This window comes from Duganella dendranthematis (assembly GCF_012849375.1).
In the GTDB taxonomy this organism is placed as follows: Bacteria; Pseudomonadota; Gammaproteobacteria; order Burkholderiales; family Burkholderiaceae_D; genus Rugamonas; species Rugamonas dendranthematis.
The window spans coordinates 4,739,180-4,850,953 of record NZ_CP051684.1 but is presented as its reverse complement, the minus strand read 5'-3'; the positions used below and the strand labels follow the sequence as shown (position 1 = coordinate 4,850,953).

Here is a 111,774-nt window from a genome sequence, read left to right as displayed (position 1 = left end):
ACCAGGCCGCCGGGACGGGTATCGATGCCGGTCAGCACGAACTGCACGCCGGCGTAGCGCAAGTCTTCCGGGCGGAAAGTGTGCAGCGGCACGTCGCGGATGACCTTGTCGCTGAGCAGGTTGGCCACGCTGGCGAGTTGCGCCTGCTTGCCCTCGTCCATGTTATCGACAATGAAGCGGTCGACATGGGCGTCGGCAATGTAAATCGCGTTGTGCGGACTATCCACCCGCAGGCGGCCGGAGATCAGCATGCTGCCATGCCAGGACTGGCGCGCCAGCAGCGGCGACACGCCCAGGTCGACCGACAGCGATACCCGGTCGTTTTCCGCCAGCACCGCCAGACGCGGATGGCTCAACTCCACCTCGAACACGCCCAGCACACGCTGATGCATGGGGAATTTACGATCCAGGCTGGTTTGCAGGCGCTCTTGCGGCAACTCGACCTCGCGCGGACCAATCAGCGTAGCGCAGGCGGTCACCAGGCCGGCCAACAACAGTGGCGCGGCGAATTTGGCGATGCGTTTAAGATCCATCGGGACATCTTTCAAATATACGGAATCTACGCATTATATGACTCTCACGCGATTGGGTTGTGCCGGTTGGAGCATCAGCCGCGAAGCAGCGCCCTCTTTCACCGGCTCCGGCAGCCATCTGGAACGCTATGCCGCCGTGTTCAACGCGGTGGAAATCAATTCCTCGTTTTACCGGCCGCACCAGCCGCAGACTTATGCGCGCTGGGCCGACAGCGTGCCGGCCGATTTTCGCTTCGCCGTCAAGCTGCCGCGCAGCATCACGCACGAGCGCCGGCTAAAAGACATTGACGCTCCGCTGGCCCAGTTCGCCGCCGAAGCCGGCACGCTGGGCGACAAGCTCGGTTGCGTGCTGGTGCAGCTGCCGCCCAGCTTGGCGCTGGATGCGGCCACCGCTGACGATTTCCTGCACCGCCTGCGTGGCCACTTCAACGGCATGCTGGCCTGCGAGGCGCGCCACGCCAGCTGGTTCAGCGACGACGCCAGCGCGCTGCTGCAGCGCCACCGCATTACCCGCGTGATCGCCGATCCGCCGGCCGGCAAGCCGGGGCCGTACGTGCCGACCACCGACGACGGCTACGTGCGCCTGCACGGCAGCCCACGCATCTATTATTCATCGTATGACGAGGCCTATCTGACCAGCGTCGCCAAATGGCTGGCCGAACGCGACGCCTGGTGCATCTTCGACAATACCGCGTCCGGCGCCGCCATCGGCAACGCCTTGCAGCTGCGCTCAGCGCTGGGGCTGTAGCGCCTGCTCCAGGTCGTCGAACCTGGCCGGCTTGACCAGGTGATAGTCGAAGCCGGCCGCGCGGCTGCGTTCACGGTCCTGGTCGGAGCCGTAGCCGGTGTGAGCGATCAGCCGCGTATGCGCGAAAGCCGGCTCGGCCCGCAGCATGCGCGCCAGCGTGTAGCCGTCGATGCCCGGCAGGCCGAGGTCGAGCACGATGGTTTCCGGCTGGTGCGCGCGGGCCAGCGTCAGTGCGTCCTCGGCGTTGTTGGCGGTGACCACGTCGTGCCCCATCATCTTCAACAACTCCGCCATCACGCTGACCGAGTCGACGTTATCGTCCACCAGCAGCAGGCGCAGGCTGCCCGGCACGGCCGGTTCCACAACGGCAGCAGGCACCACCACCGCCGGCAGCTGCAACGGGAATTCCAGCACAAAGGTGCTGCCTTTGCCGATACCGTCGCTATAGGCTTCCACTCGGCCGCCATGCATGTCCACCAGCTTGGACACCAGCGACAAGCCGATGCCGAGGCCGTCGTGCATGCGGTCGCGCGTCGAGGCGCCTTGCGTGAACATGCCAAAGATGCGCGCCAGGTTGTACGAGGTGATGCCGATGCCGTTGTCCCCTACCGCGATGCGGATGCGGTCGGTCTGCGGCAGCGTGACGTTCAGCGAAATTTCGCCACCGGGGTCGGTGAACTTGGCGGCGTTGTGCAGCAGGTTGCCAAGGATCTGCGACAGCCGCACCGGATCGCCATGCAGCCACACCGGCTGCGGCGGCACATCGACGCGCAGCCGGTGGCCGCGCGATTCAATCAGCGCCTTCACGGTCTCGACGGCCGGCTCGATCACCGCATGCAGCTCCACATCCTGCTGCCGCAAGGTCAGCTTGCCTTGCGAGATGCGCGCCACGTCCAGCAAATCATCCACCAGATGGGTCAGGTGACCGACCTGGCGCAGGATCACGTCACGCGCGCGCTGGTGCACCTCGGCCTGCGTGGCCGGCACCGTGTTCATCAGCGTGACCGCGTTGCGGATCGGACTGAGCGGATTACGCAGCTCGTGCGCCAGCGTGGCCAGGAAATCGTTCTTGTGCTCGTCCGCCTGGCGCAGCAGCGCCTCCATGTTCTTGCGTTCGCTGATGTCGCTGCTGATGCGGGCCACGCGGTACGGCTGCTGCTGGTCGTCGCGCACCAGGAAAGCGCGGTCGCGCACCCAGCGCACCGAACCTTCCTCGCCGAGCCGGAATTCCTGGTCGTAATGGCCCTCGCTCAGGAAGGCTTGCCAGTCGGCCTGCACCAACTGGCGGTCCTCCGGATGGACCGCTTCCAGCCAGTCGTCCGGCGTCTGCTGCAGCTGCGCCAGCGGGCGGCCGAACAGGCGCTCGTAGGCCGGACTGGCGTACAGCAATCGCTGGTCGCTGATATTGAACATCCAGAACACGTCCTCGATGTTTTCGGCCAGCTGGCGGAAGCGTTCCTCGCTGTTGCGCAGGTCCGCCTGGGTGCGTTGCAGCCGCAGCAAGGCGTTGACGTTGGCGATCAGTTCGTCGGCCTCGATCGGCGCCGCCAGGTAATTGTCGGCGCCACCGTCCAGGCCGCGGATCTTGTCGTCGCGGCCGATCAGCGCGGCCGAGGTTTGCAGTACCAGCACCGTGCAGGTGGCGACGTCGGACTTGATGCGGCGGCACACTTCGATGCCGCTGATGTCGGGCAGCTTAACGTCCAGCAGCACCAGCGCAGGCGCCTCCTTGCGCGCCATCTCCAGCGCGTCGGTGCCATTGGCGGCTTCGATCACGCGGAAGCCGGCGCTCAGCAGGATGCGCGTCTTGACGTAACGCGCGCCATCGTTGTCGTCCACATTCAGTATCAGAATAGAGCTGTTGTCCATGACGGTATCCTTGTTCATGGGGAGGCGGCCGGCAGCCGCAGATAAAACGTCGAACCGCTGCCCTCGGCACTGGACACATCCACCGTGCCGCCGAGCAACGTGGCCAGCTTGCGGCACAGCGGCAGGCCCAGTCCGGTGCCTTTGGCGCGCCGTTGAAGCGGGTGCGCAATCTGGCTGAATTCTTCAAAAATCAATTGCTGGTTGTCGGCACTGATGCCGATGCCGCTGTCGGTGACGGCGAATGTCACGTGGTCTTCGCCCTCGTCCAGCAGCTGCACCACCACCTGACCTTCCTCGGTAAACTTGAGCGCATTGGAGATGAAGTTGCGCAGGATTTGCGTGACCTTACCTTCGTCCGACATCAAGGTCAGCGGCGGCGGCTCGACGAACACCAGCTCGACCGGCGCATCACGCGTCAACGGCCGCAGCATGCCCTTGAGCGCGCTGAACATCGCGCCGACCTCAACCGGCGACAGCGTCACGTCCACCTTGCCGGCCTCGATCTTGGCCAGGTCCAGCAGGTCGTTTACCAGTTCCGACAGGTCGCCGGCGGCGCTGGCGATAAACGCCACCTGGCGCTCCTGCTCCTCGGTCAGCGGGCCGTCCATGCGGTCCAGCAGCAGCTTGCTCAGCGCGCGGATCGAGCTCAGCGGCGTGCGCAGCTCGTGGCTGGTGTTGGACAGGAAGCGCGATTTCATTTCGTCGGCCTTGCGCAGGCGCTCGGCCTTTTCCTCGATCTCGGCGTACAGCGCCACCACGCCGCGGTTGGTGTCTTCCAGTTCGCGCGTCAGCGCCAGCAAGTCGTCCTGGCGCTCGCGCAGTTCGGCCAGCGCCTGCGCCAGCTCACGGTTTTGCTGTTCGATTTCCGAATACGTGCTCTGGATCGGCGTGGCCACCAGTTGCGCGCCGACCTGCGCCAGATCCACCGCGGCGCGGCCCGGCTGCGCCGGCAAGCTCTTGTTCATCTCCACCTTCAACTCCAGCGCCGTGGCGCTGACGATGGTGCAGTTGTCCATCAGCCGTTGCGCCGTCAGCTGCGCGCCGGCCAGCTGCGGCGTAGCCGCCTCGCCATCAACGGTGGCGTGCGGACGCTCGGCGCCTTCGGCGCTGATGATGACCTTGAGCTGCGGCGGTTGTTCCCGCACATTGACGGCGAAGGTGGCGCGGCCGCCCTCCAGCCGGCCGTAGGCGCAGCGCGCCACTTCCGACACCGCCGTGGCAATCCGCACCTGGTCCTGCACGCCGAAATTGAGCAGGCCGGCCACCTGGCGCGCGCGCTGGCGCACCGCCACCAGGTCCGGCGTGCTGCCTATGTTGACCTGCAATATGCGCACAAACGACATCACACGTTCTCCAGGGTCTTGACTACCAGTACGCTGGCGTCGTCGCGCCCGCGGCTGTGGTCGCGCAGCAGCACGCCGGCGATCAGCGCCGGTTCGCGTGTCGCCAGGCCGGGATAGGCTGCGAGGTCCCACTGGGTGGTGATGCCGTCGCTGGCCAGCACCACCAGTGCGCCGGCCGGACACTCAAACACCAGCTCATTGACCTTGCGCATATTGTGGCCGACGATGCCGTTATGCGACATCAGTTGCCGCCGCGCGGCGTCGTCGATGATGCTGGCGCCGATGTTGCCGACGCCGGCAAAACGCAACTGCCGCGCCGCCAGGTCCAGCTCACCAATTGCCATGGCGGCGCCGCGCGTCGGCCGCAGCGCCTGGTGGCAGTCTTCCATCAGCCGCTGCGGCGCGTAGCCGGGCTCGGCCGTCAGCGTCTGCACTGCCGCCGCCGAGGCCTTGGCCGCTTCCGGTCCGTGACCGAGGCCGTCGGCCATCAACAGCACCACGCGGCCTTGTTGTTCTGCCACCGCCCAGGCGTCGCCGCAGGCCGTTTCACCGGCCAGCGGCAGGCAAACGCCGCCGTAACGGACCGGCTGCGCGGCGTCGGCCGGGTCCAGCCACAGGCGCGCGAACAACGCCGTGCCCTTGCCGGCGGGCGCGTACACGTCCAGTTGATCGGCCAGCCGGCGCATCGCGCCCAGGCCGGTGCCGGCGGTGCCGGCGCTGGACACGCCGTCCAGCATCGACTGCGCCAGATTGCCGATGCCGGGACCGTTATCCAGCGCCAGCACCTCGATACAGCGCTGGCCGCCATGCGCGGCCATGTTCACTCGCACCCGGCCCTCGCCGGCGTGCTTGATGATGTTGCTGGCGGCCTCAGTAATGATGATCGCCAGCTGGCCGGCGCGCGTCTCCCCCATGCCCAGTTGTTCGGCCAGGGTCTGACCGCTGCGCCGGGCGGCGCCGACATCGCTGACGTGGCTGATGGTGATCCATTCAGCGGGCGCCAGCGAACTACTTAGATTTTCCATTTAATAATCGCTACTGCAGTGCCCTCGCTGGGGCGTGAATCAATCAGAAAATCATCAACCAGGCGCTTGGTGCCGCCCAGTCCAAGACCAAGGCCGCCGCCGCTGGTGTAGCCGTCGCGCAGCGCCAGTTCGATGTCGGCGATGCCGGGGCCGGTGTCGGCAAACACCAGCCGCAGCCCGTTGCGCAGGCCGTCGATCAGGCGTTCCAGCACCACCACGCCACCACCGCCGTACTTGATGGTATTGCGTGCCAGCTCGCTGGCGGCGGTCACCAGCTTGGTCTGCTCCACCAGGCTGAGTTTTAATTCCAGGGCGTGCTCGCGCACCGCCTTGCGCACCGCCACCACGTGCTCGTCGGTTTCCAGCGGCAGCACCTGGTGCAGCCTGGCCTGGCTGGCGTACTTGGTCAGCAACGGCGAGGGGTAGCGGCTGATGTCGGGCGAGGCGAGGCTCATCACGCGTAGTTCTTTCCTAACAACTGCATGCCTTTTTCAACATTCAATGCAGTTTTCACGCCGGGCAGCGTCAGGCCAAGTTCCACCAGCGTAATCGCCACCGCCGGCTGCATGCCGACCAGCACCGTCTGGGCGTCCAGCACGCGCGCCATGGCGGCGGTGTTGCTGATCATGCGGCCGATGAACGAGTCCACCAGGTCCAGCGCGGAAATGTCGATCAGCACGCCCTTGGCGTTGTCGCGGACGATACGTTCGGTCAGGTCATCCTGCAAGGTCAGGGCCAGGCTGTCATGCATGTCCACCTGGATGGTCACCAGCAGCAGATCGCCAATCCGCAAAATAGGAATCCGTTCCATGCTGCGCTCACGCCTTGCGAGTGATGGTCGCGCCCACGCGCGCCAGGGCCACAACAAAGGCGTCGGCCAGCGTCGCCTTGGTCACCACGTCCTCCAGATTGACGCCAAGGTGCACGATGGTCTGGGCGATCTGCGGACGGATGCCGCTGATGATGCAGTCGGCGCCCATCAGGCGCGCGGCGGCAATCGTCTTCATCAGATGCTGCGCCACCAGCGTGTCGACGGTCGGCACGCCGGTGATGTCGATGATGGCGATGGCGGCGCCGGTTTCGACGATTTTCTCCAGCAGGCTTTCCATCACCACTTGGCTGCGCGCGCTGTCGAGCGTGCCGATCAGCGGCAACGCCAGGATGTCCTGCCACAGCTTGACGACCGGCGTCGACAGTTCCATCAGCTCATGCTGCTGGCGCACAATGATCTGGTCGCGACTTTTCTGGAACACTTCCAGCGTGTACAGGCCCAGCTGGTCGAGCAAGGTGCTGACCGCCCACGAGGCGTCGGCCAGCTCGACCGATTCGGCGCCCAGTTCGCGCCGCAACATGGTGAACATTGGCTGCTTCAGTGAAAACACGAAGGTGGCGGTGTCGTTCGGGGTCGACCCCTGCTTGGCGCGCTGGATCGACACTTCGCTCAGCAGGTTGCGGACTTCGTCCCACTGGCGCTGATTGGTGTCGGCGGTGCCGCCGGTGGTGATGGCGGCCGGCAACAGCGCCAGGAACTGGCGCGTGTGGCGCTGCATGGTCGCTTCGTCGCTGCGGAAGCTCTTGCCCGCCAGATCGGCTGCCCAAATGGCCAGGATGTCGCTTTCGTGTTGGGTGATCAGATTGCCGAGGCGCTGATCGATATTATTTGCAGTCATCGAATCCCCTAGGATTGTTTATTGAGGTAACTATCAGACTATATAACATTGCCGCAATAATCACGACGGTCAATCGTGCGCGACAGGCAAAAATGTTTGCTTTTTTGATTCGTAGTGTTATAGTTCACTACAACACCACTTCATTAACACACGTAAGGGGTAACTATGTATGTGGAATGACAACGCGCCGATCTATCGGCAGCTCAAGGACAAAGTCGTCGGCATGGTGCTGGACGGCTTGCTCAAGCCCGGCGATGCCCTGCCCTCGGTGCGGCAGATCGCCGCCGAGTATCAACTCAACCCAATCACAGTCTCGCGCGCCTACCAGGAGCTGGTGGACGAAACGCTGGTCGAAAAACGGAGGGGAATAGGTATGTATGTGACTGATGGCGCCCGCGACAAACTGCTGGCCACCGAACGCGAACGCTTCCTGCGCGAAGACTGGCCCGTGGTGCTGGAACGCATCCGCCGCCTGGGCCTGGACCTCGAATCGCTGTTGACCCCGGCGGCCGGAGGTGCGGCATGAGCGCCGTCATCACCGCCGGCGGCCTGAACAAGCGCTACGGCAAACAGGCCGCGCTGGACGACGTCAGCTTCACGGTGGAGTCCGGCCGCATCGTCGGCCTGATCGGCCCCAACGGTTCCGGCAAGACCACCACCCTCAAGGCCATCCTCGGCCTGACCCCGTTCGAGGGCCAGCTGTCGGTGCTGGGCATGGACCCGCGCCAGCAGCGCGAGGCGCTGATGAACGAGGTCTGCTTCATTGCCGACGTCGCCATCCTGCCGCGCTGGCTCAAGGTCAAGGACGCCATCGATTTTGTCGAGGGCGTGCATCCGCGCTTCAACCGCGCCAAGGCCGAGAAATACCTCGCCAACACCAAGCTGACGCCGAACATGAAGGTCAAGGCCATGTCCAAGGGCATGGTGGTGCAACTGCACCTGGCGCTGGTGATGGCGATCGACGCCAAACTGCTGGTGCTGGACGAGCCGACGCTGGGGCTGGACATCCTGTACCGCAAGCAGTTCTACCAGAACCTGCTGGAAGACTACTTCGACGAAAACAAGACTATCCTGATCACTACCCACCAGATCGAGGAAGTCGAGCACATCCTCACCGACCTGCTGTTCATCGAAAACGGCAAGATCGCGCTGTCGGCGTCCATGGATGAAGTGGGCGAGCGCTTTACCGAGGTGATGGTCGAGCCGCAATTCATCGCCGCCGCCAATGCGCTGCAACCGCTGAGCCAGCGCACCGTGTTCGGCAAGCCGGTAATGCTGTTTGACGGCGCCAACCGCGCACAACTGTCCAATTTTGGCGAACTGCGCACGCCCAGCGTGGCCGACCTGTTCGTTGCGACCATGAAAGGAAGCTACGCATGAAAACCATGAAATGGCTGATCAAGCGCGAGATGTGGGAAAACAAGGGCATGCTGCTGTGGACGCCCATCGTCATCGCCGGCGCCGTCGTCACCCTGATCCTCACCGGCCTGATCTTCGGCAACCTGGATACCATCCGGCTATACAACCAGCCGCTCAGCGTCACCATCGAAGGCACGGCGCGCACCCGCATCGTCGAAACCATGGGCGAGATGTACGTCACGGCCGGCATGCCGATCCTGATGATCCTGGGCCTGCTGGTGTTCTTCTACTGCCTCGGCGCGCTGCACGACGAGCGCCGCGACCGCAGCCTGCTGTTCTGGAAATCGCTGCCGGTGTCGGACAGCATGACCGTGCTGTCCAAGCTGGTGACGGCGTTGGTCGTCGCGCCGCTGATCACGCTGGGCGTGGCCATCGCGGTCGGGCTGCTGATGGTGCTGGCCCTGTGCGGCCTGGCGGCGATGCATGGCACCAATCTGTTCGGCGCGCTGCTGATGACGCCGCAGTTCTACCTGACGCCGCTGCGCCTGGTCGCCCTGCTGCCGGTGTACATCCTGTGGGCCTTGCCGACCGTGGGCTGGCTGCTGATGGTGTCGAGCATCGCGCGCTCCAAGGTGTTCCTGTGGGCGGTCGGCACGCCGATCATCACCACGCTGCTGCTGGTGTGGGCGCAAAAAGCACTGCACTTCGGGGTTGATGCGGTCTGGTTCGCCAGCCACATCTCCAGCCGTATCCTGCTGGGCGTGGTGCCGGGCGCGTGGATCGGGTTCGACCAGCCGCCGCTGAGCGTCTCGCCGGAGACACCGGGCGTATCGGTGTCGACCATTATCTTCGAGGCGTCGTGGAGCACGCTGGGCAACGCCAGCGTATGGATCGGCGCCGCCGCCGGCGTGGCCATGATTGCGGTCGCCATTTACATGCGCCGCCGCCGCGAGGAAGTCTGACCGCATGAGGGCCATGACATGGAGCCGCTACGCTACCATCGCCACCCTGCTGCTACTGCTGCTACTGCTGTGGCAGCAGCAGGCCCTGGCCGAGGACGATGCCGGACAGCTGGTGGTCATCAACGGCACCCGCAGCCCGGAGCTGCAACCGTACCGCTACATGCTGTCCGGCCTGGACGCCTTCGACAACAACCATGAGCTGGCGCCGAACGCATCGCTGGTCCGCTTCCGCCTGTATAAAAGCAGCAAGGCGCCGGCCGACGCGTTCGACAGCCTGACGGTACGGCTGTCGGGTGACCAGACCGAAATCCCGCTGCCGCTGGCGGAAGACCACGGCTTCTCCCTGCCCCGCAACCGCGCGGCGGAAGACGACAATGCGGACGTGGTGCTGAACCAAAAAAAGAGCTACTACAGCTGGATGCCGGACGTGCGCAGCGCCGGCGTTCCGGCCGGTATGCGCCGGCTGGGCGACATCCGGCTCGAATGCCGGGTGCTGGTGGGGGTCGCGAAAAACCACATCCCGTTCTTCGTGCGCGCCCTGATCAACACGCTGACGCTGACGACCGACTGGTGCTCGTTCAAGGACTTCAAGCTGAGCGTGCACGCCGACCGCGACATCACCAGCGCCACACTGATCGACGGCGTCAACCGCGTCGAGCTGCAAGTCAGCAAGGATGGCAAAAGCTATTCGGTACCGATCGGCAAAAAGGAATATGCCAACGACGCGCTGATCGAATTCAACTGAGATCCCGCTGGGCGGCCAGCCAGTCGACGAAACCATGCAGCAGATTGCCGCCATCGGCCTGCTGCGGAAAGATCGCCACATACCCGGTTCTCTGCACCTGGATCTCGGGCAGCGGCGCCATGAGCCGGTTATTCGCGATATCAAGCGCCAGCATCGGCAGCGGACCGATGCCGATACCCAGGCCGTCCTCGACCGCCTGCCGCGTCACGAAAAAGTGATCGAACCGCTGGCGCGGTAGTCCGGCCAGGTGCGGCACCCCGGCCGCCTCCAGCCAGCGCGACCAATCACCGGCGCGGGTTTCGCTCGCCAGCAGCGTGTGCGCCGCGATGTCGGCGGGCGCCAATATCGGCCGTTGCCGGAACAGTGCCGGACTCATGATGAGCGTATCCACATTGTCTAGCACCGGCACCACATGATGCTGGGACCAGGCATCCGCATGCGCCACTCCGCGCCGGATCGCCACATCGACGCCGCCGCGCAACTCCTCCAGCACCGTGCTGACAGTGGTGACCACCACCTCCACCTGCGGATGATCGGCATGGTAGCCGCCCAGCCGGGGTATCAGCCAGCGCATAGCGAAACTGGTCGGCGCGCTGACCCGCAGAATGCGCCGCGCGCCCGGGCGGCCGCACGCTTCCGCCGCCAGCATCAGCCGGTCGAACGACAGGCCGACCTCGGCCGCGAACGCTTGCGCCGCCGGCGTCGCCACCATGCGCCGGCCCTGCCGGGTGAACAGCCGCTGGCCCAGCCAGCTTTCCAGCGTGGCGATCTGCCGGCTCACTGCCCCATGCGTAAGTCCGAGTTCTGCGCCAGCTTCGGCATAGCTGCTGGTGCGGGCAGCCACTTCAAAAATCCGCAACGCGTTCAAGGGAGGAAGATGTCGCATAATGATCCGTGAGAAAAATGCACAGTAACCGTGATTTTACCCCCACTAGTCGAGAATCATTCACGTGTATACCATGTTGCCATGATGACGACATTCAAAAACCGCTGGACCGCGCAGAAACGCAGCCTGCTCGGCGCCTGCCTGACGCACGCGCTGCACGACGGCTATACCGATGGCCTGTATGCCTTTCTGCCGGTCTGGCAGGCGCAGTTCGGCCTCTCCTACGCCGCGCTGGCGGTGGTCCGCGCGCTGTACTACGGCACCATGGGCGGGCTGCAGATTCCGGCCGACCGGGCCCTGCGCGGCTGGCCGCCGCGCGCCGCGCTGGTGTTGTCGACCCTGCTGGCGGCGGCCGGTCTGCTGATCATGGCGCTGCCACTTGGCTTTGCCGGGCTGTGCGTCGGCCTGGTGGTCGCCGGCATGGGGTCGAGCATTCAGCATCCACGCGGGTCGATGCTGGTCGCTGATACCTACGGCAAGGCGTCACGGCGCGCACTGGGGACATATAATTTTGCCGGCGATATCGGCAAGGCCACGCTGCCCGCGCTGGTTGCCCTGCTGCTGCCGATACTGGCCTGGCGACCGGTGCTGGCGCTGATGGCGCTGCCGGGCATCGTGCTGGCGGCTGCGCTACCGATGCTGACGCCGGCCACCAGCGGCGCCGCCCTTGCCGACAAGGCGGGCGCTGCGGAGCATGGCGGGCGGCACGGACGCGGCGGCTTCCGCATCCTCATGAGCATCGGCGCGCTCGACACGGCAACCCGAATGGGCTACCTGTTGTTCCTGCCTTTCCTCATCCACGACAAGGGCGGCGGCTCGCCGACGGTGGGCATCGCGCTCGCCCTGCTGTTCATCGGCGGCGCTTTCGGCAAGGCGAGCTGCGGCTGGCTGGGCGAACAGCTGGGCGTGGTCGGCTGCGTCATGGCGACGGAAGCCGCCACCGCGTTACTGATCGTGACGACGCTGTCCACTGCGCTGGTGCCGACCTTGTTCCTGCTACCACTGCTGGGCGTCGTATTGAACGGCACCTCGTCGGTTTTATATGGCACCGTGCCGGAACTGTCGGCCGGAGATACCGGCCGCGCCTTTGCCGAGTTCTACACCAGTGTGATAGGCGCAGGCGGCATCGCGCCGATTGTGTACGGCATGGTCGCCGACCACAGCAACAAAACCGTCGGTGTGCTGACTTCGGCGGCCACCGCCTTCCTGATCGTCCCGCTGGCACTGATGCTGCGCGCGCACCTGCGCCAGTCCGCCATTGAACAACGGAGCACGCCGTCATGAACCCCTCTCCCGTGATACTGATTACCGGCGGCAGCCGCGGCATCGGCGCCGCCACCGCGCGCCTGGCCGCCGCCCGAGGCTACGACGTGGCGATCAGCTTCGCCGCCGACGAAGCCGGCGCGCTGGCGGTCGCGTCCGATATCGAAGCAGCCGGCCGCCGAGCCCTGGTGCGGCGCGCCGACAGCGCCGACCCGCAACAGGTAGCGGAATTGTTCAACGCGATAGACCGCAAGTTCGGCCGCATCGATGTCCTGGTCAACAATGCCGCCATCATCGCGCCCCAGTCCCGGCTGGAAAGTCTGACGTTCGAGCGCATGCAGCGCATTTTCGCCGTCAACACGATCGGCCCGATGCTCTGCGCGCAGGAGGCGGTGAAGCGCATGTCCCATCGCCACAACGGGCCGGGTGGCGCGATTGTCAACGTATCATCGGCGGCGGCGCGGCTGGGCAGCCCTAATGAATACGTCGACTATGCGGCGTCGAAAGGCGCGCTGGAGACCTTCACCACCGGTTTGGCCAGGGAAGTCGCGCGCGAAGGGATACGGGTGAACTGCGTGCGCCCCGGCCACATCTACACCGAGATGCACGCCAGCGGCGGCGAGCCGGGACGCGTGGACCGGCTGAAAGACTCGATTCCGATGGGCAGAGGCGGCCAACCGGAGGAAGTCGCGCGCGCGATACTCTGGCTGGCCAGTGGCGAGGCGTCCTTCGTCACGGGCACCTTCGTCGACGCCACTGGCGGCAAGTAAGCCCGCTGGCGGCTTATTCGAACTGCTTGCGGAACTCGGCAAACTGCGCGCTCAGGTCTTCCACCTGGCGGCGCAGCTGCTGCACTTCCTGTTCCAGCGCGCCGACGCGGCTGCCCTGCGCGACCGAACCGCCCAGGCTGGCGGCGGTTTCCTCGCGCGCCAATGCCTCTTCGCCACCCAGCAACTGGCCGTAGCGCGGCTCCTTGGTGCCGGGCGCCAGCGGCAGTTTGGACACCAGCGGCGGGTATTTGTCGATCAGGAATTGCAGCGCCTGTTCAACATCGGCCACCGATTTGAAATCATGCAGGCGGCCGCTGCGGGTGCGGATCTCGCCGGCGGTTTGCAGGCCGCGCAGCATCAGGATGCTCAGCACGGCCACCTTGTCCTGCTCCAGCGACCACTTGATGCGCATGCGATGCTCGTACTTGGTGACGCGGGCGCCAGCCTGGGTGATGCCGTTGACGTACTTGCGCTGCATCAGCCGCTGCAGCACTTCGGACACCGCTTCTTCCGACAGCGCCATCACCGGATCGCGGCTGGACAGCTGGTTGCAGCCGTTGACCAGCGCGTTCAGCGACAGCGGATAGTTATCGGGCGTTAGCGCTTCCTTCTCGGCCAGCACGGCCAGCACGCGGATTTCAAACGGGTCCAGCACTTCTGCGCCATCGGGCGTATCTTCCATGACTTGCTTCCTTATTCGACGAGCTTGTTCAGTTGGTCAGAATTCAATTTATCACACTCGGGCACGCTCTGGCACTCCAGCCCGGCCGCCCGCAGAGTCGCCGCCAGTTGTTCGATGCGCTGCTCCTGCTTGGCGGCATGTTCGATCAGTCCGCGCAGCGCCTTCGACAGCGGATCGTCGCCGTTGGGCGTGACGCCGTAGGCGGCGAACGGGTTGCCGGCGGCGTTGAGTAAATCCTTTTGGACGATGTGGGCCGGATTGCCGACGGCGGTCGCGCCCGGCGGCACCGGCTTCAGCAGCACGGCGTTGGAGCCGACCTTGGCGTAATCGCCGACCGTAAAGCCGCCCAGCACCTTGGCGCCGGCGCCGATGATGACGCCGCGGCCCAAGGTGGGATGGCGCTTGGCGCCGGTATGCAGCGAGGTGCCGCCCAGCGTCACGCCCTGGTAGATGGTGCAATCGTCGCCGACTTCGGCGGTTTCGCCGATCACCACGCCGAAGCCGTGATCGATGAAGACGCGGCGGCCGATGCTGGCGCCAGGGTGGATTTCAATGCCGGTGAGGATGCGGGCCAGGTAGGAGACGAAGCGGCCCAGCCATTTCAGCTTGTGGGTCCAGTACCAGTGCGCCCAGCGGTGCAGCACGATGGCTTGCAACCCGGGATAGCAGGTCAGCACCTCCCAGGCGTTGCGGGCGGCGGGATCGCGTTCGATGATGCTGTTGATGTCCTGACGGAGACGGTGGAACATGATGTGAGCGGAATGACAACCGGAACGCCCATGTTAGCGCATTCGATCGGACGTTGCTGAGGGGGAGTTCGGCCCGATGAGCCGGGTGATGGACCCCCGCCTGCGCGGGGACGACGGGGCGCCCGGCACCTGCGCGGGACGGGCGTCATTCCCGCGCAGGCGGGAATCCGTGCTGAGTCGACTCAGCCTTCTTTGGCGATACGCTGACGGCGCGCTTCGTACAGGCACACGCCCGACGCCACCGACACGTTCAGACTCTCAACCGAGCCGAACATCGGAATGCTGACCAGCATGTCGCAGGTCTCGCGCGTCAGGCGGCGCATGCCCTCGCCTTCCGAACCCATCACCAGCGCGGTCGGGCCGGTGAAGTCGGCTTCGTACAGGCCTTTTTCGCCGTCATCCGAGGTACCGATCAGCCAGATATCGCGATCCTTCAGGTCACGCAGGGTGCGCGCCAGATTGGTCACGGTGATATAAGGCACGGTTTCCGCCGCGCCCGACGCTACCTTGGCCGCCGTCGCATTTAAGCCAACCGCGCGGTCCTTCGGCACAATCACCGCATGCGCGCCCACGCCATCGGCGACGCGCAGGCAAGCGCCCAGGTTATGCGGATCGGTAATGCCATCCAGCACCAGCAGCAGCGGCGGACCGTCAATCGCATCCAGCAGTTCATCCAGATTGCGCGCCAGCGCCAGCTGCGACGCAAACGCAATCACGCCCTGGTGACGACGGGTGCCAACAATTTTGTCCAGACGTGCCGAATCGACCGGCATCACGCGCACGCCAGCCGCTTTGGCGTTGGCGATCAAATCCTTCATGCGGCGGTCGTCACGACCGGCATCGACGAAAATTTCTTCCACAGAGGCGGCCTCGTGACGCAAACGCGAGGTCACCGCGTGAAAACCGAAAATCATTTTGTTCTTACTCATTTATCGCTTCTTCTTACTATTAGAGGCAGCTTTGGCTGCTCTGGGTTTGGCTGCGGGTGCAGCCTTGGTCTTGGCCACGGCAGGCTTGGCGGAAGCCGCCGGCTTGCGCGAAGGCTTGCCGGATTTGGCAGGTTGGGCGGCCGGTGCCGGCGCCGGCATCGACGGAACAGGCTTGAGATTGGTCTTGCGGTCTTTGGCCTGACGCTCGCCCTTGTCCGGACGTGGCGGCGGCGCATCGGCCCCGGCCAGGCGCAGGTCGATCTTGCGCGACTCCAGGTCCACGCGCACCACCTGCACGCTGACATGGTCGGTCAGCTGGAAGGTCTTGCCGGAGCGTTCGCCTTTCAGCTCGTGACGCGCATCGTCGTACTGGAAGTAATCCTGGCCCAGGTCGGTGATGTGCACCATGCCTTCGACAAACAACTGGTCCAGCTGCACGAAGATGCCGAAGGTGGCCACGCCGGTGATGACGCCGGTGTATTCCTCGCCCAGCTTGTCCTGCATGAAGTAGCACTTCAGCCAGTTCTCGACATCGCGCGACGCTTCGTCGGCGCGGCGTTCGTTGGCCGAGCAGTGCACGCCCAGCGCGTCCCACACGGTCAGGTCGCCGGCTTTTTTCTCTTTGCCCTCGGCCTTGTCCTTGGCTTGCTGCTTGCGGGTGGCGTTCGAGACGTTGGTGTTCAGCACGCTGGTGCTGGCGATCTTCGGCTCGTATTTCTTGCCCAGCAGGATGGCCTTGATGGCGCGGTGCGTCAGCAAGTCCGGATAGCGGCGAATCGGGCTGGTGAAGTGGGCATACGCCTCATACGCCAGGCCGAAGTGGCCGATGTTGTCCGGTGAGTAGACCGCCTGCTGCATCGAGCGCAACAGCATGGTCTGCAGCAGCGACGCATCCGGACGCCCCTTGATCTCGCGCATCAGCGCGGCATAGTCGCCCGCAGCCGGCTTGTCGCCGCCACCCAGGTTCAGGTTGACCTGCTTGAGGAAGCTGCGCACTTGCTTGAGCTTTTCACCGCTCGGCGTGGCGTGAATGCGGTAGGTGCCCGGATGCTTGTTGCGAATCAGCAGATCGGCCGCGCAAACGTTGGCGGTCAACATGCACTCTTCAATCAGACGGTGCGCATCATTGCGGGTGCGCGGGATGATCTTCTCGATCTTGCCGTTCGGATTGCAGACGATATAGGTTTCGGTGGTCTCGAAATCGATGGCGCCACGTTCCGCGCGCGCTTTCAGCAGCGCCTGGAACACGTCGTACAGATTCAGCAGGTGCGGCACGATGCCTGGACGGCGCGCGGCTTCCGGACCCTTGGTGTTACCCAGGATGTCGGCCACTTCGGTGTAGGTCAGGCGCGCGGCCGAGTGAATCACGGCCGGATAGAACTGGTAGGCCTTGATCTCGCCCTTGGCGGTGATCACGGCGTCGCACACCAGCGTCAGACGGTCGACTGCCGGGTTCAGCGAACACAGGCCGTTGGACAGTTTTTCCGGCAGCATGGGAATCACGCGGCGCGGGAAATAGACCGAGGTGCTGCGTTCCAGCGCGTCGGCATCGAGCGCGTCGTTCGGCTTGACGTAGTGGCTGACGTCGGCAATCGCGACGATCAGACGGTAGCCGTTGCTGCGGCCGATCTTGACCGGTTCGCAGTAGACCGCATCGTCGAAGTCGCGCGCGTCTTCGCCGTCGATGGTGACCAGCGGCACGTCGCGCAAATCGACGCGCTCGCCCCAGTCGGCTTCACGCACATGGTCCGGCAGCTTGGCGGCTTGTTTCAGCGCGGCGTCCGAGAAGATGTGCGGCACGCCGAACTTGCGCACGGCGATTTCGATTTCCATGCCGGGATCGTCCAGCGAACCCAGCACTTCGACAATTTTGCCGACCGGCTGCTTGAAGCGCATCGGCTGCTCGGTCAGTTCAACGCTGACCACCTGGCCAGCCTTGGCCTTGCCGATCGAACCTTCGACCAGCACGTCCTGCGAAATCCGCTGGTCTTCCGGCGCCACCACCCACACGCCGCTCTCGTTCAGCAGGCGGCCGATGATGTGGGTATTGGCACGCTGGGTGACTTCGACGATCGTGCCTTCCGGGCGGCCACGGCGGTCCACGCCGATGACCTTGGCCAGCACGCGGTCGCCATGCAGGACTTTCTGCATTTCCTTCTCGGGCAGGAACAGGTCTTCGCCCGGCTCGTCCGGGATCACAAAGCCGAAGCCGTCGCGGTGACTGCTGACGCGGCCGGCAACGAAGCCGGTCTGCGCGGCCAGCGTGTAGTGGCCGGCATCATCGATCAGGATCTGGCCGTCACGCTGCATCGCGTTCAGGCGACGCGACAGGATGGCCTGGGCGTCGGTGCCGACTTTCAGCGATTTCGACAAGGCGCGCAGGTCCAGTGGACCGTCGACGCTGCGGAAGATGCCGAGAATTTCCTCACGGCTGGGAATGGTGTGTGTAGATTGGCTCAAAAGTTTTCTTATTTTTACAGTGTTAGCATATATATGGCACGACGACAGGCGTAGTGTACTTGGAATCGCCTTGCTTGACTAATTCATGCCGGATCGAGGGTGTCTCAAAAAATATTCTTGGGAGGTATTTGACATCGCCGGGGATTGCTCTATAATTCTGGTCTCTCGCAGCGCAAGCGGCGGGATCTGCAAGACGGGTTGATGTGCAGTAAGGAATGTAAAAGTTCATCTGGCGCAAAACTCTCCCGGTCGATATAATAGCAGAGTTGTTGAGCAGTATCAGTGCCCACGTGGCGGAATTGGTAGACGCGCATGGTTCAGGTCCATGTGCCGCAAGGTGTGGGGGTTCGAGTCCCTCCGTGGGCACCACAGAATTCCGTGTTAAAAGCCTCCTTCGGGAGGCTTTTTTCATTTCTACTCCGTCCATTCCAGTTTCAGGTGCGCGCCGATCTCGCGCAACAGGTCGTGCTCGTTGACCGGCTTGGCCAGGAAGGCGTTGGCACCCACCTTCAGCGAGCGCTCCTCCTCTTCCGGCGTAGAGCTGGCGGAAATCATCAGCACCGGCGTATCGGCGGTACGCACATCACCGCGCAAGCGGCGCATGATTTCCAGACCATCCATGCCGGGCATGATCATATCCAGCAGCACCATGTCCGGCCGCACCGACTGGGTTTGCGCCAGCGCCGACATGCCGTTTTCCGCCTCGAAGGTGCGGAAGCCGAGCGCACCCAGCAGGTCGCGCAGCAGCGCGCGGTTGGCGGCCACATCGTCTACCACCAGAATCGTCTTGCGCGGGCCGACGTAACCGGTGGCGATGCGCTCGCCACTCATCAGCACACCGGGGGCATCCACCACTTTCAGCGCCACGTCAAACCAGAAACGGCTGCCCTTGCCCTGCGTGCTTTCCACCTGCAAAGCGCCGCCCATCAACTGCACCAGTTGCCGGCTGATCGCCAGCCCGAGACCGGTACCGCCGGCGCGCCGCGATGCATCACCTACCTGCTCGAACGGCCGGAAGATGGCCTCCTGCTGATCGGCGGCGATGCCGATGCCCTCATCTACCACCTCAAAGCACAGGCGCGCCACGCCGGCCGACTGATCCGGCGCTGGCGGCAGCGGCGACACGCGCAGCCGCACCGCGCCGCGATCGGTAAATTTGACGGCATTGCCAAGCAGGTTCAACAACACCTGGCGCAGCCGCGTCTCATCCACACTGACCGCCAGCGGCAAGGCGCCCATCAACTCCAGTTCAAAGTACAGATGTTTTTGCTCGGCACGCACGCGCATGATGTCGGCCACCACCGACAGCAGATCGCCCAGCCGCACCGGGCGTGGATGGAATTCCATCTTGCCGGCATCGACGCGCGACAGGTCGAGCACGTCGTTGATCAGCGCCAGCAGATGCTGCCCGCCCTGCTGGATGGTGCTGATGCCGGTCTGCTGCGGCACGGTCAAGCCCTTGTCACGCTTGAGGATCTGGGCATAGCCGAGAATGGCGTTGAGCGGTGTGCGCAACTCGTGGCTCATTGACGCCAGGAAGGCGCTCTTGGCGCGGTTGGCCACCTCGGCGCGCTCCATGGCGGTACGCAGGTCGTCGTTGGCTTTTTGCAGCTCGGCGTTGACCGCCGCCAGTTGCGCCGGACTCGGGATGCGTAGCGCGATCGGAATCAGGCGCACCATGGCGATGGCCGTCACGACCGAGGCGACGGCGGTGATCGCTTTCAAACCCACCGCCACCACATAGTCCGGCCGCCAGATCACCCACACATCCATCACGTGCGTGGCGCCGCAAGCGAGAATAAATACACCAAAGGCGATGAACATCCAGTCAAACGGCATGTCGCGCCGCTTGCGGATGAAGTACACCAGGCTGATGGGGATGGTGAGATAAGCCAGCGCGATCAAGGCGTCGGAAATCACACTAGCCCACAGGATGGACGGCATCCACAGGAAGCAATGCCCATGCGGCATGAAATTCTGGCTGTCGAACCAGTTGCTGATGATATTCATCGCACTCCCCGGCGGTATCGCAATGACAGCACCCAGCTTACGAAAGCGCATAACAACTGGCAAGCACAAAAACACTTGCAGAAAAGGAGTTGTTGCCGTATAGTGCTGGCCTCTGACGCGTTCTACGCAGCAGAGCAAGCAGCAAAATGCCCACGTGGCGGAATTGGTAGACGCGCATGGTTCAGGTCCATGTGCCGCAAGGTGTGGGGGTTCGAGTCCCTCCGTGGGCACCATAGAATTCCGTAGAAAAGCCGCAGACATATTTCATGTGTCTGCGGCTTTTTTCATTTCCACGCAATGGTTTGATGTGGCCATTGAAATAATTTCACAAAAGCAGCAAATTGCTATTGACGGGTGCGCGGTCGCCCCTTAAGATGCATGCCTTCTGTTGCAGAGCAAGCAGCAGAAAGTAGCTAAGACAGATTCAGCGCCCACGTGGCGGAATTGGTAGACGCGCATGGTTCAGGTCCATGTGCCGCAAGGTGTGGGGGTTCGAGTCCCTCCGTGGGCACCAAGCGCTGATGACTGTTGAAACTACAATGCCCACGTGGCGGAATTGGTAGACGCGCATGGTTCAGGTCCATGTGCCGCAAGGTGTGGGGGTTCGAGTCCCTCCGTGGGCACCAAAAATTCCGCAAAAAAGCCTCCATCGGCGTCAAGCAGATGGAGGCTTTTTTCATTCCAGCGTCTGGTTACAGCGCTGCTTTCACTGCGTCAGCCAGCGAGATGGTGGGACGGCCGATCAGTTTGCCCAGGGTGCGGCTGTCGTCGAACAGTGCGCCTTGTGCGGCTTGGGTGTCGGAGTCGGCGATCAGGTCGGCCAGCGGGGCTGGCAGACCCACATTCACCAGCAACTCAGCGTAGTCCTTCTGCGGCAGATTGTGGAACGGGATGGTTTTGCCGCTCTGGCGCGAGACTTCGGCTGCCAGTTCGGCCAGCGTAAAGGCGGTGTCGCCCGCCAGTTCATAGACCTGCTCCACCGCGCCGCTGCTGGCCAGCACCACGGCTGCCGCTTCGGCATAGTCGGCGCGCGCGGCGGCCGAGATGCGGCCCTCGCCGGCGCCTCCGGCCAGCGCACCGTGCGCAATCGCGCCGCCCAGACTGACCGTGTAGTTCTCCACATACCAGCCATTGCGCAGCAGACTGTACGACAGGCCCGAAGCGCGTACCGCCTCTTCGGTGGCGCGGTGTTCGCCTGCCAGGCTCAACGTCGAGCTGTCGGCGTGGAGCACGCTGGTGTAGGCCAGCAGACCGACCTTGGCACGGGCAGCGGCATCGATCACGTTGCGGTGCTGCGACACACGCTTGCCCAGGTCATTGGACGAGATCAGCAGCACCTTGGTGGCGCCTTCCAACGCTGCATCCAGCGTGGCGGGATCGTTGTAGTCGGCATGGCGCACCAGCACGCCCTGGTCGGCCAGGTCGACCGCCTTGGCCGGGTCGCGCACGGCGGCGACGATGTTTTCGGCAGGCACGCGCTTGAGCAGTTCAGCAATCACCAGACGGCCCAGTTGGCCGCTTGCAGCAGTAACGATAATCATCAGGTCTCTCCTAAAAAGTGAATGAGACCATCATATCGGCTATACTTACGAATTGTAAGTACGCACATTTTAGTAAGTACCCTAGGAGCTTCCGATGACCAGCAAATCCCTGCGCAAGACCATCCAGCAAATGCAACAGGACCCGCAGCGGGCCCAGGTGATGGCGGCCGACTGCCCGTCACGCGCGGTGCTCGGCCATATCACCAGCCGCTGGGGCGTGCTGGTGCTGGTGATGCTGGTGGAACGCACCCACCGCTTCAGCGAGCTGCGCCGCGCAGTGGGCGGCGTCAGCGAAAAAATGCTGGCGCAGACGCTGGACGCCCTCGCCCACGACGGCCTGGTATTGCGGGTCGCCCTGCAAGTGGTGCCGCCGCACGTGGAATACAGCCTGACGCCCCTCGGCCGCGAAGCCGCCACCCGCCTGGAAGTGCTGGTCGACTGGATCGAAGACAATTTCCCATTGATCCAGCAGGCACAAGAAGCTGCCGCGCTGCAAGCCGCATGATGCCGCCCACGCAAGCCGATCTTGTAATACACTGGCCTCACGCCGCACTGCGGAGCCGCACCAGCCACACATGATGCCGCCGTTCTCATCCGATCAGCCGCACACCATCCTGATAGCCGCCAGCACCGCCTATGACACGGCCGCGCTGCAACGCATGTTGGCGCGCCACCATCTGACCGTGCAAGCTGTCAGCCGCGGCGACGAAGCGCTGGCGGCCGTGCGCGGCGGCCACGTCGCGCTGGCCCTGCTGGACGTGGCACTGGCCGGCAGCGCCGACCTGGAGCTGTGTCCACGCCTGCAACAAGCCAGCCAGACGCCGCTGCCGGTGTTCCTGCTATCGGCCCATACCAGCGCGGAAGAACGCCTGCGCGCCGACGAGGCCGGCGCCGCCGCCTACCTGCCGCTGAGCTTCCAGACGGACGAGCTGGCCGAGAAAATCCTGCTGCATTTGCAACTGATCGCGCCGGCGCCGATGCTGGCCGGCATGCCGACCATGGCCACGCTGGAAGTCAACTACCACAACATGCTGGCCAGTTCGCCAGACGCCATCCTGCTGCTGCAGCGCGGCAGCTACCGCATCCTGGATGTCAACCGCCGCACGCGCCAGCTGTTCGGCATGACCGAAACCGAACTGGTGCAGACCGACCTGCTGGCGCTGTGTCCGCCCTTGCAGCCGGACGGCCAGCCCAGCGCGCACGTATTCAACACAGCCATCGAACAGATCATGTCGGGCGATATCCAGATGGTCGAGATGGAACTGCGCCACAGCTCCGGCCGCGCTATCGCCTGCGAACTGCGGATGGTGCCGCTGACCACCGCCGAGCACCGGCTGATGCATGTGCGCATCGTCGACGTCACGCCGCGCCAGCTGGCCAACGCCCTGCGCGACGGCAAGAACGCGCTGCTGGAAATGATCGCCGGCGGCGCCCCGCTGCCGGACACGCTGGACAAGCTGGTGCGCCTGATCGAAGCCCAGCTGGATCACGGCCACTGCACCGTCATGCTGCTCAATCCGGATGGCGTGACGGTGACCAGCGCCGCCGGCCCCAGCATGCCGCCCGACTACCTGGCCGCGCTCAACGGCTTGCCGATCGGCCCGGCGGCCGGTTCCTGCGGCACCGCCATGTTCCGCAAGCAGACGGTGATCGTCACCGATATCCTCGCCGATCCGCTGTGGGCACCCTACCGCAACGCCGCCGTCCACTTCGGCCTGCGCGCCTGCTGGTCGATGCCGATCCTGCTGGACCAGGACACGGTGCTGGGCTCGTTTGCCATGTACTACCACGAGGTGCGCGAACCCAACGAGGACGACCGGCGCCTGATCCACACCGCCACCCACCTGGCCGGCATCGCCATCGCCCGCACCAAGCGCGAGGAAGAGCTGCAACGCCACCGAGAACACCTCGAAGAACTGGTGGCGGCCCGCACGGCCGAGCTGCGCCAGGCCAAGGAGGACGCCGAACACGTCAACGAAGAACTGAGCACCGCGCTGGACAACCTCAGCCTGACGCAGGAAGAACTGGTGCGGCGCGACAAGCTGGCCGCGCTGGGCGCGCTGGTGGCCGGCCTCGCACACGAATTGAACACGCCGATCGGCAACAGCCTGACCATGGCCAGCAGCATGAGCGAACGCACCGCCGCGCTGCGCCACGATCTGGAAAGCGGTCTGCGCAAGTCGGTGCTGGCCGCCTACCTGGACGAGGCCGCCAGCGCCGACGAGGTGGTGCTGCGCAACCTGAACCGCGCCGCCGCGCTGGTCGACAGCTTCAAGCGGATTGCGGTGGACGGCGCCGGCAGCCAGCGCAGCCGCTTCATGCTGGGCGACGTGGTGGCCGAGCTAATGCAGTCGGTACAAGGCGAAGTGCGCCAGCGCGAACTGGAACTGATCGAGGACGTCGACCACTGGCTGGAGATGGACAGCTACCCCGGCCTGCTGGTGCAGGCGCTGCGTCACCTGATCGACAACAGCCTGGTACACGGTTTCAGCAGCCGGCATCAGGCTAACGACCACGGCAGTATCACCCTGTCCGCGCACGACAGCAATAATGGCGAAATTACCATCACCCTGAGCGATACCGGCGCCGGCATTACGCCGGAAAACCTGCCGCGCATCTACGACCCGTTCTTCACCACACGCATGGGCGCCGGCGGTTCCGGCCTCGGTTTGTATATAACACACAACATCGTCACCGGCGTGCTGGGCGGCCGGATCGACGCCGCCAGCACGCCAGGACACGGCGCCAGCTTCATGTTGCGCCTTCCTAAGAGCGCGCCGCTGTAGCCACTCTGCGAAGATTTTTCCGCTCCGCAACTGTTGCAGCCGTATAATCTGAGCTGACAGACCGGCAAGCAGCCGGCCGCAAGCGGAGACCTGCAGCCATGCCCTCAAATCCTGTTCCGTCCAGGACAATCAAAGTCGCACCGCTCAAGTGCGAATTTTGCGACGCCACGACGGAAAACGATTTCCTGCGCCATCACCTGGCCACGACTCAAGCGCAGTTGCGCGTAACTTTTCTGTTTTGCGCGCTGTTCTACCTGTGCTTTGCCGTCACCGACCTGATCTGGGTGGGCTACGAACTGAAAACCTGTCTGCTGGTCGGTGCGCGGATTGCCGTCGCCGCCACGGTGCTGGCCTGCCTGGCGCTGGTGAAGCGGCGGCCAGACGCCATCCCCATCACCCGCCTGGCCGCCACCATTGTCGAAGTGGCTGGTGCGGCCGGCTTCCTGCTGATCGCAGCGCTGCGCCCGAACGAATTCTCGCTGCACGCGATCTCGATGTCGATCGTCATCATCGTCATCTACATCTACATTCCCAACCGGCTGCTGTACGCGGTGGAGATCGCGGCGGCGGCCACCGCGCTGTTCATGTTCCTGGCGTGGCGACTGGGCGACGTGCACGGCATGCAGCTGGGCACCATGGCGGCGCTGCTGACGCTGTGTAATGTGTTCTGCTACGTGGCGGCGCGGCGTTATGAAATCCTGTCGCGCGAGGAATACAGCGCGCAGATGGTGCTGAAAAACCTGTCGGTGCGCGACCCGCTGACCGGCTGCTACAACCGGCGCCACCTGCACGAGCAATTGCTGGAAACGGAAATCTCGCGTGCCCAGCGCTACAAGCTCAGCCTGACCGTCATCATGAGCGACCTCGACCACTTCAAGGCGGTCAACGACACCTACGGCCACTACGGCGGCGACGCCGTGCTGCAACGCTTTGCCTTCCTGCTGCAATCGATGACGCGCGACAGCATCGACAGCGTGGTGCGCTACGGCGGCGAGGAGTTCCTGTTGATCCTGCCGGAAACCGACCTGGCCGGCGGCGAACTGCTGGCCGAACGGCTGCGCCAGACGCTGGCCGCCATGCCGGTCGAACACGCCGGCCAGCAGATCGCCGTGACCGCCAGCTTTGGCGTCGCCAGCGTGGATTTCGCCGCCTCCGCCCCCGATGCCCATGTCAACATGATCGCAGCCGCCGACAATTTGCTGTACGCTGCGAAAAACAGCGGCCGCAATCGCGTCTGCGCCCAACAACTGGTGTAAGGTATGAACCGATTCAAAACCAAGACGACACTGCTGCTGGCCCTGCTGCTGGGCTGCGGCACGCTGACGGCGGCACCCGCGCCGTGGTGGAAGTGGCGCAGCAAGATTGACGGCGCGCTGGCCTGTTCGCAGACGCCGTTGGGCGAAGGCTGGGAAAAAGCCTATGGCCCGTTCCGCGATGCTCGTTGCGAAAAATTAATTGTTACTAGATAATCAAATCACAACAACACGGTAAAACCGGAAATCGCTGCAAGCTGCATCCCACATTTCTTATGAGGAGACTGTATGTTCACGAATCCCGAGCAATTTGCCAACGCCACCAAAGCGTTGTTTGAGTTCCAGCTTGAAACCTTCAACACGCTGACCAGCAAGACCGTGCAAGGCGTCGAGCAAGTCATCGCGCTGAATATGTCGACCGCCAAGTCGCATCTGGAAGATGGCCTCGCCGCCGGCAAGGAAATCAGCCAGGCCAGCGACGCCAAGGCCGCGATGCAAGTGGCGGCCGACAAGATCCAGCCCGGCGTCGCCAGCGCGGCCGCCTACAACCAGCAGCTGGGCGACATCATTGCCGAGATCCGCCAGGAATTCACCCGCGCCGCCGACGCCCACGTGGCCGAAGCCAAGAGCAACCTCAGCGCGCTGATCTACGACGTCACCAAGAACGTCCGCCCCGGTTCGGAGAACGCCGTGCAGATCGTCAAGACTGCGATCGACAACGCCTTTGCCGGCTATGAGCAGGTGACCAAGGCCACCAAGCAGGCAGTGCAGGCCGTGGAAACGGAAATCGCCAAGGCCAACGCCATGGTGACCCCGGGCGCCGCCAAGAAATAACTGGGCAAGCGGGGAGGAAGGCGGTACACTGTACATAAATACAGTTATCATCGTCTTATCGCCTCCCCGCTGCAATGATCAAAGTCCTGGAAAATCCGTTCTACTATCTGGAGAATTTTCACCAGGTATTGGCGTGGATCGGCGAACGCTACGACGATCTGCTGACCGCCGACGAACGCCATTTCCTCGCCACCTTTTCCACCCTGCCGCAATCGTCGCGGGCGCTGTTCGTGCGCATGGTGATGCGCAAGGGCACGGTATTCCGCGCCAGCAAGCTCGTCTACGCGGAAATCGGCAGCACGCATGAGGCGGCCCGCCCGCTGGCTCAAGCCGGCCTGATCGAGGAAGATCCGCAGCTGGAGCTGGACGCGCTGTTCGACCTGTTGCAAAAGCCGGAAATCGTCAAAGTGTTTCAGCTGGGCGCGCACGTCAAGCACCTGCGCAAGGCCGATCAGCTGGAAGCGCTGCGCGAACAGTACGATTGCGCGCACCGCTTTTCCGGCTGGTACGCCAACTCCGGCGACCACGCCTATCGCAACCTGACGCAGCAACTGTGCGATCGCCTGCGCCTGATCTTCTTCGGCAATTACCACCAGGACTGGACCGATTTCGTGCTGTCCGACCTGGGCATTTATCAGTACGAAAAAGTCGAGTTCTCGCCGGCCGCGCGCGGTTTCCGCAGCCGCCGCGACATCGACGATTTCCTCGCCATCCACCAATGCCACGAGCGCTTTGCCGAGGGTGAGGATCCGGCCGCCATCATCGCCGACCTGCCGCCCTGCGCGCCGGACAACGAATGGCTGCGCAGCCGCCGCAACAAGCTGCTGTTCGCCATCGCCCAGCACGTGGAAAAGCTGCGCGACTGGCCCGCCGCGCACGCGATGTACGCCGATTGCGATTATCCCGGCGCGCGCGCCCGCGCCATCCGCGTGCTGGAAAAAAACGAGCAGCCGCGCGAAGCGTTCGACCTGCTGCAAACCGCGCTGCTAGCGCCCGAGAGCGAGGCCGAACGCCAGCAGCTGCTGCGCATGGCGCCGCGCCTGGCGCGCAAGCTGGGTCACGCCAAGCCGCCGCCGGTGGTGCTGGCGCAGGCCGAGCGCATCGACCTGAGCCTGCCGCCGCCGGAGCAAGCCAGCTACGTCGAATTCGTCGTCCGCGATCACCTGAGTAAGGAAGACGCGCCGGTCTACTACGTCGAGAATTCGCTGATCAATTCCCTGTTCGGCCTGTTGTGCTGGGACGCGGTGTTTTCGCCGATTCCCGGCGCCTTCTTCCATCCGTATCACCGCGGCCCGGCCGACCTGCACAGCGCCGATTTCCAGCGCCGCCGCGCGCTGCAATTTGGTGACGCGTTATCGCAGCTGGATGGCGAGCAGTATCGCGCCACCATCCGCGCCAACTTCGCCGCCAAGTACGGCATCCAGTCGCCGTTCGTGTTCTGGGAGGCGGTGGACGCAGAGCTGCTGGACCTGGCGCTGGACTGCATTCCCCCGCAGCACCTGAAGCGCGCCTTCGAGCGCATCCTGCTGGATGTGAAATCCAACCGCAGCGGCTTCCCGGACCTGATTCAGTTCTGGCCGGCCGAGCGTCGCTACAACATGATCGAAGTAAAAGGTCCGGGTGACCGCCTGCAGGACAATCAGCTGCGCTGGATCGAATACTGCGCCGCGCACGCGATGCCGATCTCGGTCTGTTACCTGCAATGGGCGGCATGACGCCGGCCCGCTACACTGTCGCCGTGCGCGCGCTGTGCGAGTTCACCGCCAAGACCGGCGACCTCGATCTGCGCTTCACGCCCTCGCCCACCGCGCAGGAAGGCATCGCCGGCCATGGCGTGGTGACCTCGCGCCGCGATGACGATTACGAGACCGAGATATCGCTGTCCGGCGACTTCGGCCCGCTGCACGTGCGCGGCCGCGCCGATGGCTACGACGGCCGCGGCAACCGCCTGGAAGAAATCAAAACCTATCGCGGCGACTTGAAGAAAATGCCGGACAACCAGCGCGCGCTGCACTGGGCACAGGTCAAAGTCTACGGCCACCTGCTGTGCAAGGATCGCGGACTGGAAAAAATCCGCCTGGCGCTGGTCTACTTCGACATCGGCAGCCAGAAGGAAACCGTGCTGCATGAAGATCACACGGCCGCCGATCTGCAAGCCTGGTTTGAGCAGCAGTGCGGCCTGTTCATCAGGTGGGCGGAGCAGGAAATGGTGCACCGCGCGGAACGCGACCTGCAACTGAAGGCGATGCGTTTCCCTTATAGCGACTTCCGTCCCGGCCAGCGCCAGTTGGCGGAAGCCATGTACCGCGCCAGCAACCGCAAGGTGTGCCTGCTGGCGCAAGCACCGACCGGCATCGGCAAGAGCGTGGGCAGCCTGTTCCCGATGCTGAAGGCCAGCGCCGATCATGGCGTCGACAAGATCTTCTTTTTGGCCGCGAAAACCTCCGGCCGGCAGATGGCGCTCGATGCGGTGGACCTGATCCGCGAAGGCGCGCCGCTGCTGCCACTGCGCACGCTGGAACTGGCGGCCAAGAGCACCGCCTGCGTCAATCCGGACAAGGCCTGCCACGGCGATTCCTGCCCGCTGGCCAAAGGCTTTTACGACCGACTGCCGGACGCGCGCGCATCGGCGCTGGCGTTAATGGCGCCATCAGGCAGCGAGGGTACAGGCAGCGCACCACCGGCGCTGGACCGCGACACGCTGCGCGCCATCGCCCTCGCCCACAACGTCTGCCCGTATTACCTGAGCAGCGAAATGGCGCGCTGGTGCGACATCGTCATCGGCGATTACAACTACTACTTCGACAGCAGCGCCATGCTGCATAGTCTCACGCAGCTCAACGACTGGAAGGTCAACGTGCTGGTGGACGAGGCGCATAACATGGTGTCGCGCGCGCGCAAGATGTATTCGGCCGATATGGAGCACGACAGCGTGCGCCTGCTGCGCAAGATCGTCCCCGAGGAATTGAAAAAGCCGCTGGAACGCGTGCACAAGCAGTGGAACCAGCTGGAAAAGGACCAATCGTCCGAGTACCAGTCTTATGCCGCGCTGCCGGAAAAATTCATGGGCGCCTTGCAGACCGCGGCCACCGCCATCTCCGACTACATGGCCGACCATCCCGGCTATGTGGAGCCGGACCTGCAAAGCTTCTACTTCAACGCACTGATGTTCGCAAAGCTGGCTGAGAGCTTTGGCGATCACGCATTGTTCGACATCGAAAAGTCCCCCGGCGCGCGCGCAAGCAACAGCAACTCGGTGCTCTGCATCCGCAACATCGTGCCGGCGCCATACCTCAAACCGCGCTTTGAAAGCACGCACACCACGGCCCTGTTCTCCGCCACGCTCAGTCCATGGAACTACTTCGGCGACATGCTCGGCATGCCGGAGACCACCGCGTGGGTGGATGTCGAATCGCCATTCGCGGCCGAGCAGTTGTCGGTGCAGGTGGCGTCGCACATCTCCACCCGCTACGCGCACCGCCAGCAATCGCTGCGTCCCATCGCCGACTTGATGGGCAAGCAGTACGCGGCGCAACGCGGCAACTACCTCGCCTTCTTCAGCAGTTTCGATTACATGGAAAAGGCGGCCAACCAGTTCAGCGAACTGTATCCGCACGTGCCGGTATGGCGCCAGTCGCGCCGCATGGATGAAGCCGAGCGCGCGCAATTCCTCGACCGTTTTACGCTCGATAGTGAAGGCATCGGCTTCGCCGTGCTGGGCGGCTCATTCGGCGAAGGCGTCGACTTGCCGGGCGCGCGCCTGATCGGCGCCTTTGTCGCCACGCTCGGCCTGCCGCAAATCAATCCGGTCAACGAACAGATACGGGCGCGCATGGAGACCATCTTCGGCGCAGGTTACGACTACACCTACACCTATCCCGGCATGCAGAAGGTGGTGCAGGCGGCCGGCCGCGTGATCCGCACCACGTCGGACCGTGGCACCGTCTACCTGATCGACGACCGCTTCGGCCGGCCCGAGATCCAGGAGCTGATGCCCAGCTGGTGGAGCATAGAACGCCATTCGCCCCTCGCAAACCGCGATTCGTCGGAAAACGCGGAAGCATAGGCGGCAGCTCAATTAAGATGGACGCTCATGGCAACCACGAGGAGACGGACATGAAGAAACTAGCCATCAGCATGCTGTTATGCGCCGGCAGCGCGCAAGCAGCCGACAACGCGGCGCTGACCGCCACCATCACGCGGCTGGACAGCGAGATGTTCACCGCCTTCAACCAGTGCGACAAACCGGGACAGCTGGACAAATACGCCAGCTACTTCGATCCCAACGTCGAGTTCTATCACGACAACGCCGGCGTCACCTGGACGCGCGACGTCATGATCGCGCAAACCGCGAAGAACGTCTGCGGCCACTACCAGCGCCAACTTGTGCCGGGCACTTTGAGGGTTGTGCCGGTCAAGGACTTCGGCGCCATCGCTACCGGCTCGCATACCTTCTGCCAGTTAGGCAGCGGCAAATGCGAAGGCATCGCCGAATTCACCATCATCTGGCGCCAGCGCGGCGACGCATGGCAAGTCACCCGTGCGCTGAGCTACGGGCATCGCGCCAATCAATAGCTGATGGTCTTGTCCGCGCCGTCCGGAAGGCCATCATTTTTTATCAATAATCTGGTCCAGCAGTTGCTGCGGAATCGGCTGCCCGTTCGCGCTCAGGACGCGAATGGTTTCGTGCAGGAGCTGGAGCTTCTGCACCTTCAGCACCGCGCCAGCAATGATGCCGACGATCGGAATCATCAGCGCGACAATCGGAATTAATATCGGGGACACCGAGGTAAGCCAATCCATTTTTTCTCCTTTGGTAGGCGGTAGTTACTGCATCACAGTCTTGATTTTCTGATAGCCGGTGCGGCTGATCGGGAGCTTGCTGCCATCCTTGAGGATCGCCGCATAACTGTCTTTGGTTGCCTGTTCGATCCGCGCGACATGCGCAATATTGACGATGTAGGAACGGTGGATGCGCAGGAACTGCTCGGCGTCGAGCTGCCCTTCCAGCTCGGTCATGCTCTGATTCTTCAGGTACGATTTACCCTCCGAGTGGATCTGCACGTAATCGTCCTGCGCTTCAATCGACTCGATTTTGTCGGCATTGATAACGTGCACCTTTGCGCCATCGCGTATCAGCACGCGGCCCAGCGGCCTGCTGCGGCCGGAGGCTTCGCGCACCATCTTCTCGACCGCCTCGCCGCCGGCGCCGAGGTTGGTGCGGGCGTGCGCCAAGGCCTGGTCAAAACGCTGCTGGCTGAATGGCTTCAACAGATAATCCAGCGCGTGAAACTCAAACGCCTTGATCGCGTACTGGTCGAACGCGGTGGCGAAGATGTAGCGCGTCTTGCTGCCCGCCAGTTCGGCCACTTCAAAACCATCCAGCTTGGGCATCTGGATATCCAGGAACACCAGGTCCGGCGACAATTCGGTTATCGCCTTCACCGCTTCGAAACCGTTGGCGCATTCGGCCACGATTTCCACATCCGCATGCTCGGACAAATACTCGCGCACCACGCCGCGCGCCAGCATTTCATCGTCCACGATGATGATACGCATTGCTCTACTCCCCTTGTTCGCTTGTTTGCGCGGGCATTGTGATGTCCACGCCAAAGCTGTTGTCCTGCCGGCCCCAATGGATGCCGGCTTCGTGTTTGTAGGCGCCGGCCAAACGCTGGCGCACGTTGGTCAGGCCGATGCCATGGCCTTCGCTGCGGATCGAGGACATATCCTCGTCCACCGGATTGGTCACGCTGATCTGCAAGATCGAACCGGCCCGCCGCGCGGTGATGCGCACGGTGCCGCCTTCCGGCATATTGCAGATGCCGTGCTTGACGGCGTTCTCCACCAGCGGCTGGATGATCATCGGCGGCACCAGGCATTCCGCCGCGCCTTCACCCATCACCTCGACCACTTGCAGGCGCTCGCCAAAGCGCACCTGCTCGATCGCCAGGAAGTGACGGATCAGGATCATTTCCTCACCCAGCGTCACCTTCTTGTGCGCCTCCATGCCTAGGCTCTGGCGGAAGAAGCTGGCCAGCTCCAATGTCATGCGGCGCGCCGCCTTCGGATCTTGCGACGTCAGCGCGCTGATGGAATTCAGGCTGTTGAACAAAAAGTGTGGATCGATCTGCGTGCGCAGCATGCGCAGCTCGGCCTCCTGCGCCATCAGCAGCGACTCCAGTTCGCGCTGCTCGGCGTTCTTGGCGCGCACGAATTCAATCACCAGATAATGCAGCGCCGCCGCAAAGCCATACAGCAGCACGCCCAGCACCACCATCAACACCGACAGCTGCGAGGTGATGACAATGCCGCTCCATGTAGCTCCCAGCAGCAGGCAAAGTCCATTCCACAGGTTGGCGATGCTCAGCCACAGAAAGCCGGACACCACGCCCGCCACCGTCAGCACCAACGCCAGCTGCCCTGGCCGCGGCCCGCCCAGCGGATAGGCGCGGCAAACGTAATACGCCGAGTAGCCCGCCGCGAAGGCGTACAGCACGTTCAGCGGAATCGCAAACAGCAAAGCGTTGACCAGCGGCGTATCGCTGGCGACGCGAATCACGCCGGCCAGCGCACAGCCGAGGAATAGCCAGACCAGCAGGTAGATCGCCAGTCCGCGCCGGCTGGAGGAAATCTCCAACATCAGTTACGCACTTCCAGGCCGCCCATGATGACGTAGCCGCGCACAATCAGGCGCTTGCCGACGGCGGCAGGCGGCACGGTTTTTTCCTCAAAGCCGCCCATGATCGGCGTCCCTTCCAGCATCACGGTCCAGTCGATCGGCACTTTGACGGTGATGCCGCCGAACAGCGCGTAGACATTCAGCACGGCGTCGCCGTTGATGCTGGACTGGCGCAGGTCAAGTTCACAGCCGCCCATGATGGCGGTGATTTCGCCGCCTTTAAAATCCTGCGTCGTGATGCGGCGCTTGAAGCCACCCATGATGGCGGTGGCGTTGATCACCGTATCGTCAGCGTCCTTGTCCAGCGATGGCGCATTCGCCGCCGGCGCATTGCGGTTGATGTTGGACTTGATCACCACCGCCACGCCGGCCGCGATCATGAACACCGGCCATAGGTTGCGCCAGTCTATCGCCAGGTAGCCCATTTCCTTCAGCATCAACAAGGCACCCACCGCTATCAGCCCGCCGCCCACCACCACACCGGACTGGGTGCGGGTTTGCAGCACTTTGAGGATGCCGGCGGCGATCAGGATGGTCGGGAAGATGTGGATGCGCAGATCCAGGTCCAGCCAGCCCAGGTTATCCAGCAGGAACAGCATGCCGACGCCGATGACGAACAGGCCGATGATCATTTGCGTAGCGGGATTGCGCTCGCGGCGACGGTTTCTCATGCCTGCTCCTTGATCGACGGTGGGAAGATGTTGTCCAACAGGGGACGCAGCATCATGCCCACGCCCCAGGCGACGATCAGCGCCGGCCAGGTCTGGCCGAAGCCCAGGCCCCACAGGTGATTGAAGGAGACGTACCACCAGCCGGCGAAGAAGATCTCCCACCAGCCTTCGGTGAAGTAGCGCGAGGTCGTTGGAGGAATGATTTTGGTGACGCCGCTGATGACTACCAGCCAAGGCCACCAGCGCCAGAAATGCGCGGGATTGAGGTCGATGTCCAGCACGTCGGTTTGCGCCAGCAGGATGACGGTGCCGGCGATGATCAGGGCCAGGCCCCAGACCAGCTGCTTACGCCAGCGATAAGCGGTTGCTACGTTCATGTTAAGTCCCCCAAGTCGGTATGAATGTAACAATACCGGGGAACGGCTGGCGGGGAAACTGCTATTCGGCGAACGGCGGAAAAGGCCCGGTGAACGGCGAAGAATCGGCGAATTGCGCGCTTAACTACGGCCGTTACCGACCTTCTGTTCAAAGCCCATCAAACCCCAGCCCAGTTGCCGACGGATTTCTTCCGGCGTAGGCGGCGGCTTCACCTCGTGGGTGCGGCGCTCAAGGTAAGCACGTACAGCGTGCTTGGAAGGGTGGGTAATTTGCGTCATGATGACCTCCATCAGGCGGCAACATCGTTTGTCTGGTGCCGATACTTGAGGCTATCGGCTCACCTGCTGCGGAGCGTAGAACTCCAGGCACGCAAGGCCAGTGTAGCCGTCGCTGGCGCGGGCCTCTGTACGGGCCCGCACACTGGATAGCTCAGAGTTTTTGCTGCAAAAACTCGAGGAAGCAGCTGATGCGCTGCGCCAGCTGCGTATTGCGGTAGTAGACGGCGTGAATCTGCTGGCGGTAGCCGGTGTAATTCGGCTCCAGCACCTTGACCAGGCGGCCGGCTGCGATGTCGTCGCGGGTCATGAAATCGGCCAGGCAGACGATGCCCTGGCCGGCCAGCGCCAGCTGCCGCAGCGTCTCGCCGCTGGAGGCGGAGATCGATGGCGTCACTGGCAGGCTATTGCCGGTGGCGTGCTGCAAGGGCCACTGGTTGCCCAGTTCGTACTGCACAAAGCCCAGCAACGAATGCTGCGCCAGGTCTTCCGGCGTATGCGGCGTGCCGTGCTGCGCCAGATATTCCGGGCTGGCCAGCACGTAAAGCGGGCTGGAAGTGAGCGGCCGCGCATGCAGCGTCGAATCATTTAGCGCACCGATGCGGATGGCGATGTCGGTGCGGTGCTCGATCAGATCGGCGATCTGGTCGTTGCTACTGAGTTCGAGGCGGATGTCCGGGTACATGGCGCGGAATTCGGCCACGTGCGGCACCACGCAATGCAGCATGAACGGCGAGGCCGCATCCACACACAAACGACCGGCCGGCTTCTGGCGACGGATGCGGATGGTTTCTTCAGCCTCCTCCATTGCGCCGAGAATGGCGCGGGCCTTTTCCAGGAACAGGTGGCCTTCCTCGGTCAGCTCCATGCGGCGCGTGGTGCGTGTCAGCAGCGAGGTGGCCAGCTTGTCCTCCAGCCGCGACAGCGCGCGGCTGACGCCGGAGGTGGTTTGCCCCAGGTGCACCGAAGCGGCGCTGAGGGTGCCGCTGTCGATCACGGTGATAAAGGTTTTTAAATCGTCCGAATTGATTTCCACGGGTGTTCTATCCTTACGCCACGTAGAGCATGACAGCGCCGAAATGACAGGCGCTGCCGCCCAGTACAAATAAATGCCAGACGCCGTGTCCATAGCGCCATTTATGGTCAGTGACGAAGAAGGCAATGCCCACGGTATACACCAGGCCGCCGATCGCCAACCACATGAATCCATTCCAGCCCAGTGCGTCGATCAGCGGGCTGGCGCCGATCACGCCCACCCAGCCCATCGCCACGTAAATCAGCAGCGACAGCACGCGCGCGCCCTTGGCAAACCACAATTCCTGCAAGATGCCGATCAGCGCCAGTCCCCACACCACGCCAAACAGCGACCAGCCCCACGGTCCACGCAGGCTGACCAGCGTGAACGGCGTGTAGCTGCCGGCGATCAGGAGGTAGATGGCGCAATAGTCCATCTGCCGCAGCACATCCTTGGCGCGGCCACGCAGGCTGTGATACAGCGTGGACGTCAGGTACAGCGCCAGCAAGGTGGCGGCGTACACGCTGAAGCTGACGATCTTCCAGACATCGCCGCTGCGGGCCGCCTGCACGATCAGCAGGGTGCCGCCGATGGCGGCCAGCGCGGCGCCGACGGTGTGCGTGATGCTGTTGAAGCGCTCTCCGTAATACATAGTGTTTCCAATGCAGAGGTGGCTGCGGCTGGGATAGCTGCGGCCACAACCATTGTATAGCGCCCCGCCGCTTCTCGCCGCCGGTTAAGCCAATACTCGCCTGACGATACCTTCCGTCCTGCTGCGCACGACCGTGCTTTATTGATAATTAGCAATTAATTCATCGTAACATATTTGGAATTTATTCAAAGCAATGTTACAAAATCTTATACATCTTTGGCTATTTGATGGTTGACGCAATTGCGACACATGTCGCATAATCATCCCATTAGTCGCATAGGGGTAAACCATGTCTGTCACGATTCCTTCCGTCAGCGAGCTGACCTTGCTGAAAGTGCTGTGGAAACAGCAACCACTGAGCGCGCGCGAAATCCACGATGCCGCCGCAGATGAGCTGGGCTGGTCGTTTTCATCCACCCGCAAGACGCTGGACCGGATGCTGGAAAAGCAGATGATCGGCATGCAGACGGTGCACGGCATCAATGTTTATAGTGCGGTGCTGGAAAAAGTCGGCACGCTGGCCGCCTTCGCGCGCGACTTCGGCCGCCGCGTGATGGAGCTCGATGCGCCGCTGCCGGTGGCCATGTTCACCGGCAGTAAGCTGGTCGACCAGAAAGAGCTGACACAGCTGGAACAGATGCTGAACGACTGGCCAGCGGACAGCGAGTGATGAGCGGCGCGTATCTGCCGGAGTTGCCGCAATTGCTGGAGCGGCTGGCGCTGCAAGAGCTGGTGGCTGCCAAGTGGTTGCTGGCCTGTGTCGGCAGCGCGGCGGTCGGACTGGCCGCTTGGCTGCTGCTGAACGGCGCCGCGCGTCTGTGGCCCGCGCTGCGGACGCGGCGCGGCGTGTGGCTGGCAGCGCAAGGCGTGGTCGCTGCGGCCGCCCTGCTGCCCTTCCTGCCGCATCCAGCGCAAACCAGCATCACGCTCGCCCCAACAACAATCGCCATGGTCGATGCCACACCATCCCCGCTGGCAGATCAGCCAAACGCTGCGCCGACTGCAAATGCGTGGGCATTGGCTGCAGCGACGACGACGGAAGATGCGACGTCCGAACATGCCTCATCCGACGACGCAGCGTCTGCCGTAGGTCGCGCCGTCCCGTTGATGGCCGCCATTTGGCTGCTGATCTACGCCGTCGGCCTGACCGTCGCCATCACGCGCCAATGGCAAGCACGCCGCATGTGGCGCAAGCTGCGCGCCACCGCACAGCGCCTGTCACCGGCCGACCTGCAAGCTCACGGCGCCTTCACCGCCGGCCAACTGCGCGAAATCGCCCAACGCAAACTGACCGTACTGCGCACCGACGTCCCGATCTCACCAATGCTGCTCGGCGCGCGCCGCCCGTGCCTCCTGCTGCCTGCGCATCTGGACACATTGAGCACCGCGCAGCAGCAAATGATCATCGCCCATGAACTGCATCACTGGCGCGTGCGCGATCCGCTGTGCCTCGCCATCGCAGCCGCTTTGCAGACCGTATTCTGGTTCAATCCTACGCTGCGCTGGATGGCGAAGCAGATGGAATGGGCGTTGGAATTAAGTTGCGACCAGCATGTGCTGGCAGGCCGCCCACAACACCAGCGCAAACAATACGCCGCGTCCCTGCTCCAGCAATGGACGACGATGACGCCAATCGGCGTGGCCGCCTTCAACGGCGCCACCATCGCCGCCCGTATTCGCCACATGCAGAAGGACAGCCTGCCGGCGTTGAGCACCGCGGCCGCGTGGTTCACCGGCGGCGCGCTGACAGCCTTGCTGGCGGCCGGCGCAATGCTGCAACCAGCGCTGGCCACCAACATTCCGCCGAGCGCTGGCAGCGCGCCAACAGTGACAGCAACGCCGGGATCGGCGGCAGCAACGCCTGCACCAACTACGGCGTCACCAGCCGCACCGTCTACCGAGCCTTGGCGCGCACCGCTTGATAAGGTCCGCGTCATCAGCTTCTATGGCGTCATGCGCAGCGTGCTGCCAACGCCGCATAAAGGCATCGACTTCGCCGCTACCAAAGGCACGCCGGTGCACGCCGTCGCCGGCGGCACCATCATCTCCGCCGGCCACCTCGCCGAGAATGACGGCCGATACGGCAACGCGGTCATCATCGACCATGGCGCGCAACGCTCGCTCTACGCCCACCTGAACAGCATCAACGTCAAAGCCGGCCAACAGGTGCAGGCCGGCCAGTTGATCGGCGCCGTCGGCCAGACCGGTTTCGCCACCGGTCCGCACCTGCACCTGGAAATGCGACAGAACGGCCAGATCGTCGATCCGGCTCCCATGTTTGCCAACCTGGACGCCTACGCCACACCGCGCGCACTCAAGGTCCGCCGCCAGCAACAAGCCTCAAAGGGATAAACCATGCCAGTACCACGCATCACCAGCAGCTTGCTGCTGGCGGTGTCCGCTTGCGCCTGCGCGACGGACGTTCCGGACCCGCAGCAAGTCGTGATCACCGGCGCCCGCGCCGACCAGCGCCAGCGCGAGACCACCACCGCCATTGTCATCAACCACGCCGACATCGTGCGCCAAGGCGATCTGGCGTTATCCGATGTTCTCAAGCGTCTGCCCGGCGTCAGCATCAGCGGCGCCCCCGGCCAGGGCGGCGCGATCCAGATGCGCGGCCTGGGCAACGGTTACACGCAGATCCTGCTCAACGGCGAGCCTGTACCGAACGGCTTTTCACTGGACGCCATCTCGCCTGAGACCATCGAGCGCATCGAAATCCTGCGCAGTGCCACGGCGGAATTGAGCAACCAGGCGGTGGCCGGCGCCATCAACATCATCCTGAAAAAGGCGGCGACACGCGGCCAGCGCTCGATTACCGCCAGCGTCGCGCGCCAGCAAGGCGTCAATACGCCGGCGTTGAGCGCGCAGCTGTCGGATCAAAGCGAAGCTTATTCCTACAGCCTCGCCGCCACCTTGACGCGCAAGCGCAGCGAAAAGCCATTCACCGACTGGCAGGAGCAACGCGATCCCAATGGTGTCCTGACGCTGCTGCGCCGCACGCCGCAAACCGAATCCGGCCGCACCGACGCGCTGACGCTGACGCCACGCATCAACTGGAAGCTGGACGGCGGCGACACCCTCAGCTGGCAAAGCCTGGCCTATTTGCGCCGCATGGACAACCTGGCCCGCGCCGACGAAACGGTGCTGCTCGGCGAGCATAGCGAATATCCACGCAACACGGCCAACTTCGTCGCCAACTTCGTCATGCTGCGCAGCGATGTCAATTGGACGCATCAGCTATCCAATGGCGACAAGCTGGAGATGAAACTGGGCGCCAGCACCAACCGCCGCACCGGCACCTTCGACTTTCACGGCATGGATGCGGACAGCAAGCCGCTGGGCCGCCACCACGTGGACTCCGGCCCTGTGGAGAACAGCATCACCAGCACCGGCACCTATCGCCATCCGATCGGCGACAGCCACGCGCTGGCAGTCGGCTGGGATGCCAGTCATGCGCGCCGCAGCGAAGACCGCAACGAGACGCTGTTCGATGCCAATGGTCTGCTCACCAGCGCCAACAATGCGGACTACACCGCCAACGTCAATCGCCTGGCGCTGTTTGCGCAGGATGAGTGGCAGGTGACCAAAGGGTATTCGCTGTATCTCGGCCTGCGCCATGAGCGGCTGGACACGGCCAGCCGGGCGATTGCGGCCAACGCGCCGGATGCGCTGGATAGCAGCGCTGCGGTTTGGAGTCCTTCGCTGCAATCGCGCTATGAACTGGCCAACAAGGATGTGCTGCGGCTGGCGATCAGCCGCACCTACAAGGCGCCGGAACTGGTCAAGCTGGTACCGCGCCGCTACACCAAGGACAACAACAATAATCCGACCAATCCGGACGAGCAAGGCAATCCGTTGCTGCGGCCGGAGCTGACGTGGGGGATGGATGCGGCGTATGAACATTATCTCGGCGATGGTGCGCTGGTCAGCGCCAGCGTCTACGTGCGCCGCATTCGCGATGTAACGCAATCGCGCTTGTTCCAGCAGGATGGTGTGTGGGTGACGGCGCCGTTCAACGACGGTAACGCCAATGCGCACGGCATGGAGCTGGAGGCCAAGCTGCCGTTATCCAAAGCGCTTGACCTGCGGGCTAACCTGGCGCGCAACTGGTCGCGCGTGGACAATGTGCCGGGGCCATACAATCGGCTGGAGTCGCAGACGCCGGCCACGGCCAACCTGGGGATGGACTACCGCTGGTCGCAGCTGACGTTGGGCGGGAATCTGAACTATCAGGCCGGTGAGCGTGCGCGCGAGTCGGTGCAAACGCTGAGCAGCACCAGCGCCAAGCGGGAGCTGGATGTGTACGCGGTGTGGAAGTGGCGCGCGAAGACGCAGTTGCGGGTGGCGGCCAGCAATCTGCTACATCAGCAGGCCACGGAGATCTATAACTACACCGATGTCAGCGGCACCACGCGCAGCCTGCGTCTGACGCCAACGCAGCCAACGCTGCGCATCATGCTGGAGCAGCAGTTGTAATCAGTGCACGTTGCGGGCGATGTAATAGACTGCGCCGGTAAGCCCGGAGCACACGGCAGTCATCCACACCAGCAACCGCCAGGTCTGCGCCTCCAGCGCCTTGTAGAGTTCGGAGCGCACGGACTCGACCTCGGCCTTCGTGGCGTAATGGTTCATCCGTTCTTTTAGCCCAGCCACCTCGGTTTGAACGATGCCAACGGATACCTGTATCTCAGTTTGCCCATCGCGGAGGACAGCAAACTCCTTCCTCAAAGTATCCTGCCCATCCTGCAAAGCTTTCAGCGCCGCCAATATTGTTTCATTGTGCACCTGCATGACAGCCGTGCGTACTAGCAGAGTCTGCAGGGTGTCTTCCGTCGATGTGGTTTGGCTGTCCATTTATCCATGATTGTCCTCGTACAGCGGTGCGTCAAGCCAAACAGCGATGGAATATCGAATCGATCAAACTTCGTGTGCTATCGTTGTGGTCTATGACGCAAGAATTGTATAAACCATATCAACGTTGCATGGTGCTGGGTGGGGGCGGATTCCGTTTCGGGATTTATATCGGCATGTACGCCGCGCTGCAACAGGCCGGCAAAGCGCCCGATGTGCTGCTGGCCAGCTGCGGTGGCGCCATCGCCGCCGCCATCATCCACAACCTGCCCGATCCCGACGCCCAGCGCGCGTGGCTGTCTTCCGAGACCATGTACCAGTTCTGGTGCGGCCTGCGCTCCACCGAACACGCCGCGTTGCGTGGCACCTTGCTGCGCGCCGCAAAACGCAAGCTGTCCAGTGCCAGCGCGCCGCTCATCCCGGACCTGTTCAACGATTACCTGTTCGAGATTCCGCCGCAGCTGCCCTTCCCGCCCGCCGCCGGCGCGCCGCAAGTGGATGTAGCCATCATCGGCGGCAAGCTGCTGTTCGGTCCTGAAGATGTCGGCCTGCCACGCGGCCAGCGCAAGCTGTATGCGGAAACGATCTTCTGCAACCAGCGCGCCGCCGCTGCGATCAACGGCATGGATTCGCCACTGGCCGACGCCCGCTGGGGCGAGCACGCCATCGCCCGCGAACTGCTGACCGACGGCAGCGTGCCGGTCACCGAAGCCGCCCGCATCTCCATCGCCGATATGATCTACTTCCGCTGCGCGCAGTATCGCGGCGACGAATACATCGGCGGCGTGCTGGATCTGTTCCCGGTCGAAATCGCCCGCCGCCTGGGCCAGGAAGTAATCATGGAATTCAAGGAGGCGTTCGACCAGGTGTTCTCGATTCCGGCCTGGCGCGCGGTGTTGGGCGTGGATGGCAATGCGCGCCTGCGCTACGCCAACAGCCATCTAGCCGATATGCGCATCGATTCGTCGGACGTCTCGGTGGTGCTGGAAAAGCAGCAGCTACAGCAAAAGCTGGACTGGCGGCGCAACCGCATCGAGCTACAAATGCCGCCGTCTTACGAAATCTTCGTGCAGCACATGAACGATCAGTGGCAGTATGGCTACGACCGCGCGCGCGAAGCGCTGGCGCGGCCGGCGCTGCAACAGCCGCCGATCCGCCGCGCCAACCGTCACAGCAAACCGCTGCGCAGCATCGAACCTTAGAGCAGGTCCGAAGCCAGCGCCTGGTGCAGTGACGCCACCGCGGCCGAGCCTTCGCCCACCGCCGCCGCCACCCGCTTGACTGAGCCGCTGCGCACATCGCCCACCGCGAAGATGCGCGGCCGGCTGGTCTCCAGCAGATGGCGTGGCCGCTCAAGCGGCCAGCTGGCGGCCGGCACATCCGGTCCCGCGAGCACAAAGCCTTTATCGTCCAATACCACGCAATCGCCCAGCCACGCGGTGCTGGGGTCCGCGCCGAGGAACAGGAACAGATGGCGCGCCGGCGCCTCGCGCGGTTCGCTGCCTTCGCTTTGCCACAGGATGCTTTCCAGCCGCTCGGCGCCGCGCAGTTCGACGATCTGCTTGTGGACGTGCAGCGTGATCTTCGGCGACGCCTCGATCCGCTGAATCAGATAACGCGACATGCTGGCCGCCAGCCCGCCCGAGCGCACCACGATGTGCACATGCTTGGCGTGCGAGGCGAGGAACACCGCCGCCTGCCCGGCCGAATTGCCGCCGCCGACGATCACCACTTCCTCGTCGGTGCAGAAGTTAGCCTCCATGAACGAGGCGCTGTAATACACGCCGCGTCCTTCAAAGCGCTCCAGCTCCGGCAAGGCCGGCTTGCGATAGCGCGCACCGCTGGCGATGACGATCGAGCGTGCGCGCAGCTTCTCGCCGCTGTCGACCTGAATGCCGTATTCCGCAGTGGAGCAATCGACCCCGCTGACCTTCACCGGCACCGCCACCTCGGCGCCGAACTTGCGCGCCTGCGACAGCCCGCGACCAGCCAGCGCCTGGCCGGTCACGCCGGTCGGGAAGCCGAAGTAGTTTTCGATCTTGGAACTGGAACCGGCCTGGCCGCCGGGCGCTTTCGCATCCAGCACCGCCACCGTCAGGCCTTCGGACGCCGCATACACCGCCGCCGCCAGTCCCGCCGGGCCAGCGCCGACCACCACCACATCGAACAGGCGGCCATCGAGATCGTCCGGGCTGATGCCAAGGCCGTCGGCCAGTTGGCGCAGCGTGGGCCGGCGCAGCACCTGACCGTTGAGCAGCACCACCGCCGGGATGTCTTCCGGCTTCACCGCAAAGCGCGTCATCAGCTGGAGCGCCTCTTCGTCGGCGGCGTATTCGGAATCAAAATAGGCGGTCGGCTGACCGTTCCGGTTGAGGAACTGGCGTAGCAACAGCGTTTCCTGCGAATCGCGGGCGCCGAACAGCACCACGCCCCCGGTCTGGTCCTGCATGTAGGCCACGCGCCGCAGGATGAAGGCACGCATGATGGTTTCACTCAGCGCCGCTTCCGAAATGACCAGCGTGCGCAGCGAGTCTTCGCTGATGACGATCAGCTCGCCGTCCTCCACCACGCGCGCGGTGGCCACGGCCGCAAGGCCCGCCAACGCCCCCATCTCGCCGGTGAACATGCCGGGGCCATGGACGCCCAGCACGGTCGATCCCAGCACCGAGCCGCGTTCGATCTCGATCGCGCCGGAGACAATCACGTACATCGAGTTATGGCGCTCGCCCTGGCGGAACAGCACCGTGCCAGCAATAAAGCGCTGGCGCTCGCCGTAGCGCAGGATCACGTCGAACTGGTCTTCGCTCAGGGTGGGGAAAATCTGGTGGCGGCGGTTGCCGATGTCGGACGACGCCAGATGGGGAGCGATGTTCTTGCCAGTCCCGGATTGCTTTTCCATACCGTATCCTCGCGATGTGATACGGTCATGATAGCGCTAATTGCCCATGCCGGCAGCCTCCCTTCCGGCAGGCCGCCGAAGCCGCTACTTTTACCGGCAGAGCTGCTGCCACTGCGCCTCAAACTCGGCCGGCGAGACATCCTGCGCCAACAAGGTCAGGTCGCGCGCCACCGAAATATAGCGCTGGAAGCCGATGTAGCCGCCGAACGCATCCTTGGCGTTGACCTCGCCGCACGGCGCCCCGCCCTTGCCGACGAACTGGTTGCGAAACTGCGCCTTGTTCGGCTCCAGGATCTTTTCCTTGACATATTTTTCGCCCAGCTGGGTCAGCGTTGCTGCTTCCTCTTGCTGTTTCTGTGCCGCCGTCTTACCGCAAGCGGCCAGCGCAAGCATTAATGCCATCGTGATAGCCAATCTCATATATTTTCTCTATTATATTTTTGCCGCGACCCTGACTTAACGCGGCAACGCCCCGCATTGTTGACATGCGAAGCTTTTGTTACTATCCCAAGCTTTACTGCCCGATCAGGAGATCGCATGCCTTACCCTCAAACCGCCCGCTGGTACACCGCCCTGCTGATCTGCGCAATGTTGCTCAGTTCCTATGCCGGGGCAGCTGACAAACTGGCCCACGTGACCATTCTGGCCACCGGCGGCACCATTGCCGGCAGCGGCGCCACCAGCACCACCACGGTCGGCTACACCGCCGCCACCGTCGGCGTCGACAGCCTGATCGCCGCAGTGCCGGAACTGGCTAAGGTCGCCGACGTCAAGGGCGAACAAGTGTTCCAGATCGCCAGCGAAAACATGAGCAATGAACATTGGCTCAAACTGGCCAAGCGCGTCAACACCCTTTTGGCCGATCCGGCGGTTGACGGTATCGTCATTACGCACGGCACCGACACGCTGGAAGAAACCGCCTACTTCCTGGACCTGACCGTCAAGAGCCACAAGCCGGTGGTGCTGGTCGGCGCCATGCGTCCGGGCACCGCACTGTCGGCCGACGGCCCGATCAACCTGTACAACGCCGTGCTGCTGGCGGCCAGCAAAGAGGCCGTCGGCAAGGGCGTGCTGGTGGCAATGAACGACCAGATCCACGCCGCCCGCGATGTCACCAAGACCAACACCTCGACCCCGGACAGCTTCAAGACGCCGGAACTGGGCATGCTGGGCTACATCCAGGGCAACAAGCCATACTTCTATCACGTGTCGGCCCGCAAGCACACGGCCGATACCGAGTTCGACGTCAGCAAGCTGGACGCATTGCCGCAGGTCGACATCGTCTACGGCTATGCGAATGTTAGCCCAGTGGCGCTGAACGCGCTGGTGGCGGCTGGCGCCAAGGGCATCATCCACGCCGGCGTGGGCGACGGCAGCCTGGCCACGCCGGTCAAGGCCGGCCTGATCGCGGCCCGCAAGCAAGGCGTGCTGATCGTGCGTTCCAGCCGCGTTGGCCAGGGTATCGTGGCACGCAACGGCGAAGCCAATGACGATGAGCTGGACTTCGTCGCGTCCGACACGCTGAACCCGCAGAAAGCCCGCATCCTGCTGATGCTGGCGCTGACCAAGACCAGCGACAGCAAGCAGATTCAACGCATGTTCTACACCTACTAAGCTTTACGGATAGCTGGGCCGCGTCATGCGGAACAACTGCTCCGGTGTGATTTCGAAGTAATCGGCCGGGCCGCCGCCACGCAGGATGGTGCGCGAGCCGGCCGTATCATAAACGCCGTCGCGCAGCAGTTCGCGCGCGATATGCACCCCCACTACCTCCCCAAGTATCAGCCAGCTATTGGTCTCCGCGCCGGACGCGCCTTGCAGGCGGATGATCTGGCTGCACTTGCACTCGAACGACACCGGACTTTCCGCCACGCGCGGCACGCTGACGATAGTGGATGCCTGCGGCGTCAGGCCGGCCAGCTGGAACTCGTCCACCTCCGGCGGCGCGGCGGCGCAGCTGGCGTTCATGGCCTCGGCCAGTGGCCGGGTTGCCAGGTTCCATACAAACTCCCCGGTTTCCTCGATATTGCGCAGCGTGTCCTTGCGGCCCAGGCTGGCAAAGCCGATCAGCGGCGGTGTGTAATTGAAGGCGTTGAAGAAGCTGTACGGCGCCAGGTTGAGATTTCCGCTGGCGGCGCGGGTGGAAATCCAGCCGATCGGGCGTGGGCCGACGATGGCGTTGAAGGGATCATGCGGCAGGCCGTGGCCTTGCGCCGGTTCATAGAAGTATTGGTCGCTCATACTGTATTGTCGCATACGTTTCTTTACAACAATTTATACAAATCGGGGCTTGCGCTCCTACAGTGCGCGCCGTAGGCTAAGTGTATTACTTAGTAAAAAGCGCGTATATGGATCTCGACGTACAATTTCGCCCCATGAAGGCGCCCCCGACTGACAAGGTCTTGCTGGCCTTCCGCAAAGACGCCGGCTTCAAGGGTGGAACACCGCCCCCAAAGGCAGCGGACCCGCGCGGCACCATCCAATGGGTGGCGGTCGAACTGAAGAACAAGCAGATCGGTATCGCCCGGCTGGAAATGGCGCCGCCGATGTTCTGCTTTGTGTCGGAACTCATGATCATGAGCCAGTATCGCGGCCGAGGTGTTGGTCACTGGCTGGTCAAGCGGATCGAGCAATACTGCCTGGGCACCGGTATCCAGCGACTGGTGCTGGAGGCTGCGGAAGGCACCGACGATTTCTACAAGTCCCAGGCTTTCGTGCCCGATCCCCTGCTGCCGCGCTTGTGGCGCAAGGAAATCAGTCCCCTGCAGCGCAAAATGTTCACGCCCATGTTTGGCTAAGGTTGTGTCGCCAGCGGTTGTTAACAAATTCTGTGGATAAGCCTGTTAACAAGCCACAGGTGGCACAAACAAGTGCTTGTTTTAAAAGAACAAATGTTTACTGCGTAATTTTTTCGCAGTAAAAGTTATCCACCGCGCGGTCAATCGAGCAATTCGTACAGCGCCATGCCTGCCAGCATGGCGGCGACGAAGATCAGCGCCTTCGGCAAACCCATGCCGAGACCGACCAAAGCCGGGCCGGGACAAAATCCGGCAATGCCCCAACCTATTCCAAACATCACCGCGCCGATAATCAGCCGCCTATCAATCTTAGTGGCGGAAGGTAATTTCATGTCCCCACCCAACAGCGTGGTTTTGCGCGACTTCGCCCATAGAAAAGCGAAGAAACCAACGCCGATTGCGCCGGCCATCACGAATATCAAGGATGGATTCCATAATCCCGCCACGTCCAGAAACGCCAATACCTTGGCAGGGTCCGCCATGCCGGAAATAATCAGGCCGATGCCGAATATCAGGCCAGCCAGGAAAGAAATAATAATCATAGATGGCGCACCAAAAACACAGTGACAAAGCCCATCGCCATAAACGTCAAGGTAGCGACAATTGATCGTGGCGATAATCTGGATATGCCACATACGCCATGGCCGCTGGTACAGCCTGAACCAATTCGTGTGCCAAAGCCGACAATCAAACCGGCAATGATCAGCGTAACGGGATTTGCTTCAATGTGAATATCTGGCAGTCGCCAGAATAAGCTGTAAATCACCGGCGCGCCAATCAGGCCGCCAGTAAACGCCAGGCGCCAACCGATATCGCCGCTACGTGGTTTGATCAGCCCGCCGAGTATGCCGCTAATGCCGGCGATACGGCCATTGAATAAAACAAATACAGCGGCAGCCAGGCCGATCAGCAACCCGCCGGCCAGCGCAGCGCCGGGGGTGAAGGCCATGGTATCGATGTTCATCAGGTACTCCTCTGGGGTAAGTCCACCGGAGTATGCCAGAAATGGGCTTCTTCACGCTAATTTTTAGCATGGAGACAAGGCAACAAGGCACGCGGCAGGTCGCCCTGCCACGCCGGTTTTAATCAACCATTTGCCAATCGAAGATGAGGACGAGTGTGCGATCTAATATGGGAATCAGATTGCGCGGATAAATGAGAAACCGAAGCGGTCGATGCATCCAATTTAAACTGGCCGACGATTTCGCTTAAATGAATGGCTTGTTCTTTTAATTCTTCTGCTGCGGCAGTGGCTTCTTCGACCAATGCCGTATTCTGCTGCGTCATACCGTCCATTTGTCCTAGCGCCTGGCTGACTTCTTGAATACCAATACTCTGTTCCTGGCTGGCATGACTAATCTCGGACATAATTTCAGTAACGCGACGGACACTATCGACCACTTCGTGCATGGTAATGCCAGCGTTTTGTACCAGCTCCGAACCGCTGCCGACTTTAACCACCGAATCATCGATTAATACCTTAATTTCCTTGGCCGCCTGTGCTGCGCGCTGCGCCAACACCCTGACTTCACTAGCCACCACGGCAAAACCACGGCCTTGCTCCCCGGCACGCGCCGCTTCCACCGCCGCATTCAATGCCAGAATATTCGTCTGGAAGGCAATACCATCAATCACAGAAATAATATCGACGATCTTTTTAGACGAATCATTAATCGACTCCATGGTATCGGTCACCTGGCGCATTACCGCACCGCCCTGCTCCGATACATCCGACGCCGATTGTGACAACTGATTGGCCTGCTGCGCATTGCTGGCGTTTTGCTTGACGGTTGAAGTCAACTCTTCCATGGCGGTCGCCACCCGTTCTAGCGATTGCGCCTGTTGCTCGCTGCGCTGCGACAGGTCCACATTGCCGGTGGCAATTTCGTTCGACGCATGGGTAATCGCCTCGGTGCCATGCCGTACTTCGCTGACGATGCCAGCCAGGCTGTCGCGCATGCCTTTGATGGCGAACAGCAAACTATCCTTGTCTTCCGGCGCCAGATGGACGCTCACGGCCAGATCGCCCTTGGCAATGCGAGTGGCGATCTCGGCGGCATATACCGGTTCGCCGCCCAGTTGCTTCAGCAACAGACGCTTGATCAAGCCGGCGATCACCACGCTCAGGACAAACGCAACGGCCGCCAGTCCCGTTACCAGACGCTGGGCGCCGGTGGCGTAGTCTTCCACCGTACCGGCGGCGGCGGCAGACTCTTTCTGGGCGGAGGTCACCAGCACCGCAATGTCCTGCACGATGCGGCGGCGCAGCGGGCTGCATTCATTCACCAGAAAACGGCCGTACTCCTCCATTTTTCCCGCCTCACGGTACTTGCGCGGACGTTTTAGCTCCTCCGCCATCGCCAGCAGCCCTTCCTTGACCTTGGCAAATTGCGGATCGCTGGCATAAGCCGGCGTCAGTTTCTCAACGGCAGCCAGATAAATGGCCTTTTGCTCATCAACGATGGCCAGTTCCTTCGTGGCTTCCGCATCATCGGTAAAAATGTAGGCGTTGCGTGCCGCCAGCCCGGTCTGATCCAGCGCCTCACGGGCTGCATAGAGCGGCTCTAGCCGATCTGCCGTGACGAGGTTGTCCTCGTGGAAGGCCTTGGCCAACGACGACACGCGCAACACCGAAAACACGGCCAGCACTAGCATCAGCGCCGTCAACATGCCAAAACCCAGCGATAGCTGTGTACCGATTTTTAATTTTTTGAACGAATCCATGTGACGCTCCTGAACGTGGCAAAGTCGGGGTAAATAACCAAACTCGCGGGTTCACGGCGATGGACAACGGCGATAGGCAGAAGCGGCGGCTAGGGCGAGGCCGCGCATCGGATAGATATGTATGCCGGGCACTATGCCTGAAAAGATTCCTTATATCAACAAAAATGAATCTATCGGCACGATAGCTGTCGCTAAAAAACGCATACGGTGGAGTGGCAGAATTAACCTCCTATAGAATGATGGAATGTCAAAAACCCCTAAATTTCCCGGTCCACTGACCGCGCGTGGCGCCGTGCTGGCGGTGCTGCTGTCAAATGCCGACCAGACCGGCACCGCGCCGCTGCAAGGACGCACCTCGCTCGCCGCGATCATCAAAACATTGAAACGCAAATACCACTGGCCGATCGAGTCCAGTAGCTTTCCCTCCAATGCCAGCGACGGCAGCGCCACGTGGGCGACCGTGTATCGCCTGCCGCCGGCAGCGGTGAGCAAGGCATTGAACAATGGCGGTAGTGAATGGCTGGAACGCAGGACGGCTGCCAGGGCGTGATGGCGCGGTATTTTTTATGGCCTGCCCAGCAGGAATCGAACCTGCGACCCTCAGCTTAGAAGGCTGATGCTCTATCCAACTGAGCTATGGGCAGAGAATGCTGCAGGAATCTGCGGCGGAAATGAAAAACGGGCTGTCTTTCGACAACCCGTTTCAAAGTTCTTGGTCGGAGTACAAGGATTCGAACCTTGGACCCCCTGGTCCCAAACCAGGTGCGCTACCGGGCTGCGCTACACTCCGAAGACCAGTATTCTAGTCGCTGTCCGCGAATCCGTCAATCAAAGCGGTCGATTTAATTTTCAACCTTGTCGGCGATGCGGCGCGCCATCGACTGGGCGGCGTCGGCATCGCGTGCCTCTACCATCACGCGGATCAGCGGTTCGGTGCCGGAGGCGCGAATCAGCACGCGGCCACTGTTGCCCAGCTCAGCTTCGACCTTTTCTTTTTCGGCCACCATGGCGGCGTTCCTGGTCCAGTCGAAGCCGGCAGGCACGCGGACGTTGATCAGCGTCTGCGGGAAGATCACCAGCTCGGCGCAGCATTCTTCCAGCGATTTGCCGGCGCGCTTCAGTGCCGACAGCACTTGCAGCGCGGAGATGATGCCGTCGCCGGTGGTGTGCTTGTCCAGCGCCAGCAGGTGGCCCGACCCTTCGCCGCCCAGTATCCAGCCCTTGTCCTGCATCACTTCCAGCACGTAGCGGTCGCCGACCTTGGCGCGGGCAAAGCCAATGCCCTTCTCTTTTAAGGCGACCTCGACGGCCATATTGGTCATCAGCGTGCCAACCGCGCCGGCGACCGGGCCGGTGGCCAGGCGATCCATGACCATCAGGTACAGCAGCTCGTCGCCGTTGTACAGGCGGCCATTGGCGTCGCACATGATCAGGCGGTCGGCGTCGCCGTCCAGCGCGATGCCGAGGTCGGCGCCGTGTGCCTGAACTGCGGCGGCCATCGCGGCCGGGGCGGTGGCGCCGTGGTCGAGGTTGATGTTAAAGCCGTCCGGCTTATTGCCGATGGCGATCACTTCCGCACCGAGTTCGTGGAACACGTGGGGGGCGATGTTGTAGGCGGCGCCGTGGGCGCAGTCGACCACGACTTTCAGGCCGCGCAGGTCCAGCTCGTTCGGGAAGGTGCTCTTGCAGAATTCGATGTAGCGGCCTTGCGCGTCGTCCAGGCGCTTGGCGCGGCCCAGTTTTTCCGACGGCACGCACAGCATTGGCTGGTCCAGCTCGGCTTCGATGTCGAGCTCCACCGCATCCGGCAGCTTGGCGCCCTGGGCCGAGAAGAATTTGATGCCGTTGTCCTGGAACGGGTTGTGCGAGGCCGAGATCACCACGCCGGCCGACAGGCGCAGCGCGCGCGTCAGGTAGGCGATCGCCGGAGTCGGCATCGGGCCGGCCAGCATGACGTCGACGCCGGCGGCCGAAAAGCCGGCTTCCAGCGCGGCTTCCAGCATGTAGCCGGAGATGCGCGTGTCTTTGCCGATCAGCACGGTTGGACGGCTGGCGCCGCTTCGCTTGCTGGCCAGGACCTTGCCGGCCGCATAGCCGAGGCGCATGACGAAGTCAGGGGTGATGGGTGCTTCGCCGACCAGGCCGCGAATGCCGTCGGTACCAAAATATTTACGTGACATATGTGTGCTCTTTTAAGTTGTTATTTTAGTGTGCTGCGTGCCAGACCTTGAGGGCGTCGACCGTTTCCGCGACGTCGTGCACGCGGACGATCAGCGCACCCTGCGCCACCGCCGCCAAGGCGCCGCCGACGCTGCCGGCCATGCGCTGCTCGACCGGCCTGCCGGTCACCGCGCCCACCATCGACTTGCGCGACAGCCCCGCCAGCAGCGGCAGGTTGAGCTCGTCAATCAGGCGCGCGGTGGCCTTCAGCAAGGCGTAATTATGCTCCACTGTCTTGCCAAAGCCAAAGCCGGGATCGATGCACAGTCGACGTGGATCAATACCGGCCGCCAGCAGCGCTTCGGCGCGTTCGTGCAGGAAGGCGATCACCTCGGCCACCACGTCGGTATAGGCCGGCGCCAGCTGCATGTGTTGCGGGTCGCTTTGCATGTGCATGATGCACAGCGCGCAGTCGCTGTCGCGTACGGCCTCCAGCGCGCCGGGGGCGCGGAAGCCGTTGATGTCGTTGATCATGTCCACGCCGGCGATGATGGCTTCGCGCATCACCTGTGGCTTGTAGGTGTCGACCGAGATCGCCGGGCCGAGGTCGCGCAGCGCGTACAGCACCGGCATCACGCGTTGCAGCTCGTCTTCCAGCGAGACCGGCGGCGAGCCGGGCCGGGTGGATTCGCCGCCGACGTCGATGATGTCGACACCGGCCTCGATCATCTGCTCGGCGTGCGACAGCGCAAATTCCAGCGACTGGTAGTTGCCACCGTCGGAGAATGAATCGGGCGTCACATTGAGGATACCCATCACGCGGGCGCGCACGCCCTGCCCCCGCCACGGGTAATTAAAACGGCCAAACTGTAAGGTAGATTGCATGTGACACTGGAATAAAAAAGGGCGAGGATCGCTCCTCACCCCTTGGTGGTTGATGCAGCCCGGCGTGCTTAGGCCGGTGCGGTCACGCTTGGCGATACACCGCTGCCGCCATCGCTAGGTGGCTGTTTGCGGATCGTCACGCCGGCTTTCGGCGGACGCGGCTCCAGGCCGGCCATAATGTCGTTGATCTGGTCTGCATCGATGGTTTCCCACTCCAGCAGCGCCTTGGTCATGACTTCGACTTTGTCGCGGTTGTCCGACAGCAGCTTGCGGGCCAGCGCATATTGCTGATCCAGGATGTGGCGAATTTCCGCATCCACTTTCTGCTGCGTGGCTTCCGAAATGGTCTTGTTGCTGCCCCCCATGAAGCCGTCGTTCTGGGTATCTTCATACACCATCACGCCCAGCGCATCCGACATACCGAACTTGGTGACCATCGAGCGGGCCAGCTTGGTGGCGCGCGAGAAGTCGTTCGAGGCGCCGGTCGACATCTGGCCGACAAAGATCTCTTCCGCGATACGACCGCCGAACAGGATCGAAATCTCTTCCAGCATCTTGTCCTTGTAGCCCGAAATATTATCGTGCTCAGGCAGCTGCCAGGTCAGGCCCAGGGCCCAGCCGCGCGGCATGATGGTCACTTTGTGGACCGGGTCAGCCTTCGGCAGCAGCTTGGCGACCACCGCGTGACCGGACTCGTGGTAGGCGGTGTTGCGACGCTCATCTTCGCGGATGACCATCGATTTACGCTCAGGCCCCATGTAGATCTTGTCCTTGGCATCTTCGAAGTCGGCCATATCGACCAGACGCTTCGAGCGACGCGCGGCAAACAGCGCAGCCTCGTTGACCAGGTTGGCCAGATCGGCGCCCGAGAAGCCAGGGGTGCCGCGGGCCAGAATGTCGGCCTTAACGTCGGTGCCGATCGGCACTTTGCGCATGTGCACGTTCAGGATCTGTTCGCGGCCGCGGATATCCGGCAGGCCAACGCTGACCTGACGGTCGAAACGGCCCGGACGCAGCAGCGCTTTATCCAGCACGTCGGCGCGGTTAGTGGCAGCAATCACGATCACGCCGGACTGCGCTTCGAAGCCGTCCATTTCCACCAGCAGCTGATTCAGCGTCTGTTCGCGTTCGTCGTTACCGCCGCCCATGCCGGCGCCACGGTGACGGCCGACAGCGTCGATCTCATCGATGAAAATGATGCACGGCGAATGCTTCTTGGCGTTCTCGAACATGTCACGTACGCGGGAGGCGCCGACACCGACGAACATTTCAACGAAGTCCGAACCGGAAATCGAGAAGAACGGTACTTTGGCCTCGCCGGCAATGGCACGCGCCAGCAGGGTTTTACCGGTACCTGGAGGACCCACCATCAGCACGCCGCGCGGGATGCGGCCGCCCAGTTTCTGGAACTTGCTCGGGTCCTTGAGGAACTCGACGATCTCGCCGACCTCTTCCTTGGCTTCATCGCAGCCTGCCACGTCGGACAGGGTGACGGTGTTATTGGTCTCATCCATCATGCGTGCCTTCGACTTGCCGAAGGAGAACGCGCCGCCCTTGCCGCCGCCCTGCATCTGGCGCATGAAGAAGATCCAGACGCCGATCAGCAGCAGCATCGGGAACCACGACACGAACACCTGCGACAGGAACGATGGCTCCTCAGGCGGTTTGATGTCGAAGTGGATGCCGTTGTCGCGCAGGTCGCCGATCAGGCCGCGATCGTACAGCGTGGCGGTGGTGCGGACTTTGGTGTCGTCGCTGCGGGTGGCGGTGATGGTGCCGCCTTCAATCACGACATCCTTGATGCGTTTGGCTTTCACGTCATCCAGCAAGTCGGAATAAGCGATTGGTTTCGCTCCGCCGGTTACGCCATGGCTATCAAACTGCTTGTACAGCATAAGCAGGAGCAGTACCACGACTACCCAGATGGCTGATTTGGAAAACATGTTATTCACGAAAACTCCTTGGATGCGAGACGCATCGATAAACCTGGCTGAACTCTGATTTTACTCGCAATAGGCAGGCGTTGCCAGAAACCTGCCGTGCGCCGGTCAAAAACCGGCTGAAAAGCACATTATTTCGCCAAAATCTTACCGCAATCAAGGCAAAAACGGCTTTCCCGGGGTTTGATGTGCGGGTTGTTCAGCAAATATCAAGGGTGCCAGCCATCAGATTCCAAAGGTTGCGCCGATGCCATGCCGTCGGTTGGGTTTTTCAGGCCACGGCCGAGCAGGAAAATCTCGGACGACTTGTCGCGGCTGGCTTTAGGTTTCTTTTGTACTACTGTTTTAAATTCGGCACGGAATTTCAGCACAATATCGTTGAATCCCATGTCCTTGAAACATTTGACCAGCAAAGCGCCGCCGGGTTTTAAATGGGCCTGTGAAAATTCAATCGCCAGGTCAATCAGATGCTCCATGCGGGCGGCGTCGGAATCGTGGATGCCGGACAGGTTAGGCGCCATATCCGATAACACCAAGTCAACTTTTTGCCCCTGCACCACGTTTTCCAGTTGCTGCAGTACGTCAGGCTCGCGGAAGTCGCCCTGGATAAAGTGGAAGTCGGCAATCGGCTCCATCGGCAGCATGTCGAGGCCGATCAGCGTGCCGTTGATGCCGCCGCCCTCCTTGCCCGCCAGCTTGCGCCGCACGTACTGACCCCAGCTCCCCGGTGTACAGCCCAGGTCGACAATGACCTGGCCGGGCTTGATCAGTTTCTCTTCTTCATCAATCTCTTTCAGTTTGAAAGCCGCACGGGCGCGATAGCCCTCTTTCTGGGCCAATTTCACGTAAGGGTCGTTAATATGGTCGTGAATCCAGTTTTTGTTTAATTTGTTCTTAGCCATTCGCGTAGAATACTGCCTTTAAGGAACCTACTAAAAGAATTTTATGATCAAACTTACTCCCGCCGAGCGCAGCGCGCTGCGCGCCGAAGCCCACGGCCTGAATCCAATCGTCATGATTGGCGCCGACGGACTGACTGCCAACGTCCTCAAGGAAATCGCGCTGGGTCTCGATTCCCACGGCCTGATCAAAGTGCGCGTGTTCGGCGACGACCGCGAAGCCCGTATCGCCATGTACGAAACCATCTGCGAACAGCTGAAGGCTGCGCCGGTGCAACATATTGGCAAGCTGCTGGTGCTGTACCGTCCGAAAGTGGAAACCGAGAAAGCCCGCAGCGGCAGCGCCGGCAAAGGCATGCGCGAAGTCACCATCGTCAAGCCTAGCCCGAGCGGCACCAAGCGACCATCGGTCACCAAAGTCGTGCTGAAGGGGAATGAGCGCGTTACGCAGGGCGGTAATATCAAACGCGCCAAGGCGCGTCAGAAGTCGACCAAAAAGACTGTCTTGGGCTAAGGTCATTCCCGCGCAAGCGGGAATCCATGCTGAGTATGGATTGCCGCCTGCGCGGCAATGACATAGCTTATTGTTTTACTACCAGCCACGCAGCCAGCAGGCTTTGAATCAGATAGATCACGCTGGAAATGCCGTGCAGGACGCCGAATTTATTCTTCGCCGCCTCCTCCATCACACCGCCCGGCCCCGCCGCCGCGCGCAGCGCCGCCATCATCGGCTGTAAGCCGAAGTGCGACACCAGCGTGCAAGCCAACATCACCAGCACGATAATCAGCAAGGTACGGCGCGATTTGGCCGCCATATTCGCTGCCGGTCCGGCAAAAATGCCGCCGGTGCTGGTCTGGGTCGCCCACAGCAGCACCAGCATCACCAGTGCGCACGCGATCGACAACCAGGCCTGGTTGGTGAACAGATTGCCGGCAATGGTGCCGGCCAGCACGCGATCACTCAGCGTGGCAAACAGGGTCGGTGCGGCCAGATAACCCACCGCCCATAAACTGCCGGCCCACAGGGTCGCGACCAGCAGGCGTGTACGGGCGAGTAACATCAGATGTAGCGCACTTCCAGAATTTCGTATTCGCGCGGACCCGATGGGGCCTGCACTTCCACCACGTCGCCGGCCGACTTGCCGATCAGCGCGCGGGCGATCGGCGAGGTCACCGACACTTTGCTCAGTTTCAGGTCGGCTTCATCGATGCCGACGATCTGGTAGGTCACCTTGGCGCCCGATTCCAGGTCTTCCAGGTCGACCGTCGAGGCGAACACCACGCGGCCTTCGGCGTCCAGCGTGGCTGGATCGATGATTTGCGCGGCGCTCAGCTTGCCTTCCAGTTCCGCGATGCGGCCTTCCACGAATGCCTGGCGCTCTTTGGCGGCATCGTACTCGGCGTTTTCCGACAGGTCGCCATGCGAGCGTGCTTCGGCAATCGCGTCGATCACGATACGGCGTTCTTTGGTCTTCAACTGGTGCAACTCTTCTTTCAAGAGTTCGGCGCCGAACTTGGTAAGTGGAACTGAAGTCATGTTGTCTATTTACTCTGTTTTTACAATGGAAAACCACAGAGGCCGCGCCAACCTTCAGCGCGAGCTCTGTGGTCCGGGTACTACCTAAACCTTATTAAACCTTAGTGTAAGGTTTTATGCAGCCCTTGTAAATCGTACACACGCAATTCGTCGAGATGGCGGATGCCTTCGACCGCCGCTTCAGCGCCGGCGATGGTGGTGTAGGTCGTCACGCGCGACGCCAGCGACGAAGTGCGGATGGCACGCGAGTCGACGATGGCGTTGCGTTTTTCTTCCACCGTGTTGATGACCAGGACCAGTTCATGGTTCTTGATCATGTCGACGATGTGCGGACGGCCTTCCACTACCTTGTTGACCGCGGTGACCGGAATGCCGGCCGCCGCAATCACCGCCGCCGTGCCCTTGGTGGCGGCCAGCGTGAAGCCCATGTCGACCAGGTCGCGCGCCACTTTCACGGCGCGCGGCTTGTCCGACGATTTCACCGACAGGAAGACCTTGCCCGATTTCGGCAGCTTGACGCCGGCGCCCAGCTGCGACTTGACGAAGGCTTCGCCGAAGGTTTTACCGACACCCATGACTTCACCGGTCGATTTCATCTCAGGGCCGAGGATGGTGTCCACGCCTGGGAATTTCACGAACGGGAACACGGCTTCCTTGACGCTGTAGTACGGCGGCACCACTTCGGTGGTCACGCCCTGGTCTGCCAGCTTCTGGCCGACCATGCAGCGCGCGGCGATCTTGGCCAGTTGCAGGCCGGTGGCCTTCGACACGAATGGCACGGTGCGCGAGGCGCGCGGGTTCACTTCCAGCACGTAGACCACGTCCTGGCCCTCTTGCTTCTGGATCGCGAACTGCACGTTCATCAAGCCGACCACGTTCAGGCCCTTGGCCATCAGCGCGGTCTGGCGCTTCAGTTCATCGATGGTCTCCTGCGCCAGCGAGTACGGCGGCAGCGAGCACGCCGAGTCGCCCGAGTGGACGCCAGCTTGTTCGATGTGTTCCATCACGCCGCCGATGAAGGTGGTGTCGCCGTCCGAGATGCAGTCGACGTCGCACTCGATGGCGTCGTTCAGGAAGCGGTCCAGCAGCACCGGCGAATCGTTCGACACCTTGACCGCTTCGCGCATGTAGCGCTCCAGGTCACGCTGCTCGTGAACGATTTCCATCGCGCGGCCACCCAGCACGTAGGAAGGACGCACCACCAGCGGGTAGCCGATTTCCTGCGCCAGCGCCAAGGCGTCGGCTTCGGTGCGCGCGGTGCGGTTAGGCGGCTGACGCAGACCCAGGTCTTGCAGCAGCTTCTGGAAACGCTCGCGGTCTTCGGCGGCGTCGATCATGTCCGGCGAGGTGCCGACGATCGGCACGCCGTTGGCTTCCAGGTCCAGCGCCAGTTTCAACGGGGTCTGGCCGCCGTACTGCACGATCACGCCGACCGGCTTTTCCAGCTCGACGATTTCCAGCACGTCTTCCAGCGTCAGCGATTCGAAGTACAGGCGATCCGAGGTATCGTAGTCGGTCGACACGGTCTCCGGATTGCAGTTGACCATGATGGTCTCGTAGCCGTCTTCGCGCATCGCCAGCGCCGCGTGTACGCAGCAGTAATCGAATTCGATACCCTGGCCGATACGGTTAGGACCACCGCCCAGCACCATGATCTTCTTCTTGTCGGTCGGATTGGACTCGCACTCTTCATCGTATGTCGAGTACATATACGCGGTGTTGGTGGCGAATTCCGCCGCGCAGGTGTCCACGCGCTTGTAGACCGGGCGGATGCCCAGGCCATGGCGGTACTTGCGCACTTCGGCCGGCGTGGTTTGCAGCAGGAAGGCCAGACGACGGTCCGAGAAGCCCTTCTGTTTCAGCTTGTACAGCGTGGTCTTGTCCAGCTGCTCCAGCTTCTGGGTATCCATCCACAGTTCCAGGTCGACGATCTCTTTAATCTGGATCAGGAACCATGGGTCGATCTTGGTCAGCTGGTGCACTTCTTCCATGGTGAAGCCTTGCGCGAAGGCGTCGCCCACGTACCAGATACGCTCAGGACCTGGCTCGCCCAGTTCCTCTTCGATCTTCTCGCGGTCCTTGGTTTTTTCGTTCAGGCCATCTACGCCCACTTCCAGACCGCGCAGCGCTTTCTGGAACGATTCCTGGAAGGTGCGGCCAATCGCCATCACTTCGCCGACGGATTTCATCTGCGTGGTCAGGTGGTGGTCGGCGGTCGGGAATTTTTCAAACGTGAAGCGCGGGATCTTGGTCACGACGTAGTCGATCGACGGTTCGAACGATGCCGGCGTAGCGCCGCCGGTGATCTCGTTGCGCAGCTCATCCAGCGTGAAGCCCACAGCCAGCTTGGCCGCCACCTTGGCGATCGGGAAGCCGGTGGCTTTCGACGCCAGCGCCGACGAACGCGATACGCGCGGATTCATTTCGATGACGATCATGCGGCCATCGGCCGGGTTGATCGAGAACTGCACGTTGGAGCCGCCGGTGTCGACGCCGATTTCACGCAGCACCGCCAGCGAGGCGTTACGCATGATCTGGTATTCCTTGTCGGTCAGCGTTTGCGCAGGAGCGACGGTGATCGAGTCGCCGGTGTGCACGCCCATCGGGTCCAGGTTTTCGATCGAGCAGATGATGATGCAGTTGTCCGCCTTGTCGCGCACCACTTCCATCTCGTACTCTTTCCAGCCCAGCAGCGATTCTTCAATCAGCAGCTCGTTGGTTGGCGAAGCTTCCAGGCCGCGTTTGCAGATCGCTTCGAATTCTTCTTCGTTGTAAGCGATGCCGCCGCCGCTGCCGCCCATGGTGAACGATGGACGGATGATGGTCGGGAAGCCGACTTCCTTCTGCACCGCCCACGCTTCGTCCAGCGAGTGCGCCACGCCGGAACGGGCCGAGCCCAGACCGATCTTGGTCATCGCGTCCTTGAACTTGGAGCGGTCTTCGGCCTTGTCGATGGCTTCCGGCGTCGCGCCGATCAGTTCCACCTTGTACTTGTCCAGGATGCCGTTGCGGTGCAGGTCCAGCGCGCAGTTCAGCGCGGTCTGGCCGCCCATGGTCGGCAGGATCGCGTCCGGCTTTTCCTTGGCGATGATCTTCTCGACGATTTGCCAGGTGATCGGCTCGATGTAGGTCACATCGGCCATTTCCGGGTCGGTCATGATGGTCGCAGGGTTGCTGTTGACCAGAATGACTTTGTAGCCTTCTTCGCGCAGGGCCTTGCAGGCCTGGGCGCCGGAATAATCGAACTCGCAGGCCTGGCCGATAATGATCGGGCCAGCGCCAATAATCAGGATGCTTTTAATGTCTGTACGTTTTGGCATTTATTTTTTCTCCGAAGCTTCCATCAGGCCGATGAAGCGGTCAAACAGGTAAGCGACGTCAGTCGGGCCAGGCGATGCTTCAGGGTGGCCCTGGAAGCAGAAGGCCGGGGTGTCGGTGCGGGCGAAGCCCTGCAGCGAGCCGTCGAACAGCGACACGTGGGTCACGCGGCAGTTGGCCGGCAGCGTGTTCGGATCGACCGCGAAACCGTGGTTCTGCGAGGTGATCATGACCTTCTTGCTGTCCAGGTCCTGCACCGGGTGGTTGGCGCCGTGGTGGCCGAACTTCATCTTCAGCGTTTTGGCGCCGGAGGCCAGGCCCATGATCTGATGGCCAAGGCAGATGCCGAACAGCGGCAGCTTCTTGTCCATGAAGACCTTGGCGGCGGAAATGGCGTAATCGCATGGCTCTGGATCGCCAGGGCCGTTCGACAGGAACACGCCGTCCGGGTTCAGCGCCAGCACTTCCTCGGCGGTGGTCTGGGCCGGCACCACGGTGACTTTGCAGCCGCGCGCGGTCAGCATGCGCAGGATGTTGCGCTTGACGCCGAAGTCGTAGGCCACCACGTGGAATTTCTGGTCGGCTTCGGCCAGCTTGCCGTAGCCTTCACCCAGCGTCCATTCGGTTTCGGTGTATTCGTAGGTCGACTTGACGGTCACCACCTTGGCCAGGTCCATGCCGGACAGGCCCGGGAAGGAACGCGCCAGGTCCAGCGCTTGCGACGCCGACGGCTCGTTGCCCTGGGTGCCGACCAGAATGGCGCCGGATTGAGCGCCCTTCTCGCGCAGGATGCGGGTCAGCTTGCGCGTATCGATACCGGCGATGGCGACGATGTTCTCGGCCTTCAGGTAATCGCCCAGCGACTGGGTGGAGCGGAAATTGGAAGCGATCAGCGGCAGGTCACGGATGATTAGACCGGCTGCGTGCACTTTGGAGGCTTCGACGTCTTCGGCGTTGATGCCGTAGTTGCCGATGTGGGGATACGTCAGCGTGACGATCTGGCGGCTGTAGGAAGGATCGGTGAGGATCTCCTGATAGCCGGTCATGGAAGTATTGAAGACCACTTCACCGGTCGTATGACCGGCGGCGCCGATCGAAAAACCTTTGAAAATGGTTCCGTCAGCGAGGGCCAGTATGGCTGGAACGGCGGGGCCAGAAAAAAATGGCGGCAAGGGCAACTCCTGATAAAGTTACCGTAGCTGCGCCACGTCAGACGACCGTCGAGTATCCCCGGCCGTCGCAGGCCCGGGTGGATGGTCAATTGATGATGGAGTGAGTGGTAGTCGCTACGGTAGAGATGTGATTTGGCTAAACCTTTGAATTATAACCAAATCCACCCTATCTGACAAGGCAGCGCCGGCAGATTATTTGCTTGCCAGATGAGCATCCGCCTGCGGCAAGCCCTGTCTGCCAACGTACTCGGAGATCGCCACCGCCAGCAGTTGGTTGACGCTACAGCCTTGCAATTGAGCCAACTCCGCCACATCGCTGTGCAGACTACGCGGTATCCTCAGCGCGATCTTGCCGGTGTAATGAAACGGATCAAGCGGCATGGCAATGGGCTGCCCCAGCGACAGGGACACCGCCAACCAGGACGACGCAGCCTTGTCCAGGCAGGCCAGCGCCTCATCCGCCGTTTCACCCTCCGCTACGCATCCTGGAAACTCATGTATATAAGCAGTGTATCCACCCTGCTCATCCGGCAGCAAGCGACGCACATAGGGGCGAGCCAGAATAGCCCGGATTTTGCCATCAATTTTTGTCGCCATCGGACCCACCCTCAAAATATCGCTCCCATTCCGCCACATCATCCAGCAGCACCTTGACAATGGACCGCGCTGTGCCCACCTTGACAGTCGCGCTATGCGCCGGAATGCTCAACGGCCGTGAAAACTCGGGCGCCCTACGGCGCGACCAGGTTGGCTCCTTGCCACGACCGTCACGTTCACGTCCCAATGCGCGGGCCAGCCCCTCGAATTCGAGCGTCCTCCGTCCCTGTGGTGAACGCTGAATCTCCAGCAATACCTTCTTGATTTTAGCCAAGTGCTTTGGAGTCATGGCATCGCAGCGATATCGCTGGCGATATCACATTATAGACATGCGGCTCGCATGCTGCGACGATTCTCCAATAAAAAATGCCGCTTGGCTTTGAGCCAAACGGCATTCGTGCCTTGCGGGGAACGGGGGTTAGTTCAGCGCAGCGATGCCAGCTTTGGCGATTTGTGCATCTTCGTTCGATTTGACGCCCGAGACGCCAACGGCGCCGATGATGTGGCCGTCCACGATGACGGGTACGCCGCCTTCCAGCATGCCATCCGCCATCGGCGCCGGCGCGGTCAGGAACGAGACGCGGCCGTTGTTGATCACGTCTTCATACAGCTTGGACTCGCGGCGGCCCAGCGCCGACACGCGCGCCTTGGCCGGGGCGATGTGCGACGACAGCGCATTGGCGCCATCCAGACGCTGTTGCCACAGCAGGTGGCCGCCGTCATCGACGATGGCGATGCTGACCGCCCAGTTATTGGCCACGGCTTCCGCTTCTGCGGCCACAGCGATTTTCTTGACGTCGGCGAGAGTGAGATATGGCTTGGTTTGCATAATGCTTCCTTATGGTTTGCGTTTCGCTTCGAGTTTTTGTTTGATCTGGGCCATCACCTGCGCGGCAGCCTGCTCGCCGGCCAGCACCGCCTGGTTGCGGCCATTGAAGTCATTGCTGGCCATCTTGCCGAGCGGCGGCGTGATGACGATGTCGGCATCGCGCAGCTCATAGTCGTTGATGCGCTGGCCCATGATGGAGAAGGTCTGCATGATGACGTCCAGCGAACTCACGGTGGCTTGCACGTCGGCCTGGGTGGAGATATTGACGGCGATGACGAAGTCCGCCCCCATGTCGCGCGCAAAGCGCACCGGCACTGGCGCCACCAGGCCGCCATCGACATAGGTATGGCCATTGATGGTCACCGGCTGGAACACGCCCGGCACCGCCGACGACGCCCGCACCGCCATGCCCGTATTCCCGCGCTGGAACAGGATCGGCTTGCCGTCCTTGAGGTCCGTGGCCACCGCGCCGAACGGAATCTTCAGCTTCTCCATCGGCAGGTTGTTGACCGCCTTGTTAACGTAGGATTGCAGCGCCTCGCCTTTCAGCACGCCGGTGTTCTTGCGGAACAGCGGCACCGCCCAGTCGGAGATCGACGCTTCGTCCATCTCCAGGGCCAGCTTTTGCAGCTGGAAGCCGGTATTGCCCGCTGCGTACAGCGCGCCGACCACGCTGCCGGCGCTGGTGCCGACGACGATGTCCGGGTAGATACCCTGCGCCTCCAGCGCCTTGATCACGCCGATGTGGGCAAAGCCGCGCGCCGCGCCGCCGCCCAGCGCCAGGCCGATCTTGATTTTCTTCGGCGGCAGCACCTCCGGCGGCGGTTGCAGCACCGGGGTCTCCGCAACGGGAGGGCTTTTGCAGCCGACAATGGCGGCTGCGGAGAGGATGGCTAAACTGGCAAGGACAATACGGCGTGATGGCATGGGCAGTGTATGGGCTGGGAGTGAGCGCCCCAGATTGTACACCGCCCTGCCCGCTTACTTGCTGGCCGCCGTCGTGCCGTATTCGTCGGCGCCCAAATCGATCAGGCTGTTTTCGATGCGCGCCTGGCCGTCGATGTCCTGCGTGCCGTTCAGCGGAATCGCGCCGGACGGGAAATAACGGGTCCACAGCGGCGAGCTCCAGCCGGTCAGCGGCGTGCCGACCGTGCCGGCGTCAATCGATGGCGACGCCGCTTGCAGATGCAGGTTGCCGGTTGCCGGCGCCACGTACAGTGGATTGGAGATTTTCAGCGTTCCTGGCAGGCCGGAGGAACTGGTGCTGGTGCCCCACCACTGATTCACGCCCCAGTTATTACCGGTATTGCCGGTGCCTTCCACCTGGTAGCTTTCTGCCGCAGTCCCTTTGCCGAAGAAGATGTTATTGCTGAAGTTCGACGCGGTGACCTTGTACTGCAACGTCACTTCGGTGCCCCATCCCTGGTTTTTGTAGAAGGAATTGTTATGCACATTGATGCGGCGGGCCAGGCCGGCGCTGGAGGAATAGCCACCCAGCGACAACCCAGCTTCACGGTTGTTGTAGACGAAATTGCCCGTCATCAGAATATCTTCGGTCGCCTTGTTTTTATGCTCACTGGCGAATTCAAAGCCGATGTCGTTGCCGGTCGAGATATTACGGTCGAAGATGATGTTGCGGCCGCCGTCCACATAGAAGCCGCCGGCTGAACCTTCGCCGCCGTACCATGGATTGGTGGTGCTGGAGTTGTTGGCCGAGGTATTGCCGCGCACCAGGCCATTGCGCACGCGGTCGTTGTCGCCACAACCGGAGCACTCGCCCTCATAACCAATGAAGTCGAAGCCAATGTTGTTATTGTCATGCACGTTGTTACCGAGGACCTCGAAGCGGTCGACGTTGCCATTGATGACCAGCGCTTCGCTGGCCTGCAGCACGTTCTTGTACACCTCATTCCCCTGTACCAGCAGATCGGTCACGCCGGTGGTGTTGGTGCCGAATACGGCCAGGCCATGCGCGCCGACCGAGCACGGATCCTTGCAGGTGCTGGTGTTCTTGATGTCGTGGATCTTGTTACTGAGGATTTGCAGGTTCGCACCATTCCCTTCGATCAGAATCCCGACCGGCGTATTGCTGCCGCTCGACGTCAGACCCGTCACCTCAAAACCCTGCACCCGCACATAGTTCGAATTCTTGATGGTGATCAGCCCTTCCCGGCCGGATGGCGTCAGGCCGCTGCCGCTGATGATGGCGCCGGCATCGCCTTGCACGGTAATGAAGGCGGTGGCGCTACCGGATTTACCGGAAATCAGCACCTTCTGCGCGTAGGTGCCGGCCAGCACCCGCACGGTGTCGCCGGCATTGGCCGTGTTGACCGCAGACTGGATCGACTGCCCCGGACTGACGGTGATGGTGACGGCGTGCGCCGTGGACGCCAGCAGGCACGCGGCTGCGGCGAAAGCTTTGACTAAATTCACAGGCAATTCTCCTCAAAAGGATGACACCAATAGATCGGGCAGCGCCCGGCTCACACCCGCGACGCCTCCAATAGCAGCGCGTGTTCAAAGCGCAGCGTCAGGCGATTGCGGCCGCCCTCCACCACGCCGAAATCCTTGCCGTCGACATAGTCGCGCAGGCGCCAGCGTCCGTCGCCCAGGCCACGGATCTCGACCGGCCCATCCCAGCGTGGCGCAAAGAAGGCGAAATACAGCTTGCCGCCCTTCTCCACCACGTGGCCTTCAGGCTTGTCGAAGCCGATGTCGTACAGCTCACCGCGATAAACACCGTTGGCCAGCATCTTGTCGCGATAAATGCCGATCCACTTGCGCCATTTGACTTCGCGTTCCGGCGTCAGCAAGAAGCTGTCCTTGGGTTTGGGATCGACCGGCCAGGTAAATTTGGTCGACAGCACCGCGCCGACGCCGATGGTGGACGCGAAATCGTCGCCGCCATCGCTCAGCTCAACGTGATCGCCGGCATACGGCGCGCTGCGGCCCATCAGCGCCTTCAGCGTCTTGCCCTTGTGGCGCACCTGCCAGGACGACAGCGGGTCCGAGGCCGGCGCCTGGTTCATATACGGGAAATTGTGGAAGGCGTACGAGGTGCCGCATGGGCAAAGCTCCACCACCGCGTTCGGATTGATTTCGCGCGCCGTGTCGTACACCATCTTCCAGAAGTCCTGCAGCTTCTCGAACGATTCCTCGGGCCGTGCGTGCTTGTGCGCCGGGTTGTAACAAGGCGCCACGCCGTTCAGGTGCTGGCCGTCGATCTTCAGTCCCTGGTAGCCCCACTCGCCGAAAATCTTGCGTATCCAGTCGCGCGTCATGTCGATGGTCGGCTGATAGGCCGGGCACAGGTAAAAGCTGTTCCACCAGCTGATCAGCTGCGGCGCGCCTTCCTTGTCCAGCAACAGCATGTCGGTATGATCGTGCAGCAGGTCCGAGCCGGGATCGACCGCCAATGGCGTGATCCACAGGCGCGCTTTCAGGCCGGCGTCCTTGACGGTCTGCACCAGGCCGCGCATGTCGGCTTCGCCGCCGGGGAATTTTTTGGCGTCCAGCTTCCAGTCGCCCTCGTTGTTCTGCCAGCCGTCGTCCAGCACCGCCCATTCGAGGCCGAGTTCCTTGGCCTTTTGCAGCGTGCCGACCATCAGCGGCACCGTGAAGTCACGCTCGTAACCCCAGGCGCACCAGATCGGCTCATAGCATTCAGGCGGACAATCCGGCGAGCGCAAGCCACGCTCCGCCATCGCCTGACGGTACTGGTCCAGCGCAGCAAAGTAATCGCCGGTGTGCAGCGCCAGGAAGGTCTCCAGCGTGTCGAGCGTCTCGCCTGGCTGCAGCGTCGCTTCGCGCTTGAATTCGACCGCCAGCGAGGCGCCGCCGTCGACTGCACGCACCGGCAGCTCGACCAGGCGTGGCACGGTATCCAGATGGCCGACCGCCAGGCCGCAGTCGCGCTGCCAGACATCGGCCGCCGGCGTGCCGCCGCCGTAATCGGAACCGTTCATGCCCATGAAATTGCGCTGATCGAAGCCGTGCACCATCGGCTGCACCCAGTCGCGGCGGTCGGGATGCGTGGCGCCGGAATAGGTCCAGAATTCCGCCTTGCGGCCGGTCGCAGGTCGTAATGTGTGCGCGCTGTTGGCCCACGCCGCGATCAGCAACGGCTTGTCGGCCGTGTTGCGGTAGGAGACGCGGATGACCGCGAAGCCGGGCTGGCGCTCATAGAAAGTGACGGCCACGGTTTTCTCGATGCCTTCGGTGGCCACACCGGTCAGCCGGTGACGCACGCCGGGACCATGCGGTCCACCGACGCGATCAGCCGCCTGCGACGCCAGCGCAAAGCTCTCGATCCAGCGGCCGTTCGGCAGTTGCAGGCGTTCGCTGGATGCGAAGGCCGTCACCGCTGCCGGACGCGGCCCCCGCCGCGATGTCACGCGACAGCGCAGCTGGCTGTCGAACTCCAGCGCCATGGCGGCGTCGCCGATGCGGGCCACGTCTTTTCCCTTGGCGACATTGGCGGCGCCGGCCTCGCCCACGGTGGTTGCGACGGCGGTGCCGGCCAGCCATTGCAGCAAGGTGCGGCGGCGTTGGTCATAGTGGTTTTTCATCTGTCTCCCTTATTAGTGCCACGCTTGCGGATACGCTTTTTCCACATTGATCCGATACAGCTTGTCGACCACGGCGCGCGGCAGCGACAGGCCGCGTACCTGTTTGTCCAGCTCCGGCACGGCGAAGCGCTCGCCGGTGACGAAATAGCGCCAGTCGCGCCGCCATACCGTGTCCATGTCCTTCACGAAGCCGGCGTCGTCCTGCTCCGTCGATTGCGCCAGGTCGGTGCCGTACATCAGCCGGTCCTGATACTTGATGAAGAACGCGCGCACCTTCTCGCGGTCGCGCTGCGACTGGTATTGCAGCTGGCCGATGCGCGCCGCGACGTCCACATTCACGCCGGGATGCGCGTCGAGGAAGCGGCCCAGCCGGTCCACGTCGTACTCCAGCGAGGCGAGATGCACGCCGGTGAAGCGCAGATTGGGATGTTTTTCCAGCAGGTGGTCGCGCGCGGCCATCTGCTGTTCGTAGCTCGGCATCTCGGGATGCTTGTACATGTGGTAGGCCGGATGGGCAGCAAAGTATTCGCGGTCATTCTCTACCGTCATCTGCTCTAGCGGCAGCCAGCAGTTGTGCGGCTCGCCCTGGTGGCCCAGCACCATCACGCCGCGCTGCGCCAGGCCGTTGAACAGCGTATCGAAACGCGGGTCATCGACCATCACCAGCTTGCCCTGGCTGTCGCGCAGGCTCATGCCGATGTTCTTCCACACCTTGACGGCGACCGCGCCGTTGGCCACTGCGCCGTCCAGGTCTTTCAGCGTGGCCGCGCCCCATTCGGGCTGTTCGAAGCCTTCGGTGGAAAAGGTGGCGGCCCAGGCGATCTGCCGCGGATGCTGGCGGGCTGCCGCTATGGCGACGCGGCGCTGCTGCGCCAGCGACGGAAAGTCCGGGTAGTCGACGTTGACGGTCAGCGCGCGGAAGTTGTCCTTGCGCGCCAGCGCCAGCCAGGCATCCTGGTTCTCACCATGCAGGTGCAGGTGGGCGTCGATCTTCGACACCTTGTCGAAGTCGCGCATGGTATAGCCGTCGGCGGCGCCGGCAAACGGCACGGCCAGCAGCGACGCCAGCATGGCGGATATCACGGTCCAACGCATGGAATGTCTCCTTGTTGTCATTGCGCGCCCGCCAGGCGCGCCAGCGCGGCGGCGGTCAGCGGCGTCCCGGCGCTGCGGGCGGCGTACAGCGCCGCGCCGAGCACCGGAGGCAGGCGTGGTGGCGACAGCAGGTAAGCACCGGACCGCACCGCCAGCGCGCGCTCGAACGGCTCACTGAGCGGCCCATCGGCGCCAAACAGGCCACCGGTGCGGGACACCGCAACCTTCGTGCCGACGTCGATACCAAGCGAACCGCGCACCGCATCGACCAGCGCGGCCAGTTCGGCGGCGGCGGCGTCGATGATGGCCTGTGCCTGTGGATCGCCCTGCCCGGCCGCTTCGGCGACCAGGCGAGACAAGGCCGCCACTTTGCTGCGCTCTCCTTTGAGTTCGCCGTACACCACTTCGCACAGGTCGAGGTCTTCTTCCAGCGCCAGCCGCTCGCGCACCAGCGCATGCAGCGGCCCGCGCGGCGCGCGGCCATCGCTCATGCGCGAGAACAGCGCCAGCCCGGCGCGCGCGATCCAGTGCGCCGAACCTTCGTCGCTGAACAGCTCTCCCCATCCACCGGCACGCGCGCTCCGTCCGGCGAATTCGCCATAGGCCATCGAACCGGTGCCGGCGATGACGCTGATGCCGTCGGCGCAGGCCAGCGATCCGGCCCAACTGCACACCATATCGTTGCCGCACAAGTAGCGGTCGTGGCCCAGCACCGCGCGCGGCAACACGCCCAGGTGCGGCTGGACGGCGCGGTCCTCGCCGTAGGCCGGCAGGCCGAAGAAGGCGAAGGCGATATCGCCAGGCTTCACCCCCGCCGCAGCGAACAGCGCGCCGCAGCCGCGAGCCAGCATGGCGGCGACACCGTCCATGCCGACTTCCAGGTAGTAGGCGCTGCCATCTTCATGGCGCGCCAGTACCTTGCCGTCGCTGTCGATCAGCGCGAAGGCTGTCTTGGTGCCGCCGCCGTCAACCCCGAGGAACATGGTCGTCTCCGGCGAGAGGATAGATGGTCACGCCGCGCACCACGCGGTTCACGGTGCCCGACACGCTCGGCGTGTCCGGACGCAGCCCGAGCGCCAGCGACTGCAACAACGCAAACGATTGGCAGAACAGGATGTACGGCAGCGCCAGCGCCAGTTCGGCGGCACGCTCCGCGGCTTGCAGCGCCAGCACAGCGTCGCCCAGTTCCGGCGCCGCCTGGCCGCTCAGCGCCAGCACCTGGTCTGCACGGCCGTCGTTGCGCAGTTCGCGCAGCAGATCGAGGTCGTAGCGGCGCGCGTGCGGATCGTTGGACAGCAGCACCACCACCAGCGTGTCCGAATCGACGATGGTCTTCGGACCGTGACGGAAGCCCAGCGGCGAATCGAACAGCGCTACCACCTGGCCGTCGGTCAGCTCCAGCAGCTTGAGCGAGGCCTCGCGCGCCAGGCCGCGCAGCTCATTGCTGCCGAGGTAGACCACGCGCTTGAAGCGGCGCGCCACCAGTGCTTGCAGCAGCGGCAGCGCGCTTGCCAGCAGTTCCGATGCAGCAGCCGATGGCGCGGCCGTGGCCCCCGGCGCCAGCAGCCCGAAGGCCAGCGATGCCGCCAGCAGCATCGAAGTGAAACTGGTGGTCATGGCAAAGCCACGGTCATGCGTGGCATCCGGCAGCAGGATGGCAAAGGCGTTGCTGCGGTTTTGCGCCATGCGATACAACTCGCCGTCCGCGTTGCAGGTGATGACCAGGTGGTACACCTCGCCCACCAGTTGGTCGGCCAGGGTGACGGCGGCCAGGCTTTCAGGGCTGCTGCCGGAGCGGGCGAACGACACCAGCAAGGTCGGCACCGCCGGCTGCAGGAACTGCTGCGGGCCGGACACCAGATCGGTGGTCGGCACGGCTTCCGCGCGCCAGCCCATGCCCAGCATGGCCGGCGCCAGGCACTCGCCGATGAAGGCCGAGGTGCCGGCGCCGGTCAGCACGATGCGCACATCGGCGCGCGCCAGCAGCGGCGCCAGGAAGGCGTCCAGCGCCGCGCGGTGATCCGCCACCAGCGTGTCGATCTGCGGCCAGACGGCGGGCTGCTGCGCGATTTCGCGCGCGGTCAGGCCGGCCCCTGCTTTATCGAGATGCGCCGCGCTGCTACCCAAAATGTCCTTGTCTACTACTAGCATGTTTCCAACTCCTTTGTTGCGACGCCTGCACAGGCGTCCATGTACTGGCGCAGCACCTTGGCCACGCCTTCTTTCAGCAAATCGGCCGGCAGGTTGCGCACGCGGCCTTCGCGCACCGCTTCGTACTGCGATGGCAGATACTGGCTCAATAGTGTCAGCGGCGGCGCTTCGCGCTCCAGGTTCGCGATCAGGCGCGCCTGCGCGGCCTGGATCTCGGGATGCGGCCAGTAGTAGCGTATGCGGTCGCTCAGGCTGTACTGCTGGTCGAAGCGGGCTCGCTGAGGATCACCCACATAGTATTTGCGCCAGTACTCCGGCTCCGCGCGCATGACTTCCAGCACGGTGTTCTTGAAATCGGACTCCTTGCCGATGCCGACCATCTGCTCTTCGATGTCGGCCAGCGCCCACAGCGTTTCGCGCAGCGCAAAAGTCAGGCCCGGCCCGACTTTCAGGATGGCGAAATGGCCTGCCACCAGTGCAGCAAGATTGGACGGAGTCTGGTAGTCGGTCGAATGGGCTTCATACAGCATGGTCGGCTCGCCTTCAATCAGACGGCTCAGCGCCACGGCGCGTTCCGGCTTGTAGTCGATCACCTTGTGATGGTCGAATTCCACGCCCGGCTGCACCACCAGCCCGATCACGCGCGGCCACACCGCTTCCAGCCCTGCGGCGGCAAACGCCTGCCGGTGCACCTTGATGGTCTGCGCCGCCGCTTCCGGCGTGGTGACGCTCAGTTCTGCCAGGTCTTCATGCGCGCCGCCCGGCACTGGCACCTCGGTGCCGACCACGTACACCGGCGCCTCGCCGCCGACGGCGCGCCAGGCGGTTTCGGCGACGACGCACAGGCGCGCGGCGCGTTCGGCCACCACGGCATCCGGCAACGGCACCTGATCGCCGGCGCAGGACATCGAGCAGTCCAGGTGGATCTTGCGGAAGCCCGCCGTCACATACTGGTCGATCAGCACTTCGGCCTTGGCCATGGCGGCATGGGCCGGCTGGTCCTGCCACGCGTTCGGGCCCAGATGGTCGCCGCCGAGCAGAATGCGGTCGCGCGCCATGCCGGTGCGGTCGGCAATGCCGAATACGAAGTCGCGGAAGGCGGCCGGCGTCATGCCGGTGTAGCCGCCATCCTGATTGACCTGGTTGGAGGTGGACTCGATCAGCACCGGCAGTCCGCGCGCGGCCGCCGATTCCATTGCGGCTTCAATCACCAGCGGATGCGCCGAGCAGACCGAGTGTATGCCGACTGGTTGGCCCGCCTTGTGGCGTTGAACCAGATTCAAAAGATAATCCATCGTCAGTTTCCTTGTGTTGGTTCGTCCGGTTGCAGCGCGAGGAACAGCGCCGCCGCCAGCGACAGTCCGATGCCGGCCAGCCGGTAGCCGGTAGGTAGCGAGGCCGCCAGCGCCATCGCGATGACTGTCGTCAGCAGCGGCGCGCCGGCGTTCACCAGCGGCGACACCATCAGCGCTTTGCCATAGCGGAAGGCATACACCAGCGTCAGCGCGCCAATCGCGTTCAATACCTGCGTGGCGGCGGCCAGCAGCGGTCCCGATGGACCGTAGTTAATCGGTTGCGAGAAATCCGTCATCGCCAGCGCCACCGGGATCACCAGCAGCGCACTGACGGTCATGTAGAAGAAGATGCTCTCGGCGTCCATGCTGGCGTTGGCCAGCTTGATGAAGTAGGCCTGCAAGCCCCATGCCACCAGCACGCCCAGCGCCAGCACGAACCACAGGCCGTACTGCTGCGGCGCGCCGCCCGGCGTGTAATCGAACAGCGGCAGCGCACACACCGCCAGCACAATGCCGGCCAGCCCCATCGCGCCGGTCCGCTCGCGCAGGAACAGGAACGACAGCGCGATGGTGATCACCGGCGACAGCGATATCAGCGGGAAGATCAGATAGGTCGGACCGGCTTTCACCGCATAGAACAGGATCATCTGCCCACCGGCGCCCAGCAGGCCGATGGTCAGGCCGTAGGCGATGGAGCGGCCGTCGCGCCGCACGCGCCAGCCCGCGCGCGCCAGCACGAACAATGCCGGCGGCACCATGGTCAGCGCCCACACCACATAAATCAGCGTCTCCGGAAAACCATGCTCGCTGGGCAGGCCGGCAACCGCGCCCCACACGCCCCACAGCAGCGTGGTCGCCAGCGCATACGTAAGCCAGCCGGTGCGGCGCGCAGTGATTGGTATCGTCGTTGTGTTCATGTCCATCCGTTAGAATTTCACGCTCATGCCGGCTACGTAAGTACGGCCCCAGGTTTCGAAGCCATTGATCGCATCGGCGCGGCCCAGGTTCGAGCGCATCACCGCGTCGCCCAGATTTTTACCCTCGACGAACACGGTGATACGCGGCGTAATATCCCACGATGCCGACGCCGTCACCCAGGTCAGCGCATCGACCTTGCTTGGGAAGCCAGCCACCACGTTGGTGCTCTGCGTGTACTCGCCGGTGTAGTCGAACGAGATCGAAGCGTTGATGCCGCCCTTCTCGTACAGGAAGCCGATCGACGACGCGGTAGGCGCCACGCCTTCCAGCTGGCCGACGTATTCGCCGTTCTGATAGGCTTTGGTGAAGGTCTTGGCGAATTTGGCGTTGAAGCCGAAGCCGTTGTCGAACAGGTGCTGCACGCCCAGTTCCACGCCGCGCACCTTGGCCTTGTCGCCATTGACCGGATGGGTCACGGTGTACAGGTAGCCCGGCACGCCGATGTCCACATGCTCGTCGGTCTGGTAGGTGACGAAGTTTTTGATCTGCTTGGCGAAAACGGCCGCCGTGATGGCCGATTTCGGACGGTAGTACCACTCCACCGACAGATCCTGCTGCACCGCTTCGGTCGGCTTCAGCTTCGGATCACCGACGATGTTCAGGATGTAGCTGCGGTCCAGCGTGTTGTCGGTGCGGGTTGGCGCCAGCTTGTCCAGCGACGGACGCGCCATGACCTTGGCCACTGCGCCGCGCACCACGAAATCTTCACGCGCCCACCAGCTGATGTTCGCCGACGGCAGCAGCTTGGTGTAGCTGCCGTCTTCCGACACCGGCACCGCCGGGCTATAGGTGACGGTCGGGCTGCTGGTCGGGATGTTCGGCGTCGGATCGTCGATAGAGATGATCTGGTCGATGGCGCTGCGCGACGTGGTCTTGGTGCGCACCAGGCGCGCGCCGACATTGCCGTTCCAGTTCTCACCCGCCAGTTCCAGCTGGCCGTACAGCGTCGCGGTTTTTTCCGTCACCGAATACGAGTCGGTCGGCACGAACACCGGCTGCGTCTTGCTGACGTCGAAGGTGTCGCCGGTCGGGTTGCCGTCGGCGTCCAGTATCGGCTTGCCATCCAGTTTTTTCAGCGCGGCCAGGTAGGCCGGCACGTCGAATTTGATAAAGCTGCCGGGGAAGCTGCCGCCGGCGTTGCGCATATAGTTCGGCAACGTCATCGGCGAAACCACGTTGGCGCCCAGCGAACCGAAAGTGGTCGAGTACATATCGCAGTACTGGCAGGCGCCGCCGCTTTTCTCGTTGCCGATCGAGTTGCGGTCCTTCTTGCGGTTGGTGGCGCTGGCGCCGAATTGCAGGGCTTCCGCATGCCATGCGCCGCTCAGTACTAGGCGGCCATCGAGTGAGGCGCCATCGACGGTGTCCTTGATGTCGGTGCCGGTCAGGCCGGTGAAGTGCACGCCGTAGTCGTTGTTGCCAAGCCGGCCCGCCGCCAGTTCGGTGGCCAGGTCGCGGCCATCTTCCAGCGTCACGCGGATGTCGGGGAAGCTGCCGTTATTGGCCTTGTAGTAACCGGTGTTATGGCCGGCGATGCCCGCCACCACAAAAGTATCCTTGCCGCCGGAATTGCGCTTGGAGGTCGAGCGATACAAATCGCCGGTCAGTTTCAGGTCGTTGGATGGCTTCCATTCGCCGCGCCAGCCGAACTGCATGGTGTCGACCACGCGGTCGGTGGTCACGTTGGACATTTCCGGGATCAGATCTTTCACCGTCATGCTGGTGATCAGGCGGTCCTTGACCACCACGTCGGACCAGCGGCCCGGCGCGTTCTCGACATAATACGATTGCTGGTAGCCGACTTGCGGCGAATCGAGGCGCGTGGCCAGGCCGTCGACCGTCATCTTGAAGGTCGGCGAGACCTTCCATTCAAAGGCGCCGGACAGCGCGGCGCGCTTCTTCTCCTCGAACACGGAGCCGAAAGAGATGCAGCATGGCGCCAGCAGGTTGCTCTCGCCAGGGCCGATCACGCCGTCGCCATTGACGTCGTAGCTGCCCGGCGCATCCGGATTGTAGGTCTGGTAGCCCAGCGAATCGGTACGCACTTTGCGCTTCGAGAACACCGCGCCAACCAGCACGCCCATGGTGTTGTTATTGAAGGTATTACTCACCACGCCGGACAGCTTGCCGCCCTCCTTGCGCGACAGGTCGTTGTGGTCGGCCTCGACACGCACCGAGGCGTGATAGCCGGGATTGTCCATCGGCCGCGCCGAGCGCAGGTTGACCGAGCCGCCGATGCTGCCTTCCATCTGCGCCGCTTCGGCCGATTTCATCACGTCGGCGCCGCTGATCACTTCCGACGGCAGCACGTCGAAGGCGAAGTCGCGGCCATCGCCGTCGGTGGCCAAGATGCGCTTGTTGAGCGTAACGATGTTGTAGCCGGAACCCAGGCCGCGCACGTTGATGTACTGCCCTTCCCCGCCGCGGGTGCGCGACACCGACACCCCGGAGATGTGGGTCAGTGAATCGGCGACGTTATCGTCGGGGAAGCGGCCCAGTTCCGTGGCCGAGATGGAGTCCTGAATCACGTCGGCGTTGCGCTTCAGTTCCAGCGACTTGGCCAGCGCGGCGCGCGCGCCGCTCACCACCACGACCGGCGCGGCGTCTGCGGCCGGCGGCTCGGTCTGCGCAAACGCCGCGCCACATACCGCCATCTCCACCGCTGCCGCGATCAGGCTGCGCCGAAGTCCTTTTTCGATTCTGCTACCCATATCAAATCTCCCGTGTTTGTGCCTGGTGTTGTTTCGCTGTTGTGACTTATGTATGGATAGTAATAAGCAAAGAAGGAAAACACAATAAGCTTTCGATTTATTTGTTTTGCTTGTTGTTTTTACGTTTTCTTTCGTTTTAGCATGATATATCTTTGTTTTTATTCAAAACGAAAGATATTTATGCCACAGCTTTCTTATGATGGATGGCAGGCAGGCCGCGATCTGGTAAGCTGCCATCTTTGACAAATCAACAGCACAACACATGCGACATACCAGTCAACGCCGCGCCATGATCTTGCAAGCGCTCACCGATCACGGTTCGGTGCAGGTCAACGAACTGGTGGAGCAGCTGGGCGTCTCGGCAGTGACAATCCGCAGCGATCTCAGCGTGCTGGAATCGCAAGGCCTGGCGACCCGCAGCCACGGCGGCGCCACGCTGGCGCGCACCCCGCCGCCCGAGCAGACAGTGCCGCAGAAGGACGCCATCAACCACGAACAGAAGGAACGCATCGGCGCCTATGCGGCGCGGCTGGTGCAAGCGGGCGACAACATCATCATTGACTCCGGCACCACCACCATTTCGCTGGCGCGCCATCTGCGCGAGGCGCAGAACGTGACGGTGATGACCAACGGCCTGAATATCGCATGGGAGCTGGCCGACGCGCAGGGCGTGGACCTGATTCTGACCGGCGGCCTGCTGCGCAAGCAGTCCTTGTCCATTCAAGGCACACAGGCCGAAGCCTGTTTGCAGGCTTACAGCTTCGACAAGCTGTTCCTCGGCGTCGATGGTTTCGATTTGCAGTTCGGCGTCACCACGCACCACGAGGCGGAGGCCAGCCTGAATCACAAGATGGTGGAACGGGCCAAGAAGATCATCGTGCTGGCCGACGCGTCCAAGTTCGGGCGCGTCAGCCTGCACCGCATCGTCCAGCTGGACCGCGTGCACACGGTCATTACCGACGCCGCCATCAATGACGAATACCGCGAAGGCCTGCTGCAAGCGGGCATTGAGCTGGTGATTGCGGAGTGACGCCGTGCTGAGTGGACGTATTCTTACCCCTGACGGCTGGATCACCGGCAGCATCGATTTCGATCAGCGCATCCAGCACATCACCGAAGACAGCAACGCCGACGGCGCGCTGACCATCCTGCCCGGCTTTATCGACCTGCACGTGCACGGCGCGGCCGGCGTCGACATCATGCAGGGCGGCGACGCCGGCGCTACCGTGGCGCGCGCGCATGCAAAGCACGGCACCACCGCCATGCTGGGCACCACCATGACCGCCACCGACAACTCCATCCGCCGCGCGCTGCGCGGACTGGCGCCGGTGATTGCAGAGCGTCCGGCCGGCGCCGCGCGCATGCTGGGCGTGCATCTGGAAGGTCCGTTCCTCAGCATCCACCGCCTCGGCGCGCAGCCGGCCGATGCGGTCGCAGTCGGCAGCATGGACCTGGTGCGCGACTACCACGCCCTGGCGCCGATCCGCGCGATGACGCTGGCCACCGAAGTCGCCGACCATCTGGCGCTGATCCCGCAACTGAATGAACTGGGCATCCGCGTGCAGATCGGCCATAGCAACGGCACGTATGAAGACGGCGTCGCCGCGCTGAAGGCTGGCGCAGCGGGCTTCACGCATCTGTACAACGGCATGACGGCGCTGAACCATTACCATCCCGGCATCGTCGGCGCGGCGCTGGCGCATGCGGAATATGCGGAGATCATCCCCGACCTGGAACACGTCTCGCCGGGCGCCATTCGCGCCGCGCTGCGGGCCATCCCGCGCCTGTACGGCGTGACCGACGCCACCGCCGCCACCGGCATGCCCGACGGCGAATATGCGCTGGGCAGCCAGCGCGTGTACAAGTGCCTGGGCTGCGTGCGGCTGGCCACCGGTTCGCTGGCGGGCAGCGTGCTGACCATGGACCAGGCCTTGCGCAATTTCGTCAGCCTTGGGCTGGAGCTGGCCGACGCCTCGAATCGCCTGTCGCTCTACCCTGCCGATTATCTGGGCGAGACAGAGCGCGGCCGCCTGGCGCCGGGCGCGTGGGCCGATATCGTTGTATTGAACGCGGAACTACAGCCAGTGGCGGTCTTCGTTGAGGGCGAGGCTATCGACCTGCTCAGGCAGGAGACAGGCAGGCTTCCAGCGTCAGTTCCAGCAGCGGGAAGTGGCCGGTTTCCACCTTGAAGAAGGAGGCCTGCGGGAAGATCACTTCCCAGATGGCGCGATCGTGTTCGGCGTCGATCATCGGATCGTAGGCGCCAAACAGCACCGACACCGGACCCTCAAACGCGCTGCGCACCGGCGTGTGGTCCAGCGCCGAGAAATCGTCCGAAGTCGCCACCGAGGTCGGGCCATCGAAGGCGCCCGGCTGCTGGATCAGCTCCGCGAACGAACGCGACGCCTCGGCGCCGCCGTTTGGACCGAAATACAGCTCCGTCACATCCGGCAGTTGCGACAGCGCGCCAAAGACATCCCAGAAACGCGGACGGCCCGGATCATCCTCGTACATACCCAGCGCCACGGCCAGCTTGCCGGCGTTGGGATGGTCGGTATGCACGCGGAAGGCGCGGCGCGCCAGGCGCAGCGCGGCCTGCTCCGGATTGAAGGTGGGGGCCAGCAGCACGATATCCTTGATCAGCTCCGGCGCCTGGCGCGCCAGATACACCGCCAGATGGGCGCCGAAGGAACTCGCCATCACCGTCAGCGGCTGGCCGGCTTCGGCGGCCAAGCGGCGGAATTCGGTCAATGTCGCTTCCAGCAGGTCTAGATAGGGACGCTCCGCGCACGGTTTGGCCAGCGGCTGATGCCACCAGTGGACGTGCGGCGCGTCCGGATAACGGGCACGCTCAAACACCGGACCCAGCGCCGGACCGCCGTGCAGATAAAAAACCGAAGGTGCTGCCATGTCTTCTCCTTAGCGAATGCAATGTGCATTATAAATACTGTTGATTGACATTGGCAAAAACCGCCAGCACTATCTGAGCATGAAAAAAATTCTCCTTGCCCTCACCATGCTGCTGGCTGCGCCGGCATCCGCTGACGTGCTGCCGCTGCGCGCCCAGGCCGTCGTTGTCAACCAACTGCTGGCGGAGCGCTTCGACCAGTTGCTGCCGGAGATGATGGCGCAAACCGGCATCGATATGTGGGTGCTGGTGTCGAGAGAATACAACGAAGACCCGGTACTGAAAACCATGCTGCCGGCCGAATGGCTCAACGCCCGCCGCCGCACGATACTGGTGTTTTATCGCGACGCCGCCAGCGGCAAGGTGGAACGGCTGGCGGTAACGCGCTATGACGTCGGCGCCAGCATCAAGCAGTCCTGGGACAAGAAGAAATTCCCCAACCAGTGGGACGCACTGGCGGACATTATCAAGACGCGCAACCCGCGCAAGATCGGCCTGAATACGTCGGCCACCTTCGGCCACGCCGACGGCATCGACCACACCGAGTACACCGAATTGATGGCGGCGCTGCCGGCGGCGCTGAAAGGCCGCGTGGTGTCGGCCGAGCCGCTGGCGGTGCGCTGGCTGGAAACGCGCACGGAACGGGAGATGCAGATCTACCCGCAGATGGTCAACGCCACCCATAAAATCATCGAGGAAGGCTTTTCCGAGCACGTCATCACGCCCGGCGTTACCACCAGCGAAGATGTGGTGTGGTGGTTCCGCCAGAAGATTCGCGATCTGGGCTACGACACCTGGTTCCATCCGTCCGTGGAAATCCAGCGTCAGAATACCGAGCGCGCCAATCCGGACATCATCATTCCCGGCGACCTGCTGCACGTCGACATCGGCATCACCTACCTGCGCCTGAACACCGACATCCAGCAGCATGTCTATGTACTGAAACCGGGTGAAACCGCTGCACCGGCCGCCCTGCAACAGGCCTTTGCCGGCGCCAACCGCGTGCAGGACATCCTGCTGTCGCAGTTCCAGGCTGGCCGCAGCGGCAACGCCATGCTGGCGGCGGCGCTACAACAGGCCAAGGCCGAGGGCCTGCGTCCGACCATCTACAGCCACCCGATCGGCTACCACGGCCACGCGGCCGGACCGGCGATCGGCATGTGGGATGCGCAAAACGGCGTGCCGGGCAGCGGCGACGAGGTGCTGCGGCCGCGCACCGCCTATTCGATCGAACTGAGCAATACAGCCGAGATTCCTGGCTGGCGCGAGCCGGTCAACATCATGCTGGAGGAGGATGCCTATTTTGATGCTAGCGGCGTGCGTTACATCAACGGCCGGCAGAAACAGCTGCTTCTCCTGCCACGGCCCGCGTTATCTGTTGAGTAGAGAAAACAAATAGTTCCGGCAAGCTCAGGAGTGCCATAAAGCGCCGACATTTGCGATGATAACGGAGTGGACGCAAGGCCAAAACGTCCCGCCTCCCCGCTCGCAATTCATCCCTTTTTGGCCCCCACCAGGAGCAAAGCTTATGAACTCGTTTGTTGAAACGCTGTCGCCGGCAGCACGCAATCACGCGGAAGCCCGCATCGACTACTACGCCGACTTAAACCAGGCGGTACTGCGCTCGCTGCGCCAACTGACCGAGGTCAACGTGCAATTCAGCCGCGACTGGCTGAGCGAGTCGACGGCAGCGCTGCAGCGCTCGGTGCAGACAACGCCGTCCGCCACCGGTGCGCAAGCCGCGCCACAGCAGGCCGGCGCGCTGCTGCAAAAGCTGCAAAGCTACCATCAGCAACTGGCGAAGGTGGCCACCGACTTCCAGGCCGAGATCAACACTGTGGCGCAACAGCACGTGCCACAGACCGCGCGCACCGCCACCGAACTGGCCGATGCCGGCCGTCAGGCCGCCAGCAAGCACATGTCGGATGAAGCCAGCAAGTTCGCCAACATCGCCGCGCAAAATCAGGCTTTCCCGCAGGCAGCGTCGGTGCAAAGTGCCGATGAGGGTAATCGAAACTGATCGTCGCGCCGCCGCTGCGTGGGCGGCGCATGGATTCCCGCTTGCGCGGGATGACGGGCTGACTTATGGGCCGCCGTGGCCGCCGACGGCCGCATACACCTGGCCGGTGGCGTAGCTGGATTCATTCGACGCCAGCAACACGTACACGCCGGCCAGCTCGGCCGGCTGGCCCGGCCGCTTCAGCGGCGTATCGGCGCCAAACTGCGGCAGCTTGTCGGCCGGCTGGCCGCCGGTCACCTGCAACGGGGTCCAGAACGGTCCCGGCGCCACCGCATTGACGCGGATGCCCTTGCTGGCGAGCTGCTTGGCCAATCCCTTGGTAAAAATCATGATCGCGCCCTTGGTGGCGGCGTAGTCGATGATGTTTTCGCCCGGATCATAGGCATTGACCGAGGCTGTATTGATGATGGTCGATCCCGGCTTCAACAGCGGCACGGCCGCCTTGGTGATCCAGAACATCGCGTACACATTGGTCTTGAAGGTCTCGTCGAAATCCGCCGTCGTCATGTCCAGGATGGAATCGCGCGAGAACTGGCGCGCCGCATTATTGACCAGAATATCCAGCCCGCCCAGCTGACGGGCGGCGTCGGCCACCAGTTTCTTGCAGAATGCCTCATTCTTGATATCGCCCGGGATGGCGACCGCCTTGCGGCCCTCGGCGCGGATCAGCGCCACCACTTCGCGCGCATCGGCCTCCTCGGCCGGCAGATAATTGATGGCCACATCGGCGCCCTCGCGCGCATAGGCGATGGCGGCGGCGCGGCCGATGCCCGAATCGCCGCCTGTCAGCAGCGCCTTGCGGCCTTTGAGCCGGCCGGAACCCCTGTAGCTGGTCTCGCCATGATCCGGCCGCGGCTCCATCTTGCTGGTCAGGCCAGGCCACGGTTGCTGCTGCTTGGGAAACGGCGGCGCCGGATAGGCGGTCACGGGGTTTTTCGGCGGTATTGCAGCGCCATCGGCCGCGCCGCTTTGCGCGCCGGCAGGCGCCATGGCGGCGCCCAGCAGGCCGGTGGCAGCCGCGCCGACCAGCGCACGGCGCGAGGAATTCGGATTATCCATGGTGTGTCCTTTCTTGGAGAAGAAAGGCCATGATTCACCCATCCGCGCGCACACACTGTGCGGCAATACGCTTACAGAAAGCGCTCGGGAATTTCCTGCGCAAACGGGTACATATTGAAGTACGGCTTGGCCTCCTCCAGCACCTGCTGCACCGACGGCCGCGTCACCAGCCTCTCGAAATAACTTTGCAGGTGGTGGTACTCCTCCGGGAACGGCAGCAGCGTGCAAGCGTAGAACAACGCCGGCGCCGCCGCGCAATCGGCCAGGCTGAAGGTTTCGCCGCACAGCCAGCTGCGCGTGGCCATGCGCTTTTCTATCATCTTGTAGGCGGTCTTGAGCTTGGTGCGTTCCTTGGTCTGGTCGCAACTCAGGCCGGTCAGGTGGGCGCTGACGATGGTTTGCACCGGCCCCTGCACATAGTTGTCGAAGAAGCGGTCCCACAGGCGCACGTCCAGCGCATCGTCCCAGTCGGCCGGGATCATCAGCGTCGGGCCCGGATAGTGGCGGTCCAGATATTCGATGATGATCGAGGTTTCCGGCACATCGCGCACTTGCGCGTGGTCGCGTAGCACCGGGAATTTGCACAGCGGCCAGATCGACTCCAGCTCGGCGCGGTCGGCGTCATCGCCCAGGTTGATGATGCGCTTGTCGAACGCCGTGCCGCTCTCATACAGCGCGATCAGCACTTTGTGACAGAACGAGGCCAGCGGATGGTAATACAGGGTCAGGGACATAATCAGGCTCCAAAGTGCATCAGGCGATACCAAAGATTGCAGCCAATGATACTTCAGCCATGCCGATAGCGGCGTAACGTTATCAGTGGGACACTCGCCCGTCTGCGCCAGCCCCTCGTGCCGGCGGACAACTGAACGGACCCTTATCATGCGCCACGCAATCAGCATCGCCCTCCTGTCCCTGTGCGCCTTTAGCGCCAGAAGTTTTGCCGAAGACGCCCCTGCCGCGCCCGACAAAGGCGACAGCTTCACCGCCGGCATCGGCCTGGCGTATGTGCCGGAATATGCCGGCAGCGACAAAAGCCGCGTGCTGCCCTTGCCGGTGCTGGAGCGCACCTACAGCAACGGCGTGTTCCTGAGCACCCAGCGCGGCATCGGCTACCAGGCCAAGCTGGGCGACTTCACGCTGAGCGCTGCGCTGGGATATGACGCCGGCCGCAAGGACCACAAGGAAAATTATTTCTCCGGCTCCGACGCCCTGAAAGGCATGGGCGACATCGACGGCGCCGCGCAAGCCTTGCTGAGCCTCGGCTACCAGTTGGGCAGCGTCGGCCTGAGTCTGACCACCAAGCAGAATCTCGGCCACCGCGAATACGGCGCCGCCTACATCCTCGGGCTCAACGCGCCGCTGTACACCAGCGCCACCGACCAGATCGGTTTTGGCGCTTCGGCCGTGTATGGCGACAACAAGCGCATGCAGACCTACTTCGGCGTCACCGCCGCGCAGAGCGCCGCCTCCGGCTACAAGGCCTACAGCGCCAAGGCCGGCTTTGAGAGCGTTGCGGCCGGCGTCAACTGGAATCATGTACTGGACGCCAACTGGTCGGTACGCAGCGCCATCGGCGTCAACCATTTGGCCTCGGACGCCGCAGACAGCCCGCTGACCAAGCGCAAGACCACGCCGATGCTGATGACCGCACTGATCTACCGCTTCTAAATGCCGGCATGGGCAAAGTGATATGATTAAGGGAAACTTAAGCGCACCTGATTTCCCTGCCTCCCCTGCTTGATGCCCATTCCTACCCTGCTCACTTTCCTCCTGCTGGCCTGCGCCATTGGCGCCGTCTGGTCCCATCCCCTGCTGCCGGCGCTGCTGTTTGCGGCGGCCGTGGGCGCCGGTCTGCTGGCCGGCGTGCTGCATGCGCCGGCGCTGATCGCGCTGCTGCTGTTCGCCGGCGCCGCCTGGCTGGCCGGACATGCAGGTGCCGCGCCGCTGCGGGCCGTTGCGCTGGCTGTCACCATCCTGCTGGCCCTGGCGCTGGCCATGCACCAGCTACCGGGCTTTAACAATCCGCTGCTGATCGACCGTGTGCAGTTGTCCGCCAACGCCCTCCCTTTCACGCAATACGCCAATTTCGACAAAGGAGCGGTCGGCCTGTTCGTGCTGGCCTGGCTGTGCCGGCGCGTCAGCTCGTGGGCCGAACTGGGCACCGTGCTGCGCCAGACACTGCCAGTGCTGGTGCTGACGGTGGCGGCCACGCTCGGCTTCGCACTGGCCGCCGGCGTGGTCGGCATCGACGTCAAACTGCCGCAGCAGACGCTGAGTTTTATCGTCGTCAACCTGCTGTTCACGGTGATCGCCGAAGAAGCGTTCTTCCGCGGCCTGGTGCAGGCACGCCTGGCCGGTGCGCTGCAGCGCTTCCGCTGGGGGCCATGGCTGGCGGTGACGGTGTCGGCCCTGCTGTTCGGCGCCGCGCACCTTGGCGGCGGCGTGCGATATGGCATACTCGCTGGCATTGCCGGCATCGGCTACGCATGGGCCTACCACCGCACGCAACGCATCGAAGCCGCCATACTGGTTCACATCGCCCTCAACGCGGTGCATTTTATTGGCTTTACTTACCCTGCCAGGATAGACGGTGTCTGATTCTCTTACTTCCCGCACGTTACCCAGCGCCGTGGCCGGCCTGGTGGGCACCGCCACGGTGCTAGCCCTGCTCTACTTCGGCCGCGACGTGCTGATTCCCATCACGCTGGCCTTCATCTTCAGCTTTTTGATTGCGCCGTTCGTGCGCGCGCTGCGTCACCTGGGGCTGGGCCAGACCACCTCGGTCTGCACCGGCGTGCTGGTGGTGACGGTGACGCTGCTGGCCATCGGCGCGGTCATTATCCAGCAGGTCGGCATGATGGGCGCCAGCCTGCCGCAGTACCAGGACACCATCGCCAGCAAGATCGAAACGCTGGACCAGCTGACGCGCGGCACGCTCGGCAGCCTGGGCGGTCCGGCCGGGCAACTGATCGAGCACTTTACCGGCGACAACGCCGACGGTCCTGCGCCCGTGCTGCAAAACGATGGCAGCGTCAAGACGCCGGTGCTGGTGGAAATCCACGAGCCGGCGCTGAAGCCGTTTCAGCTGCTGGCCAAGGTCGCATCCTCCGTGTGGCCGCCGCTGGAAACGGCCGGCATCGTGTTCGTGGTGTTGATCTTCGTGCTGCTGGAACATGAATCGCTGCGCGACCGCTTCATCCGCCTGGCCGGCGGCGGTGACTTGCGCGCCACCACCATCGCCGTCAACGACGCAGGCGAACGCCTGTCGCGCTTCTTCATCTCGCAGTTCCTGGTCAACCTCGCCACCGGGCTGGCGATCTGGCTCGGACTGAGCCTGATGGGCCTGGGCCAGGCGCTGCTGTGGGGGACCATGACCGCCGTGCTGCGCTTCATTCCCTACGTGGGCGTGTGGATGGCCGCGTTCTGCGCCACCGTGCTGGCGGCCGCCATCGATCCCGGCTGGACGATGGCACTGATGACGCTGGGCCTGTTCCTGGCGGTGGAAATCATCGTCGCCCAGACCATCGAACCCAAGCTGTACGGCCATACCACCGGACTGTCGCCGCTGTCGGTGGTGGTGTCGGCGATTTTCTGGAGCTGGATCTGGGGCCCGGTCGGGCTGGTGCTGTCGACGCCGCTGACCTTGTGCCTGGTGGTGGCCGGCCGCTACATCCGCGCGCTGAAGGTGCTCGAGATTATGTTCGGCGAACTGCCGGCGCTGACCATGCCGCAGAATTTTTACCAGCGCGCGCTGTCCGGCGACGCGCACGAGATCGTCACCAGCGCCAAGCGCTACATGCAGCACAAATCGCTGGCCGAGTATTGCGACGGCGTGCTGCTGCCGGCGCTGCATCTGGCCAGCTTCGATTTCAAGGATGGTTCGATCACACCAGTGGAAGAAGAAAAAGTATCCGGCTCCATCATCGCCGTGATCGAAGCGCTGAGCGGCAGCGTCAAGTGGTGGAAGAAACGCAAGCGCCCTAGCGTGCTGAAACGCGGCGGCATCGGCCGCGAACTGCGCGAACAGCGCATTTCCGACAGTGGCGAGTGGCAGGGATCGTTCGATGTGCCGGCCGGGAGCGTGGTGCTGAGCATGGGTTTGGGTTCTTCGTACGCCGAGCTGGCCACCGAAATCCTGGTGCGCATCCTGCGCGAGCAAAAAATCGATGCGCGCAGTATGAGCCTGGAAGATCTGGACAAGGAAACGCCGCCGGAAGCATCGCCGGAACTGGTCTCGATCGTCTGCCTGGTCAGCGTTGACCCGCTGAACGATTGCGCGCTGATGGCGCAAACGCTGGAGCGCATGCGCCAGGAACTGCCGAACTGCAAGCATTTCGCGCTGCTGTTGCCTAGCCCGTTTGAGAATGCCGACTTGAAAACCTGCGTCTTCCCGACCGCCGACCACGTGTCGCGCTCGTATGAAGATGTGCTGCACAGCTGCCAATTGGCCATGAAAGGAAGTGGTACTTTATGAAGCGTCTGATCCTCCCTTTGCTGCTCGCCGCTTGCGCCACCAACAGTTACGCGCTGGACTGCGACAAAGCCTTCAGCACGATCGACCTCAATCAATGCGCGTCCCAGGCAACGGAAAAAGTCGAGCGCCAGCTGAACGCCACCTACCAGCAGACACTGAAGGAAGTTGCCGGCATGGACGATGCCGCGAGCATCAAGGCCAAGCTGGTCGATGCCCAACGCTTGTGGGTCAAGTTTCGCGAGGCTGACTGCCAGGCGGAATACGCGAAGTGGCAAGGCGGTAGCATTCGCAACGTGATGTACAGCGAGTGCATGCAAAATCGCGCCAAACAGCGCATCAAGGAACTGGAACAATTCCCCGCCCGAGGCTAACGAGGAGAGCATCAATGGCCAAACATCTGTTGATCACAGGACTGGTACAAGGCGTCGGTTACCGCGCCTCGTTTGCGCGGCAAGCTGGCAACCTCGGCCTGCGCGGCTGGGTCCGTAACCTCAGCGACGGCTCGGTCGAAGCCGAAGTGAATGGCGAACCTGCCGCCATTGAGACCATCATCACCTGGAGCCACCAAGGCCCGCCCGCGGCGCGCGTGGACAAGGTGATCGTCGAAGACACCGCCAACAGCCACGACGCATTCAGGATATTACTGACATGAGTAATCTGCAAAAAATCCTGGAGCAAGCCAAAGCCGGGCTGGAGCCGTGGGAGCCGATACCGCAGACCAAGTGGCTTGCCATCGCTGCCGCCTGCGGCCCCGCCGAATTTCAAGAAATTGAGAATCGCATCCGGAGCCTGCTACAGGAACTGGCCGAAACACCCGACTGGGACGGCGACACGCAAGACGACATCAACAAAGCATTATGGTTCTTCAAATCCCTGCTGGCGCTACGGCCGATATAAGCTGCTTGCACAAATTTTTGCGAGGTATTGAGATGCAAACCACGACGATTTTAAGTCTTGTTGCTTCCGGTGTTGCGTGTACTGCGTTCGCCGTGCGTAAACAGTGGGTCTTATCGGTGGCCTATGTCTTCTCATTGGCCTACACGGTTTTCGACAAGGTATTTCCATCCGTCTTACCTGAGGAGGTAGTAACTTCGTTCTCCGTTATCTTCTTTGTCTTGGCGTTAGTTTTCTGTTGTCAGATTTTCTATCGCAGGATAGTTGCCTGACTATGCGCACAGCAAGACAACGATACGCAACAACGCTGGGCACGCTGGCCTTGGCGGCTTTCGCTTTCTCGCCGCCTGCTCGCTCCGCCGATACACCGCCCGCCTATCCATGGCACCTGGCGGATCTTTGGTGGACTTTGCCTGCGCACGAACAACTGGATTCGCTGAGCATCGCGTTCGATATCTCAAACGACGTGCCGGACGATGCCGATTTTTATATCGCGCCACTCGGCCTGGTAACGGTGGGCGGATCAAACTTCTACGGTGGCGTTCAAACCCATGTGGCCGGCTGGCCAAGTGCCAGCGAGCGCACCTTGGTGCCGCTCGGACGCGGAACGCTATTCTCACGTTGGGCCACCGGCCAAGCAATTGATCTGGATTATGCCCAGGGGCCACCGGGAACGCATTTCGAGGCCGCCGGATACGAGGGGAATTTTGTCAGCGTGCGCGCTGCCTGTCATTGGCACAGCGGGAGCTACGTCTACTCCGTCACCCGCGAAGTAAAAAATTCGCACAGCTGGCTTACCGCCACGATAAAAGACGCAAGCGGCAAGACTATCTGCACGCCGGGATCACTGAGGATGGATAGCGACGACGCTCAGCTCAGCTCCCAGTTGGCATCTTTTGTCGAAGTCTATGGGTCAGACTCTGCGATTCCAGCCGTGACCATCACCTTTCACCGCCCGTCGCTCAACGGCCATGCAATCGAACCGTCCAGCGTCGTCGTGAATTACCCGGAGAACGGCGTCCCGCAAGCACCGCGTTTCGCAGCGGTCGCGATTGCGGGTGACGGCATACAAGTAGCAGTCACACCAAGGCCATTGAGCGATGGCACCCGGCAGCAAATCGTCCAATTGAAATAATGGGGCAGACAATGAAAACTTTCGGCTTATGCGCGCTAACCCTGGTCATGCTGCTACCGATGCATACATTTGCCGACGAGTGCCAACAAAATGCACTGGCCAGGGAATATGCGCGGATGCACAGCCAGGATCAGGCATTGAGAGGACGCTATATCAAGATCCTTGAAAATGAGCACCGAGGTAGCAGTGTCAATCTGAAGGAAAAAGACCAGCTTGAAATAAGCATTTCAGATACGGATGAAGCCAATCAGCGAAGACTGGAGCAATTACTGAGCCATTGCGGATGGCCCGGTGCGCTGGACAAGAAACGCGCCGCATTCTCCGCCTTCCTGATCATCCAGCATGCGCCGTTGGATTATCAGCTAAAGTATTTCGAAATGGTCAAGGCAGCTAATGGCCGTGGAGAGATCCCCAATGAAAAATTCGTCTGGCTGGTCGACCGGATACTGGTCAAACAAGGAAAGCCCCAACTTTACGGCACGGAGTTCGAATACGGCAGCAACAAAGTCGCCCCCATCGACGACCCTAAGAATTTAAATACTCGCCGAAAGAAAATGGGACTTCCATCTGTATATCCGTGAGAACCGACCTTGGAGTAGAACGATGGTTTGTCGCTGTAGCAGTCAAAGAGCACTTGTAGAAATCAGTCAAAACTACGCGGAGTTTGTCGCAGGAATGCGCTGCCTTGATACGGGCGACTGGATCAAGCTATTGCAATGCGCCGCGTGCGGCCAGCTTTGGCGTACCGATGAATGGGATAAATATCAGCCGCTGTACGCGCTCAAGCTGGCCTCGTCCGAAGGATGGAAATCGATTGATATGGCGCCCTTGATAAAGGAACGCCTGCTGGAGAACCATGGCGGTGTGGATACGTCCATCTGCCTGAAACAGGGCTGCACGCAACATGCGCTCAAGGGTAGAGCCTTTTGCGTGGACCATTTCTATGAAGGGTTACAAAGCTGATGGACAGATGGCAGCAGTATTTATTTGAAACGCATCCGGAAACGGAGCTTCGCGCCTGGGCGCGAAGGCTGAAGTTCTTCCGCTTTTTCCGCGCATTCGGCGGCCATGCGAACGACGGCGATTCGCTAAATGCTGCCTTCGCTTACCGGACAGCTGAAGAGCTGGAATTATCAATGGCCAAATTAGGCATTACGCTGGTGCGGTTTGAGACCAAGCCGCCGCAACCGGAGTTCGGCGTATCCTACCGTGGAGAGGTGTTCGTGCAATTCCCATCGCTGATTGCCGGCACCGAGTGGATCGAGCAGCCTGCTCACTGCGAAATAATGGGGATTGCGGTGTTTGTCTGGTGTAGCGCCAACACCATCAAGATTTCGGTGGGTAACAGGTATGAAGTATCGGAACAAAATGTGCAGGATGCTGAAAAAATCGAGACCCTGCTGGCCGACCTGCCACTGGAACGGATAGACCCGCCGCTGGACACGAAAAATTATATCTCGCCGAAGCATTATCCTGATTACTTCAGTTAGCGTCCGTACAGACCCGGTGTCGCGGCACAGCTAACTTGCTGTCATAGACTTCAAGGAGCCAACATGACCACCGCTATCGATACGCCAACCGAGCCTCACACCATCAGCCAGCTGTTTCTGCTTAGTACCGCTGAGCAACGCGCCGAGATTGTTAACCGCCTGCTGAGCAATGTCAGCCACGAGATGGTGGTGTCGCTGGCGGCCAGTATTGGTGACTTCGGCGATGACCAGCATCCGCATGTGACGCCCGAGCAGACCGAGCAAATCACGGCGGCGCAGGTGGAGGAGATCGCCGCCACGGCAGAGCAGCACGTACCCGGCGTGGTCGACAAGGTGACCGCATTTTACAACGAGCAACTGGCCTGACTAATCCATCATGGGCGTCCTTGCCGATATATTCCTCAAGATATCGTCGGCTTCCCAGCAGGGCGCCGTCGATGTCGAAGCCATCCTCAACGACAAGGCGCAGCAAGTCGTCCAGCCGGTGGATTGGCGCAGTTCGATCGTGGATTTGTTGGCGTTGCTGGAGTTGCGCAGCAGCTTGCAAGTCCGCCAGCAACTGGCGCAGGAATTGTATTATGCCGGCGACACCGACAGCCCAGCCAGCATGAACGTCTGGCTGCACCGTCAGGTGATGAACAAGCTGGCGCAAAACGGCGGCAAGGTGCCCGCCGAGCTGGTCGATTAATGTAGCAGCAGTTCCGGCTGCTGCTGCACCACCGCCGTCTTCGGTAGGCAGACAATGAAGGCACTGCCCTTGCCTGCTTCCGATTTGATCTGCAACGTGCCGCTGTGGCGCAGCAGCACGTGCTTGACGATCGCCAGCCCCAGGCCGGTGCCCTGCGTCTCGCGGGAACGGCTCTTGTCGACGCGGTAGAAGCGTTCGGTCAGGCGCGAGATGTGTTCCGGGCTGATGCCGATGCCGGTGTCTTCCACCTTGAACTTGACGCCGCCTTCGTGCTCTTTCCACACCAGGTGGATCTTGCCGCCGGCCGGCGTGTAGCGCACGGCATTTGAGGCCAAATTGCCGAACGCGCTGTGCAATTCCTCGTACGAACCCATCACATTCGGCCCATCGACCGTCAGCGTAATCTCATGCTTGCCCGCCGACAGCGCCCGCGCATCGCGCGCCACCTGCTCCATCAGCTGGTGCACGTCGACCGGGTCTGGCCGCATCGGATAATCCACCGACTCCAGCCGCGACAAGGTCAGCATGTCTTCGATCAGGTGCTGCATGCGGTGGCCCTGCTCCGTCATCAGCTTCAGGTGGGCGGCGCGGGTGGCCGCATCCAGTCCCTCTTGCGCGGCGATTTCCAGGAAGCCGACGATCACCGTCAGCGGCGTGCGCAGTTCGTGCGAGGCGTTGGCGATGAAGTCGCGGCGCATTTCCTCGATGCGCTCGGTTTCAGTCGCATCGTGCGTCACCAAAATCTGGCGGCGGTTTTCAAACGGAATGATGTGCACGATCAGCTTGCGTTCGCGGAAGCTGATGGTCAGCGGCTGGTCGTAGCGGCCGAGGATGATGTAATCCATGAAGTCGGGATTGCGCACCAGGTTGGTCACGCGCATACCCTTGTCACGCTCGTTACTCAGGCCCAGATGCTGTTCAGCGGCCGGGTTGCACCACTCCAGGAACAACACGTCGTCCATGATCACCACGCCATCCGGCAGCAGGTGCATGGCCTGGCGGAAGCGCGCCAGCCATTCGGTCAATTCGGCCTGATTCTTTTCATCGTCGCGGCGCATGCGGTACAGGCGCGAGAAGATGTTTGTCCACTCGCCCCAGCCGTCCGGCAGCTTGAAGCTGCGCGGATCGTCCATCCAGTTGCTCAGCTGGTAGAGATAGCTGAGCTGGGTGAACACCAGCGCCATCATCGCCAGCAGGGCCAGCACCAGCCCGGTCGTCCAGCCGAACATCCAACCCGCCAGCGCGCACCCCGCCAGGATGATGGCGGTACGCAGCGCAGCAGGCACCCAGAACACCAGTTTTGGATTCATGTGAAACTCAGGTTTTTTCCGACAGCATGTAGCCTACACTACGCACGGTTTTGATCAAGTGCTCGGCCTCTTTCAATGCCTTGCGCAGACGCAGCACATGCACGTCCACCGTGCGCTCCTCGATCACCACATGATCGCCCCACACCTTGTCCAGCAGCTGGCTGCGCGAGAACACCCGTTCCGGATGCGCCAGCAGGAATTTCAGCAGCTTGTATTCGGCGTGGCCGATGTCGATCTTCTGCTCGTCCATGGAGACGGTGCAGCTGACCGGGTCCAGCATGATGTTGGCGGCGCGCATGGTTGCTTGCGCGTGTTCCGGCGCCTTGCGGCGCAGCAGCGCCTTGGAGCGGGCCAGCAATTCGCGCGGCGAGAACGGCTTGGTGATGTAGTCATCGGCGCCGCTGTTGAGACCGGCCAGCTTGTCCTCTTCCATGCTCTTGGCGGTCAGCATGATGACCGGGATGTCGTTGAATTGACGGTCCGAGCGGATGCGCGACAGCAGGCGCAGGCCGGTCGAATCCGGCAGCATCCAGTCCAGCAGGATCAGCTGCGGCGTCTTGGTCTGGATGAAATCCCAGGCCTCGCCGGCGCTCTGCACGTTGCAGCAGTTCCAGCCGGCTTCGCGCAGCGAGAACGTCACCAGCTCGACAATCGCCGGTTCGTCTTCAACGATCAGTACAGTTGTTTTATCAGATGCCATGGGTACTTATTCAGCTTGGGCAGGGACGTCGTCCGGCAGCGGGATGGTTTTGGTGTGGCGGATGTCCTTGCCTTCCACCACATAGATCACGTATTCCGCGATGTTCTTGGCATGGTCGCCGATGCGTTCGATGGCCTTGGCCACCCACAGCGTGTCCAGCGCGGCCGAGATGGTACGCGGGTCTTCCATCATGAAGGTAATCAGGTTGCGCATGATCGAGCGGAACTCGTGGTCGATCACGGCGTCCTGGGCGATCAGTTGCAGCGCCTGCTTGCCGTCGTTGCGGGCAAACGCGTCCAGCGCGTCATGCAGCAGGTCGCTGGTGTTGTTGGCGATGCCGCGCACCATTTCGTAATGGTTGACGGTCACCGCGCCGCGCGCGTGCAGCTGCTTGGCGGTGCGGGCGATCTTGGTGGCTTCGTCGCCGATGCGCTCCAGGTCGGTAATCACCTTGATGGTGGCCATGATGGTGCGCAGGTCGTTGGCGGCCGGCTGGCGGCGCACGATCAGGTGGCTGCAGGCGTCGTCCAGCGAGACTTCCAGCTGGTTGACGGCGTCGTCTTCGCGCATCACGCGGTCGGCGCGTTCGGCGTTACCAATGCGGAAGCAGGTCATGGCATCGAGGAACTGCGTCTCGACGATGCCGCCCATCAGCAGCACCTTGCTGCGGATGGCTTCCAGTTCGTTGTCGTACTGCTTGGATGAATGCTCACCGATCATGCTGCGCTCCAATTCGATTCTAATATTATAAAGGTCGATCAGCCGAAACGGCCGGTGATGTAATCCTGGGTTTCCTTGCGGGCCGGATTCATGAAGATCTGGTCGGTCTCGCCGAACTCGACCAGCTCACCCAGGTACATATAGGCCGTGTAGTCCGAGCAGCGCGCCGCCTGCTGCATGTTGTGGGTGACGATGGCGATGGTGTAATCCTGTTTCAGCTCGCTGATCAGTTCTTCCACTTTCGAGGTCGAAATCGGGTCCAGCGCCGAGGTCGGCTCATCCAGCAACAGCACGTCCGGTTTGACGGCGACGCCGCGGGCAATGCACAGACGCTGCTGCTGACCGCCGGACAACGACAGGCCGCTCTTGCTCAGCTTGTCTTTGACTTCGGTCCACAGCGCGGCCTTTTTCAGCGCCCATTCGACGCGCTCGTCCATCTCGCCTTTCGACAGGTCTTCGTACAGCCGCACGCCGAACGCGATGTTGTCGTAGATCGACATCGGGAACGGGGTCGGTTTCTGGAACACCATGCCGACTTTGGCCCGCAGCATGTTCAGATCCTGGCCGCCTTCCAGGATGTTACGGCCGCGGTACATGATCGAACCTTCGGCGCGCTGGCCCGGGTACAGGTCGTACATGCGGTTCAGCGTGCGCAGCAGGGTCGACTTGCCGCAGCCCGACGGGCCGATGAAAGCGGTGACCTGGCGCTCATGGATATCCAGGCTGACGTTGTGCAGGCTCTGGGTCTTACCGTAGAAGAAGTTCAGGCCGGAAATCTCGATGGTTTTGCGTTTGCCCTGGTTCATGGCGACGACGTTCTCTTGGCTCAGTTGCGTATTCATTGTATGGATTCGCTTTAAATAATTAGTTCGGGGCTTTTTGGGCAAACAGGGTGCGCGAAATCACGTTCAGGGCCAGCACGCTGAACGTTACCAGCAGTGCGCCGCCCCAGGCCAGTTCGCGCCAGTTGTCATACGGGCTCATGGCGTAGCCGTAAATCACCACCGGCAGGTTGGCGATCGGCGCGTTCATGTCGACGCTCATGAACTGGTTGTTCAGCGCGGTGAACAGCAGCGGCGCGGTTTCGCCCGACACGCGGGCCACCGCCAGCAGCACGCCGGTGATGACGCCAGCCTTGACGGCGCGCAGACGCACCGTCATCGCCACTTTCCAGCGTGGCGCACCCAGCGCAAACGCGGCTTCCAGCAGATTGTTCGGCACCAGGCGCAGCATGTTGTCGGTGGTGCGCACCACCACCGGCACGGCGATCAGCGCCAGCGCCACCGAACCGGCGTAACCGGAATAGTGCTTGGCGGTGGCCACATACATGGCCCAGACGAACATGCCGATCACGATCGACGGCGCCGACAGCATGATGTCGGTGACAAAGCGGGTGATGCTGGCGATCTTGTTTTCTTCACCGTATTCGGCCAGGTACATGCCGGCCAGGATGCCGATCGGGGTCGAGATCAGCGTCGACAGGCCGACGATCATCAGGCTGCCGACGATCGCATTCAACAGGCCGCCGCCTTCGCTGCCCGGGGCCGGGGTGGTTTGCGTGAACAGGTGGATGCTCAGCGCGCCGAAACCCTTGACGATCAGGGTCACCAGAATCCAGGCCAGCACGGCCAGGCCGATCGACATGGCGAACACCGACATGGCGATGCCGATGCGGTGCGTCAGCAGACGCTTGCGATAAACCGGATTCATCGCGGCTTTTTCCAGAGTTGCGCTCATTATTTGACGCCTTCCTTGCGAGACATGCCAGCCAGCATCAGCTTGGCGGCGGACAGAACGATAAAGGTGATCACGAACAGGATCAGCGCCAGCGCGAACAGCGACGAGGTGTGCAGCACGGTGTCCGATTCGGCGAATTCATTGGCCAGCGTCGAGGCGATCGAGTTACCCGCCGCGAACAGCGACCACGACAGCTTGTTGGCGTTGCCGATGACGAAGGTCACCGCCATGGTCTCGCCCAGCGCGCGGCCGAGGCCCAGCATGACGCCGCCGACCACGCCGGTCTTGGTGTAAGGCAGCACGATCTTGCGCACCACTTCCCAGCGGGTGCAGCCCAGGCCGTATGCCGACTCCTTCAGCACGGCCGGCACGATCTCGAACACGTCGCGCATCACCGACGAGATGAACGGGATGATCATCACCGCCAGGATCAGCGCGGCGGTCAGGATGCCGATGCCCATGGTCGGGCCGCTGAAGAACTGGCCGATCAGCGGCAGGTGGCCGATGGTGTTTTTCAGGAACGGCTGCACGTAATCGCCGAACAGCGGCGCAAACACGAACAGGCCCCACATGCCGTAGATGATCGACGGGATGCCGGCCAGCAGCTCGACCGCCGTGCCCAGCGGGCGGCGCAGCGAGGCAGGGCAGATTTCGGTCAGGAACAGCGCGATGCCGAACGACACCGGGAAGGCGATCAGCAGCGCCAGGCCGGAGGTGACCAGCGTGCCGGTGATGGCGATCAGCGCGCCATATTGGTCATTGACCGGATCCCATTCGACGGTGGTGATGAAGGCGGGGCCAAACTCCTTGAAGGCTGGCCAGGCGCCGACCATCAGCGAAAAGATAATCCCCAGCAGCACCGCCAGCACCGACAGCGCGAAGATCATGGTGGTTTTGTGGAAGAAGAAATCCTGGATGCGCTGCTTGCGCATGGTGCGGAGCATCGACTGCATGGCAGCCTGCTCCACGGCGGACATTTGCGCGGTGCTGGTTTGCATGGCTGGCCCTTGCTTGGATAGTGGCGTGGAAGTGATATCTGCGCTCATATTTTTTCTCGGTGGATGTAAGCTAGCCTGCTGCGTCCAATTGGGCGTAGCAGGCTAACCCCCTCGCCGCCTGACTTGCCGGCGGCGAAGGGACGATCCGGATTAGTAGATGGCTTTACCCGAAGCGTCTTTCAGGTTGGCTTTCCACGAGTCCTGCACCAGTTTGACAACGGTGGCCGGCAGTGGAACGTAGTCCAGTTCGGTAGCAGCGGCGCCGCCGTTTTTGAAGGCCCAGTCGAAGAACTTGATGACTTCTTTGCCTTTGGCTGCGTCAGCCTGCGATTTGTGCATCAGGATGAACGACACGCCGGTGATTGGCCACGAGTTTTTGCCAGCCTGGTCGGTCAGCACCACGCCGAAGCCTGGGGTCTTGGTCCACTCGGCGCTGGCGGCAGCGGCCTTGAAGAACTCGTCGTCAGGTTGCAGGAAGTTGCCGTCCTTGTTTTTCAGCTGGGTGTGCGACATCTTGTTCTTTTTAGCGTAAGCCCACTCGACGTAGCCGATCGAACCCTTGATACGCTGCACGTTGGCGGCGACGCCTTCGTTACCTTTACCGCCGACGCCGACGATCCATTTCACAGCGGTCGAAGCGCCGATCTTGGTTTTGAATTCAGCGCTGGTTTTCGACAGGAAGTCGGTGAACAGGAACGAGGTGCCCGAACCGTCGGCGCGGTGCACCACGGTGATGTCTTCCGCTGGCAGTTTCACACCTGGGTTCAGCGCGACGATCGCCGGATCGTTCCACTTGGTGACTTTGCCCAGGTAGATGTCCGCCACAACCGGGCCGGTCAGTTTCATCTGGCCTGGGGCGACGCCGTCCAGGTTAACCACGGTCACAACGCCGCCCATGATGGCAGGGAACTGCATCAGGCCATCAGCGTCCAGGTCGGCTACGCTCAGTGGCATGTCCGATGCGCCGAAATCGACGGTCTTGGCTTTGATCTGCTTGATGCCAGCGCCCGAACCGACGGATTGGTAGTTCAGGCCGTTACCGGTGGCGGCTTTGTACGACTCTGCCCATTTCGCGTAGATTGGGTAAGGGAAGGTAGCGCCGGCGCCGGTCATATCGGCGGCGTGAGCAGCCGACGAGAAAGCCATGACAGCTGCTGCGCCGACCATCAGGGAGGAGATCAATTGTTTCAGTCGCATTTCAAGTCCTTTTTTATGACAGGTTAGGATGCTGCGAAGTCTAACGGCCATTTATGACATGTTTATGACATGGTCAAAATATTTCAAAAATAGTTAAGCAGACCGCCCTTCCCTCTGTAAACTGAGTGCGTGATCCCTCTATGTTACGCCGCCTTGTCATAATCCGCGGTCATTTATGACAGAGTCTGTCATGGGGCTGTCATATTTCTTCTTTACACTGTTGCAATCATTCTTGGCTTAAACACGCTAGAATGGAACTACCTGCAAAGTGATCAAAAACACATGAAGCCTGACTTGCATGCTGAAGTAAACAAGAACTCGGCTTTCCTGGACCGGGAACTGTCGCAACTGATGTTCAACCGCCGCGTCCTGGCGCAGGCGGAAGACCGCAGCATTCCTTTATTAGAGCGGCTGCGTTATCTGTGCATCGCCAGCAGCAACCTCGACGAATTCTTTGAAGTGCGCGTCGCCAGCCTGCTGGCGGCCGGCGCCGGCGACGGCGCGCTGTCCAGCCACCCTGCCCTGGTCGCCACGCTGTCGCGTATCAGCAATGAATGCCACGCGCTGGTGACCGACCAATATGAACTGTTGAATACCCAGATCCTGCCCGAGATGGCGGCCCACGGCATTCACCTGGTGCGCCACAACGAGCGCAACGAGGCGCAGCGCGCCTGGGTCAAGGACTACTTCGACACCGAGGTGCGGCCGCTGCTGACGCCAATCGGCCTCGATCCTGCCCACCCGTTCCCGCAAGTGGTTAACAAGAGCCTCAACTTCATCGTCCAGCTGGGCGGCAAGGACGCCTTCGGCCGTGGCACGGCGATCGCCATCGTCAAGGCGCCGCGCGTGCTGCCGCGCGTGATCCGTCTGCCGGATCATTTGTCGAAAAGCGGCGGCATGTCGTTCTGCCTGCTGTCATCGGTGATCCACGCCCACATTTCGGACCTGTTCGCCGGCCGCGAAGTGATCGGCTACTCGCAGTTCCGCGTGACCCGCGACAGCGACCTGTGGGTCGACGAGGACGAAGTCAAAAACCTGCGCCAGGCGCTCAAAGGCGAGCTGGTCGGCCGCCAGTTCGGCGCCTCGGTGCGGCTGGAAGTGGCGATGAACTGCCCGCCCGAGCTGTCACAGTTCCTGCTCGACCAGTTCGGCCTGCATCAAAGCCGGCTGTACGCGGTCAACGGCCCGGTCAATCTGGTGCGGCTGAACGAGATCATGGACCACGTCCACAATCCGGAACTGCGCTTCCCGCCGTTCTTCCCCGGCCAGGCTTACAAGCCGGGCAACCAGGATATCTTCGCTGCGCTGCGCGAGCGCGATATCCTGCTGCACCATCCTTACCAGTCGTTCCAGACAGTTATCGACTTCATCCGCAGCGCCGCCTTCGACCCGGCGGTGGTGGCGATCAAGCAGACGATTTACCGCACCGGCATGAACTCCGACCTGATGGAGTCGCTGATTATCGCCGCCCGCGCCGGCAAGGAAGTCACGGTCATCGTCGAGCTCAAGGCGCGCTTCGACGAGGAAGCCAACATCAACTGGGCCGACAAGCTGGAACAGGCCGGCGCGCAGGTGGTGTACGGCGTGGTCGGCCTGAAGACCCACGCCAAGGTCGCGCTGGTGATCCGCCGCGAAGAAGGCAAGCTGCGCTACTACGCCCACCTCGGCACCGGCAACTACCACCCGACCACCACCAAGTTCTATACCGACTTCGGCCTCTTGACCTGCCATCCGGGCATGAGCCAGGAAGTCAACGAAGTGTTCATCCATCTGACCTCGCTGACCAAGCCGCACCGGCTCACGCACCTGTGGCTGGCGCCGTTCGCGCTGCAGAACGAAATCATCAAGGCGATCCGCAACGAAGCGCGGATTGCGCGCGCGGGACGACCGGGCCGGATTATTGTTAAAATCAATGCATTGGTGGACGAATCGGTGATCCGCGCGCTATACGCGGCGTCCAAGGACGGCGTCAAGATCGACCTGATCGTGCGCGGCGCCTGCACCCTGAAGCCGGGCGTGCCGGGGCTGTCGGAAAACATCAAGGTGCGTTCGGTGATCGGCCGCTTCCTGGAGCACAGCCGCATTTACTACTTCCGCAACGACCTGGCGCATGATACCTATCTGGCCAGCGCCGACTGGATGAGCCGCAACCTGTTCCGCCGCATCGAAGTCGCCTTCCCGATCCTGGACAAGGCGCTCAAGCGGCGGGTGATGGCCGAGGGTTTGACGCCGTACCTGAAGGACAATATGAATGCGTGGGAGCTGGAAGCGGACGGCCACTACCAGCGCCGCAAGGCGCGCAGCAAGCAGGCGCCGTTCAGCGCGCAGCAGCATCTGATGGAAACGCTGGGCACGCCCAACGCCCATCTGGGAGAATAAGCCGCCGCGCGCCGGGAGGGGCGCGGCGACATCTGCGGGATCTGTTTTCTAATGTGTTTCCAGCTATAACTCAGGAGAAAAGCATGGATCTCATTTTGTGGCGGCACGCCGAGGCCGAAGATGCGGCGCCCGGCATGACCGATCTGGAACGGGCGCTGACGGTCAAGGGCCAGAAACAGGCGCGTCGCATGGGCCAATGGCTGAACTCGCAGCTGCCGGACAGCTGCCGTATCCTGTCCAGCCCGGCCGTACGCACCTTGCAGACGGTTGAGGCGCTGGGCCGCAAATTCAAAATCCATACCGACCTGGCGCCGGGCGCCGATCCGGCCGACATCCTCAAGGCGGTCAACTGGCCGGGCAATAAAGAGTCGGTGCTGGTGGTCGGCCACCAGCCGACGTTGGGTCAGGTGGCGTCGATGCTGATGACCGGCGATGACCTCGAATGGGACATCCGCAAGGCCAGCGCCTGGTGGTTCGCGCAACGCGAACCGGGCGATCCGCTGAGTGTGTATCTGAAAGCCGTCATGGCAGCCGACCTGGTCGTGAAATAGGCTTGTAAAGCCTCCGCCATCTGCTAGAGTTTAATTGTATCAACTACTCGGGGGAGGCCATCATGATGTTCACCTTGCTCACCATGGGGATGTTCGGGGGCATGATCGCCCTCGTGGTCTATGAACTGGTACAGGAAATGCGTGGCAGTAAAAATCGCTTGCTGGACCGGTATCACGACTAGCATCCACCTACCCCGCAGCTGTTAGCGACGCGCGTGCATCGCCGCTTAGGGGTCTGACCCCGCACGGGGTCAGACCCCATCTGGCCATGCGGGGTAAAAAGGCGCGTCAAACGCCAGTTTTGAACTTGGTGTAGATGCGCGTGATATTGCGGCGAATATCCGCCGGCACCGGCTCCGGCGCAGCCATCTTCTTCTTGTCCTCGTCCGACAGGAACACCGTCTTGTTGCCGGCGATATCCTTGCGCACGAACTTGACGCTGGCCGCGTTCGGGTTGGCGTAGAACACCTTGTTGGTCAGGCTGGCGTGGACTTCCGGGCGCATGATGTAGTTGATCCACAAATGCGCATTGTTCGGGTGCGGCGCATCGGCTGGAATCGCCATCGTGTCGAACACCAGCGCCGCCGAAGTCTTCGGCACCAGCACTTCGATCACATTGCCGTTCTTGGCGTCAATGGCGCGCTGACGCGCGATGTTGATGTCGCCCGACCAGCCCAGCGCCACGCATACGCCGCCGTTGGCCAGGTCATTGATATAACCAGACGAGCTGAACAGCGTAACGTAAGGACGGATCGCCTGCAGCACCTTGCCCGCTTCCACGTAGTCGGCAGCGTTTTTCGAGAAAGCCGGCTTGCCGGCGTAGATCAGCGCCGGCGGCAGCACTTCCGACGGCGAGTCGAGGAAGGACACGCCGCACGATTTCAGCTTGGACGCATACTTCGGATTGAACACCAGCTCCCAGGCATTGTCCGGCATCGGCATGCCGCCCAGCGCGGCCTTGACCTTGTTGACATTGATGCCGACCGTGGTGTAACCCCACAGCCAGTCGACCAGGTAGTCGTTGCCCGGATCGATATTGGCCAGCTTGGCCTGGATGGCCGGGTCGAGATTTTTCAGATTCGGCAGCTTGGTCTTGTCCAGCTTGCGCAGCTGCTTGGCATCGATCTGCAACCGCGCCCATTGGGCGGTCGGCACCACGATGTCGTAGCCGGACTTGCCGGCCACCAGCTTGGAGTTCAGGATTTCGTTGTTATCGAACAGGTCGTAACGGACCTTGATACCGGTTTCTTTTTCAAAATTCTTAACCGTATCCTCGGCGATGTAGTCCGACCAGTTGTAGATATTGAGGACTTTTTCCTCTTGCGCAACGGCACCTTGCACCGCGCCTACCATCAAACCAGCAGCCACCAGCGCCGCGCCAACGAACTTCCCTGCCATAACACCTCCGAAAATGGATACACGCACAAGCCGTGATGATCGGGCATAGCCGGTCCGGATGCAAGGGATTCGTTACGAAACCCGTGCGGCGCTCAGCCCAGCATGTCGAACAGGGTGCCGGTACCGGTACTGGTGCCGTTCAACGCGCTGCCGGAACCAGTCTGGGCCTGGGCGGTGTACAGCGCCGCCAGCGCGTTGGCCTGGGCGGTCAGCGCCTTGGTCATGCTGGCTTTCTTGGCGGTCAGGCTCTTGATGTCGTTGGTGACCAGCGAGGTTTCCTTGTTCAGCACGCTGCTGGTCGAGCTCAGCGAGCCGGCCTTGGCCGACAGCAGGTCGGCGATGCCACGGCCGTCGCTGGTGGTGAATAGCTTGGACACGGCGGACGAATCGGTGGTCAGCGCGGCTTGCAGCTTTTTGTCGTCCAGCACCAGGTTGCCATCCTTGTCCTGGCTGAGGCCGGCGGCGGCCAGCTTGGTGACCGAGACGCTGCCGCCGCCGGTCTTCAGCAGCTGGCTCATCTGGTTGACGGCCTGGTTCATCGCGGTGTCGGACTTGAGGTCGCCCTTTTGCAGCTTCTGCATTTTGGCGTTGAGGTCGTTATACGCGGTGACCAGCGATTTCAGGTTGTCGCTTATCTGGCTGGCGCCGGCCGCAACGGTGACGTCGCTCTTGCCGGCCGTGACCAGGTTCAAAGTGGCGCCGGCGATGGCGCTGTCCTTGATGGTATTGCTCGCGCTCTTGATTTCCTTGCCGCCGTCGACGGTGAGGATGGCGTCCTGCGCGGCGCTGGTCTGCGTGAGTTTTTGGGTGCCGGTCGGATCGTAGGCCAGCAGATTCTTCAGTGCGGCGTCGCCGCTGACGCTGATGCGCATGCTGTTGGCGGCGCCGGATTCGCCCGCGATCGACAGTGAATATTCGCCGTTCTTGCCCTTGACCACGCTGACGTCAACGCCAGCCGCCTTGAACGCGGCGGCGATGCCGTCCGGCGTGTTGTTGCTGGCGTCGATGGTGACACTCTTGCTGGTCAGCGCTGCGTTGGCGACAAAGCCCTTGTCGCCGCCGGCGGTGCCGAAGTCGATCTTGACGGTGGTGGTGGCGCCGGTGCCGACCTTGCCGTTGGCGTCGGTGGCGAAATCATCGCTGGTCAGGAACTGGCCCTGGGCTAATTGCTTGACGTCTACCGCGTAGGTACCGGCCTTGGCGCTGCCGGTCGAGGTGGCTGTCAGCACCGACTTGGCCGAGCTGGCGGCGCTGGTGCTGAGGCCATCACCAGTCAGCCCGGCCACCAGTTGCTGGAAATTGGATAAGGCGCTCTGTAACTGTCCCAGCGCCGACAGCTTGGTCTGATCCTTGGTGATGGACGCGTTGACCTTGTTGGCAGCGGCGGATGCCGGGGCCATGGTTTGCGCGACGCGGTTGTACACGTCGGTCGAAACGCCTGAGCTGGTAGAGCTAGTCGTATTGCTGATAGTTGTCATGATGGGTCCGCCATGTTGGTACTTACATAGTATGCAACATGGATACATGCACCAAAGCGGTGAATAGAGATAGATTCTACCCTTATTCCTGGCGCCAGCGCGCTGCGGATGAGCCAAGGCTGCTTGCCGGCCGGTCCCAGGCCATGGCGGCGCCGGCAATTTCCACCGGCGGCCGGTAGCGGCGCGCCGGCCCCCACTCGGTCTGCTCCAGCTGTGGCGCGAAGTCGCCGTCACCGGTTGGTGCGAGGGTATTGACCAGCGGCGCGGCGGCAGGCGGATGCGCAGTCGAGCCCGGCGATGGCGTGACGCTGGACGCCGAGTCGGCGACGCAGGCGGACGGCAGCGCGTCTGTCAGGAGCAAGGCAGTGCGGGCCAGCGACAGCCGGGCGTGCAGCGTGCGGCCGTCATTAAGGCGGGCAATCAACGCGCGCACCACAGCGGCGGCCATCAGATAGCCGGTGGCGTGGTCGAGCGCCTGCACCGGCAGCGGCACCGGCTTGTCCGCGCCTTGCATCTGCATGCCATGCTGGGCTATGCCACAGCTCATTTGCACCAGACTATCGAAACCGCGCCGGCCGGCCAGCGGGCCGGTCCAGCCGTACGCATCCAGCGAAACGTCGATCAGGCCCGGATTAAGTTGCCGACGCATTTGTTCACCAAAGCCCAGACGCTCTAGCGCATCCGGTCGATAGCCGTGCACCAGCACGTCAGCCTCCGCCAGCAAACCTTCAAACACGGCGCGATCGGCCGCCTGCGTCAAATCCAGACGCGCGCAGCGCTTGCCAAGCGACACCTCCGGAATCACGCCCGGCTCGTTCCAGCTGGGTGGATCGATCCGCAGCACGTCGGCGCCGTAACCGGCTAGGAAGCGCGTCGCCACCGGACCGGCCAGCACGCGCGTCAGATCCAGCACCTTCAGCCCAGCCAGTGGCCGGCCCGCAGTCCACATCCATGTTCGCCGGCCGCCGCCGGCTGCCGCAGCGGCGGCGCCATCCGCGCGGCCGCGCGCTTGCTGGCTGCCTTGCGCTGCGCTGTTCGGCGCTGCGGCCCAGAAGTCGATCAACGGCTCCCTGGCGACGCTTTGGCCTTGCGGGTGTACCCGCCACTCGTCCAGCGAACGCATCACCGCTGCGCAACCGCCTTGCGCCACCACCGCCGCCTCCAGCGCCAGCCCGGACCAGCCGGCCACCGCCCGCGCCACCGCAGCACGCTCTGCGTGGCAACCAAGCACCGCCAGCGCAGCCGCGCGGTGATGCGGCGCGTTGGTGTGCAAGCGTATCCAGCCGTCGGCAGTCGCATAATCGCCGGCCACCGCGTCCCACAACGGCGGCCGTTCCCAGCCCACCGGATCGATTGACCAGCTGAACCACATTGACGCCAGCCGCCGGTCCACCAACACGCGGCCCGGCGCAGAACCTTGCGCCAGCATCAACTCGCGCACCGCCAGCGCCGCCGCGCCGACCGAGGCCGCCGCCAGACCGGTCACGTCAAAGTACGACGGCAACGCGCCCTCGCCCACCAGTTGCACGGCGTCCAGCGCCGCAGCGGGCAAGTCCAGCGCCGGCCAAACGGCGTTCAGCAGGGAATCAGGCATGACAGCTCCAGGTAAGTTATGCTTGCCCGCAGCTTAGGACTGCTGGTCCACAAGCGTCAATCTTGACTTGAAGTGTCAACATAGGAAATGATGATGGCCTGGATGACCGCCGCCGAGGCTTTGGACGTGCTCAACGTTCGTCCGCAAACGCTGTACGCCAACGTCAGCCGGGGAAAGATTCGCGCCAAGGCGGATGGGGATGATCCGCGCCGCAGCCTGTATCACCGCGACGACGTGCTGCGCATGGCGCGCCGCGCCAACGGACGGCGCAAAGTGGAAATCGTCTCCAGCGAGGCGATGCAGTATGGCGACCCGGTGCTGCCGTCGGCCATCTCCACCGCGCTGGACGGCCGCCTGCTCTACCGCGGCCACGACGCCGCGACGCTGGCTGAGAATGCCAGTCTGGAAGAGGTCGCCGCGCTGCTGTGGGAATGTCCGCCAGATGAAGCGGCCACCATCTGGGCCACCAGCGCCAGCCAAACCACAGCAGACAGCGCCAGCGGGCAGATGGCCGCCGACAGCGCGCTGGCGGCCGGCCTGCTGATCCTCGCCCGCCGCAGCGCAGTCGATGCGCCCTCGCTCGGCCGTCCCGTCGCCGAGCTGCGCGCCGAAGCCGCCGGCGTCCTCGCAACACTGGTCGACGCCATGACCGATGGTCGCAGCGCGGCGCCGGCCGGCAGCACTGCCGGCCACACCGCGAGCGCCGCAAGCGACGGCAGCTCGATCGCGTGCGGCCACGCCACTGACGGCAACGTCGGCCCCATCAGCCGCCGTCTCGCCCACGCCTGGCATGCCGAAACGCATGAAGACCTGATCCGCCGTGCGCTCGTACTGATGGCCGACAACGAACTAAACGCCTCCACCTTCGCCACCCGCGTCGCCATCTCCACCGGCGCCTCGCTGGCAGCCGGTGTGCTGGCCGGTTTCACCACACTCACCGGCCCCTTGCACGGCGGCGCGGCGCAGCAATTCGCCCAACTGATCACCCAGGCGAACGCCAGCAGCCCAGCCCAAGCCGTCCGCGACTGGCTGGCCAGCAACCGCGCCCTGCCCGCCTTCGGCCACCCGCTTTACCGCGACGGCGACCCGCGCGCCCAGGCCCTGATCAAACTGCTACCGAAGATGGAACCACATGCAGCACTGGCCGTGGCCGCAGAACAAAAGGCCGGCGAGCTGCCGAACATCGACTACGCCCTCTCTCTACTGACCGCCACCTGCGGCCTGCCGAAAGACGCCCCGTTCGTATTGTTTGCTGTAGGTCGCTGCGTCGGCTGGCTGGCGCACGCGCTGGAACAGGTGCAAGCCAACCGACTGATCAGGCCACGCGCCCGTTACACCGGGCCCGCGCCTGTCACCGCAGGAATTTATTGACGGTGGCCATGGTGGCCATGTCTGGATTCATGAACTGGAATCCGATTTTGAAGTGGTCACCGCTGAAAATGCAGTAATTCACCCGCGAGCGGCAAGACAGCACCTGCGCCTTGCCCTCGACGAACAACTCAAACGACACCATGCCGATATCGCCCGCCGCCAGTTTATGATCAAACGTGAGCGACAAGCCAGTGCTGGCGATGTCCAACGTGCGCCCTTGCATGGGCGGCATGCCATCCATCACCACGACTGCCTTCGAACGCACGATCTTGCGCGCGCCTGTCCTTTGATCGACTACCACTTTCTTATCCCTTTAGTTACGTAATGTGCACTATTAACGATTACAACACGTAACAATACAACGTTATTGGATTTCGCGCAGCTTATTGAAGGCATCATCGATTCGATCAACAGCAATAATTGTCAGGCCGTCAATCGGCTGCTTGGGCACGTTGGCGCTAGGGATCATGGCGATCGAGAAGCCCAGCTTGGCCGCCTCGCGCAGCCGCTCCTGGCCACGCGGCGCGGGCCGGATCTCGCCTGCCAGGCCGACCTCGCCAAACACCACGAAACCGCGCGGCAGCGCCTTGTTGCGCATCGACGAGTTAATCGCCAGCAGCACCGCCAAGTCGACCGCCGGCTCGCTGATCTTGACGCCGCCCACCGCATTGATGAAAACGTCCTGATCAAACGCCGCGATGCCGGCGTGACGGTGCAGCACCGCCAGCAGCATCGCCAGCCGGTTCTGCTCAAGCCCGACCGACAAGCGGCGCGCGTTCGGCAGATGGCTGGCATCCACCAGCGCCTGGATCTCGACCAGCAGCGGCCGCGTCCCCTCCTGCGTCACCATCACGCAAGAGCCCGGCACTTGGTTATCGTGCTGCGACAAGAACAAGGCCGACGGATTCGACACGCCCTTCAGCCCCTTCTCCGTCATGGCAAACACGCCCAGCTCATTGACCGCGCCAAAACGATTCTTGATCGCCCGCACCAGACGGAAACTGGAATGGTTGTCGCCCTCGAAGTACAGCACGGTATCGACAATGTGCTCCAGCACGCGCGGACCGGCCAGCGCGCCTTCCTTGGTCACGTGGCCGACCAGAATGATGGTCACGCCGGTCTGCTTGGCCACGCGGGTCAGTTGCGCCGCGCATTCGCGCACCTGCGCCACCGAACCGGGCGCCGAACTCAAGGCATCGGAATACACGGTCTGGATCGAGTCGATCACCGCCACTTCCGGCTTCAGGTCCGCCAGCGTGCCGAGGATTTTCTCCAGCTGAATCTCGGCTTGCAGCTTCAGGTCGCGCGCGTCGACTTGCAGCCGCTTGGCGCGCAAGGCGATCTGCGCGCCGGATTCCTCGCCCGACACGTACAGCACCTTTTTCATATGCGACACATTGGCCAGCGCCTGCAACAGCAAGGTCGACTTGCCGATACCCGGATCGCCGCCGATCAGCACCACACCGCCCGCCACCAGGCCGCCGCCCAGCACGCGGTCGAACTCCTCGATGCCGGTGCCGAAGCGCGGCACGTCGATGGCGTCGATGTCGGACAGCGATAGCACCGGCGCGGTTTGCGCCAGCGCCAGGTGGGCAGGTTGCGAATAGCGGTTATTGCCGACGGTCTCGACCGGCGTTTCCACCATCGTGTTCCACTGGTGGCACGACGAGCACTGGCCGGTCCACTTGTTGGCGATCGCGCCGCACTCGTTGCAGGTGAAATTGGTTTTTGCCTTGGCCATCCGTTTAACCTTCCACCACCGGCACGCGCGGCGCCAGTGCACACATCAACTCGTAGCCGATGGTGTCGGCGGCCTCGGCCACCTCGTCAATCGGCAAGCCACGGCCCCACAGCGTCACCTTGCTGCCGAGGCGGGCCTGCGGCAGTTCGGTCAGGTCCACGGTCAGCATGTCCATCGACACCCGGCCGACCAGACGCGTGCGCACGCCATCGACCAGCACCGGGGTGCCGGCCGGCGCCACGCGCGGATAACCGTCGGCATAGCCGCACGCCACCACGCCCACGCGCATCGGCACATCGGCCTTGAAGCGGCTGCCATAGCCGACCACCTCGCCGGCAGCGATGTCCTGCACGCCGATGATTTCGCTGCTCAACGTCATGGTCGGCTGCAAGCCAAAGTCATCGGCAGTGCCGCCGCCCGGTGTGCCGCCGTACAGCATGATGCCGGGACGTACCCAGTCGCTTTTTAAATCAGCATGCAGCAGCACACCGGCCGAATTGGACAGGCTACGCGGACCCGGCAAGCCAGCCGCGCCGCGCTCGAAGCGGCGCAACTGTTCGCCGATCGGCAGCAGCGGATGATCGATATCGTCGGCATTGGCAAAGTGCGTCATCAACGTGATGCTGGCGACACAGGCAATTGCGCTCAGCCGCGCATGGGCAGCCGCGAACGCCTCCGGCGTAAAGCCGAGACGGTTCATGCCGGTATTCATTTTGAGGTGCAGGTCAAAGCGAATGCCACGCGCGCTCAGTTGCGGCGCCGCCGCTTCCAGCCACGCCAGCTGCTCGTCGCAATGGACTGCCGCCTGTAAGTTGTGGTCAGCCATGGTGACCAAGTCTTCCGGACCGAAGAAACCTTCCAATAACAAAATCGGCTTGGTCCAGCCCAGCTCGCGCAGCTTGACCGCGTTGTCGAATTCGATCAGCGCCAGGCCGTCGGCGGCGGCAAAAGCGCGCATGGCGCGTTCCAGACCGTGGCCATAGCCATTGGCCTTGAGCACGCCCCAGGCCTTGGCGTTGGGGGTTTTGGCCTTGGCCAGCGCCAAGTTCTGCTTCATGGAATCAACGTGAATAGTTGCTAAGATCGGCCTCGGCATACGACGCATTTCTACAGAGTAAACGAAGGCGCTATTTTACCGCCTGCGGCCCAGTGCGCACCGCTCAATTCTTGGGGGTTACGATCAAAGCATGGTATAAAGCAAGCCAGATAAGTTTTCCAGGCTATCCCAGAATGAATCGTGGTTTCTATACCATCATGGCAGCGCAGTTCTTTTCGTCATTGGCGGATAATGCGCTGCTCTTTGTTGCGATCGACCTGCTGGTAAACATGAAATCTCCAGGGTGGATTACGCCGCTCCTGAAGCTGTCATTTACCCTCTTTTATGTGCTGTTGGCTGCATTTGTCGGCGCTTTCGCCGATTCCATGCCCAAAGGCAAGGTTATGTTCATCTCCAACCTGATCAAGGTTGGCGGTTGCCTCCTCATTTTCGCTCACGTTCATCCATTGCTGGCGTATGCCATCGTCGGCTTCGGCGCGGCTGTGTATTCGCCGGCCAAGTACGGCATTCTGACCGAGCTGCTGCCGGCTGAAAAACTGGTGGCGGCCAATGGCTGGGTAGAAGGCTTGACCGTGATTTCGATCATCTTCGGCACCGTCATGGGCGGCGCGCTGGTGGGCGACCGCGTATCGTCGATGCTGCTGGGCTTTGACCTGCCGCTGATCGACACCGGTATCGAGACGCCGACCCAGGCCGCGCTGTGCGTGGTGGTCGGTATCTATATGCTGGCGGCACTGTTTAATACGCGGATTCCGGACACCGGCTGCAAGTACGGCCACCAGGAACGTAATCCGATCAAGCTGATCACCGATTTCGCCAACTGCTTCAGCATGCTGTGGAAAGACAAGCTCGGCCAGATTTCGCTGGGCGTGACCACGCTGTTCTGGGGCGCGGCGCAGACGCTGCAATTCATCGTGCTGGAATGGGCCAGCCGCACGCTGCATCTGAGCTATGAGCAGTCGACCAGTCTGGTCGGCGTGGTGGCCATTGGCGTGGCGCTGGGTGCGGTTATTTCGGCGCGCTTTGTGTCGCTGCGCAAGTCGCTAACGGTGATTCCGGTCGGCATCGCCATGGGCGTGATCGTGATGAGCATGACCATGGTGCATTCGGTCAAGCTCGCCTATCCGCTGCTGGTGCTGGTGGGGCTGCTGGGCGGCTTCTTCCTGGTGCCGATGAATGCGCTGTTGCAGCACCGCGGCCACGTGCTGATGAGCGCCGGTCATTCGATCGCGGTGCAGAACTTTAACGAGAATCTGTCGATCCTGACGATGCTGGCGGTGTACTCGCTGATGCTGCGCGCGCACTTGAACTTGGACATCATCATTCTGCTGTTCGGCCTGTTCCTGGCTGGCACCATGCTGTACATCCTGCGCAAGCATCAGCGCAATCAGCGCGAGTTCGATTCGGTCGCGCTGATTGGTGAAGCCAAGCACTAAGCCTTAGGCTGGCAGCACGCCGTCATGGCGGCGCTGCGCAGCCTGTGCGCGCCAACCGTCGGGGACGATAAAGCCCCGCCGCTCCTCGATCAGCCACTCCCCTTTTTCCTGCAAGGCGACAATCATCACCGGCACATCCTGTCCGGTGACGGCCGCCAGCAGCGCTTCGCGGTCCACGCTATTTGCGACCGCCGTCTTCAACGGCGCCAGCCATTGCAGTCGAGGCAGGATGGCGTAACGCTGCTGCGGCAGGGTTTGCGCTGCCTGCGTTTGCGTCATCCAGAAGCCGTGACAGTGCTGTTGCGAGATACCGGGCATCGGCTGCACGCCGTCCGGATAGAACAGCCAGCCCTTGACCAGCGCCTGCGCGCGCGCCACCGGCTGCGGCAGCATGGCTTGCGCCGCCGGGTGCTGCGACAGCGACAATTGCTTGTCGAAGATCTTGCGCATTTTGAGGCCCAGCGTATCGGCCAGGTTGGGGCCGATCAGGCCGTTGAGGTTGTCGGCGCCGTCCAGCAGGTAGAACTTGGTGGCGAACTCGATGTGGACCAGCTGGTCGCCTTCGTGCAGCAGAAAGTCAAATTCGCCGATGGTGTCGGTGCGGTCGGCGCGAACTTGCAGGCCGTGCGCGTACAACTGGCCTTGCTCCGCGAAGTAGAAGGCCATCAGCTTTTCAGCGTACAGGCCGAGGCGGGAATAGTGCTTGCCGCCCAACGCAGCCTCCAGCGGCGACGGGTCCTGCTCCAGCGCGTTCAGCCATGCTTGCGTGGCTGAAGATACCGCGCCCAGCGTGGCGATGCGGCCTTGCCAGTGGGGCGATGCTGGATCGAGCAAATCAGGCGCTTCCAGCAGCCACGCCAGTGCGCGCACATGCGCATGCGTCAAGTGCGGCCAGCGGCTATCAAACAGGGCTTGAAAGCTGCCGGCCAGCGGGTCAGCCATCACTGGCTTTCGCCAGGCACAGGTCGGCCCAGGCTTTGGCTTTGTCTTCCGGTTTGCGCAGCAGGTCGTCCGGGTGGTAGGTGGCGACGACTGGCAGCCGATTGGCGCCGTAGTACATCACCTTGCCGCGCGCAGCTGGTCCCATCATCAGGCCCTTGGCGGCGAACTGGCCGAACGTCATGGCCATCGTGGCGCCGGTCAGCGCCAGTTCGCGCTCCAGATACGGACGGCAGGCGATGACTTCGTCGCCAGTTGGATTGCGCTCCGGCGGACGGCATTTGACCACGTTGGTGATGTAGACGTCGGCTTCCGGCTTCAGCTCGATGGCTTTCAGCATGTTGTGCAGCAGCTGCCCCGCCTCGCCGCTGATGGCTTGCACGTCCTGCTCGTCGGCCACAGACGGTGCGGCGGCGATGGCGATCCAGGTCGCGCGCTCGGCGCCACGGCCGTTAACGGCGGCAACGCGCGTCTCGCACAGCCGGCAGCGGGTGCAGGACGACACGGCGGCTTGCAGCGTCGGCCAGTCCATGCCGGCGATCGCTTCGTCGCTGACTGGCGTGGACGCCAGCTCGGCCGCAGCGTATGAGGCGGCTGCCAGATCCGATGGCGCGGCTTCCGATAGCGATGCATCCGCCGCTGCGTTGGCGGCAGAGCGCGATGGCGTGGCGGACGGCGGCGGCATAGGCGCGTCATCAAACCAGGCGGTGTCTTCTCGCGCCGGTTCGGCTTCCATCGGCGCAGCGGCGCGGGCAGCAGGCTTTGCTGGTGGCGCTGCGCGCGGCGCGACGGGCGGTACCGGCGCATCGTCAAACCATGCCATCGAATCGTCGTCAGACGTGGCGGCGAACGCTGCGGGCGCCTGCACCGGCGGGACCGCACGGGCGACGGCTGGCGTATCTGCCGCAGCGTTGGCTTGCGGCTCCGGCGGCACCGACGGCGCCATAGAAGGCGCTGCGCGCGCAACTGCATGCGCGGTGGCGGACGGCGCTGGCGG

General features: G+C 62.6%; 110 protein-coding genes and 6 tRNA genes (2 of these 116 only partly in view). 47 read left to right on the top strand and 69 right to left on the bottom strand.

Annotated features, from left to right (window positions below):
• A protein-coding gene (locus tag HH213_RS22375) for a DUF1439 domain-containing protein (protein ID WP_169113687.1) crosses the window boundary here: on the bottom strand, window positions 1-533 show its 5' portion. Its footprint begins 25 nt before the window's first position; the window shows 533 of its 558 coding nt (coding positions 1-533); the start codon lies at window positions 531-533; its stop codon lies beyond the left edge, outside the window.
• Window positions 534-570: 37 nt separating this feature from the next.
• Between HH213_RS22375 and HH213_RS22370 the strand changes: the two genes are divergently transcribed.
• Window positions 571-1,281 (top strand): DUF72 domain-containing protein, encoded by a 711-nt coding sequence (locus HH213_RS22370; RefSeq protein WP_110848340.1) that lies wholly within the window; start codon window positions 571-573, stop codon window positions 1,279-1,281.
• Here the strand turns inward: HH213_RS22370 and HH213_RS22365 are convergent.
• Genes HH213_RS22365 through HH213_RS22340 form a run of 6 tightly spaced genes read right to left on the bottom strand, consistent with a single transcriptional unit; the run spans window position 1,264 to window position 7,188 of the window.
• Entirely contained in the window at window positions 1,264-3,150 is a 1,887-nt protein-coding gene (locus HH213_RS22365; protein ID WP_229263109.1) for a hybrid sensor histidine kinase/response regulator, read from the bottom strand. The genes HH213_RS22370 and HH213_RS22365 overlap by 18 nt on opposite strands.
• 14 nt (window positions 3,151-3,164) lie before the next feature.
• Window positions 3,165-4,493 (bottom strand): sensor histidine kinase, encoded by a 1,329-nt coding sequence (locus HH213_RS22360; RefSeq protein WP_110848342.1) that lies wholly within the window; start codon window positions 4,491-4,493, stop codon window positions 3,165-3,167.
• Window positions 4,493-5,518: an ATP-binding SpoIIE family protein phosphatase gene (locus HH213_RS22355; protein ID WP_169113685.1), complete on the bottom strand. Its 1,026-nt coding sequence runs from the start codon at window positions 5,516-5,518 to the stop codon at window positions 4,493-4,495. Before HH213_RS22355 ends, HH213_RS22360 begins: the two co-directional genes overlap by 1 nt.
• Window positions 5,506-5,973, bottom strand: a complete 468-nt coding sequence (locus tag HH213_RS22350) for an anti-sigma regulatory factor (protein WP_169115326.1) — start codon at window positions 5,971-5,973, stop codon at window positions 5,506-5,508. Before HH213_RS22350 ends, HH213_RS22355 begins: the two co-directional genes overlap by 13 nt.
• Complete coding sequence (locus HH213_RS22345) at window positions 5,973-6,329, bottom strand: STAS domain-containing protein (protein WP_110848345.1); 357 nt, start codon at window positions 6,327-6,329, stop codon at window positions 5,973-5,975. The genes HH213_RS22350 and HH213_RS22345 overlap by 1 nt, the downstream gene beginning before the upstream one ends.
• 7 nt (window positions 6,330-6,336) lie before the next feature.
• Window positions 6,337-7,188: an STAS domain-containing protein gene (locus HH213_RS22340; RefSeq protein ID WP_169113684.1), complete on the bottom strand. Its 852-nt coding sequence runs from the start codon at window positions 7,186-7,188 to the stop codon at window positions 6,337-6,339.
• 169 nt (window positions 7,189-7,357) lie between these two features.
• On the opposite strand from HH213_RS22340, the gene HH213_RS22335 reads away from it, so the two are divergent.
• From HH213_RS22335 to HH213_RS22320, 4 genes are read left to right on the top strand one after another with little or no spacing between them, the layout of a single operon-like run.
• A complete protein-coding gene (locus HH213_RS22335) occupies window positions 7,358-7,714 on the top strand; it encodes a GntR family transcriptional regulator (protein WP_110848347.1) in 357 nt (118 codons plus the stop codon).
• Window positions 7,711-8,568, top strand: coding sequence for an ABC transporter ATP-binding protein (locus HH213_RS22330; RefSeq protein WP_169113683.1), 858 nt, complete (start codon window positions 7,711-7,713; stop codon window positions 8,566-8,568). The genes HH213_RS22335 and HH213_RS22330 overlap by 4 nt, the downstream gene beginning before the upstream one ends.
• Entirely contained in the window at window positions 8,565-9,509 is a 945-nt protein-coding gene (locus HH213_RS22325; protein ID WP_169113682.1) for a hypothetical protein, read from the top strand. Before HH213_RS22330 ends, HH213_RS22325 begins: the two co-directional genes overlap by 4 nt.
• A gap of 4 nt (window positions 9,510-9,513) precedes the next feature.
• Entirely contained in the window at window positions 9,514-10,254 is a 741-nt protein-coding gene (locus HH213_RS22320) for a hypothetical protein (RefSeq protein ID WP_174864425.1), read from the top strand.
• On the opposite strand, the gene HH213_RS22315 is transcribed toward HH213_RS22320, so the two are convergent.
• The gene (locus tag HH213_RS22315; protein ID WP_169113681.1) at window positions 10,247-11,140 is read right to left on the bottom strand and encodes a LysR substrate-binding domain-containing protein; all 894 of its coding nucleotides are present in this window, start codon (window positions 11,138-11,140) and stop codon (window positions 10,247-10,249) included. The genes HH213_RS22320 and HH213_RS22315 overlap by 8 nt on opposite strands.
• Window positions 11,141-11,221: 81 nt before the next feature.
• On the opposite strand from HH213_RS22315, the gene HH213_RS22310 reads away from it, so the two are divergent.
• On the top strand, window positions 11,222-12,424 hold the full coding sequence (locus HH213_RS22310) for an MFS transporter (RefSeq protein WP_169113680.1): 1,203 nt from the start codon (window positions 11,222-11,224) through the stop codon (window positions 12,422-12,424).
• Window positions 12,421-13,173: an SDR family oxidoreductase gene (locus HH213_RS22305; protein WP_169113679.1), complete on the top strand. Its 753-nt coding sequence runs from the start codon at window positions 12,421-12,423 to the stop codon at window positions 13,171-13,173. Before HH213_RS22310 ends, HH213_RS22305 begins: the two co-directional genes overlap by 4 nt.
• Before the next feature lie 13 nt (window positions 13,174-13,186).
• Here the strand turns inward: HH213_RS22305 and HH213_RS22300 are convergent, their stop codons facing one another.
• The 4 genes from HH213_RS22300 to rnr all read right to left on the bottom strand — a co-directional run bounded on the left by HH213_RS22300 (window position 13,187) and on the right by rnr (window position 17,993).
• Window positions 13,187-13,855, bottom strand: a complete 669-nt coding sequence (locus HH213_RS22300; RefSeq protein WP_110848353.1) for a YceH family protein — start codon at window positions 13,853-13,855, stop codon at window positions 13,187-13,189.
• Between the two features lie 11 nt (window positions 13,856-13,866).
• Window positions 13,867-14,604, bottom strand: a complete 738-nt coding sequence (gene cysE, locus HH213_RS22295) for a serine O-acetyltransferase (RefSeq protein WP_110848354.1) — start codon at window positions 14,602-14,604, stop codon at window positions 13,867-13,869.
• A gap of 182 nt (window positions 14,605-14,786) precedes the next feature.
• Window positions 14,787-15,533 carry a 23S rRNA (guanosine(2251)-2'-O)-methyltransferase RlmB gene (rlmB, locus tag HH213_RS22290; RefSeq protein WP_110848355.1) on the bottom strand — a complete coding sequence of 249 codons (747 nt, stop codon included), beginning with the start codon at window positions 15,531-15,533 and terminating at the stop codon, window positions 14,787-14,789.
• Window positions 15,534-17,993, bottom strand: coding sequence for a ribonuclease R (rnr, locus tag HH213_RS22285; RefSeq protein WP_110848356.1), 2,460 nt, complete (start codon window positions 17,991-17,993; stop codon window positions 15,534-15,536).
• Between the two features lie 284 nt (window positions 17,994-18,277).
• Between rnr and HH213_RS22280 the strand changes: the two genes are divergently transcribed.
• Window positions 18,278-18,362: transfer RNA gene (locus tag HH213_RS22280), tRNA-Leu, on the top strand.
• A 45-nt stretch (window positions 18,363-18,407) separates the two neighbouring features.
• Here HH213_RS22280 and HH213_RS22275 read toward each other — a convergent pair.
• Entirely contained in the window at window positions 18,408-20,003 is a 1,596-nt protein-coding gene (locus tag HH213_RS22275; RefSeq protein WP_169113678.1) for an ATP-binding protein, read from the bottom strand.
• A 148-nt stretch (window positions 20,004-20,151) separates the two neighbouring features.
• Here HH213_RS22275 and HH213_RS22270 point away from each other — a divergent pair.
• The 3 genes from HH213_RS22270 (at window position 20,152) to HH213_RS22260 (ending at window position 20,629) form a co-directional block, all read left to right on the top strand.
• Window positions 20,152-20,236, top strand: a tRNA-Leu gene (locus HH213_RS22270).
• Window positions 20,237-20,432: 196 nt separating this feature from the next.
• A tRNA-Leu gene (locus tag HH213_RS22265) sits at window positions 20,433-20,517 on the top strand.
• Window positions 20,518-20,544: 27 nt separating this feature from the next.
• Window positions 20,545-20,629, top strand: a tRNA-Leu gene (locus HH213_RS22260).
• Between the two features lie 66 nt (window positions 20,630-20,695).
• Here the strand turns inward: HH213_RS22260 and HH213_RS22255 are convergent.
• Window positions 20,696-21,544 carry an SDR family oxidoreductase gene (locus HH213_RS22255; RefSeq protein WP_169113677.1) on the bottom strand — a complete coding sequence of 283 codons (849 nt, stop codon included), beginning with the start codon at window positions 21,542-21,544 and terminating at the stop codon, window positions 20,696-20,698.
• A 94-nt stretch (window positions 21,545-21,638) separates the two neighbouring features.
• On the opposite strand from HH213_RS22255, the gene HH213_RS22250 reads away from it, so the two are divergent.
• The 8 genes from HH213_RS22250 (at window position 21,639) to HH213_RS22215 (ending at window position 30,992) form a co-directional block, all read left to right on the top strand.
• Window positions 21,639-22,049, top strand: coding sequence for a winged helix-turn-helix transcriptional regulator (locus HH213_RS22250; RefSeq protein ID WP_169113676.1), 411 nt, complete (start codon window positions 21,639-21,641; stop codon window positions 22,047-22,049).
• Between the two features lie 70 nt (window positions 22,050-22,119).
• A complete protein-coding gene (locus tag HH213_RS22245; RefSeq protein WP_169113675.1) occupies window positions 22,120-24,330 on the top strand; it encodes an ATP-binding protein in 2,211 nt (736 codons plus the stop codon).
• Window positions 24,331-24,428: 98 nt separating this feature from the next.
• A complete protein-coding gene (locus HH213_RS22240) occupies window positions 24,429-25,586 on the top strand; it encodes a GGDEF domain-containing protein (RefSeq protein ID WP_169113674.1) in 1,158 nt (385 codons plus the stop codon).
• A 3-nt stretch (window positions 25,587-25,589) separates the two neighbouring features.
• Window positions 25,590-25,799, top strand: a complete 210-nt coding sequence (locus tag HH213_RS22235; RefSeq protein ID WP_174864424.1) for a hypothetical protein — start codon at window positions 25,590-25,592, stop codon at window positions 25,797-25,799.
• A gap of 72 nt (window positions 25,800-25,871) precedes the next feature.
• Window positions 25,872-26,417 carry a phasin family protein gene (locus HH213_RS22230; RefSeq protein WP_110848362.1) on the top strand — a complete coding sequence of 182 codons (546 nt, stop codon included), beginning with the start codon at window positions 25,872-25,874 and terminating at the stop codon, window positions 26,415-26,417.
• A 74-nt stretch (window positions 26,418-26,491) separates the two neighbouring features.
• Window positions 26,492-28,132 (top strand): VRR-NUC domain-containing protein, encoded by a 1,641-nt coding sequence (locus tag HH213_RS22225; protein ID WP_169113673.1) that lies wholly within the window; start codon window positions 26,492-26,494, stop codon window positions 28,130-28,132.
• Entirely contained in the window at window positions 28,129-30,483 is a 2,355-nt protein-coding gene (locus tag HH213_RS22220; protein WP_169113672.1) for an ATP-dependent DNA helicase, read from the top strand. The genes HH213_RS22225 and HH213_RS22220 overlap by 4 nt, the downstream gene beginning before the upstream one ends.
• Before the next feature lie 50 nt (window positions 30,484-30,533).
• The gene (locus HH213_RS22215; protein WP_169113671.1) at window positions 30,534-30,992 is read left to right on the top strand and encodes a nuclear transport factor 2 family protein; all 459 of its coding nucleotides are present in this window, start codon (window positions 30,534-30,536) and stop codon (window positions 30,990-30,992) included.
• A 33-nt stretch (window positions 30,993-31,025) separates the two neighbouring features.
• Here the strand turns inward: HH213_RS22215 and HH213_RS22210 are convergent, their stop codons facing one another.
• The 8 genes from HH213_RS22210 to trhA all read right to left on the bottom strand — a co-directional run bounded on the left by HH213_RS22210 (window position 31,026) and on the right by trhA (window position 36,090).
• Window positions 31,026-31,220 carry a hypothetical protein gene (locus HH213_RS22210; protein WP_110848365.1) on the bottom strand — a complete coding sequence of 65 codons (195 nt, stop codon included), beginning with the start codon at window positions 31,218-31,220 and terminating at the stop codon, window positions 31,026-31,028.
• A gap of 24 nt (window positions 31,221-31,244) precedes the next feature.
• On the bottom strand, window positions 31,245-31,976 hold the full coding sequence (locus tag HH213_RS22205; RefSeq protein WP_169113670.1) for a LytR/AlgR family response regulator transcription factor: 732 nt from the start codon (window positions 31,974-31,976) through the stop codon (window positions 31,245-31,247).
• Window positions 31,977-31,980: 4 nt separating this feature from the next.
• Complete coding sequence (locus HH213_RS22200) at window positions 31,981-33,060, bottom strand: sensor histidine kinase (protein ID WP_169113669.1); 1,080 nt, start codon at window positions 33,058-33,060, stop codon at window positions 31,981-31,983.
• Window positions 33,060-33,770, bottom strand: a complete 711-nt coding sequence (locus tag HH213_RS22195; RefSeq protein WP_229263107.1) for a LiaI-LiaF-like domain-containing protein — start codon at window positions 33,768-33,770, stop codon at window positions 33,060-33,062. Before HH213_RS22195 ends, HH213_RS22200 begins: the two co-directional genes overlap by 1 nt.
• Window positions 33,767-34,147, bottom strand: coding sequence for a LiaF transmembrane domain-containing protein (locus tag HH213_RS22190; protein ID WP_169113668.1), 381 nt, complete (start codon window positions 34,145-34,147; stop codon window positions 33,767-33,769). The genes HH213_RS22195 and HH213_RS22190 overlap by 4 nt, the downstream gene beginning before the upstream one ends.
• A gap of 120 nt (window positions 34,148-34,267) precedes the next feature.
• The gene (locus HH213_RS22185; protein ID WP_169113667.1) at window positions 34,268-34,426 is read right to left on the bottom strand and encodes a hypothetical protein; all 159 of its coding nucleotides are present in this window, start codon (window positions 34,424-34,426) and stop codon (window positions 34,268-34,270) included.
• Between the two features lie 151 nt (window positions 34,427-34,577).
• Window positions 34,578-35,459 (bottom strand): LysR family transcriptional regulator, encoded by an 882-nt coding sequence (locus HH213_RS22180; RefSeq protein WP_169113666.1) that lies wholly within the window; start codon window positions 35,457-35,459, stop codon window positions 34,578-34,580.
• A 13-nt stretch (window positions 35,460-35,472) separates the two neighbouring features.
• A complete protein-coding gene (trhA, locus tag HH213_RS22175; protein WP_169113665.1) occupies window positions 35,473-36,090 on the bottom strand; it encodes a PAQR family membrane homeostasis protein TrhA in 618 nt (205 codons plus the stop codon).
• 289 nt (window positions 36,091-36,379) lie between these two features.
• Between trhA and HH213_RS22170 the strand changes: the two genes are divergently transcribed.
• From HH213_RS22170 to HH213_RS22160, 3 genes are read left to right on the top strand one after another with little or no spacing between them, the layout of a single operon-like run.
• Window positions 36,380-36,760 (top strand): BlaI/MecI/CopY family transcriptional regulator, encoded by a 381-nt coding sequence (locus HH213_RS22170; protein ID WP_110848372.1) that lies wholly within the window; start codon window positions 36,380-36,382, stop codon window positions 36,758-36,760.
• Window positions 36,760-38,442: a M23/M56 family metallopeptidase gene (locus HH213_RS22165; RefSeq protein WP_229263106.1), complete on the top strand. Its 1,683-nt coding sequence runs from the start codon at window positions 36,760-36,762 to the stop codon at window positions 38,440-38,442. Before HH213_RS22170 ends, HH213_RS22165 begins: the two co-directional genes overlap by 1 nt.
• A gap of 3 nt (window positions 38,443-38,445) precedes the next feature.
• Entirely contained in the window at window positions 38,446-40,569 is a 2,124-nt protein-coding gene (locus tag HH213_RS22160; protein WP_169113664.1) for a TonB-dependent receptor plug domain-containing protein, read from the top strand.
• Here the strand turns inward: HH213_RS22160 and HH213_RS22155 are convergent, their stop codons facing one another.
• A complete protein-coding gene (locus HH213_RS22155; RefSeq protein WP_110848374.1) occupies window positions 40,570-40,947 on the bottom strand; it encodes a hypothetical protein in 378 nt (125 codons plus the stop codon). It abuts the gene before it with no gap.
• A 128-nt stretch (window positions 40,948-41,075) separates the two neighbouring features.
• On the opposite strand from HH213_RS22155, the gene HH213_RS22150 reads away from it, so the two are divergent.
• Window positions 41,076-42,146, top strand: coding sequence for a patatin-like phospholipase family protein (locus HH213_RS22150; RefSeq protein WP_169113663.1), 1,071 nt, complete (start codon window positions 41,076-41,078; stop codon window positions 42,144-42,146).
• On the opposite strand, the gene HH213_RS22145 is transcribed toward HH213_RS22150, so the two are convergent.
• Both HH213_RS22145 and HH213_RS22140 read right to left on the bottom strand, forming a co-directional pair.
• Window positions 42,143-43,843 carry an FAD-dependent oxidoreductase gene (locus tag HH213_RS22145; RefSeq protein WP_169113662.1) on the bottom strand — a complete coding sequence of 567 codons (1,701 nt, stop codon included), beginning with the start codon at window positions 43,841-43,843 and terminating at the stop codon, window positions 42,143-42,145. The two genes, HH213_RS22150 and HH213_RS22145, sit on opposite strands and share 4 nt — an antisense overlap.
• Window positions 43,844-43,933: 90 nt before the next feature.
• A complete protein-coding gene (locus HH213_RS22140; protein ID WP_229263105.1) occupies window positions 43,934-44,245 on the bottom strand; it encodes a hypothetical protein in 312 nt (103 codons plus the stop codon).
• Window positions 44,246-44,431: 186 nt separating this feature from the next.
• On the opposite strand from HH213_RS22140, the gene HH213_RS22135 reads away from it, so the two are divergent.
• The gene (locus HH213_RS22135; RefSeq protein WP_371867965.1) at window positions 44,432-45,457 is read left to right on the top strand and encodes a type II asparaginase; all 1,026 of its coding nucleotides are present in this window, start codon (window positions 44,432-44,434) and stop codon (window positions 45,455-45,457) included.
• A gap of 3 nt (window positions 45,458-45,460) precedes the next feature.
• On the opposite strand, the gene HH213_RS22130 is transcribed toward HH213_RS22135, so the two are convergent.
• Complete coding sequence (locus tag HH213_RS22130; protein WP_169115324.1) at window positions 45,461-46,084, bottom strand: flavin reductase family protein; 624 nt, start codon at window positions 46,082-46,084, stop codon at window positions 45,461-45,463.
• Window positions 46,085-46,191: 107 nt separating this feature from the next.
• On the opposite strand from HH213_RS22130, the gene HH213_RS22125 reads away from it, so the two are divergent.
• Window positions 46,192-46,641 carry a GNAT family N-acetyltransferase gene (locus HH213_RS22125; RefSeq protein ID WP_110848380.1) on the top strand — a complete coding sequence of 150 codons (450 nt, stop codon included), beginning with the start codon at window positions 46,192-46,194 and terminating at the stop codon, window positions 46,639-46,641.
• A gap of 140 nt (window positions 46,642-46,781) precedes the next feature.
• Here HH213_RS22125 and HH213_RS22120 read toward each other — a convergent pair whose 3' ends face one another.
• The 3 genes from HH213_RS22120 to HH213_RS22110 form a co-directional block, all read right to left on the bottom strand.
• On the bottom strand, window positions 46,782-47,183 hold the full coding sequence (locus tag HH213_RS22120) for a DUF6691 family protein (RefSeq protein ID WP_169113660.1): 402 nt from the start codon (window positions 47,181-47,183) through the stop codon (window positions 46,782-46,784).
• Window positions 47,180-47,605 (bottom strand): YeeE/YedE family protein, encoded by a 426-nt coding sequence (locus tag HH213_RS22115; RefSeq protein ID WP_169113659.1) that lies wholly within the window; start codon window positions 47,603-47,605, stop codon window positions 47,180-47,182. The genes HH213_RS22120 and HH213_RS22115 overlap by 4 nt, the downstream gene beginning before the upstream one ends.
• Window positions 47,606-47,727: 122 nt before the next feature.
• Window positions 47,728-49,365, bottom strand: a complete 1,638-nt coding sequence (locus HH213_RS22110) for a methyl-accepting chemotaxis protein (protein ID WP_169113658.1) — start codon at window positions 49,363-49,365, stop codon at window positions 47,728-47,730.
• Between the two features lie 244 nt (window positions 49,366-49,609).
• Between HH213_RS22110 and HH213_RS22105 the strand changes: the two genes are divergently transcribed.
• Window positions 49,610-49,915 (top strand): hypothetical protein, encoded by a 306-nt coding sequence (locus tag HH213_RS22105; RefSeq protein ID WP_169113657.1) that lies wholly within the window; start codon window positions 49,610-49,612, stop codon window positions 49,913-49,915.
• Between the two features lie 17 nt (window positions 49,916-49,932).
• Here the strand turns inward: HH213_RS22105 and HH213_RS22100 are convergent.
• From HH213_RS22100 to HH213_RS22075, 6 genes are all read right to left on the bottom strand, one after another.
• Window positions 49,933-50,009, bottom strand: a tRNA-Arg gene (locus tag HH213_RS22100).
• Window positions 50,010-50,078: 69 nt separating this feature from the next.
• Window positions 50,079-50,155 (bottom strand) — tRNA-Pro (locus HH213_RS22095).
• A 52-nt stretch (window positions 50,156-50,207) separates the two neighbouring features.
• Window positions 50,208-51,545 carry a phosphoglucosamine mutase gene (glmM, locus tag HH213_RS22090; RefSeq protein ID WP_110848385.1) on the bottom strand — a complete coding sequence of 446 codons (1,338 nt, stop codon included), beginning with the start codon at window positions 51,543-51,545 and terminating at the stop codon, window positions 50,208-50,210.
• Between the two features lie 25 nt (window positions 51,546-51,570).
• Window positions 51,571-52,410, bottom strand: coding sequence for a dihydropteroate synthase (folP, locus tag HH213_RS22085; RefSeq protein ID WP_169113656.1), 840 nt, complete (start codon window positions 52,408-52,410; stop codon window positions 51,571-51,573).
• A 68-nt stretch (window positions 52,411-52,478) separates the two neighbouring features.
• Window positions 52,479-54,362, bottom strand: a complete 1,884-nt coding sequence (ftsH, locus tag HH213_RS22080; protein WP_169113655.1) for an ATP-dependent zinc metalloprotease FtsH — start codon at window positions 54,360-54,362, stop codon at window positions 52,479-52,481.
• A 197-nt stretch (window positions 54,363-54,559) separates the two neighbouring features.
• Complete coding sequence (locus HH213_RS22075) at window positions 54,560-55,252, bottom strand: RlmE family RNA methyltransferase (RefSeq protein ID WP_110848388.1); 693 nt, start codon at window positions 55,250-55,252, stop codon at window positions 54,560-54,562.
• Window positions 55,253-55,295: 43 nt separating this feature from the next.
• Here HH213_RS22075 and HH213_RS22070 point away from each other — a divergent pair, with 43 nt between their 5' ends.
• The gene (locus tag HH213_RS22070) at window positions 55,296-55,763 is read left to right on the top strand and encodes a YhbY family RNA-binding protein (RefSeq protein ID WP_110848389.1); all 468 of its coding nucleotides are present in this window, start codon (window positions 55,296-55,298) and stop codon (window positions 55,761-55,763) included.
• Between the two features lie 67 nt (window positions 55,764-55,830).
• On the opposite strand, the gene HH213_RS22065 is transcribed toward HH213_RS22070, so the two are convergent.
• From HH213_RS22065 to HH213_RS21990, 16 genes are all read right to left on the bottom strand, one after another.
• Window positions 55,831-56,310 carry a DUF4149 domain-containing protein gene (locus HH213_RS22065; protein WP_110848390.1) on the bottom strand — a complete coding sequence of 160 codons (480 nt, stop codon included), beginning with the start codon at window positions 56,308-56,310 and terminating at the stop codon, window positions 55,831-55,833.
• A complete protein-coding gene (gene greA, locus HH213_RS22060; RefSeq protein WP_110848391.1) occupies window positions 56,310-56,786 on the bottom strand; it encodes a transcription elongation factor GreA in 477 nt (158 codons plus the stop codon). Before greA ends, HH213_RS22065 begins: the two co-directional genes overlap by 1 nt.
• Window positions 56,787-56,887: 101 nt before the next feature.
• Window positions 56,888-60,106: a carbamoyl-phosphate synthase large subunit gene (gene carB / locus HH213_RS22055; RefSeq protein ID WP_110848392.1), complete on the bottom strand. Its 3,219-nt coding sequence runs from the start codon at window positions 60,104-60,106 to the stop codon at window positions 56,888-56,890.
• Window positions 60,107-61,276, bottom strand: a complete 1,170-nt coding sequence (gene carA / locus HH213_RS22050; protein WP_169113654.1) for a glutamine-hydrolyzing carbamoyl-phosphate synthase small subunit — start codon at window positions 61,274-61,276, stop codon at window positions 60,107-60,109.
• Between the two features lie 192 nt (window positions 61,277-61,468).
• The gene (locus tag HH213_RS22045) at window positions 61,469-61,873 is read right to left on the bottom strand and encodes a toxin-antitoxin system HicB family antitoxin (protein ID WP_169113653.1); all 405 of its coding nucleotides are present in this window, start codon (window positions 61,871-61,873) and stop codon (window positions 61,469-61,471) included.
• The gene (locus tag HH213_RS22040) at window positions 61,857-62,162 is read right to left on the bottom strand and encodes a hypothetical protein (protein WP_169113652.1); all 306 of its coding nucleotides are present in this window, start codon (window positions 62,160-62,162) and stop codon (window positions 61,857-61,859) included. Before HH213_RS22040 ends, HH213_RS22045 begins: the two co-directional genes overlap by 17 nt.
• 129 nt (window positions 62,163-62,291) lie before the next feature.
• Window positions 62,292-62,702, bottom strand: coding sequence for a GlcG/HbpS family heme-binding protein (locus tag HH213_RS22035; protein WP_110848394.1), 411 nt, complete (start codon window positions 62,700-62,702; stop codon window positions 62,292-62,294).
• Between the two features lie 9 nt (window positions 62,703-62,711).
• Window positions 62,712-63,629, bottom strand: coding sequence for a patatin-like phospholipase family protein (locus HH213_RS22030; RefSeq protein WP_169113651.1), 918 nt, complete (start codon window positions 63,627-63,629; stop codon window positions 62,712-62,714).
• Between the two features lie 54 nt (window positions 63,630-63,683).
• On the bottom strand, window positions 63,684-65,135 hold the full coding sequence (locus HH213_RS22025) for a right-handed parallel beta-helix repeat-containing protein (RefSeq protein ID WP_169113650.1): 1,452 nt from the start codon (window positions 65,133-65,135) through the stop codon (window positions 63,684-63,686).
• A gap of 50 nt (window positions 65,136-65,185) precedes the next feature.
• Complete coding sequence (locus tag HH213_RS22020; RefSeq protein ID WP_169113649.1) at window positions 65,186-67,270, bottom strand: glycoside hydrolase family 36 protein; 2,085 nt, start codon at window positions 67,268-67,270, stop codon at window positions 65,186-65,188.
• 12 nt (window positions 67,271-67,282) lie between these two features.
• Window positions 67,283-68,365, bottom strand: coding sequence for an amidohydrolase family protein (locus tag HH213_RS22015; RefSeq protein WP_169113648.1), 1,083 nt, complete (start codon window positions 68,363-68,365; stop codon window positions 67,283-67,285).
• A gap of 17 nt (window positions 68,366-68,382) precedes the next feature.
• Window positions 68,383-69,348, bottom strand: a complete 966-nt coding sequence (locus HH213_RS22010; RefSeq protein ID WP_169113647.1) for an N-acetylglucosamine kinase — start codon at window positions 69,346-69,348, stop codon at window positions 68,383-68,385.
• Window positions 69,332-70,516 carry an SIS domain-containing protein gene (locus tag HH213_RS22005; RefSeq protein ID WP_169113646.1) on the bottom strand — a complete coding sequence of 395 codons (1,185 nt, stop codon included), beginning with the start codon at window positions 70,514-70,516 and terminating at the stop codon, window positions 69,332-69,334. Before HH213_RS22005 ends, HH213_RS22010 begins: the two co-directional genes overlap by 17 nt.
• On the bottom strand, window positions 70,510-71,811 hold the full coding sequence (locus tag HH213_RS22000) for a D-tagatose-bisphosphate aldolase, class II, non-catalytic subunit (protein ID WP_110848401.1): 1,302 nt from the start codon (window positions 71,809-71,811) through the stop codon (window positions 70,510-70,512). Before HH213_RS22000 ends, HH213_RS22005 begins: the two co-directional genes overlap by 7 nt.
• Window positions 71,812-71,813: 2 nt before the next feature.
• Window positions 71,814-72,728, bottom strand: coding sequence for an EamA family transporter (locus HH213_RS21995; protein ID WP_110848685.1), 915 nt, complete (start codon window positions 72,726-72,728; stop codon window positions 71,814-71,816).
• 9 nt (window positions 72,729-72,737) lie between these two features.
• Window positions 72,738-75,500, bottom strand: a complete 2,763-nt coding sequence (locus tag HH213_RS21990; protein ID WP_169113645.1) for a TonB-dependent receptor — start codon at window positions 75,498-75,500, stop codon at window positions 72,738-72,740.
• Between the two features lie 262 nt (window positions 75,501-75,762).
• Between HH213_RS21990 and HH213_RS21985 the strand changes: the two genes are divergently transcribed.
• Window positions 75,763-76,530 carry a DeoR family transcriptional regulator gene (locus tag HH213_RS21985; protein ID WP_169113644.1) on the top strand — a complete coding sequence of 256 codons (768 nt, stop codon included), beginning with the start codon at window positions 75,763-75,765 and terminating at the stop codon, window positions 76,528-76,530.
• A gap of 4 nt (window positions 76,531-76,534) precedes the next feature.
• A complete protein-coding gene (gene nagA, locus HH213_RS21980) occupies window positions 76,535-77,689 on the top strand; it encodes an N-acetylglucosamine-6-phosphate deacetylase (RefSeq protein ID WP_169113643.1) in 1,155 nt (384 codons plus the stop codon).
• On the opposite strand, the gene HH213_RS21975 is transcribed toward nagA, so the two are convergent.
• Entirely contained in the window at window positions 77,622-78,410 is a 789-nt protein-coding gene (locus HH213_RS21975) for an alpha/beta fold hydrolase (protein WP_229263104.1), read from the bottom strand. The two genes, nagA and HH213_RS21975, sit on opposite strands and share 68 nt — an antisense overlap.
• A 79-nt stretch (window positions 78,411-78,489) precedes the next feature.
• Here HH213_RS21975 and HH213_RS21970 point away from each other — a divergent pair, with 79 nt between their 5' ends.
• Together HH213_RS21970 and HH213_RS21965 are read left to right on the top strand one after the other, a co-directional pair.
• On the top strand, window positions 78,490-79,794 hold the full coding sequence (locus HH213_RS21970) for a M24 family metallopeptidase (protein ID WP_169113642.1): 1,305 nt from the start codon (window positions 78,490-78,492) through the stop codon (window positions 79,792-79,794).
• A gap of 142 nt (window positions 79,795-79,936) precedes the next feature.
• Window positions 79,937-80,428 carry a phasin family protein gene (locus HH213_RS21965; protein ID WP_169113641.1) on the top strand — a complete coding sequence of 164 codons (492 nt, stop codon included), beginning with the start codon at window positions 79,937-79,939 and terminating at the stop codon, window positions 80,426-80,428.
• 63 nt (window positions 80,429-80,491) lie between these two features.
• On the opposite strand, the gene HH213_RS21960 is transcribed toward HH213_RS21965, so the two are convergent.
• Together HH213_RS21960 and HH213_RS21955 are read right to left on the bottom strand one after the other, a co-directional pair.
• Window positions 80,492-81,487 carry an SDR family oxidoreductase gene (locus tag HH213_RS21960; protein WP_169113640.1) on the bottom strand — a complete coding sequence of 332 codons (996 nt, stop codon included), beginning with the start codon at window positions 81,485-81,487 and terminating at the stop codon, window positions 80,492-80,494.
• Between the two features lie 71 nt (window positions 81,488-81,558).
• Window positions 81,559-82,221, bottom strand: a complete 663-nt coding sequence (locus tag HH213_RS21955) for a glutathione S-transferase family protein (protein WP_110848406.1) — start codon at window positions 82,219-82,221, stop codon at window positions 81,559-81,561.
• 148 nt (window positions 82,222-82,369) lie between these two features.
• On the opposite strand from HH213_RS21955, the gene HH213_RS21950 reads away from it, so the two are divergent.
• The 12 genes from HH213_RS21950 (at window position 82,370) to HH213_RS21895 (ending at window position 90,171) form a co-directional block, all read left to right on the top strand.
• On the top strand, window positions 82,370-83,158 hold the full coding sequence (locus HH213_RS21950) for a MipA/OmpV family protein (RefSeq protein WP_169113639.1): 789 nt from the start codon (window positions 82,370-82,372) through the stop codon (window positions 83,156-83,158).
• Between the two features lie 72 nt (window positions 83,159-83,230).
• Complete coding sequence (locus HH213_RS21945) at window positions 83,231-84,088, top strand: CPBP family intramembrane glutamic endopeptidase (protein ID WP_169113638.1); 858 nt, start codon at window positions 83,231-83,233, stop codon at window positions 84,086-84,088.
• Window positions 84,081-85,964 carry an AI-2E family transporter gene (locus HH213_RS21940; protein ID WP_169113637.1) on the top strand — a complete coding sequence of 628 codons (1,884 nt, stop codon included), beginning with the start codon at window positions 84,081-84,083 and terminating at the stop codon, window positions 85,962-85,964. Before HH213_RS21945 ends, HH213_RS21940 begins: the two co-directional genes overlap by 8 nt.
• Complete coding sequence (locus tag HH213_RS21935) at window positions 85,961-86,335, top strand: lysozyme inhibitor LprI family protein (RefSeq protein ID WP_169113636.1); 375 nt, start codon at window positions 85,961-85,963, stop codon at window positions 86,333-86,335. Before HH213_RS21940 ends, HH213_RS21935 begins: the two co-directional genes overlap by 4 nt.
• Window positions 86,336-86,349: 14 nt before the next feature.
• The gene (locus tag HH213_RS21930; RefSeq protein WP_169113635.1) at window positions 86,350-86,616 is read left to right on the top strand and encodes an acylphosphatase; all 267 of its coding nucleotides are present in this window, start codon (window positions 86,350-86,352) and stop codon (window positions 86,614-86,616) included.
• Entirely contained in the window at window positions 86,613-86,861 is a 249-nt protein-coding gene (locus tag HH213_RS21925) for a hypothetical protein (protein WP_110848410.1), read from the top strand. Before HH213_RS21930 ends, HH213_RS21925 begins: the two co-directional genes overlap by 4 nt.
• 271 nt (window positions 86,862-87,132) lie before the next feature.
• Window positions 87,133-87,993: a hypothetical protein gene (locus HH213_RS21920; RefSeq protein WP_169113634.1), complete on the top strand. Its 861-nt coding sequence runs from the start codon at window positions 87,133-87,135 to the stop codon at window positions 87,991-87,993.
• An 11-nt stretch (window positions 87,994-88,004) separates the two neighbouring features.
• On the top strand, window positions 88,005-88,574 hold the full coding sequence (locus tag HH213_RS21915; RefSeq protein WP_169113633.1) for a DUF6624 domain-containing protein: 570 nt from the start codon (window positions 88,005-88,007) through the stop codon (window positions 88,572-88,574).
• Window positions 88,575-88,668: 94 nt separating this feature from the next.
• Window positions 88,669-88,956 (top strand): metal-binding protein, encoded by a 288-nt coding sequence (locus tag HH213_RS21910; RefSeq protein ID WP_169113632.1) that lies wholly within the window; start codon window positions 88,669-88,671, stop codon window positions 88,954-88,956.
• Complete coding sequence (locus HH213_RS21905; protein WP_169113631.1) at window positions 88,956-89,483, top strand: hypothetical protein; 528 nt, start codon at window positions 88,956-88,958, stop codon at window positions 89,481-89,483. Before HH213_RS21910 ends, HH213_RS21905 begins: the two co-directional genes overlap by 1 nt.
• Before the next feature lie 63 nt (window positions 89,484-89,546).
• The gene (locus tag HH213_RS21900; RefSeq protein ID WP_110848416.1) at window positions 89,547-89,849 is read left to right on the top strand and encodes a hypothetical protein; all 303 of its coding nucleotides are present in this window, start codon (window positions 89,547-89,549) and stop codon (window positions 89,847-89,849) included.
• 10 nt (window positions 89,850-89,859) lie between these two features.
• Window positions 89,860-90,171, top strand: a complete 312-nt coding sequence (locus HH213_RS21895; RefSeq protein ID WP_110848417.1) for a DUF3597 domain-containing protein — start codon at window positions 89,860-89,862, stop codon at window positions 90,169-90,171.
• Here the strand turns inward: HH213_RS21895 and phoR are convergent.
• The 7 genes from phoR to pstS all read right to left on the bottom strand — a co-directional run bounded on the left by phoR (window position 90,168) and on the right by pstS (window position 96,833).
• Window positions 90,168-91,481, bottom strand: coding sequence for a phosphate regulon sensor histidine kinase PhoR (gene phoR, locus HH213_RS21890; protein WP_169113630.1), 1,314 nt, complete (start codon window positions 91,479-91,481; stop codon window positions 90,168-90,170). The two genes, HH213_RS21895 and phoR, sit on opposite strands and share 4 nt — an antisense overlap.
• Before the next feature lie 7 nt (window positions 91,482-91,488).
• A complete protein-coding gene (locus tag HH213_RS21885) occupies window positions 91,489-92,181 on the bottom strand; it encodes a response regulator (protein WP_110848419.1) in 693 nt (230 codons plus the stop codon).
• Window positions 92,182-92,187: 6 nt separating this feature from the next.
• Window positions 92,188-92,901, bottom strand: coding sequence for a phosphate signaling complex protein PhoU (phoU, locus tag HH213_RS21880; protein ID WP_110848420.1), 714 nt, complete (start codon window positions 92,899-92,901; stop codon window positions 92,188-92,190).
• Between the two features lie 38 nt (window positions 92,902-92,939).
• Window positions 92,940-93,743, bottom strand: coding sequence for a phosphate ABC transporter ATP-binding protein PstB (gene pstB, locus HH213_RS21875; protein ID WP_229260969.1), 804 nt, complete (start codon window positions 93,741-93,743; stop codon window positions 92,940-92,942).
• 22 nt (window positions 93,744-93,765) lie between these two features.
• Window positions 93,766-94,638 (bottom strand): phosphate ABC transporter permease PstA, encoded by an 873-nt coding sequence (gene pstA, locus HH213_RS21870; protein WP_110848421.1) that lies wholly within the window; start codon window positions 94,636-94,638, stop codon window positions 93,766-93,768.
• Window positions 94,638-95,636: a phosphate ABC transporter permease subunit PstC gene (gene pstC, locus HH213_RS21865; protein WP_110848422.1), complete on the bottom strand. Its 999-nt coding sequence runs from the start codon at window positions 95,634-95,636 to the stop codon at window positions 94,638-94,640. The genes pstA and pstC overlap by 1 nt, the downstream gene beginning before the upstream one ends.
• Before the next feature lie 150 nt (window positions 95,637-95,786).
• Window positions 95,787-96,833: a phosphate ABC transporter substrate-binding protein PstS gene (pstS, locus tag HH213_RS21860; RefSeq protein WP_110848423.1), complete on the bottom strand. Its 1,047-nt coding sequence runs from the start codon at window positions 96,831-96,833 to the stop codon at window positions 95,787-95,789.
• Between the two features lie 282 nt (window positions 96,834-97,115).
• Between pstS and ppk1 the strand changes: the two genes are divergently transcribed.
• Both ppk1 and sixA read left to right on the top strand, forming a co-directional pair.
• Complete coding sequence (ppk1, locus tag HH213_RS21855) at window positions 97,116-99,212, top strand: polyphosphate kinase 1 (protein ID WP_110848424.1); 2,097 nt, start codon at window positions 97,116-97,118, stop codon at window positions 99,210-99,212.
• 83 nt (window positions 99,213-99,295) lie between these two features.
• Window positions 99,296-99,763 (top strand): phosphohistidine phosphatase SixA, encoded by a 468-nt coding sequence (gene sixA, locus HH213_RS21850; RefSeq protein WP_110848425.1) that lies wholly within the window; start codon window positions 99,296-99,298, stop codon window positions 99,761-99,763.
• A gap of 288 nt (window positions 99,764-100,051) precedes the next feature.
• Here the strand turns inward: sixA and HH213_RS21845 are convergent, their stop codons facing one another.
• The 3 genes from HH213_RS21845 to HH213_RS21835 all read right to left on the bottom strand — a co-directional run bounded on the left by HH213_RS21845 (window position 100,052) and on the right by HH213_RS21835 (window position 104,233).
• Complete coding sequence (locus tag HH213_RS21845) at window positions 100,052-101,161, bottom strand: polyamine ABC transporter substrate-binding protein (RefSeq protein WP_169113629.1); 1,110 nt, start codon at window positions 101,159-101,161, stop codon at window positions 100,052-100,054.
• A 92-nt stretch (window positions 101,162-101,253) separates the two neighbouring features.
• Entirely contained in the window at window positions 101,254-102,639 is a 1,386-nt protein-coding gene (gene fliD / locus HH213_RS21840) for a flagellar filament capping protein FliD (protein WP_169113628.1), read from the bottom strand.
• 82 nt (window positions 102,640-102,721) lie between these two features.
• The gene (locus HH213_RS21835) at window positions 102,722-104,233 is read right to left on the bottom strand and encodes a CoA transferase (RefSeq protein WP_169113627.1); all 1,512 of its coding nucleotides are present in this window, start codon (window positions 104,231-104,233) and stop codon (window positions 102,722-102,724) included.
• An 87-nt stretch (window positions 104,234-104,320) separates the two neighbouring features.
• Here HH213_RS21835 and HH213_RS21830 point away from each other — a divergent pair, with 87 nt between their 5' ends.
• On the top strand, window positions 104,321-105,604 hold the full coding sequence (locus HH213_RS21830; RefSeq protein WP_229263103.1) for a citrate synthase family protein: 1,284 nt from the start codon (window positions 104,321-104,323) through the stop codon (window positions 105,602-105,604).
• Here the strand turns inward: HH213_RS21830 and HH213_RS21825 are convergent.
• The 3 genes from HH213_RS21825 to alr form a co-directional block, all read right to left on the bottom strand.
• Complete coding sequence (locus HH213_RS21825; RefSeq protein ID WP_110848430.1) at window positions 105,585-105,905, bottom strand: PilZ domain-containing protein; 321 nt, start codon at window positions 105,903-105,905, stop codon at window positions 105,585-105,587. The genes HH213_RS21830 and HH213_RS21825 overlap by 20 nt on opposite strands.
• Window positions 105,906-105,968: 63 nt before the next feature.
• Window positions 105,969-107,345 carry a DNA repair protein RadA gene (radA, locus tag HH213_RS21820; protein WP_169113626.1) on the bottom strand — a complete coding sequence of 459 codons (1,377 nt, stop codon included), beginning with the start codon at window positions 107,343-107,345 and terminating at the stop codon, window positions 105,969-105,971.
• Window positions 107,346-107,349: 4 nt separating this feature from the next.
• Window positions 107,350-108,441, bottom strand: a complete 1,092-nt coding sequence (gene alr / locus HH213_RS21815; protein ID WP_169113625.1) for an alanine racemase — start codon at window positions 108,439-108,441, stop codon at window positions 107,350-107,352.
• Window positions 108,442-108,575: 134 nt separating this feature from the next.
• Between alr and lplT the strand changes: the two genes are divergently transcribed.
• Window positions 108,576-109,838 carry a lysophospholipid transporter LplT gene (gene lplT / locus HH213_RS21810; RefSeq protein ID WP_110848433.1) on the top strand — a complete coding sequence of 421 codons (1,263 nt, stop codon included), beginning with the start codon at window positions 108,576-108,578 and terminating at the stop codon, window positions 109,836-109,838.
• A 3-nt stretch (window positions 109,839-109,841) separates the two neighbouring features.
• Here lplT and HH213_RS21805 read toward each other — a convergent pair whose 3' ends face one another.
• Window positions 109,842-110,780: a DUF1853 family protein gene (locus HH213_RS21805; RefSeq protein WP_169115320.1), complete on the bottom strand. Its 939-nt coding sequence runs from the start codon at window positions 110,778-110,780 to the stop codon at window positions 109,842-109,844.
• On the bottom strand, window positions 110,773-111,774 hold the 3' portion of the coding sequence (locus HH213_RS21800) for a uracil-DNA glycosylase (RefSeq protein ID WP_229263102.1). It continues 231 nt past the right edge of the window; the window shows 1,002 of its 1,233 coding nt (coding positions 232-1,233); its start codon lies beyond the right edge, outside the window; the stop codon is at window positions 110,773-110,775. The genes HH213_RS21805 and HH213_RS21800 overlap by 8 nt, the downstream gene beginning before the upstream one ends.

Coding starts and splice junctions, on each gene's coding strand:
- HH213_RS22370 (WP_110848340.1), top strand. CDS start 571: ATGACTCTCACGCGATTGGGTTGTGCCGGTTGGAGCATCAGCCGCGAA.
- HH213_RS22365 (WP_229263109.1), bottom strand. CDS start 3,150: ATGGACAACAGCTCTATTCTGATACTGAATGTGGACGACAACGATGGC.
- HH213_RS22360 (WP_110848342.1), bottom strand. CDS start 4,493: ATGTCGTTTGTGCGCATATTGCAGGTCAACATAGGCAGCACGCCGGAC.
- HH213_RS22355 (WP_169113685.1), bottom strand. CDS start 5,518: ATGGAAAATCTAAGTAGTTCGCTGGCGCCCGCTGAATGGATCACCATC.
- HH213_RS22350 (WP_169115326.1), bottom strand. CDS start 5,973: ATGAGCCTCGCCTCGCCCGACATCAGCCGCTACCCCTCGCCGTTGCTG.
- HH213_RS22345 (WP_110848345.1), bottom strand. CDS start 6,329: ATGGAACGGATTCCTATTTTGCGGATTGGCGATCTGCTGCTGGTGACC.
- HH213_RS22340 (WP_169113684.1), bottom strand. CDS start 7,188: ATGACTGCAAATAATATCGATCAGCGCCTCGGCAATCTGATCACCCAA.
- HH213_RS22335 (WP_110848347.1), top strand. CDS start 7,358: ATGTGGAATGACAACGCGCCGATCTATCGGCAGCTCAAGGACAAAGTC.
- HH213_RS22330 (WP_169113683.1), top strand. CDS start 7,711: ATGAGCGCCGTCATCACCGCCGGCGGCCTGAACAAGCGCTACGGCAAA.
- HH213_RS22325 (WP_169113682.1), top strand. CDS start 8,565: ATGAAAACCATGAAATGGCTGATCAAGCGCGAGATGTGGGAAAACAAG.
- HH213_RS22320 (WP_174864425.1), top strand. CDS start 9,514: ATGAGGGCCATGACATGGAGCCGCTACGCTACCATCGCCACCCTGCTG.
- HH213_RS22315 (WP_169113681.1), bottom strand. CDS start 11,140: ATGCGACATCTTCCTCCCTTGAACGCGTTGCGGATTTTTGAAGTGGCT.
- HH213_RS22310 (WP_169113680.1), top strand. CDS start 11,222: ATGATGACGACATTCAAAAACCGCTGGACCGCGCAGAAACGCAGCCTG.
- HH213_RS22305 (WP_169113679.1), top strand. CDS start 12,421: ATGAACCCCTCTCCCGTGATACTGATTACCGGCGGCAGCCGCGGCATC.
- HH213_RS22300 (WP_110848353.1), bottom strand. CDS start 13,855: ATGGAAGATACGCCCGATGGCGCAGAAGTGCTGGACCCGTTTGAAATC.
- cysE (WP_110848354.1), bottom strand. CDS start 14,604: ATGTTCCACCGTCTCCGTCAGGACATCAACAGCATCATCGAACGCGAT.
- rlmB (WP_110848355.1), bottom strand. CDS start 15,533: ATGAGTAAGAACAAAATGATTTTCGGTTTTCACGCGGTGACCTCGCGT.
- HH213_RS22275 (WP_169113678.1), bottom strand. CDS start 20,003: ATGAATATCATCAGCAACTGGTTCGACAGCCAGAATTTCATGCCGCAT.
- HH213_RS22255 (WP_169113677.1), bottom strand. CDS start 21,544: ATGATTATCGTTACTGCTGCAAGCGGCCAACTGGGCCGTCTGGTGATT.
- HH213_RS22250 (WP_169113676.1), top strand. CDS start 21,639: ATGACCAGCAAATCCCTGCGCAAGACCATCCAGCAAATGCAACAGGAC.
- HH213_RS22245 (WP_169113675.1), top strand. CDS start 22,120: ATGATGCCGCCGTTCTCATCCGATCAGCCGCACACCATCCTGATAGCC.
- HH213_RS22240 (WP_169113674.1), top strand. CDS start 24,429: ATGCCCTCAAATCCTGTTCCGTCCAGGACAATCAAAGTCGCACCGCTC.
- HH213_RS22235 (WP_174864424.1), top strand. CDS start 25,590: ATGAACCGATTCAAAACCAAGACGACACTGCTGCTGGCCCTGCTGCTG.
- HH213_RS22230 (WP_110848362.1), top strand. CDS start 25,872: ATGTTCACGAATCCCGAGCAATTTGCCAACGCCACCAAAGCGTTGTTT.
- HH213_RS22225 (WP_169113673.1), top strand. CDS start 26,492: ATGATCAAAGTCCTGGAAAATCCGTTCTACTATCTGGAGAATTTTCAC.
- HH213_RS22220 (WP_169113672.1), top strand. CDS start 28,129: ATGACGCCGGCCCGCTACACTGTCGCCGTGCGCGCGCTGTGCGAGTTC.
- HH213_RS22215 (WP_169113671.1), top strand. CDS start 30,534: ATGAAGAAACTAGCCATCAGCATGCTGTTATGCGCCGGCAGCGCGCAA.
- HH213_RS22210 (WP_110848365.1), bottom strand. CDS start 31,220: ATGGATTGGCTTACCTCGGTGTCCCCGATATTAATTCCGATTGTCGCG.
- HH213_RS22205 (WP_169113670.1), bottom strand. CDS start 31,976: ATGCGTATCATCATCGTGGACGATGAAATGCTGGCGCGCGGCGTGGTG.
- HH213_RS22200 (WP_169113669.1), bottom strand. CDS start 33,060: ATGTTGGAGATTTCCTCCAGCCGGCGCGGACTGGCGATCTACCTGCTG.
- HH213_RS22195 (WP_229263107.1), bottom strand. CDS start 33,770: ATGAGAAACCGTCGCCGCGAGCGCAATCCCGCTACGCAAATGATCATC.
- HH213_RS22190 (WP_169113668.1), bottom strand. CDS start 34,147: ATGAACGTAGCAACCGCTTATCGCTGGCGTAAGCAGCTGGTCTGGGGC.
- HH213_RS22185 (WP_169113667.1), bottom strand. CDS start 34,426: ATGACGCAAATTACCCACCCTTCCAAGCACGCTGTACGTGCTTACCTT.
- trhA (WP_169113665.1), bottom strand. CDS start 36,090: ATGTATTACGGAGAGCGCTTCAACAGCATCACGCACACCGTCGGCGCC.
- HH213_RS22170 (WP_110848372.1), top strand. CDS start 36,380: ATGTCTGTCACGATTCCTTCCGTCAGCGAGCTGACCTTGCTGAAAGTG.
- HH213_RS22165 (WP_229263106.1), top strand. CDS start 36,760: ATGAGCGGCGCGTATCTGCCGGAGTTGCCGCAATTGCTGGAGCGGCTG.
- HH213_RS22160 (WP_169113664.1), top strand. CDS start 38,446: ATGCCAGTACCACGCATCACCAGCAGCTTGCTGCTGGCGGTGTCCGCT.
- HH213_RS22155 (WP_110848374.1), bottom strand. CDS start 40,947: ATGGACAGCCAAACCACATCGACGGAAGACACCCTGCAGACTCTGCTA.
- HH213_RS22150 (WP_169113663.1), top strand. CDS start 41,076: ATGGTGCTGGGTGGGGGCGGATTCCGTTTCGGGATTTATATCGGCATG.
- HH213_RS22145 (WP_169113662.1), bottom strand. CDS start 43,843: ATGGAAAAGCAATCCGGGACTGGCAAGAACATCGCTCCCCATCTGGCG.
- HH213_RS22140 (WP_229263105.1), bottom strand. CDS start 44,245: ATGGCATTAATGCTTGCGCTGGCCGCTTGCGGTAAGACGGCGGCACAG.
- HH213_RS22135 (WP_371867965.1), top strand. CDS start 44,432: ATGTTGCTCAGTTCCTATGCCGGGGCAGCTGACAAACTGGCCCACGTG.
- HH213_RS22130 (WP_169115324.1), bottom strand. CDS start 46,084: ATGAGCGACCAATACTTCTATGAACCGGCGCAAGGCCACGGCCTGCCG.
- HH213_RS22125 (WP_110848380.1), top strand. CDS start 46,192: ATGGATCTCGACGTACAATTTCGCCCCATGAAGGCGCCCCCGACTGAC.
- HH213_RS22120 (WP_169113660.1), bottom strand. CDS start 47,183: ATGATTATTATTTCTTTCCTGGCTGGCCTGATATTCGGCATCGGCCTG.
- HH213_RS22115 (WP_169113659.1), bottom strand. CDS start 47,605: ATGAACATCGATACCATGGCCTTCACCCCCGGCGCTGCGCTGGCCGGC.
- HH213_RS22110 (WP_169113658.1), bottom strand. CDS start 49,365: ATGGATTCGTTCAAAAAATTAAAAATCGGTACACAGCTATCGCTGGGT.
- HH213_RS22105 (WP_169113657.1), top strand. CDS start 49,610: ATGTCAAAAACCCCTAAATTTCCCGGTCCACTGACCGCGCGTGGCGCC.
- glmM (WP_110848385.1), bottom strand. CDS start 51,545: ATGTCACGTAAATATTTTGGTACCGACGGCATTCGCGGCCTGGTCGGC.
- folP (WP_169113656.1), bottom strand. CDS start 52,410: ATGCAATCTACCTTACAGTTTGGCCGTTTTAATTACCCGTGGCGGGGG.
- HH213_RS22075 (WP_110848388.1), bottom strand. CDS start 55,252: ATGGCTAAGAACAAATTAAACAAAAACTGGATTCACGACCATATTAAC.
- HH213_RS22070 (WP_110848389.1), top strand. CDS start 55,296: ATGATCAAACTTACTCCCGCCGAGCGCAGCGCGCTGCGCGCCGAAGCC.
- HH213_RS22065 (WP_110848390.1), bottom strand. CDS start 56,310: ATGTTACTCGCCCGTACACGCCTGCTGGTCGCGACCCTGTGGGCCGGC.
- greA (WP_110848391.1), bottom strand. CDS start 56,786: ATGACTTCAGTTCCACTTACCAAGTTCGGCGCCGAACTCTTGAAAGAA.
- carB (WP_110848392.1), bottom strand. CDS start 60,106: ATGCCAAAACGTACAGACATTAAAAGCATCCTGATTATTGGCGCTGGC.
- HH213_RS22045 (WP_169113653.1), bottom strand. CDS start 61,873: ATGGCGACAAAAATTGATGGCAAAATCCGGGCTATTCTGGCTCGCCCC.
- HH213_RS22040 (WP_169113652.1), bottom strand. CDS start 62,162: ATGACTCCAAAGCACTTGGCTAAAATCAAGAAGGTATTGCTGGAGATT.
- HH213_RS22035 (WP_110848394.1), bottom strand. CDS start 62,702: ATGCAAACCAAGCCATATCTCACTCTCGCCGACGTCAAGAAAATCGCT.
- HH213_RS22030 (WP_169113651.1), bottom strand. CDS start 63,629: ATGCCATCACGCCGTATTGTCCTTGCCAGTTTAGCCATCCTCTCCGCA.
- HH213_RS22020 (WP_169113649.1), bottom strand. CDS start 67,270: ATGAAAAACCACTATGACCAACGCCGCCGCACCTTGCTGCAATGGCTG.
- HH213_RS22015 (WP_169113648.1), bottom strand. CDS start 68,365: ATGCGTTGGACCGTGATATCCGCCATGCTGGCGTCGCTGCTGGCCGTG.
- HH213_RS22010 (WP_169113647.1), bottom strand. CDS start 69,348: ATGTTCCTCGGGGTTGACGGCGGCGGCACCAAGACAGCCTTCGCGCTG.
- HH213_RS22005 (WP_169113646.1), bottom strand. CDS start 70,516: ATGCTAGTAGTAGACAAGGACATTTTGGGTAGCAGCGCGGCGCATCTC.
- HH213_RS22000 (WP_110848401.1), bottom strand. CDS start 71,811: ATGGATTATCTTTTGAATCTGGTTCAACGCCACAAGGCGGGCCAACCA.
- HH213_RS21995 (WP_110848685.1), bottom strand. CDS start 72,728: ATGAACACAACGACGATACCAATCACTGCGCGCCGCACCGGCTGGCTT.
- HH213_RS21990 (WP_169113645.1), bottom strand. CDS start 75,500: ATGGGTAGCAGAATCGAAAAAGGACTTCGGCGCAGCCTGATCGCGGCA.
- HH213_RS21985 (WP_169113644.1), top strand. CDS start 75,763: ATGCGACATACCAGTCAACGCCGCGCCATGATCTTGCAAGCGCTCACC.
- HH213_RS21975 (WP_229263104.1), bottom strand. CDS start 78,410: ATGGCAGCACCTTCGGTTTTTTATCTGCACGGCGGTCCGGCGCTGGGT.
- HH213_RS21970 (WP_169113642.1), top strand. CDS start 78,490: ATGAAAAAAATTCTCCTTGCCCTCACCATGCTGCTGGCTGCGCCGGCA.
- HH213_RS21965 (WP_169113641.1), top strand. CDS start 79,937: ATGAACTCGTTTGTTGAAACGCTGTCGCCGGCAGCACGCAATCACGCG.
- HH213_RS21960 (WP_169113640.1), bottom strand. CDS start 81,487: ATGGATAATCCGAATTCCTCGCGCCGTGCGCTGGTCGGCGCGGCTGCC.
- HH213_RS21955 (WP_110848406.1), bottom strand. CDS start 82,221: ATGTCCCTGACCCTGTATTACCATCCGCTGGCCTCGTTCTGTCACAAA.
- HH213_RS21950 (WP_169113639.1), top strand. CDS start 82,370: ATGCGCCACGCAATCAGCATCGCCCTCCTGTCCCTGTGCGCCTTTAGC.
- HH213_RS21945 (WP_169113638.1), top strand. CDS start 83,231: ATGCCCATTCCTACCCTGCTCACTTTCCTCCTGCTGGCCTGCGCCATT.
- HH213_RS21935 (WP_169113636.1), top strand. CDS start 85,961: ATGAAGCGTCTGATCCTCCCTTTGCTGCTCGCCGCTTGCGCCACCAAC.
- HH213_RS21930 (WP_169113635.1), top strand. CDS start 86,350: ATGGCCAAACATCTGTTGATCACAGGACTGGTACAAGGCGTCGGTTAC.
- HH213_RS21925 (WP_110848410.1), top strand. CDS start 86,613: ATGAGTAATCTGCAAAAAATCCTGGAGCAAGCCAAAGCCGGGCTGGAG.
- HH213_RS21920 (WP_169113634.1), top strand. CDS start 87,133: ATGCGCACAGCAAGACAACGATACGCAACAACGCTGGGCACGCTGGCC.
- HH213_RS21915 (WP_169113633.1), top strand. CDS start 88,005: ATGAAAACTTTCGGCTTATGCGCGCTAACCCTGGTCATGCTGCTACCG.
- HH213_RS21910 (WP_169113632.1), top strand. CDS start 88,669: ATGCGCTGCCTTGATACGGGCGACTGGATCAAGCTATTGCAATGCGCC.
- HH213_RS21905 (WP_169113631.1), top strand. CDS start 88,956: ATGGACAGATGGCAGCAGTATTTATTTGAAACGCATCCGGAAACGGAG.
- HH213_RS21900 (WP_110848416.1), top strand. CDS start 89,547: ATGACCACCGCTATCGATACGCCAACCGAGCCTCACACCATCAGCCAG.
- HH213_RS21895 (WP_110848417.1), top strand. CDS start 89,860: ATGGGCGTCCTTGCCGATATATTCCTCAAGATATCGTCGGCTTCCCAG.
- phoR (WP_169113630.1), bottom strand. CDS start 91,481: ATGAATCCAAAACTGGTGTTCTGGGTGCCTGCTGCGCTGCGTACCGCC.
- HH213_RS21885 (WP_110848419.1), bottom strand. CDS start 92,181: ATGGCATCTGATAAAACAACTGTACTGATCGTTGAAGACGAACCGGCG.
- phoU (WP_110848420.1), bottom strand. CDS start 92,901: ATGATCGGTGAGCATTCATCCAAGCAGTACGACAACGAACTGGAAGCC.
- pstB (WP_229260969.1), bottom strand. CDS start 93,743: ATGAATACGCAACTGAGCCAAGAGAACGTCGTCGCCATGAACCAGGGC.
- pstA (WP_110848421.1), bottom strand. CDS start 94,638: ATGAGCGCAACTCTGGAAAAAGCCGCGATGAATCCGGTTTATCGCAAG.
- pstC (WP_110848422.1), bottom strand. CDS start 95,636: ATGCAAACCAGCACCGCGCAAATGTCCGCCGTGGAGCAGGCTGCCATG.
- pstS (WP_110848423.1), bottom strand. CDS start 96,833: ATGCGACTGAAACAATTGATCTCCTCCCTGATGGTCGGCGCAGCAGCT.
- ppk1 (WP_110848424.1), top strand. CDS start 97,116: ATGAAGCCTGACTTGCATGCTGAAGTAAACAAGAACTCGGCTTTCCTG.
- sixA (WP_110848425.1), top strand. CDS start 99,296: ATGGATCTCATTTTGTGGCGGCACGCCGAGGCCGAAGATGCGGCGCCC.
- HH213_RS21845 (WP_169113629.1), bottom strand. CDS start 101,161: ATGGCAGGGAAGTTCGTTGGCGCGGCGCTGGTGGCTGCTGGTTTGATG.
- fliD (WP_169113628.1), bottom strand. CDS start 102,639: ATGACAACTATCAGCAATACGACTAGCTCTACCAGCTCAGGCGTTTCG.
- HH213_RS21835 (WP_169113627.1), bottom strand. CDS start 104,233: ATGCCTGATTCCCTGCTGAACGCCGTTTGGCCGGCGCTGGACTTGCCC.
- HH213_RS21830 (WP_229263103.1), top strand. CDS start 104,321: ATGATGATGGCCTGGATGACCGCCGCCGAGGCTTTGGACGTGCTCAAC.
- radA (WP_169113626.1), bottom strand. CDS start 107,345: ATGGCCAAGGCAAAAACCAATTTCACCTGCAACGAGTGCGGCGCGATC.
- alr (WP_169113625.1), bottom strand. CDS start 108,441: ATGCCGAGGCCGATCTTAGCAACTATTCACGTTGATTCCATGAAGCAG.
- lplT (WP_110848433.1), top strand. CDS start 108,576: ATGAATCGTGGTTTCTATACCATCATGGCAGCGCAGTTCTTTTCGTCA.
- HH213_RS21805 (WP_169115320.1), bottom strand. CDS start 110,780: ATGGCTGACCCGCTGGCCGGCAGCTTTCAAGCCCTGTTTGATAGCCGC.